Source organism: Kangiella sp. HZ709 (assembly GCF_009674675.1).
Taxonomy (GTDB): domain Bacteria; phylum Pseudomonadota; class Gammaproteobacteria; order Enterobacterales; family Kangiellaceae; genus Kangiella.
The window spans coordinates 288,358-403,700 of the sequence record NZ_WKJC01000002.1 but is presented as its reverse complement, the minus strand read 5'-3'; the positions used below and the strand labels follow the sequence as shown (position 1 = coordinate 403,700).

Below are 115,343 nucleotides of genomic sequence, written 5' to 3'. Positions count from 1 at the left end.
GGGCATACTCAAGAGTCTATTAACGGAGAAGTGACATTTCCTTTTGCAGTACGAAATCAAGTAGCCACATCCTTTTCTACTCTAAAAGCAGCTAAAGAATTAGGCAGTAATTTAAAGGATTACCAAGCAGATTTTTTCAAAGAACAGCGAATTAAAGCGGTCAAAGATACTGAGCAGGGCGTGATTTTTACTTCTAAGGATAATGGTCGACTGCAAGAATTTTTATCAATTTTAAAGCAACATCAAATTGAAGTATCGCAATTAAAAAATGAAACGACCGTAGAAGGAAAAAACTATCCGGCTAAAGATAGTTATCTAGTTAAATACAACCAAGAACAGTATGGCCTGATCAAAACTATTTTTGAGTCGCGTACTGAGTTTGAAGATAATACTTTCTATGACGTTTCTGCTTGGACTATGCCACATGCATTTAATTTGCATTACCAGATCTTAGATAGCCGCAAAACGGCTTCATTGTTTACTGAAAAAGTAGAGCTAAAACTAGGGCAGCTAACGGATGCTGAAAATGTAGTGGCTTACAGTTACTCGGCTAATAATTTATATAGCTTAGCATTTACCAATAAATTGTTGGCGGCAGGATTAACTGTTCGCTTAAGCCGAAAATCGTTTGAACTTCCTGTGTCTGCAGGCAATAAAACTTTTTCTAAAGGCAGTCTTGTGGTTCAGGTGGATAATGCTGAAGACAAAGCGATATTAAAAAACCTTTGGCAGTCATATGCTCAAGCAAGAGGTATGGATTTAACTGGGATTAATACGGGCTTTAGTCAATCGGGAATTGATTTAGGTTCTCCCAATATGGTGAATCTAAAAGCGCCTAAACCATTATTGTTAATTGGTAATGGTGTTTCTTCCTATGAAGCCGGCGAAGCTTGGTTTTTATTGGATAAACGCTTAGAAATACAGACATCGATGCAGCCAGCATCAGATCTTGCTAATATTGATTTATCTGAATACAGCCATTTGATCATGGTGAATGGCCGCTACCCTAAACTGGATGATGCCGCGAAGAAAAAGATTGAGCAGTGGTTAAATCAAGGTGGGGCTTTAGTTGCCAGTCGAAGCGCTGTACGCTGGGTGATTGAACATAAGTTAGCGCCTTTAGAGTTGGTTAAAAGAGATGCTAAAGCTCCTGAAGGCCGTCCTTATTCAGAGCGGCAAGCAGCTTTTACCGAGCAATTAATTGGCGGTGCGATTTTTGAAACCCAACTGGATCTATCTCACCCGCTAACTTTTGGTATTCAAAAGAAAAGCCTTCCTTATACCAAAGCTTCTAGTCAAATTATCCAACCAGCTAAACGAGATTTTATTACGGTCGCGGAATATTCAGATAAACCTTTATTAGCTGGCTACGCGTCTAAGGAAAATGTTGATGCGATAAAAAATACCGCTGCGGTGGTAGCGCTGCGCAAAGGCCGCGGTTCGGTTATTGTATTTAACGACAATCCAAATTTTAGAGGCTATTGGTTAGGTAGTGCTCGTTTATTTGCAAATACTTTATTTTTTAGTGGAGCTTTCTAATGAGAACAGTAAAGCAGTTTATTTTATTAGTGATGACCTTAGTTGTGAGTTTGTTTTTCATCTCAATTTTTTCATCTGCGGCTAATGCAAAAACTTGGTCAGAAATAGAAAAGGGTAGTCAAAAAGTTAATGGCTTTATTCCTTATTATGTTAGCGAATCAAAGGGTAAAGTTTGGTTAGAAATCAGTAACTTTAATCAGCCTTTTATTTACTACACCGGTCTTCCTTACGGCGTTGGTTCTAATGATATTGGGTTAGACCGCGGGCAGCTTGGACAAAGTCGTTTGGTGCAGTTTGAGCGCTATGGCGATAAAGTGTTGTTAAAGCAACTGAATACAGATTACCGAGCGGATACGGATAATCAGGCAGAAAAAAACTCGATTGCCCAAGCTTTTGCTAGCTCAGTATTAGCAGGCTTTAAAGTGGAAGCGACTCGTGGTGAAAAAGCATTAATTGAGTTAACGCCTTATTTGTTGAAAGATTTGCATGGCGTTTCAGCCCGCTTAAAAGCTCGCAGTCAAGGCAGTTACTCGATTGATGGTTCTCGTTCAGCTTTAATTCCAAAAAAATTGAAGAACTTTCCGAAAAATACTATTTTTGAGTCGATACTGACATTTAAAGGTTCTAATGCTGGAAACTTTGTCCGACAAGTCACTCCATCGCCGAATGAAATAACGGTGCAGCAACATTTATCTTTTGTACAACTGCCTGATGATAAATATAAACCGAGAGTTTTCCATCCTCACTCAGGTTATTTTGAACTGAGTTATAAAGATTATGCTACGCCAATAACCGAACCTATCGATAAAAAATTAATTTATCGTCATAGGATTGAGCGTGATGCGAAAGGGCAAATTAAACCGATTGTTTACTATCTTGACCCTGGTGTTCCGGAACCAGTAAGAGGGGCTTTATTAGATGGTGCTCGGTGGTGGGAACAGGCATTTGCCGCGATTGGTTTAAAAGGTGCTTATGAAGTAAGAATTTTACCGCAAGATGCAGATCCTTTAGATGTGCGTTACAACGTTATTCAATGGGTTCATCGTGCCACTCGAGGTTGGTCGTATGGCTTTTCTGTTTCCGATCCAAGAACAGGCGAAATTTTAAAAGGGCACGTAACTTTAGGTTCTTTACGAGTCCGTCAAGACTTGCTTTTGGCTAACGCCTTAACTGCAATTTATGGTGATAGCTCTGATGGAAAAGCTAAGGCAGCAGAGGAGATGGCGCTAGCACGTATCCGCCAATTATCCGCCCACGAAGTGGGACACACCATTGGTATCGCGCATAATTTTGCAGCTAGCCCAGACAGTCGTTCTTCGGTCATGGATTATCCGCATCCGCTAGTGCAACTGAAAGGTGGCGAAATAACCCTTGAAAATGCTTACGCTACCGATATCGGTCAATGGGATATTGAAGCGGTACGCTATGGTTATAGTGAGTTTACGGACTCTGCTGCTGAAGCAAAAGGCTTGAAGCAAATTCTAAAAGGTATGCAAGCAAAGAAAATGCGCTTTATCTCAGATCCCGATGCCCGCCCGCAAGGTGGTGTTCATCCTACTGGACACCTTTGGGATAATGGTGAAAATGCAGCGCAGGAACTGAATCGTTTACTTAAGATCCGAGCTATAGCTTTGGATAAATTTGGTCATGATAATCTTGCTAATGGCACACCTTATTCTGAACTGGCAGAAACTTTGGTTCCACTCTATTTGTTCCATCGTTATCAAACCGAAGCGGCGGTAAAATTGATTGCTGGAGTAGATTACGAGTACAGTGTTAAAGGCGATAGCTTTAAACCAGTTGCTGCGGTGGATGGATCTGAGCAACGTATGGCTCTAAAAGCCTTACTGTCCACTTTAGATATTAAGCAGTTGACAGTTCCAGATTCTATATTGTCACTGATCCCGCCGAAGGCCTATGGTTATTATCGTAATCGTGAAAGTTTCCCAAGTAATACCGGCCTAACTTTAGATCCTGTGGCAATGGCTGAAACTGCTGCACAACACAGTTTAAAGTTATTGCTTAATCCGCAAAGACTTGCGCGTTTATTACAGCAAAGTTCTATGGATAATAAACAATTGAGTTTATCTGATGTTCTTGAGCAATTGATGGATGTCACTATATTGGCAAAACCGCAAAAAGGTTTGAATGCTCTGATTCAACAAAGAGTGGATTATTTAACGTTAGCTCAAACGATGAAAGTGGCAGAGTCTAGCCAGGCTTCACCTGAAGTGAAGTCATTTTTATATTCTGAGTTGACTCAACTAAGCCGCAGCTTGCAATCAAAAGCAAAAAGGAATCCTCAACGTTACTTGAGATTGAAACAAATGCTAGAGCAGTATCTTGATGGGCAGCTGGAATTGGAATCTTTGCAAGAATTAAAAATGCCGCCGGGTTCGCCGATTGGCTGATTAAATGGTGATTAATTAAATCCACAAAAAAGCCCTGAAGATTCAGGGCTTTTTTGTTTATAAAACTATCAAAATAAAAAGCTAGTAGAGGCAAACTTTGTTGATAGAGGTCTTGGGTATCAACTGGGGGACATTGGCGCCCCTACTAGCAAAACTGTAATGGATTTTTATTACCAGCCAAGCACTGAGCCTAAGATAATGCCTACTGCTAATGGCTCCCAATAGCGGTGTCTACAATGACTTCTGTGAACATGGCCGCGTGGGAAAGGGTGATAAGCATTACCATAGTAGTACCAATCTTGACCTAAGTAATATACCGACGTTGGATAATAGTCATAACGTGGGTAGTAATTGTTATAGCTATAATGATGTCTATGACGCGGCTTATAACGATCACGGTAATGACGATCATGATAATAACGATCGCTATGTCTATGGTCATGTCGACGATCGTAATGACGATTGCTGTGTCGATTACTATGTCTGTTGCTATGACGGTTCGAATGTCTGTTATCGTATCGGTTACTGTGGCGATTACTGTCTCGGTAAGCATCATGTGTTCGCGCATTGGAGCGAGAAGAATGATTGCTAGAACGATTTGACGAACGCGGCTGTGATGAACGATAGTTTGAACTACTACTTGAGTGCTTATGCTTTTGAACTTGATGCTTCTTCGAGCCATGATGCTCTTTTGCATCAACAGCTTGAGACAATCCCAGGCTTAGCGCAGCAAATAATAGTGGGGTAATCATTTTTTTCATGGCTTTCTCCTATGAAACTAAACAGTCTTAGCAAATCCATGTAAAATGGCTTTTGCTAACTATGGTTCATACTTTAGTCGAAATAAGCTGAATTCTTCCTGAATAATGATAAAAAACCGTTGATGGAGATAATAATGGAAATAAAACTCTGTGAAATTAATGACTTAGAGCGCTTAGCTCCACTATTTGATGATTATCGCCAGCACTTCAAGCAGGCTTCTGATGTTGAATCTGTGCGTAATTACTTGCAGCAACGGCTAGAAGCTAATGAAACTAAAATATACCTGGTGCAAACAGATGAAGAGTTGCATGGCTTTGTTTTATTGTACCCATCATTTTCTAGTATCGGTCTAGCACCGATTTGGATATTAAACGATTTTTATCTTAAGTCTGGTAATCAAAAACGTTTAATGGCGAAGGCTTTATTGGATCAAATACGTTTAGATTGTCATGATGCTGGCGGCATCAGAATTGAAGTTACCACACGCAAAGAAAACCACAAGTTGCATAAACTATATAAAGAATATGGTTTTGAAAAAGATTATAAGTATGACTATTATTTTTTGCAGTTAACTAAAGCAGTAGCTTCGGACATGCTGAAATAAATTAAGAGTTCATTTCAACTTGCATCCAGTTTCTTTTTTGCCATAACCAAATAAAAGCAACCGTTTGTATAACACGGTAGATAGCGTAAGCCGTCCAAATAAGGGTAAAGCTAGAACCGTTTTGTTGCATGAAATAGGCTATCGGTAAGAACATTAACCACTGAGTGATTAATGAAACATACATTGGCGGTTTGGTATAACCAGCGCCACTAAGTGCATTTAAAAACACTAACCCAATCGCATCGATAATAATGATTAATGCCGATAGTTTAAACGGCCAATGAGCCGCCTCTAAAGCAGCTTGTTCACGCAAGAAAATACTCATTATTGGGTCAGTAAAGAGATAAAAAATTATCCCTAAGCCAATCGAAAATATCAGCGCCATCTTCGAAACATCCCAACCCCATAAATAAGCGTCTTGTGGGTCTTTACGTCCCAAAGCTTGCCCCACTAAAGTGGCGGCTCCGATACCTAAAGCGATACAGGGTAGAATGCCGACTAGCATAACGTTAGTAATCGCATTTGCTGCTGCTAGCTCATTAGTACCAACTTCACCGATGATCCAAAATAAAGCAGTAAAACCGGCGGCGAAAAAAAGTTGTTGCACTGATGACGGCAGTGAGATTTTAATAATATCTTGTTGTGTCGCCCAGCTAGCGATTTGCTTAAAGTAACCAAACTCTGAAGTATGCTTTTTTGCCAGATAATGATAATAAAAAGTACCTAGAGTTAAAGAAACGGTAGTGCCAATACCTGCGCCTAAAGTTCCCAGTTCTGGGAAGCCAAAATTACCAAAAATTAAGCAGTAATTCAGGAAAATATTAAGCGCATGCATAACCAGTAAAGTGCGTAAATAATATTGAGTTTTATTAATAGAACTCCAATATCCGCGGTAACTAAAGTTTAAGCCAATTGCCCAGATACCAACAAAGCGAGCTTGCAAATATGGAGTCCCTTCTTGTAGTAACTCAGGATCATCATTGAGGAAATTTAAAATTTCAGGTGCTAGAAAAAATAAAACAATACTGGTTGGAATTGCTGCAATGGTGATCAACATCAAGGCGCCATTTAAAGGATAAGCCGATTCAGATTTGCGCCCTTCTCCCATGCGACGGGCGACCATGGCTTGCACGCCTGAGGCAAATCCCATGAAAAAGGCAACTGCCATAAAGTTGATAAAGCCGGCAATACCGATAGCAGCGATTGCAGCAGAGCCTTGCGAACCGACCATAGCCGCATCGACTAGATTTAGGATGTTTTGCGATATCATACCACCCACTATTGGCAGCGATATTTGCAGAACTTGGCTCGAACGATCTTTATTTAACAAGCGACTAATCTAGGCAATGAAAGTGCAAGCATTGTAGCAGTAATTGTTCGGATCGCGAGTAATTGTTTGTCAGCGCCGAGATTTAACTGTTTCAGTTTGTTGTCTCGATCATTTTGAGCGCTTCTTTAATATAAAACTGCTCGGAAGCAACGATGCCATTGCCATCGGTTTCTCCCAATCGAACCACTACTAGTTGATATTCTGGAACAATGATCACTCTTTGTCCCAAATGGCCTCTTAGAGCATAGTAAGGCGCTTCATTGTCCTGATTAATCCAAGTGGAATAGCCGTAGTTAGGAACTTTAAAAGGTTCACTCATTAATTGGATAAAGTAGGGGTCCAGTAGTTGCTGGTTATTCCAAAAACCACCTTGCAGCATTAATTGGCCAAACTTGCCAAAATTACGAGCGTTGCTACTAATACAACAGTAAGCGAGCTCCATACCTTCATCATCCAAATGCCATAATGCTGCATCATTCATCCCTAGAGGTTGCCACAATTTTTGGCTTAAATAGTCTGTTAAAGTCCAGTCTGGATTTTTGGCTTTTAAAGCTCTGTCTAAAACGATGGCTAGTAGTTGAGTAGAAGCACTGGAATAATAAAAGGTTTGTTCTGGTTCTGAACTAAAGCTTCTGGAAAGTACAAAATCTTCTACATCATCACCGTACAATAATTCTACGGTAGGACTGAATGGACTGTAATAATGCTCATCCCAATCATAACCAGATGTCATAGTGGATAGTGAACCAATGGTTGCAGATTGACCTAGCGGATCATTTTTAAATTCGGGTAAAAATTCAATCAATGGTTGCTGTAGGTTTTCGATGTAACCTTCTTCAATCGCTTTCCCTAACATCATGGTTAAAATCGATTTTGCCATAGAAAAAGAATTGGTTTTGCTATCACGGTCATAATTCTTGAAGTAATTTTCGCTAATCAGCTGCCCTTTGTGGATCACCAAAAATGCTGCTGCATTATGCTTGGTTAAATGATCTTGTAATTTGTTAGAAATGGGCTTTGGATAATCAGGAGATTCAGGCCAAGCTTGAGCTTTTCCAGATTCAATAACGCGGGTATCAAACTGTCGATAATCATTAATATTGGCTGTCGTGTTACCCACCAAATAAGTACGGGCAATGGCAGTAAGAATATAGCCATGGCCGGTCACCAATAGGCCTATAATAACTACAGCAATAATAGCCAACAATGTCAGTAATATTTTTTTCATGTTTAAGCATGTTTGTACTTTTAATTTATAAAAAGAGTATAGCTAGGTTTTAGCAAGACACCAAATATCAATCGTTTCAGCACCATGCTTAAGGCATTGTTTGGTTGCTTCTGTGATGGTACTTCCGGTAGTCACTACATCGTCAATCAAGGCGATATGCCTGGGCAGTTGTGATTTAACTTTAAAGGCATTCTTTAGATTTTGTTTCCGTTGAGTCGCTTTCAAACCAATTTGATGAGGTGTGTTTTTGACTCTAATCAATTGATTAACGACTGTGGGTATTAATATGTTATGACTTATAGTTTTGGCAATGAGTTGGGATTGATTAAATCCACGCTCAGCCAGCCTCTTGCGATGCAGCGGTATTGGAATGAGTAACTGTGGTAGCTCATCATCTTGATAAGTATCTAAGATAAGTTGGCTCAATGCTTTTGCCAAAGCCTTCCCAAGGTGTAATTGCTGATCGAATTTGAAGCGACTGATGGCTTGATTGACAGGAAAGTCATAATGGCAAGATGCTATTAATCGGTGATAGGGTTTCGGGTGGTGTAAACATTCGCCGCACTTTTGTTGGCCGTCAGTACTTTTAATCGATATACCGCATTGATAACAGCAGTTTCCACTCAATTGAATAGCTGCTAGGCAGACTTGGCAGATAGCTTTAGGGCTTGTTAGAGACTCAGCTCTTAGACCACAGAGCACACAGGAATGACCTGCCAGAATTCTATTGGCTGCATCGAGTAAAACAGGGTAAAATCGCTTGTAAACCATAAATCCTTTTATTTGGTTGACAACTTTTTTATCAATGGATGCCGATTTAGAACGCTATCAAATGATAAAAAGTTAACGAATTAAAAATATAAAATCATTTAAATTCAATTGCTTAGATAAGCATTGGTCATTCAGATATCCGTTCTGAATGAGTTTTTTGGATTAGTCGCCATATCAGAGCAACTGACAAAAAGTAACTAAGCAATCATTATAATAAGGTATAAACAGCGATGAGCAAACCGGTAAATCTAGATATTTTGAACAGTGGTCAATTACGTAATGATTGGTCATTAGATGAAATTGGCGCTATCTATAATCAGCCTTTTAATGACTTATTGTTTGCGGCACAAACTATCCATCGTCAACACTTTAACCCCAATGAAGTACAAACCAGTACTTTGCTGAGTATTAAAACCGGTGCTTGTCCTGAAGATTGTGCTTATTGTCCTCAGTCGGGCCATTACAATACGGGACTGTCGAAAGAGCAATTAATGGCGGTTGAAGAAGTAATCACTAAAGCTCAGCAAGCGAAGAAAAATGGCGCTACCCGTTTTTGTATGGGGGCTGCTTGGCGTTCACCGCGGGAAAAAGATTTGACCGTAGTTTTGGAAATGGTTAAGCAGGTTAAGTCACTTGGTTTAGAAACCTGTGTGACTTTGGGAATGTTAACTGATGAGCAGGCGGATCAATTGGCTGAAGCGGGTTTAGATTATTACAATCATAATTTAGATACCTCGCCTGAGTATTATGAGCAAATCATTTCAACACGAACCTATGAAAATCGTCTGGATACGCTACAAAATGTCCGTGATGCTGGTATTAACGTTTGCTCTGGTGGAATTATTGGGATGGGCGAGCAAACTAAAGATCGCTATGGTTTGATTCAACAGTTAGCAAATATGCCTGAGCATCCGCAGTCAGTCCCTATCAATATGCTAGTAGCGGTTGAAGGAACACCCTTAGGCAAAGTTGAAAAGTTAGACTCAATTGATTTCATACGCATGATAGCAACGGCGAGAATTGTTATGCCAAAGTCTTACGTTCGTTTATCCGCTGGTCGTGAAGATATGAATAAGGAAACGCAAACCCTTTGTTTTGCCGCCGGCGCTAATTCTATTTTTTATGGTGAGAAATTATTAACCACTGCTAACCCTGAGGCTGAAGCCGATATGCAACTCTTCAAACAACTAGGGATTCAACCTGAAGGTGCAGAAGTTACTAATGATGAAATAAAAATTCCTGCACCCAAAAAGAAAGAATTGTTTTACGACGCATCCCAAGTTTAGTAGCTAAAATTTATTGAAACATATCGATGTTGAATAAATTACAAAGGCGCTTACAAGCACGCCAAGTGCAGGATTTGATCCGTCAGCGGTTAACTTTAGATAGCCCCCAAGGCGCTAAAGTAACAGTTAATGGGCAAACCCTGTTGAACTTTAGTAGTAATGATTACCTTGGCTTAGCTAACCACCCAAAACTGATTGAAGCAATTAGAACTAGTTCTAAAACTATAGGGGCTGGAAGTGGCGCTTCCCATTTAATTGTGGGGCATTCTCATGAGCATCACCAACTTGAAGAAGAGCTAGCAGAGTTTCTAGGGACGGAGAAAGCGTTATTATTTTCCACCGGGTTTATGGCTAATTTAGGCGTATTAACCTCGCTGTTAGATAAACGGGATTTAATCGTACAAGACAAGTTAAATCATGCTTCTTTAATTGATGGCGGGATCGCTAGTGAAGCTAAAAATAGTCGTTTTGCACATAAGGATATGGCCTCTCTAGAAAGACAGTTGCAACATGCCGCGGAAACTAAGCTGATTGTGAGTGACGGCGTTTTTAGTATGGATGGGGATATAGCGCCAATTAATGAACTAGTCGAAATGAAACAAAAACATAAAGCGAGTTTAATGATCGATGATGCTCATGGCTTTGGAGTATTAGGAAATCAAGGTAAAGGTAGCTTAGAGCATTTTGCTTTAGAGCAATCTGAAGCAGAAATTTATATGGCGACATTAGGCAAAGCCATTGGTGGCTTTGGTGCTTTTGTAGCAAGTAGTAAAGATCTTATTGAGAGCCTTATTCAATTTGCTCGAAGTTATATTTACACGACGGCTATGCCAGCGGCTATTGCAGCCGCTAATCGCGCCGGTTTAATGCTAATTCAATCGGAGCCAGAACGGAGAGAGCAATTAAAAAAGAATATTCGATACTTTAGAGCTTTGGCATTCGAACAAGATCTGCCTCTAATGGATTCTGAAACTGCTATCCAACCTTTGTTGTTAAAACATAACGATAAAGCCCTAAGGATCAGTCAGGAATTAAAAGATAAGGGTATTTTGGCGTTAGCCATAAGACCGCCAACGGTGCCAATCCATACTGCGCGTTTACGCATAACATTAAGCGCTTCGCACAATAAATCTCATATAGAACAATTAGTCGATAATTTATCTAAAAGTTTAAAGGTTGCTTAAGTGTCACAATTAAAACCATTCATAGAATCCCATGGTCAAGGTGAAGATCTAGTCTTGTTACATGGTTGGGGTTTGCATTCAGGTATATGGCAATTATTGCTGGAACAGTTAACTCAGCACTTTCGGGTACACTTAATTGATTTACCAGGATTTGGCCGCTCGCCAATTCCAAGTGCTGACTACGATTTATCTTTATTAACCGACCAAGTCTTAAAAGTTGCGCCTGAAAAAGCGCATTATTTAGGTTGGTCACTTGGGGGGTTAGTGGCAACCAATATTGCGATTAATCACCCTAAAAAAGTAAGCAAATTAATAACGGTTGCTTCTAGTCCTAAGTTTGTTCAATCAGAAGATTGGCCGCATGCGATGAAAGCAAACATCATGGATTCTTTCTGCCGTTTTTTAGAAGAAGATTACCAAGGGACTATTATTCGCTTCTTAGCAATTCAAGCTATGGGCAGCGCTACGCAAAAAGAAGATATTAAATTTCTCCGTGAAACGGTATTTATTCATGGAACGCCCGCAACTAAAGCATTACGTCACGGACTACAAATGTTAAATAAAGTTGATTTGCGCCAGGCGCTAAAAGATTTGAGCATGCCGAGATTAAGGCTTTATGGAAGACTAGATTCGTTAATTCCCAATAAGGTTGCGCAAACCATTAATGAGCTCGATCCGGTGGCAGAATACAAAATTTATTCCAAAGCCAGTCACGCGCCTTTTTTAACTAACCGCGCTGAGTTTACCCAAGATGTGATTAACTTTTTGCAGGCGAAGCACCATGGTTAATCAAATTGATCATAAAGATGTAGCCAACTCTTTTAGCGATGCTGCAAAAACTTATGATGACGCTGCCTTTTTTCAGCGAATAGCTGGCGATAGACTTTTCGAACGTTTGGATTATTTCAAATTAGCGCCAAAAACTATTTTAGATATTGGTAGTGGCACCGGTCATTGCACTCGGGCGTTAAAACAAAAATATCCTAGTGCGCAAGTAGTAGGGCTGGATATTGCTCAAGGTATGGTTGACTATTGCCGGCAACAATCGACTGGTGAAAATTATATTTGTGCAGATGCATTAGAAATTCCGTTAGAATCCAATAGCCAAGACTTGATATTTTCTAATTTAACTTTTCAATGGATTGAGCAACTAGATCTACTGTTCAAAGAATTGCATCGAGTGTTAAAGCCTAATGGCTTATTACTCTTTACCAGCTTAGGCCCAGATACTTTATTTGAGTTAAAAACCTCTTGGAAAAGTATAGATGAGCATAAGCACGTGAATGATTTTATGGATATGCACCATTTGGGTGATGCGATGCTTAATGCCGCTATGTTAGATCCGGTGGTAGACAATGAAGCGGTGGTGATTGGTTATGATAAAGCGCTAGAACTAATGCGAGATTTAAAAAATATAGGTGCGCATAATGTTGATAAGCAGCGAAGGAAAGGTTTAACCAGCCCAGCGGTTATCCGCAAGTTGGAAAAGGAATACCAACAATTTAAGCTCTCCAACGGGGAGCTACCAGCGACTTACGAGTTGGTATACGGCCATGCTTTTGGGCGAGAGGAAATACCGATGGACTACCATGAATATGGTATTGAGCTTTAATCTTTCTTATTACTGGTTAGCTTAATAACTTTATTATTTTCAGCTAGTTTATCGGCATGTTGATTCACTAGTTCTTTGGCCTTATCCATTTGCGAATTATGCAGAAAATTACGTAAGGTTTGAAATTCTGTGCGATAAAAATCGCGTTCGCTACGTAAATTATCAGCAGTTTTACTCATAGTCTGATTAGCTTGAACCAGTCGCTTATGACTCTTTTTTAAGTGTTCAAATTCGGCTCTATAGTTTTCTTGGAAATTATCGATTTTTTTATCGGCTTCTTTCTCGGCATCAATAACTTTCTTTTCTAAACTATTTTTCAATGCCTGTAATGCGAGCTCATGCTCTTTGCTATTGCTGGCGATAGTTTGCATAGAGTTTAAATAGTCTTGATGGGTTTTATCGAAACTTTCTTGAGTATCTAGCAAGCTTTTCTGAGAGTCATTAAATTGGTGTCTTAAGTCAGTATGGCGATTAGATAAATCTTGTAAAGAGCGTTTAAGCTCATCATGGGCTTCCGTTTTTGAATCTAATAATTGTTGCTTTTTGGCAATATTTTTTGTGTTTGTTTCTAGTACAGTATTCAACTCGGAAATATTAGATTCTAGCTGTCTTACTACAGCGTGTTTTAATGCTGCATAGACGACTGCAATCACTAATCCGGTGATGATAATAATGCCGAGTAATAAAACATTATCGGCTAAAAAATTTGAAGCAGTTTCCATATTGTTCTCAAATTACCTGTGCAACTGTTATTAAGTGTATATCCTTATGTTAAAATTCAATAGCTACTGAGCTACAAATCGACACAATAGTTTAAATTTACCAATTAGAGCACAAAATGACAAAGACTTATTTCGTAACTGGGACTGATACTGAAATTGGCAAAACCTTTGCGACCCATTACATCTTAAAAGCCTTGGCTGATAAAGGTCATTTAGTAGCAGGCTTAAAGCCAATAGCTTCAGACAGCCAGTTTGAAGTAATGGGCTCCTATAGCGGCTTGGTGAACTCAGATGCTAAGCAACTAATGAAAGCCTCAAGTTTGAGTTTAAAATACTCTCAAGTTAACCCTTTGGTTTTTGCTGACCCTATTGCACCACATATTGCTGCAAAGCAGGCTAATGTCGACTTAAATTGTGCTTCATTATCAAATAGCATCATTGTGCCTGATGCTGAGCTAGTATTAATTGAAGGTGCTGGTGGCTGGTTAACACCGCTTAATGAGTCAGAAACGTATGCGGATTGGGTCGCGCAAAACAATTATGAAGTCATACTGGTGGTGGGGATGAAATTAGGCTGTTTGAATCATGCTCAATTAACCGCAGAATCAATCCGAGCGAAAGGTCTATCTATTAAAGGTTGGGTTGCCAATCAGTTAACTAGTGATATGCAGGTTTATCGCGAGAATTTAGATTGGCTAGAAAACCATTTTTCTGAGCCATTATTAGCTGAAATCGAATTTCAAGCTGATAGCGAAAATCCAAAAATTCAGCAGTTAGATTGGTTATTGAATTAAGTTAGAGGCAGCTTTGGTCTTACACTGATTGTCAATGCAAGCAAACCCAGGCTTAGGTTCCATCATACAAATACTCATGATTTGGTTTTCTTGGTTATAAGTTTTATGCAGGCTTTCAAGTTGTTTTGTCATGCTCTGAAGTTGCTCAGCATCGATGTTCGCTTTCGAGTAAACCGCATAACTGTCTGGTCCGCCACAAGCACGGGCGCCTAGCCCAACAACCCCACAATCAGAGTCTTGCTGACAGCTCTTATCTTTAATTAGTTCATAGATGTCATTATGCATGGACTTTAAACCATCCTGAGTAGCTCCATAGTTAGCTATTTTTTCAGACTTACCTGAATTACTTTCGTTTGGGCAAGCAACTAATAATAGACTGATGATTGAAACATTAAAAATCGATAACACCTTTTTCATAATAAGCTCGCAAGATTTATTTTCATTGATACTTTTTTATAGTGGATTAGTTTGCCACAAACTTCAATCATTGTGCGAGCTTTTACATAACTTTGCCTGTGCCAGGATAAAGTCTTGAGCGTATTGTGCTGAAAGTTGCCATGCTGCTTCGGTGGTTAAAATTGAGCGTTTTAAAGTTGTCAGGCTATGATCGCCATCTTCTATCCAATGTGTATGAATTGACTTGGATAGCCTGTAATTGACGACTTCCTCAGGTTTGCCAAAATTATCTCGAGTGCCTTGGATAATTAAAGTAGGCGTTCTTATGGTGGTTAAATGTTCGGTGCGCAGCTTTTCTGGTTTGCCGGGAGGATGAAAGGGGTAACCAAAACAGATTACTCCTGCTACAGGAAGCTTATCTGCGATCAGGGTTGCTACCCGGCCGCCCATCGACTTTCCACCAATAAACAATCGCTTCGTTGAAAGGTTCTTGATTTGCTCTATGAATGCCAACTCAAGTTTGGGCATCTTATCAGGCGGTGATCTTTTGCCAGTCTGTTTTCTTTTGAGCATATAAGGAAAATCAAATCGAATCACTTCAATGTCATCCGATTGGATGAGCCCTGACACTTGCAGCATAAAGTCTGATTGTGAATCTGCACCAGCACCGTGGGCAAACAAGAAGGTCGCTTTACTCATAATATTCTTATTGAAGGCTTTTAATCTGGATCGGTTTTGTTACACTAGCAACAGTTTACTACTTCGAGCCAGATTAACATCTTTGAATATGAAGCAAAACCCACAAAAATTTCAAAGACCCTTTCTTAAATGGGCTGGTGGAAAATATCGGTTACTCCCTAGAATTCTAAAAGCACTACCTACCGGTAAAAAGTTGATTGAACCATTTGTTGGTTCAGGTGTAGTGTTCTTAAATACAAATTATGACCGTTATTTACTCTCAGATATTAATCCAGATCTGATCAATTTGTTTAACGATTTAAAAAAAGGTAAGAATGAATTTATTGATTATTGTTCTGAGTTTTTTACTGAAAAAACGAATAACGAAAAATATTTTTATCAATTACGCGAACACTTTAACCAATTAAAAGCAGGCAAAGAGCGCTCTGCTTTGTTCTTGTATTTTAATCGCCATGGCTATAATGGCTTATGTCGTTATAACCGCTCTGGCGGTTTCAATGTTCCTTTTGGACGTTACAAGCGTCCTTATTTTCCTGCTCAGGAAATGGAAATCTTTTATCAAAAATCACAAAAAGCTGAATTTCGGTGTCAGCCTTTTCTAAAAACAATGGCTCATTCTCGTAAGGGTAGTGTCATCTACTGTGATCCTCCTTATTTACCTTGGTCATTAACGGCTAATTTTACCAGTTATGCGAAACAAGATTTTTCATTAGATGAGCAAAGAGATTTAGCGCTTGAAGCAGCGCATCTTGCAGAACGAGGGGTACCAGTTGTGGTTGCCAACCATGATACGCCATTCGCGCGAATGATATATGAAAAAGCGAGCAAGATTGAATCTTTCCCGGTAAGACGTTTTATTTCTTGCGACGGCAAGGGTAGAACTAACGCGCAAGAAGTGATGGCTATTTATAGTAGAAAGTAGCTAGCTTTGACGGCCAAAATTAAGCTCCGCTTTCGAGAATCTGATTAACAAAGAATAAAATCGTAAAAATAAAAGCAACTGTGAAGATGATTCCACCCAGAATCAATTTGACCGGATCGGCTTTTTCAAAGTCTTTTTCCCTTTGTGACTCGCTCTGAACGCCTATCATTGCGCCCATAACACTTTTGACAGTGGATAAAAACCCTGGAGGTTTTTCAGCAGAGCTGTTTTCGGTAGCTTGTTTTTCGGAGTTTGAACTAGGATTCGTCATCGCCAAATAACTCTATAAATTCTATAAAGTGTAGGCTTGGCATTGTATGGCTTTTGGTTAACCATGAAAAGAAGTTAGTGGACGATTTAGGTTTCTTTTTTTGCTGAGGACTAACGGTTACAGCAGGTAAGTCTGGCTCAGCATGCGCAATCACATTTATTTCTTCAGAAGATTTTGCAGTGTAGTAAGTTTCGTCAGCGGCATAAAAAGTCGATTTACAGCCAGCACTAGCAGCGGCTAACTTATCCGTAGCCATAACAGTAGCTGTCGTAATCAGTAGAACCAATAGAAAGTTATTAATTCTTAAGCTTTTCACACTGAACTCCCTAGCTTTCCCTAAACGCTGTATATGATGAACTTAATAGGTGCGCTCAATAAATCTTTTTAAGCACCACACAATATAGAATAACTGGCTAGACTAAATCAATACTTGAGTTGGCGAATTACAGAATCTTTTTGTATAGAATTGTCAAGATTATCAATTAATTCAAATGCTTGACTCATATTCAGCCTTGGGTCGACTAAACTGGTATAGGCTTGGTTTAATTCCGATTCAGCAACCTGATAACTGCTACCGGTACACTCCATAACAGCTTCTGCGGTCATTTCTAGGTGTAACCCACCTAAAATAGAGCCTTCTTCGGCGTGAATGAGCATGGCTTGCGATAGCTCAGATTGAATATCGGCATAATCACGTGTCTTTATGCCTTGGCTAGTTAAGCGGCCATTGCCATGCATGGGATCGCAACACCATAAGACTCGTATATTTGCCGCTCGAATAGCACGAATCAATGCTGGCAGTTTTTTAGCTATCTCTTGATGTCCGAAGCGGTGGATTAAGGTGAGTCGGCCAGATTCATTTTCTGTGTTAAGCGTTTTGCATAAACTAACCAGTTGCTCTGGTTCTATTTGCGGACCAACTTTTATCGCTACCGGGTTGGAAATGCCGCGCAAGTATTCTATATGGGCACTGTTCGCTGAAGCTGTGCGCATACCAACCCATGGAAAGTGGGTGGATAAGTTATACCATTGGCCATTGTTATCTTGGCGGGTGAGAGCTTGTTCATAGTGTAAATGTAAAGCTTCATGGCTAGTATAAAACTCCATCAGGCTTTTAGAGATAGGCTGTGAACCATTAAAGGTATGGAACATTTGGGCCATTTCTTGGAATTGGCGTAGGCTTTGATGTAGCTTCTTCGATTGCTTTAGATTGCGTAAGTTTTCTGTTTCTTGCTCTAGCTGATAAATCTGGTCGAGATCCGACTCCAACATTGAACGAATATAATTCAAAGTCAGCGAAGCGTAACTATAGCCTTGCAACATTCGCTTGGGATCCGGCGTGCGAGCTGACTCAGAAAAATGGATATGATTTACCAGATCACCTCGATAGCTGGGTAAGCTCTCATTCAGGATAGTTTCCATCAGTTGTGAGCGGGGTTTTGCATATTGTCCCGCGATGCGACCGATGCGACTGATAGGTTTCTTAAGTTTCTGGCTTAGCAATAAGCTCAGGTTAACCATCAAGCGAACTTTTTTTGAGATGGATTCTGCATTGCAGTCTGCAAAAGATTCAGCGCAGTCTCCGCCTTGTAAAATAAATTGCTTACCCTCTTGCGCGAGCGCGATCTGTGCTTTGAGATTATCCACTTCTATGGCAGAAACCAAAGGCGGTAATTGACGCAACTCTTCAATGGCATCTGCTAACGCTTCTTGATCACCATAGTTAATCTGCTGACTAACAGGTTTTTGCTTCCAGCTGTCGGGTTGCCAATCAGCTGCTTGGTTTTTACCCATGTTTTGAAATAGTTTGCTCTAAAGCTTCATTAATAAGATTCTATCCCATAATATAGGGGCAGACTATCGAATAACAAAGTATTTATAAAAAGTGGCAAAGACAAAAACAATCTATGTCTGTCAAGAATGCGGCGCAGAAACCCCACAATGGGCTGGACAATGCGGTCAATGCAAGGCCTGGAATTCTTTGATAGAACATCTTGATGAGAAGAAAGCAATGAGTGGCAAAAGCTCACGCTTTACAGGTTACGCGGGTGCAAAAACCAAAGTGGTGAGAATGGATAAAGTGGATTTGTCTGAGTTGCCGCGTATGTCTTCAGGTTTAACCGAGCTTGATAGAGTTTTGGGTGGCGGATTGGTACCAGGCTCAGTAGTCTTGATGGGCGGCGATCCTGGGATAGGTAAATCGACTATTTTATTGCAAAGCCTATGCAAAATTAGCGAGACAGATTCAGTGCTATATGTCACGGGCGAAGAATCGATGCAGCAAGTAACCATGCGCGCACAACGGCTTGGGCTGGCAACAGGTGAATTTGATTTACTGACGGAAACCCAAGTTGAAAACATCACCGCGCAAGCTTTGTTGCTAAAACCTAAAGTCATGGTGGTAGATTCGATTCAGACTATTTATACCGAAATCTTACAGTCCGCCCCGGGTGGAGTAGCGCAAGTCAGAGAATCGGCGGCGCAACTGGTTCGTTTTGCTAAACAAACAGGAACCACCTTGTTAGTGGTAGGGCATGTGACCAAAGATGGAGCCTTAGCTGGGCCAAGAGTGCTTGAGCATATGGTGGATGCTGTTCTATATTTTGAAGGCGAGCGTGATGGGCGTTTGCGTTTATTACGAGCAGTTAAAAATCGATTTGGTGCAGTTAATGAGCTTGGCGTCTTTGCTATGACCGATACGGGTCTCAAGCAAGTCAAAAATCCCTCAGCAATTTTCTTATCGAAATATCAAGACCCAGTTGCTGGTAGTGCAGTTATGGCCACTTGGGAAGGTACTCGTCCAATGCTGGTGGAGATTCAGGCATTAGTGGATTCTTCCCACGCACCGCAACCCAAACGCATAGCCGTGGGTTTGGATTATCAGCGAATTGCTATGTTATTGGCAGTTTTGAATCGTCATGGCGGTATCGCTACTTTTGATCAAGATGTGTTTGCTAATGTGGTTGGTGGTGTTCGAGTCATGGAAACCAGTGCCGATTTGGCCTTGATCGCTGCGATTATTTCGAGTTTACGCAATCGTCCTTTAGAGCAACATCAAGTTATCTTTGGCGAGATTGGTTTAGCCGGAGAGATACGCCCCGTTCCTAATGGCCAGGAAAGATTAAATGAAGCCGTTAAACATGGCTTTACCAAAGCTATAGTTCCGCAAGGGAATGTACCATCGAAACCAATTCAAGGTTTGCAAGTGCACGGTGTTAGCCGATTGGAGCAGGTCTTAGGGCTTCTATAAAATCATTATGCGACAATTTAAACCTGAAAAGCTTTTTGAGCCTCGAGATTTCGTTAAGCCTGACTTATCGGAAAAATGCTATTTGGAGATTGGTGCTGGTCGAGGTTTGCATGCCATACAGTTTGCTCAAACAAATCCCGATAAACAGTTAATAGCAATTGAAAGAACTCGAGTCAAATTTGAAGATTTTGCTAAACGTTGCGCGCAACAACCCTTGGATAATTTAACACCTGTGCATGCGGATGCTATCCCGTGGGTTGTGCATGCATTGCCACCAGAATCATTGGATGGGGTATTTTTGCTTTACCCCAATCCAGAACCGAAAAGTGCCTCGCAACGCTGGTTAAATATGCCTTTCTTTGAATTTCTATTATCAAGAATGAAGCCAGGTGCAAAAGCTACTTTAGCGACTAATATCCATGATTATTTTACTGAAGCAATAAAACAGGCGAACCAGCTTTGGCAATTACCTTTTGAGGATTTTGAAGTGGATAAAAACTCCAAACGAACTCACTTTGAAATTAAGTATTTAGCACGAGATGAAACCTGTTATCAATTAGATATCACCAAACCTAAAAATTACAGTACACGCTTTGATGACTAGTTTATTTTTACAATTGTTTACGGTACTTTATGCGAATATATATTAAAATTCTGCAAACCTTTCTTTAATCATATTATGCCGAAGCTCTTATTCTTACTATTCGCTTTTTTTATCAGCGATAAAATTAACGCAGCTTTTTGTGCTGCGCCAGGGACTGATGGCAGTCCTACTATCTCTGGAGTGGTTAATAATTATTATGAACCTACTTCCAGTGTGAGTTCTGGAGCTACCAATATAAGTCTTAACTCAACAGCAGGGCTAGCAAGTGGAGATTTGGTTTTAGTTATTCAAAATCAGGATGCATCGATTAATAGTAGTAATTCTATTAGTTATGGGGATGGAGCTTCAGGCCGAGGTTTTAGCGCTGTAAACAGTACTGGTTTGTATGAATTTGCAAGCGTGGCGTCTGTTGCAGGTTCTGCTATTACCTTAAATGATGGATTAGTTAATTCTTATAATTTAAGTGCCGCTACATTATCAGCCGGACAGAAAACTTATCAAGTCATTCGAGTGCCTCAGTATCAAGATGTAACTTTTAGCGGCACTTTGACGGCCTCGGCTTGGGATGGTGCAACCGGTGGAGTATTTGTTGTAGACGTGGTTGACACGGTTACTGGCGGAGGGGCTACCATTGATCTTGAAGGTTTAGGGTTCCGAGGTGGTGCTTATAGGGCCACAGGTGTCGCTACTAATGCTACCCAGAGGCAAGACTATGTAGCTAATGACGCTACTAATACTGCTGCTTCAAGCAGAATACGTCACGCAAGCAAAGGCGAAGGAATCGCCGGTAGCCCCCAATTTGTTTTTAACGGGACGTCAGTGATCGATACTAACGGAGCCTCTACTGCAGATGGTTACCCTGCTGGTGATTACGCTCGGGGAGCTCCAGGTAACGCTGGCGGTGGTGGAAATGAGTGGAATAATGGTAATGACTCAGCCGGTGGTGGTGGTGGTAACTTTGGCCAAGGAGGTCAAGGTGGTGCTGGTTGGAATCAAGATCCTGTTAGCCAAAATGTCGGAGGTTTAGGAGGCGGTTCCTTTCCAGCTACTCAAGCGCGAGTGGTGTTTGGTGGCGGTGGCGGCGCAGGATTAGCCAATAATGCGAACTCTCCACATGGCGGAAATGGTGGCGGTATTGCGATTATTAGAAGTAATATTGTTAGCGGTTCTTTTACGATTAATATCGATGGCGCTGATGGTACCACTTCACCAAGCAACGATGGCGCCGGTGGTGCTGGAGCAGCTGGCTCAGCGGTTATCATTGCAACAAGCGGTCTCGCGGGGATTACTGTTTCAGCCGTTGGCGGTGATGGAGGCGATGCCTGGGCTGGTAACTCTGGGGCTAATGCTATGCATGGTCCTGGCGGCGGCGGGGCTGGTGGCTATGTGATTTACTCATCTGGGGCTGGAACTCCAAACGTATCGGTAGCTAGTGGCAATAATGGAACTACTACGACTCGAGGGGAGACCTTTGGCTCCACTCCTGGAACAGCAGGTTCTGATACTTCGGAGAATATTTTATATCCGTGCGCAGCAGATTTGAGTGTTGCAAAAGATGATAGTTCTTTGAATTATACGCCTGGCCAATCATCAACCTATCAAATATCCATTTCAAATAGTGGTCCAGCTAATATTGCTAGCGCTGTAATTTCAGATCTTATTCCAGATGGATTTACAATAGGTTCAGTATCTTGTTCTGTTGCTTCTGCATGTACTTCAATCAGTGTTACGGGGCAGCAAGTTGATGTCGTATTAGATATTAATAACGGCCAAACCGTTATAATTAACGTACCAGTCACAGCAGCAACTGATCCGACAAGCTACTAAGACTAGCTTACCGCTTTTTTAAATACTAAACACCTGCATTAGTTAAGTAGTAAAATTTTGTCACAAAAATAGTCTGTGCTAATGGCTTGATCTTAGCTATGCTGTGACTAATTTTTTAATGACAAATACACATTATGATTAAGAAAATATTTAAATGGTTTTTTATTCTGCTCTTTACCCTAATTGCTTTATTGGGCTTATGGGTTTGGCAGGCTGCAAAAAAAGATAAGCCTCTTGGCTTTCCGTTCATGGCGGATAGTATTGATGTATTTTTTAATCGTGTGGCGATTAGCTTTATTGAAGACAGCCCAGAAACTTTATCTAGTTTGAGAGTGCTAGAGCAATTTGGCATCAAAGGTCATCAAGATGATTTAGATGACGCAAGTATTGAAGCGGGTAATAAAGGTTTTGAAAAAACCAAGAAAAATCTAGAAATACTAAAAAGCTATGAGGATTCGGATTTAACCGACGGCCAAAAACTGTCTAAAGAGCTGATGGTTTACTTGTTGCAACAAGGCGTTGATGGCGAAAAATTCCGTTATCACAATTATCCAGTTAATCAACTTTTTGGTGCCCAATCAAACTTTCCTAGCTTTATGGATGCACAGCATCAAGTTAACTCATTACGCGATGCGGAAGATTATGTCACTCGTTTAAGCAAGGTTGATACTAAGTTTGAACAAATTCTGGAAGGTATAAAATTACGCACCAGTATGGGGGTGGTTCCGCCAAAGTTTGTGATTAAGCGAGTTTTGGATGAGATGAATGCTTTTGTTGAGCAGCCTATTGAAGAAAATATTTTATATGCATCTTTAGCTAAGAAGTTAGAAAAAGCGGATATCGAAAACGCAGAAAAAGATGAGGTTCTTGCCAAAGCTAAAGCAGTAATTAAAGATGATGTACACCGTGCTTACAATGGCTTCATTAGCTACTTTTCATCATTAGATGATAACGCCACTACTGATGATGGTATTTGGAAATTACCTGATGGCGGTGAAGCTTATAAATACGCCCTAAAGCAATTTACCACTACCGATTATTCTGCGGATTATATCCACAATACGGGTGTGTCAGAAGTGCAAAGAATACAGGCTGAGATCCTTGATATTTTGAGCAATGAAGGCTTTGATGTTTCTGTTGGCTTCACTTCGGCAATGAAAACCTTATCGGACGATCCAAGGTTTTATTATCCGGATACTGACGAAGGTCGTCAGCAAATCTTAGACGATTATCAAGTGATGATAGATGAAATCAGTGGCGGTTTGGATTCAGCTTTTAGAGTAAAACCAAAGGCTCCTGTTGAAGTAAAACGTATTCCGTTATTTAAAGAAAAAACCTCTCCTGGTGCTTACTATCAAGGACCGTCATTAGACGGTTCGCGTCCTGGGATATTTTATGCCAATTTATATGATATTAAAGCTACCCCAAAATATGGCATGAGAACTTTGGCCTATCATGAGGCAGTTCCTGGCCATCATTTCCAAATTGCGATAACCCAAGAGCTTGAAGATATGCCTATTTTCAGGAACTTCTCATTGTTCACAGCTTATTCTGAAGGTTGGGCTTTATATACTGAGCGCTTAGCTTGGGAGTTAGGTTTCCAAAGTAATCCTTACGATAACATTGGTCGATTACAAGCTGAGTTATTTAGAGCCGTTCGTTTGGTGGTGGATACGGGTATTCATGCCAAGCGTTGGACGCGTGAAGAAGCTATTGATTACATGCAAGAAAATACGGGTATGGCTGAAAGTGACGTGATTTCTGAAATTGAACGTTATATTGTGATGCCAGGCCAAGCAACGGCTTATAAAGTGGGCATGATGAAAATATTAGAGTTGCGTGAAAAAGCCAAGGCAGCGCTGGGCAATAAATTCGATCTGCGAGATTTTCATGACCAAGTGTTAAAAAATGGCGCGGTTCCTTTGAGTGTTTTAGAAAAATTAATTAATCGCTACATTGAAACCAAGCTGCAAGCTTAAAAAACTTGGGTATAAAACGAGGGGCAGAGTAACGTTTTACTCTGCCCCTTTTTACATGACCTTTTTTAAAAGCACTATTTCGATATTTTACGGTATTTAATACGATGCGGTTGATCGGCATCAGCACCAAGGCGACGCTTTTTGTCCGCTTCATATTCTTGATAGTTACCTTCAAACCATACGGTTTCACTATCACCTTCAAAAGCTAAAATATGAGTTGCGATTCTATCCAGGAACCAGCGATCGTGCGAAATAACTACCGCGCAACCTGGGAAAGCCAATAAAGCATCTTCCAGTGCACGTAAAGTTTCTACGTCCAAATCATTGGTAGGCTCATCCAGCAGTAAAACATTGCCGCCAGACTTTAAAAGTTTTGCTAAGTGAACACGGTTACGCTCACCACCGGATAAGTTACCTATCCGTTTTTGTTGATCGGAGCCTTTGAAGTTGAAACGTCCACAATAAGAACGAGATGAAGTTGTGTAGTTACCAACGGTTACTAAATCCAAGCCATCGGAAATTTCTTCCCAAACGGTTTTTGAATCGTCTAATGAGTCGCGACTTTGATCAACATAGGAAAGCTCTACAGTTTCACCAACCACTAGATCACCTGAGTCTGGTGTTTCTTGGCCAGTGATAAGTTTGAACATGGTCGATTTACCAGCACCATTAGGACCAATCACGCCAACGATACCACCTTGCGGTAAATTGAAGCTTAAATTGTTATATAAGAATTTATCACCAAATGATTTAGTTAAGTTGTTTGCCGTAATAACTTGTGTGCCAAGTCTTGGCCCCGGTGGAATGTACAACTCTTTAGTTTCATTTCTCTCTTGTACTTCTTTGCTGGATAGTTCTTCAAAGCGTGCCATACGAGCTTTTGATTTTGCTTGACGCCCCTTGGCGTTAGAGCGAACCCACTCCAATTCTTCTTTCATAGTTTTTTGGCGAGAAGCTTCTTGTTTTGCTTCAGTTTCTAAACGAGCAGATTTTTGTTCTAGCCAAGAAGAGTAATTACCTTCCCAAGGAATACCGTAACCACGATCTAATTCTAAAATCCAGCCAGCAGCATTATCTAAGAAATACCTATCGTGAGTAATTGCCACGACAGTGCCAGAATAATCCACTAGGAAGCGCTCTAACCAGGCCACGGACTCTGCATCCAAGTGGTTAGTTGGCTCATCCAGCAATAACATATCTGGTTTTTCTAACAGCAAACGGCAAATGGCTACTCGACGACGCTCACCACCAGAGAGATGTTCAACTTTAGCATCCCATGGCGGTAGTCTTAAGGCATCCGCAGCACGCTCTAAAGCATTCTCTAAATTATGCCCATCTGATGCTTGGATAACGGCTTCTAGTTGCCCTTGGCGTTTTGCTAGAGCGTCAAAGTCTGCATCCGCTTCAGCGTAAGCAGCGTACACTTGATCTAATTCGGTTAGTGCATCTTTAACATGGCTAACGGCTTGTTCGATAATTTCGCGAACATTTTTTGATTCGTCTAATTGTGGCTCTTGCGGTAAGTAACCAATATTAATACCTGGTTGTGGGCGCGCTTCACCTTCAATATCAGTATCAATGCCGGCCATGATTCTAAGTAAAGTCGATTTACCCGCACCATTAAGACCTAAGACGCCAATTTTAGCGCCAGGGAAAAATGATAAAGAAATATCTTTTAAAATGGTTTTGTTAGGCGGGACGATTTTGCCCACACGATTCATGGTATAAATGTATTGAGCCATGGGTTACTCTATTGACCAAAAATAATGGCGTTATTTTACCATGTTGCCTGATGGATGCTAGAAGAGGAGCAGAGCAATGCTAAAAAAAACACAAAATCATCATTCAATTAAATGGATTAGCAGCACAATAGTACTGCTGTTTTTAACCGCCTGCGGTCATATGAAGCCGGTACAATTGGAGCATTGTGTTGCCCCAGCTGATTTGTACAAAAGTGCTGATTTAAGAGAATTAGATACGCCATTGTTCACGAAAGCATTAAATTGCGACAACCTTGCAACGATTGAAATAGCGCTGATTAACCTAGGAAGAATTGGCGGCGAGCAAGCGGCAAAACTGATAGAAACACAACTAACCAATAAATCAAGCAGAGTACGCGCTAAAGCTGCATTTGCTGCGGGTATAAGCTTATATCCAGAGTTAGTGGTTTCACTGGCAGAACAATTTGATCGAGAGTCGAGTCCAAGCGTTAAACAAGCGCTAACTTTGGCAATGGGTAACGTAGGACATGAGAAATCCGCCGCAGCTTTGTACACAATTATAAATACCAGCAAAGAAGAGCAAGCCGCCCAAGGCGCCATGCAAGGGTTAGGTATTTTGGCTTTGTTTCACCCAAATAAGTTAGTTAATAAGCACAATCTGAATGTAGACAAGATTATTGAATATTTAACAAACTCAAAGACTTCTCTAGAAGCCAGTTTCTTATTGGCGCGAGTACCTTTAATAAACTCCAGTCATTTAGAAAAAATGATCGAAATTACTGACAGGCTGGATAATGATTCACAAGCCTTTGCTATTCGAGCGATTGGTAATTTAAAGTCGACTGACCATTTTGACTGGCTGTATGAAAAAGCGCTAAGTGATGATGTTGGGATTAGTGTTAGTGCCATACAAGCTTTGGGTAAACTGTCGATTAAGGATGAAAATCAGCAGGAAAAAGTGATTCAATTACTAGCTTCCGACAAGCTCATAACTCGTTTGACTAGTGTAGAATCAGCTAGCAACTGGTTGCCTCTTAGGGAACTTATGCAGCTAACGACTGATAGCAATTCCTGGATTCAAGCTGCCGCTTTTAATGCCATTAATGATAAACAACCTCAAGCTTTACAGAAAATTGCAGCTCAATGGTTAGAAGCTGATGAGCCTAATTTACAGAGAGCAGCGATTGGGTTTTATACAAAACAGAATGATAAAAACACCTTAGAGAAACTGGCTAACAGTACTAAGTCGATTATCGCTACTGGCGCACAACAAAAGTTGGGCACCTACCAAGCACCCGCAACTCCTGCGAGCGTAACTCCTGAAAAAATAATGCCGCTTCCTAAATTATTAACTTTAAAGACTACCCAGGGTGACATTGTCATTCGATTATTTGAAGATACGCCATACACTGCCGCTAACTTTATCAAATTAGCGCAACAAGGGTTTTACGATAAGAGTTATTTTCATCGAGTGATCCCAAACTTTGTGGCACAAGGTGGTGGACGATTTGGCGATGGTTCAGGTTCGGTAGGTTATTCGATACGAGAAGAATTAAATCAGCGGTCTCATCGATATGGAACAATTGGAATGGCAACTTCAGGAAAAGATACCGGAGGTGGCCAGTTTTTCATCAACTTAGCGCCGAATCTGCATCTTGATAGCAACTACACTATTTTTGCTGAAGTGATTGCAGGAATGGAAGTAGCCTTGAAACTCAAACAAAACGATCAAGTCCTAGTGGTGGAAATCAACTAAGAGTTTAGAAACATTTCCATAGTGATATCACAGCGCTGATAAGGGCTGTCATCTTTGGCTTTGTTGATCTCAGTGAAGCCAAGTTTTCTATATAAGTGAATGGCGGTTTCAAGTTTTCGATTGGAGTCCAAGAATAGGCGTTTACAGCCTAGCAGCCGAGCTTGCTGAATAATTGCCTTAGCTAAGGTTTTTCCAATCTGTAAACCTTGATACTGTGGTTTTACGCCCATTTTGGATAGTTCAAAAATATCTTGAGAATGTTTTTTCAAGGCACAAGTCCCAACGATCTCTCCTTGGTAGGCGGCATAAAGAATAACCCCACCAGGCTTAATGATATATCGATTAGGATCGTTTAAGACTTTTCTGTCTTCTGTTTCGACCTCGAAATACTGCTCTATCCACTCTAGGTTGAGGCTTCTAAAGTGGTTTTCGGTAACATCAGCAAAGTCTAAAATCTTTAATCTGGCTGTCTGATTATTGGTATCGATGGTCGAACTCCAATTTGATAACTTTTAATCTAAATTGCATCTTTATATGTTAGTATTATTCAAAAATAAATAACAGGGGCTCTCATGGATCTTTTTACCATTGAAAACTTATTTACCTTATTAATGCTTATCGCCCTACAGGCGGTGTTAGGTTTTGATAACCTTCTTTATATTTCTTTAGAATCAAAACGTGCTCCCGAATCAGAGCAAAAGAGAGTACGTTGGTTAGGTATTGGTATAGCAGTTGCACTGCGAATTGTCTTGTTATTCGTTTTGATGACTTTAATCGATTATATCCAAGGCGACTTATTTAGTGTTAATTGGAGCGGGGTAATGGAAGCCACCTTTACCTTTGAAAGTGTCATCATCTTATTTGGTGGTGTATTTATTATGTATACAGCGGTAAAAGAGATTTGGCACATGATGGCCTTAGAGGTCGATGGCGGAGTAGAGAGAAAGCCCCAGTCCGCAGCCAAGATTATTGCTTTGATAGTTATGATGAACTTAGTATTCTCGTTCGACTCAATTCTGAGTGCTATGGCTCTTACGGATAATTTCTGGATTATGGCAATTGCCATCATTTTTAGTGGTGTAGCCATGATTTGGTTAGCAGATACGGTTTCAACTTTCTTAGAAAGGAACCGTATGTTTGAAGTATTGGGCTTATTTATTCTATTGATTGTTGGTGTGATGCTACTTGCTGATGGTGGTCATAAAGCAAACTTAAGCTTCTTTGGCAGTGAAATAACGCCTATGAGTAAAGCGACATTCTATTTTGTCATTACTATTCTGGTACTAAGTGACATTGTTCAATCTAAATATCAGAAGAATCTTTTGAAGAAAAAGCAGCGAATGGCTGCAGAGGCCGCAGCGAACAAGTCATAAATGCATTGAATATTAATTTGAAATCATTATGATAAATAGCTGATTTTTAATAATAAATGGAGATGACAATGTCAAAGTTAAAAGAATTTCTAAAAGAAATTGGTTGTAATGCTGAGTTATTAGAGCGTTACAAAGAGGACCCAATAAAGACCATGAAACACTATGGCTTATCTCAGGAAGAAATTGATGCGGTTTGCAAGTTAGATATGGATAAAATTAAAGAGTTAGTAGGCGATGAGTGTGATTATTTAACCATCATCCATCATATCGATGAGCATAAGATGTAACTATTAATTTGAATAAAGTATTACTAATAATTTTATTATGCATTTTGAGTGTTTCTTCGGTACTTGCTAAACCAAGTATCGAAGAAGCGCTTGATGAAATAAGGGCTTTAAATCCCACCAATCCAGAGCAAGCATATAACAAAATCCAACAATTAAAATCACTACTTCCAGAGTTTGATTCTAACGAGCAAAAAGCAAGGTTGTTTCTATATAGTGGTTATTACTATTCTTTAAAACTCGATTATGAATCTTCTGTAGTAGAGTTCAAAAAAATATTGGAGATGGATAATTTAGGTGCCAAAAGTAGGATGGCAGCTTATAACTTGCTATCACAAACAGAATTAAACCTTCAGAACTACAACCAAGCTTTTGAATATCTCTATAGCGCTATTGCTATACTTGAAGATAATCCGAATATAGAAACTAGTTTTAATTTCTATCATAGTGCGGCTAATCTTTTTCAAAATATAAAAGCGTGGCCAGAGGCTTTTAAATATTCAGAGTTAGCAATGAAAATTGCTAACGATAAAGAAGATCAAAAAGATCAGTGTTACGCAAAAGCGCAAAAGAGCTCCATTCTTTGGAATCAAAATAATGAGGTAGACCTTACACAAGATATCTACGCTGATTTGGACTACTGCAAAGACATTGGTGCTAATCTAGTATTGGCGAATTTACACAAAACTTTAGGCAAAAATTTGCTCTATAAGAAAAAATATCGAGAAGCAAAGCTGAATCTAGAGTTGGCAAATAACTTTCTTGAGCAAACTCCGTATTTACCCGAAGAAGTCGATGTATTACTTTATTTGGCTAAAATTGATTTTGAAAATAGAGCGTTTGATTTAAGTAGTATTAAGCTGAAGGACATAATCAAGAAAACCCAAGAGCTACCTTTGTCTGCGATCAGACAACAAGCTTTATATTTACAAGCACAAGTTTCCAGCAATCAAGGTAATGAATCTAATGCCATTAAGCTATATGAGCAGGCTTATAAACAGAATCAAGCGATACAAAAAGACTTGGCAAGTCGAAATCTTGCCTATCAGCAGGTTAAACATTCACAGTTAGAAAATGAAGTTCAAGTTAAAATTTTAGATCAAGAAAATCAATTACTAAAGTTAAATTCTGAGGTTGAGAAAAAGTCTAAACAGCTTTATCAATTATTTTCAGTAGGTGCAGCCTTTTTAATTGGCCTTATTTTATTGCTAACTTTTAAATTTAAAAAACAAAAAGAAAGGTATCAAGAGTTATCAAGGAAAGATGGTTTGACAGGGATTTTTTCAAGACGTTATGTTTTGCAACGAGCCGAGGATTTGCATGAATCTGCAACTAGAAATAGTGATAAGTACAGTTTAGTAGCTTTTGATTTGGACTATTTTAAATCAATTAATGATAGATATGGGCATGCCATTGGAGACTGGGTACTAAAGCAAGTAGCGGAAAAGGTTACGGCGGAAATTAGAGAGCAGGATATTTTTGGACGCCTTGGAGGAGAAGAGTTTATAGTGGTGCTACCCAATACGGCTAAAGAACATGCAGAAGTTTTCGCACGCCGATGTTTGGAATCATTTAAAAGTATTTCTCATTCATCGTTTAAAGAGCAATTTGCCATTACGGCAAGTTTTGGGGTTGCTAGTTATCCTCAGCTCACATCGTTAGAAGAGCTGTTGCAGTCAGCAGATGATGCGATGTATAAAGCAAAACAAATGGGTCGTAATCAAGTTTTCAGTTTCACCTAATAAATACAATTAAAAGTTAAAAAATGAATAAAAACGGTTCTTTAACCTGTGTTGGTACAGGTATCACGCTAGCTGGTCAAATTACTAAATTATCAGAAAGCTATTTACAGGCAGCAGATAAAGTGTACGGGATTTTACCTGACTTTATGTCTGAGGATTGGCTCAAATCTGTTAATCCAAACTACAAGAGCTTGCAATACCTCTACGCAGAAGGTAAGTCACGTAGACAGACTTATCGAGAGATGGCTGCTGAAGTGGTAAATGAGGTAAAACAGGGCGCTAAAGTAGTATTGGCCTTATACGGTCACCCAGGTATTTTTGCCTGTGTTGGTCATTTTGCTATTCAAGATCTTAAATCCGAGGGTTATCCTGCTCGTATGTTGCCGGGTGTTTCTGCTGACGCTTGCTTGTATGCAGATCTTGGAATCGATCCAGGAACTTATGGTTGTCAAAACTATGAAACCAGTCAGTTTTTATTTGGGGGTATTCAGCCAAACGTTGGTGCGCATTTAATTTTATGGCAAATTAGTTTAGCTGGCGAGCACACCTTAAAAACCTTTAAGACCAGCAAAGAAAATTTACAAGCTACCGTAAGGATTTTAAATAAATACTATCCGCTAGAGCATGAAGTGATCATTTATGAAGCACCTTTCTTGCCGATACAGGAAGCAAGGATAGAAAAGTTTCCGCTAGAGCGATTGCCAGAGATTGAGTTGAATTCCATTTCAACAATGGTAATCCCTCCATTAACAGAGCTTAAGTTAGATCAAACCGCGTTGGATGAATTTGGACTAAATATTACTGACTTTGGTCAAGAATCAAAATAAATAATAGGTCCTTAAGAATAAAAAAAACCGGCATCAAGCCGGTTTTTTTATCGAAGGATTTAGATTGTTATCTAAACTTTTTTCATTTCCAGAGCAGCTTTAATCATATCTTTAACATATTGATTATGAGCTCTTGTAGCATCAGATTGCCAGAAAGCAACACTGGTATCAGAGTCGATGTTTTTCAACTGCTGACGAGCTAATGAAACGCTTTGATTGCTATAACCAGCTTTTGGATCTGCTTTTGCAATTCGTGCTAAACCTTTCAAGTATTCGATTTGTAGGTTTTGACGCATTGAATTGACATCGCCAGAGTCACCTTTAAATACTGCGTTGGTTAAGTCGCCCATCACTTCAGACAAACTGTATTCATTGCCATACATACTAGAGTCAATGATACGCTTTTGTACAACCGGGTGAAGTACTTGAACTAGAATTCCGCGCTGCATATTTAATACCATATCGTGCAACTTTGGATCTTCAGTGAACGAAAAGTGGTTAAAGCCTCGACGTTGAAGCTGCAACTTACTTAAAATATCTTTGTTAAACTCAAAGGCATCTTCAGCAAACACATACTTAGATAAAGCTTCCATGGCTTCTTTTTGTTTGGCTTTTTCTACAGGTCGGAATGGTTCAGTCGCACCATTTTGTCCTGCAAAGCCGCGATCTAAATAAACACCACCAATATAGCGTGAAATAGTTCTAGCATGACCACCATACTGACGTTGTAAAGCACCAAAGCCACTAACTAAACCTTGATATGATTGGCCATCTTTAACTAGGCGCTCAATCAACTTATCTTCTACACTGCGAATATGATCCATCTGATTAATGGCAAAGCCAACCGCATCAGAGGTCATGTCACCAACGTTGATTCGAGGGTCAATCGCTTTACCTGGAGAACGCATATCGTCAGCATCATTACCAAAGGCCAGTTCAGGCTCAGTTGAGCGAGCTAGTAACGCGTTCATACGTGCTTCTTCAGCTGCTGCGTCGTTAAGCGATGGCTTATAACCAAACTCAATGGCCCACAAATCATAAGGACCTGGAGTTGTTGTATAATAATGACCTTGCTTACCGTCAGTGCTGAAGTTAATTGCAGGGTAATCCATCACTGAGCCAGTTAAGCCCATGCTAGCAGTTTTAGCTTTGTCGCTAACTGAAGCTAAATCGTGTAATTGGCTAGACTTCATATTATGGTTTAAACCAAGCGTATGCCCAACTTCATGCAATACTAAGAAGTGAATGAAGTCATGCAAGAAATCGCTAACTTCTTCTGGGTTATTTGCCATTGCTTCCATCATCATGCGGCCGTCCATAGCATCTTGATACATAGCCTGATGAACATCGTGCTTATATTCTAATGACTGCTCCATCGCTTGCTCGATACTCATAGCTTCGGTAGCCATTAAGTCTTCAGCAAAAGCAATACGGTTAAATACTGAATATTCCAACATGATGTCCGCACCCAATAACTGACCGGTGCGAGGATTAGCAAAACTTGGGCCATAACCGCCGAAAGGAGGGCGTGGCGATGAAGTCCAGCGTAATACGTTATAACGGATATCCCCTGCATCCCAGTCAGCATCGTCAGGTTGCACTTTTACCTGTACAGCGTTTTTAAAACCTGCCGTTTCGAAAGCTTTGTTCCACTCAAGCGTTGCATTTTTTACCGTTTCGCGAATGTACTCAGGAGTGGTGTTTTCAATCCACCATACGATAGGCTCAACAGGCTCAGACATTGCTGCCGTTGGATCTTTTTTCTCTAAATGCCAGCGACGAATAACATCACGGTAAGGCGTATAATCACCAACCGCAGTCATATCGTGTACTTGATTCATAAAATAACCAACACGTGGATCGTCAAAACGAGGCTGATAGCTATTGTCAGGTACTTCGATCAAAGAATGGCGCATAGTGACTTCAATCGAGCGAGCATCAGTTAAAGCGAATAAACCCGGCGTGACAGTTCTTGCAGCAGGGACTACTGGAGCTGGGTTGTCATAAACGTACTCAACTTCAAAGTCGGTATTTTCAGGGTAGTTATCAATTTCAATAAACTTGGTTTTGCTTTTGCTCAATTTACCTAAGCCTAAACGTTGACCAGGTCGTGCGCCTGGACGCGGAGAAGGTTTGATCTGCATTAATGACTCAGATAGGAACAATTTACTAGCATCTACTAACACATCACCTGTTTCTTTATCTTCAGCTTCAATTTTTAAACTGGTAATAACCGGACTGTTGATATTAGCGTCTTTTGCTTTTGAAACTGCATTTTCCGGGTCGAAATAAAAGCTAGTATTTTCTGCTTTGAATTCAATATTTTTATAATGGCGATCGATAGAGTAAATACGTGTGCCGCGATAAGCGCCACGGAACATGCCAACATCTACTAAGCCGTCTCTAACTTGTACAAAGTGGAGGAATTCTTTACCTAACTGATCTTTTTTGATGATCATTTTTAAGCCGCCAGTTTTTGGATCTTGGTACAAATCGAATAAACCTTCGATTTTTGTAATATCCTTAACGGCATCTTGGATGGATTTTTCTTTTTTCTGTTCTTTCTTGCCTTTGGCTGGAGCAGCTGCCTCAGCGGTTGGCATGGCAAAAGTCATGCTGGCGCCAAATAGAGCAATGGCTAGCGCTTGACTGATTTTACTCTTTGTCATGGTTGTCCCCACTTTACTAAATAAGTTGATTAAAATTGACCAACACTCGTTTTACCAAGATATCATGTAAGCCTCAATGGTAAAGTGTAACGAGATATAACAATTGCTTAATAGTGTTAGATTCAAATAGTTGCCATTGAACTGACATCAACTTGTCATCTGTGAATTATAAGATAGCGTCATCTTAACTAACCCACTTAAGGAGACACCATGAATGAGTATTTCGAAGATTTATCTTGGATCATTACCTGTACGATAATATTCGGTACTTTAGTGGTAATGCTTTCGTAGAAAAAATAAGAGAACAATTAAAGGAATTGTCAGTTAAAGCCAAGGATAGCAAGTAAGCCCAGAGATACTACCCCCTCTGGGCTTTTTTATAGGTTAGTATTTATAAATATCGTTTATTGGTCTATCACGTAAAACCAGGAGTTAGCTTTTACCCGTAAATATTTCCCAGAGTCATCTCTAGTTTCAACGTTAAATTTGAAATAAAGCTCTTTGCCGTTGTCTGACCTTTGAATCTCAAATCGATGGTCATTTTTAGTTGCGGTAAATTTGTAACGGTTAATTTGTAATACAGCGATTTCGCTAGCTTTATCGAACGTTATGCTGACGGGCCAGGTTTGATTGTTAGTACTGCAGCAACCATTTGCAGAAGCTACCATCTTAATTAAGCCGCCAACCACGTTGCAGCTGGTCCAGCTTGATAAGGTGTGACCAGAACGTCCGCTAACATACTGATGATAAATTGCGCCTGAGCATGAATCATTGGATGCTTTATTAGATCCTTTAATTGGTAATGAAGAGTTAGTTGACGTAAGCGATTGGCAAGAAATAATAATTAATGATACCAGTCCTAAAAGTATGATTCGCATATATCCTCCTTAATTTACTAGAAAATTAAAGTTAATATAACACTTAAGTAAGCTTCACATTATAAGAATTATTTAGGAGGCTTAAAAAGTCTATAAAAAAGCCAGCGTAAAGCTGGCTTTTTTAAAAGGTACCCTTTTACTTCAAAAGCGGCTTGAGATATTTACCAGTAAATGAGCCCTTAGTCTTAGAGACTTTTTCTGGCGTACCAGTAGCGATAATTTGTCCGCCTTTACTGCCACCTTCTGGGCCTAAGTCTACAATCCAGTCAGCGGTTTTGATGACATCTAAATTGTGCTCAATAACGATTAAGGTATTACCGTGATCGCGTAATCGATGCAGTACTTGTAGTAGCTGATTAACATCATGGAAATGTAAGCCGGTAGTAGGTTCATCCAGTATGTATAAGGTTTTTCCGGTGTCTCGTTTCGAGAGTTCGCGAGAGAGCTTGACCCTTTGTGCTTCACCACCGGAAAGGGTAGTAGCGGATTGACCGAGCTTGATATATGACAAGCCAACATCAATTAAGGTTTGCAGTTTACGAGCTATCACAGGGATGGCGTCAAAATATTCTCGCGCGTCTTCAACCGTTAAATCTAAAACCTCATGAATATTCTTACCTTTATAGGTAATTTCTAAAGTTTCTCGATTGTAGCGTTTGCCTTTACAGACATCGCAAGCCACATAAACATCCGGTAAGAAGTGCATCTCGACTTTGATAACGCCATCGCCTTGACAGGCTTCACAGCGTCCACCTTTTACATTGAAGCTAAAGCGTCCAGGCTTATAACCGCGCGAGCGTGACTCTTGAGTACCAGCAAACAACTCGCGAATAGGGGTGAAAATCCCGGTGTAAGTTGCAGGGTTCGAGCGAGGCGTTCGGCCAATTGGCGACTGATCAATATCAACGACTTTATCAATATGGTCTAAACCAGAAATTGAATTATATTTTTTAGGTTGTAAGCTTGAGCGATTAATTTCGCGGGCAACAATTGGATAAAGTGTATCGTTAATTAGTGTCGATTTACCTGAACCTGAAACACCAGTCACGCAAGTCATTAAGCCAACAGGGATTTCAAGATTAACACTAGTTAAGTTGTTACCTTCCGCGCCAGTTAACTGAATAGTTTTCTTTTTATTGTACGGTGTGCGTTCAGCTGGAACCGAAATTTCTTTAGCGCCAGTTAAATACTGCGCGGTTAAAGAATTTTTATTTTTCTTAATTTGCGCAAGCGAACCTTTACCAACCACTTCACCGCCATGCACGCCTGCACCAGGACCAATATCGACGATATAGTCAGCAGCTCGAATGGCATCTTCGTCATGCTCAACCACGATTACAGTATTACCTAAATCGCGCAAATGGTTTAGAGTTTTTAACAAGCGATCATTATCTCTTTGATGCAGACCAATCGATGGTTCATCGAGAATATACATAACGCCTACTAGCCCAGCACCAATTTGGCTAGCCAGTCGAATACGTTGCGCTTCACCGCCTGATAAAGTATCGGCACTACGCTCCATAGTGAGATAATCGAGGCCAACATTGACCAAGAAACTTAAGCGATCGCCAATTTCTTTCAGAACTTTAGAAGCAATTTCGCCTCGCTTTCCTGGAAGGGATAAGTTTTCAAAATAGTTATAAGCATCTTCGATTGACCAGCGAGTCACTTGATGAATTGCGGTGCCATCGATAAATACGTTGCGTGAATTTTCATTTAAACGGGTAGCGTCGCAATCTCCACATGATTGAGTGGTCATGTATTTGATTAAATCATCCCGTACGGCACCAGATTCAGTTTCGCGAAAACGACGCTGCATATTAGGAATAATGCCCTCAAAGGTATGAGTGCGACGATACACTGCGCCTTTATCATTATTGTATTCAAACTCGATTTCGGTGTTACCACTACCAAACAAAATGACCTTTTGAATTTTTTTAGTCAGAGATGCCCAAGGTGATTCAATATCGAATTTGTAGTGCTTGGCTAATGATTTAAGCATGTGGAAATAATACACATTGCGTCTATCCCAGCCGCGGATAGCTCCTCCTGCCAGTGACACATCATCATTAGTAATGATTTTGTCAGGGTCGAAGAACTGATCAACGCCTAAACCGTCACAGGTTTGGCAAGCCCCAGCAGGATTATTAAACGAGAAAATTCTGGGTTCTAATTCTGGAATAGAATGGCCACAAGTAGGGCAGGCATATTTTGCCGAGAAGACCATTTCCTCAAAGTCAGGATCTCCATCCATAGACATAACACGGGCAATACCCTCAGATAGCTCTAAGGCCGTTTCAAAAGATTCGGCCAGTCGCTGTTGTAAGCCCTCTTTGACTTTAAAGCGGTCAACAATCACTTCAATTGTATGTTTCTTATAGAGGTCGAGTTCTGGCGCTTCAGCAAGATCATACACAGTGCCATCAATTCGAGCGCGTACGAAGCCTTTAGCTTGCAACTCTTGTATCAGTTGCACATGCTCGCCTTTACGGTTTTGAACCACTGGCGATAACAACATTAATTTTGAGCCTTCAGGCTGCTCTAATACTAAATCAACCATTTGCGAAACGGTTTGAGCTTCCAAAGGTAATTGGTGAGTAGGGCAATGCGGCGTACCGACTCGTGCAAATAATAAACGCAAGTAGTCATAAATTTCGGTGATAGTCCCGACCGTTGAGCGCGGATTATGAGAAGTCGATTTTTGCTCAATAGAAATCGCCGGTGATAATCCTTCAATATGTTCCACATCGGGCTTTTCCATCAAGGATAAAAATTGACGCGCATAAGCCGATAATGACTCCACATAACGACGCTGCCCTTCGGCGTATAACGTATCAAAAGCCAAAGATGACTTGCCAGAACCGGATAAGCCTGTGATCACAATCAGCTTGTCACGAGGCAAGGTCAAATCGACGTTCTTAAGGTTATGGGTTTTGGCGCCGCGTATTTCGATTTTATCCATAGAGATATTCCGCAAATCAATGCTAATTTAAATTCAGTTTCGAGTAAAAATTCAAAATCATGGACTTATGTCAAAAAGCCCAACAAACCAGTAACTATAACCCTTTTTACGGTTTGGCGAAATGCTAAAGCTGATTTAAATTAAGCTGATATCTGCAATTTTTTACAGATTTTGGCTTAGCTTGTTTGAGAAAAAAACGATGGAGCTTGAGTTCATATTGCTTTACTCTTAATTTGCATAATCAGTGCTACCTTTAGCCTATAAAAGCAGATAAGATAGTGCGATTGAATTTTATAAAATAAGCCCAATTATATTAATATTAAATTAATAACTAATTGAAATAAAAAGCATTTTGGAGGCAGCATGGCCAGTCGTGGCGTAAATAAAGTTATTTTAGTCGGTAATTTAGGAAAAGATCCGGAAGTTAGATACACTCCAGATGGTCGAGGTATCGCCAACCTTACTATTGCTACTTCGGAAACTTGGAAAGATAAGAATACAGGTCAGCAACAAGAAAAAACCGAATGGCACCGTGTGGTGATCTTTGGCAAGTTGGCGGAAATTGCTGGTGAATATTTACGCAAAGGCTCGCAGGTCTATTTAGAAGGCAAATTACAAACTCGTAAATGGCAAGATCAATCGGGGGCCGATCGTTACACTACTGAAGTGGTATTAGACTTTAATGGCGTGATGCAAATGTTAGGTGGCCGTCAAGGTGGCGGTGAAGCTGCCTTTGGTGGACAAGGTTCTGCGCCACAAAAGCCGCAACAACAAGCGCCAGTAGCCCCGCCGGTAGACGACGATTTTGATGATGATATTCCGTTTTAAATATGTTTTTATTCGGCAGCATCGAAGGTTATACACACAAAAATTATTGTTTGAGGAAAGAATATGAGTTACCAAGAAGTTAATGATGCTTATAGAACACCTGTAAGTCAGGTAAGCGTTGATCGTAGAAGTGCATTTATTACAAAAACTTATAATCATTTGTTGGCAGCGATCATTGCTTTCACGCTGATCAGCGTCTATCTTTATCAGTCTGGTATATCTACTAAGATAGCCATATTTATGTCTTCCTTAGGTACCATTGGGATGATTGCTATGGTCGCAGCCTTTGTAGGTATAGGATGGTTTGCCTCAAGGTATGCTGGCTCTAGTGATTCTAAAGCTGTTCAGTACTTGAACCTTGTAATATTCACCGCCTTATATGCAGTATTTTTCTCGCCGCTATTATTAATGGCTATTGTGAAGGCACCTGGCATGATTGAGAGTGCAGTCGGTGTAACTTTGGCTGGTACGGCTATCCTCACTGCAATCGCCTTTTTCACTCGCAAAGACTTTTCATTCTTAAAAGGCTTAGTTTACTGGGGGGTTGGACTAGCATTAGTAGCTATTGTAGGCGGTTTCATTTTTGGCTATAACTTAGGTATTTGGTTCAGCGTGATTATGATTGGTATTTCTGGAGCATCAATTTTGTACGATACTTCTAACATTATTCATCATTACCCTGAAGATAAATATGTGGCTGCTTCGATTCATTTATTCTCAAGTATAGCAATGCTATTTATCTACGTGTTACGTCTTTTCATGGCCTTTGGCGAAGACTAACATTTCAATTAAAAAAGCGCCCTTCGAGGCGCTTTTTTGTGATTCCTATTTATCTTTTCCCTCTAAGTTAATTTCTTGTTCTTTCGCCTTCAGATACCGATGTGTTTTTTCTTCGCGTGCAATCAGTTTGTCTAGCCTTGCAGTTAATTGATCTTTGTTAGCAGTATCGCTTTCATCCTTAATAGCAGATTTGAGTTTGCTGATCTCTGCAAGTAAGTCACGATGTGCTTTTCGGTGGTCATCTAGTTTTTCAGCTTTTTCAGCTTTATCAAAAATAACATCTTCAGGATTTATCTTTGAGTTTGTTTTTCGAATACGTTCCGTAGGGATAAACATTTGCTCTGAAACTTGACGTTGGTTCATAAAAGAGGGAGAAACAATTTCAACATTAGCTTCATGCAATGCATCTAAAACACAAGAGTTCAGTCTCGAGCGAGCCGAAAGCATAGTGTTTATCTCTTTTGCTAAGCCATGAACTTTATAAACAATAGAAAAATCACCTAAGGATTCTATATAGACATATGGATTATCTAATCCAGCTTTGAGGGCTGCTTGGCATAAAATAGGTTCGATAATGGAGTGGTCGACATCATAACCAAGTGATACTTCAATACTAATAATCGTGCCATCGTTATGCATAACCGTGACGGGATTGGCGACTAAAAACATATTCGGTAGGGTAATTAAATCCCGCTCTCGATTTTGTATTTCTATATGCAGTAATCCTCGGGCAGAAACCCTGCCAAAATGGTCCTTTATTTCTACAAAGTCTCCTACTCGAAAGTTTTTGACCGAGCGAAGCCAAATACCAGCCATTAAATTACCCAGAAAAGTAGTCGAACTTAAAGCAATTGAAGCCGAAAGCAATATACCAATAAGCCCAATAATTTGGCTTTGCATACTGTCTTTAATTGGTAGTACTAAGACGAAGGTTATCACTAGGAAAAGGATAAAAATAAAGCTGGTGATCTGCCTTTGTAGAACGGCATTATTGGAAGCTTTTTCTTTGTGTAAGAAATACCTTTGTAAAAGCTGATAGATGAAATAGCCGAGGATCAAAGTTAGAGCCGGCCATGCAATTCCTTGCCAATTATTAGTAATTGAATTTAAAAACTTGTCCCACATAGTTTTATATAGGCTATTAGTAATTACTACATCTTAAATGTTTCAGGTTAAGTTGCAACAGTGAGAAAACGGCTAGTAAATTTTCACCTTACTATGTACTTATAGTGGAGCATTACAGACACAAAAAAAGCGCCATAAAGGCGCTTTTTTATAAGTGATAACTTATTAGAATACGTATTGAACGCGTACTGCGAAAGCATTACCGTCTTTGTTGACGCCGCCTTCAGTTAAATCACCCATTACGTAGTTTAAACCAACGCGAATAGCATTGTTAGCATAGTAGTTTAAACCTAAAGTTAAAGCTTCAGCTTCATCGGTACCTGGCTCATAAGAACTCCAGCGACCGAATACTTCCCAAGCACCATCTTTACCTTTTGGTTTAACACGCTTGAATTTACCTTTGCTGTATGGACGAGATTCACCTGTGATGATGTAGCCGACCTGAGCATAGTAACCAGTTAAATCTGTGTCATTGCCGCCATCAACTTCGCCATCGTAGTATTCACCTTGTGCATGGAAAGGACCTGCAGCATAGGCTACTTCTAAGTTATAACCGCTAAAGCTTTGGCCAACGATTGTGCCTGAACCAACTTTTTCATCAGCTAAGTGGATTTCTAAACGCTGATCAGCATTTTTAAATTCATCATTTGCTAAACGCTGCTTTGTAAAGCCAGCACCTAAGTGGAAAACTTCTTCTTTAGTATTAACAGGTGAGAAAGTCAAACGACCAGTAACAGCTGTAGCAATGTGATTACCTTCATCACCTAAATCATAAACGCCTAAACCCCAAGTGTAGTCGTTAGTGCCTTTACTTAAAGCGATACCTTTTTTGTTACCGATGGTGAAAGCATTAGTTGCCATAGTACGCTCGATAGCAGTGATATCTTTAGATGAAGTCACTTGCTCTAAACCAAAGTTTGCTTTGTGAGTACCGATAGTTAAATCTGCAAAGTCCCAGCCTTTATACTTTAAGTATGCTTCGTCAAATTTAGTTGAGCCGTCTTCTTTAAAGTCTGCACGTAATTTTGCTTCCCAGTTTTTGCCAACTTTTCCTTTTGCGAATAAACGCGCGCGACGAATCTCTGAGTCAGATCCCGATGTATCGCCACTTGCGAAAGCGTCGCCATCAAAGTAGTCAAAGTCAAACATTAATCGACCGCCGATATTTAATGAAGTATCACCAGTTTTAACTGTGATGCCTTTACCAGCTTTAACTGAAGAGTTTTCAGCAAATGCTGCTGGTGTAGTGATTGCAGCTGCAACAGCTACTGCTAATAATTTCAATTTCATTGTCATCTCCAAAAAGAGGGTTTTATTTAATAGACGCTGCGCATTGTAAGGGCTAAATATGACAATTCAATGACAGAATGACTAAAGAACGATGAAATTGCAGATTTTTAAGGAACTTTACATACAATTATAGCTGTACGAATATTATACAGTTGAGTTGTCATAAAGTATGAATGTTTATGACCGTGGTTTAACATAACTGTAATATTTGAGCGTTATAATCCCTCGCAACCAATATTATTCCTAGGCGCTATGGAAACATCAATCAAAGATAAGACTCGCAAGCTGCTAGATGAGCAAACTCATAGTGGTAAGCATAAGCGTCGTAAAATCAAAGACTTACTGGCAAGGTATGGTATTGCTGCTGGTGGCCTTTCGGTAATTGCGGCTGTTGTCCTTATATGTTTTTATCTACTTTGGGTGGTTTTACCGATCTTTAAACCGGCCAGTGTAGAATTAAACAAAGAGTTTCAATGGACTCAATCTGAAGTAGCTTACTTAGGAGTTGAAGAATACGGCGAAATTGCTTTTAGCTTAAATAATGCCGGTGAAATGCAGTTTGTCGATATAGAAACCAACAATATTATATTGAATGAGTCTCTTGAAGCAGATTCGGCAATGACCGCTTATAGCAAAATGGATCTTAAAGGTCTTATGGCTATTGGCTTTGAAGATGGCTCATTCAAACTGGTATCTCAGAAATATCAAATTACTTACCCAAACGATAAGCGTAAAATCAACGCAAGTTTAGAATATCCGTTTGGTGAGGACGCATTCGAATTAGCGGACAGCTCAATCAAAGCGATTAACGGCAAACTATGGGAAGATGGTTTGTTAATTACCGCTTTAACGGTTGATAATCAGCTTGTTTCTAAATTATACACCGTTGAAGAAGATATGTTTGATGATGGTTTCTCTTTAGAAGAAGACTCAGCATCTAACATCCAACTTAATTTCTCTCCTAAATTTATATTGGCAACGGAAGGTCCTAGCTGGCTCTATCTAATTGCAGAAAATGGCCAATCTCAGGTTTACCGTTGGAAAGGAAGTGATTGGAAGCTATCTGAAACTAAAACTCTAGTAGAGCAAGGCGTTACAGTTACTGAAGCCGTGTTCTTATTGGGCCAAACTTCGGTTCTAATTGGAGACTCGAATGGTGTTATCACCCAGTGGTTCCCAGTACGTGAAGAGGGTAACAACTTTTTATTTACTGAAATTCGCGATTTTGAATTAGCTGATGCTGCGATTACTAATATTATTACTGAAGAGCGCCGTAAAGGGTTTATTGCCGCTGATGCCAATGGCCGCGTCGGTGTTTTCTACACGACTTCAGAAAGACATCTGGATACGGTGAATTTTGGCCAGCCATTAACAGCGATTGCTATCAACTCGCGTAGTAATAAGTTGGTGGTGTTGGGGCAAGATGGTACTACCAATTTATTTGATGTTGAAAATGAACACCCAGAGATTTCTTGGTCAGCATTATGGGGTGAGGTTTGGTATGAAAGTTATGAAGAGCCATCGGTAACCTGGCAATCATCAGCTTCGACTAATGATTTTGAGTCTAAGTTTTCGTTAGTGCCTTTAAGTTTTGGTACTTTAAAAGCAGCATTCTATGCCATGTTATTTGCAGTTCCTTTAGCAATATTTGGTGCAATCTTTACCGCTTACTTTATGGCGCCAAAGATGCGGAGCATGGTTAAGCCTACTGTTGAGATTATGGAAGCATTGCCAACGGTTATTTTAGGCTTCCTGGCAGGTTTATGGTTAGCGCCAATGGTCGAAGAAAACCTAATGGGGATTATCCTAGTGTTATTTATGTTGCCCATCCTGACCGTTTTATTTGGTTATGCATGGCATAGGGCTCCGGGTTCAATCAAGCACAAGATCCCAGATGGTTGGCAAGCCGCTTTATTATTCCCCGTTATCATCTTCGGTACTATGTTTGCATTCTGGTTAGGCGAGCCAATCGAAGCTGCGATGTTTGATGGCAATATGCCAGCCTGGTTAAACTCAATTGGTATTAATTACGATCAGCGTAACTCATTGGTCGTTGGTATTGCGATGGGTTTTGCAGTGATTCCAACTATTTTCTCGATTACTGAAGATGCAGTGTTTAGTGTTCCTAAGCATTTAACCAATGGCTCTTTAGCTTTAGGGGCAAGCCCATGGCAAACCATGGTGCGCGTTGTACTGCCAACAGCAAGTCCAGGTATTTTCTCAGCATTGATGATCGGATTAGGTCGTGCGGTTGGTGAAACCATGATTGTATTAATGGCAACCGGTAACACGCCGATTATGGACATGAATATCTTCGAAGGCATGAGAACCCTTTCTGCCAATATTGCGGTTGAAATGCCTGAGTCGGAATTGGGCTCGTCGCACTATCGCGTTCTATTCTTAGCAGCCTTTGTATTATTTCTATTTACCTTTCTATTTAACACCATTGCGGAAGTGGTTAGACAACGCTTGCGCACCAAATACGGTTCGCTTTAGGAGATTTGATTTATGAGTGCTAATAAAAATTTCTTACAAGGCGGCCAACACTGGGTTTGGTTAAACGCAGGCGCAATCAGTATCTCTATTATTATGGTAGTAGGGTTATTGTTATTGATAGCGGTTCGAGGCTTAAGCCATTTTTGGCCTGCTGAAGTTAATACTTTTACGGTTTCACAAGATGGTTCTAACCAGTTGGTTATGGGCGAAATTCACAACCATGAAGAAGACATTCAAAATGGTGTAGAGCGTGAGCAGTATTTGATTAAAACGGGTAACCGTGATCAATACGGAATTGACTTCCGTTGGTTGGATTTAAAGGATATCCAAGAAACCAAGGTGGATGAGAATGTCATAGTTCTAGAGCGTCACGAGTGGGGCAACTTATACGGATTTATTAAGTCCGTAACTATGGATGGAAAGTCTGTTGAGCCTACTGCAGATAATCTTGAAGCGATAATTGAGCGTGCTAATGACTTGCATCATCAAATTCGTGAAATTGAATCTGATGATATTGGTAGTATTAATTACGATATTGAAGAGCTTCGTTTAGAGCAAAGACGACTAGAGCTTGATGATGAACTGACTGACGAAGCACTTGCTGAATTAGATTCACAACGCGCAGATTTAAATCAACAGTTTTTGGATTACCAAGCAGACTTGCAAAAGCTTTACGCGGCGATTAAACGAGATTCTGCCGAGTTCGAATTGGTCGGTGGTCAAACTAAGTCTGTAAATGCCCAGATGATGGTACGTTCTTTCCAACCGAATGCTATGGGCTTCTTTGCAAAAATCGGGCATTACTTCTCTAAAATTGGCGAGTTTATTTTTGATGAACCAAGAGAAGCGAATACTGAAGGTGGTGTTTTCCCTGCGATTTTTGGAACGGTTTTAATGGTATTGTTAATGTCGATAGTAGTGACTCCAATGGGTGTTATTGCTGCGGTTTATATGCGTGAATATGCCAAGCAAGGGCCACTGACTCGAACTATACGAATTGCGGTAAATAACTTAGCAGGCGTTCCGTCGATTGTTTACGGTGTATTTGGCTTAGGTTTCTTTGTTTATTTTATGGGTGGGACAATCGATGATTTGTTCTATCCAGAAGTTAAACCATCGCCAATGTTTGGTACTCCAGGTTTAATTTGGGCATCACTAACCTTAGCACTTTTAACATTGCCAGTGGTAATCGTTTCAACTGAAGAAGGTTTGGCTCGTATCCCAAGTGCCATTCGCGAAGGTAGTTTAGCTTTAGGTGCGACAAAGTTTGAAACCCTATGGAAAACCGTATTGCCAATGGCGAGTCCTGCGATGATGACGGGTTTAATTCTAGCAGTTGCTCGTGCAGCGGGTGAGGTAGCTCCCTTGATGCTAGTTGGTGTTGTAAAGTTAGCACCTACCTTGCCATTAGATGGTAATGCACCTTTCTTGCATTTAGAGCGTAAGTTTATGCACTTAGGCTTCCATATTTATGATGTTGGCTTTCAAAGCCCGAACGTAGAAGCAGCTAGACCCTTGGTTTATGCCACTGCTTTATTACTAGTATTAATTATTATTTTATTGAATATTGCGGCGATTAAGATCCGTAATAACTTACGCGAAAAGTATAAATCGCTTGAGCAATAATCAACTTTAATGGTGAATAAAATGACTGAAGTTACTAAAACAACTGCTAAACAAAATAATCCTTTAGCGAATGAAAAAATTGCCATTGAAGTTGAAAAGCTCAACTTGTTCTATGGTGATAAGCAAGCTTTATATGATATTGATTTGCAGATTCCAGAAAAGAAAGTGACCGCTTTCATTGGTCCTTCTGGTTGTGGTAAATCAACTTTATTGCGTTGCTTTAATCGCATGAATGACTTAGTTGATATTGCAAAAATCAATGGCGAAATTCGTATGGGCGGTGAAAATATATATAAACCTGGTTTAGATGTGGCCGAATTACGTCGTAATGTTGGTATGGTATTCCAAAAACCGAATCCTTTTCCTAAGTCTATTTATGAAAATGTAGCTTATGGTTTGCGTTTACAAGGAATTAATAAGAAGCGTACTTTGGATGAAGTGGTCGAGTGGGCTTTAAAAGGTGCAGCACTTTGGGATGAAGTAAAAGATCGTTTACATGATAATGCCTTAGGTATGTCAGGTGGTCAGCAACAGAGGTTATGTATCGCGCGTGCCATTGCCGTGCAACCAGAAGTTTTATTGTTGGATGAGCCGGCTTCTGCACTGGATCCAATTTCAACTTTGAAAATTGAAGAGTTGATTCATGACTTGAAAAAAGATTATACGATTGTAATTGTTACTCATAATATGCAACAAGCTGCGCGTGTTTCTGACTATACTGCATTCATGTATATTGGTGACTTAGTTGAGTTTGATAATACGGATAAGATATTCACAAATCCAACTCAAAAGAAAACAGAAGATTACATTACTGGCCGTTACGGTTAATCAGCAAATAAGAGACGAACTGAGGTAATTCAAAATGATGGATAATGAAGTATTAGGTCAACATATCTCGCAACAATTTAATGCTGATCTAGAAAACATTCGTGAAGATGTATTAGCAATGGGCGGTTTGGTTGAAGAGCAAATGAGTAAAGCATTAGAAGCTTTTACTAAGCATGATTCAGCCCTTGCGCAAGAAGTCATTGATAATGACGAAAAAGTTAATGATTTTGAAATTAAAATTGATGACGATTGCACCAAGATATTAGCAAAGCGTCAACCAGCAGCTGGTGATTTACGTTTGATTATCACGGTTTTAAAAACCATTACTGATTTAGAGCGTATTGGTGATGAAGCTGAAAAAATTGCTCGTTTAGCAAAAGATATTGCAACCGGGAAATCTAATCCATTAGATGGCAAGCTACATTATGGTGCTATGGTTCATCTTGGTAATCATGTGAAGAAAATGTTACATGACTCCTTAGATGCTTTTGCGCGGATGGATGTTGAGACCGCATTAGAAGTAGCAAAATTAGATACCCAAGCAGATGATGAATACGATGCAATTTCTCGTCAATTAATTACTTATATGATGGAAGAGCCTCGCAGAATCTCTGAAGTATTAGACTTTATGTGGTCAGCTCGAGCCTTAGAAAGAATTGGCGACCATGCTAATAATATCTGTGAATATGTTGTATACATGGTTCAAGGGCAAGATGTTCGCCATATGAGTTGGGATGAAATGAGTCGTCGCGCTCGTGAAGCGCAGTAATTTTAAATAAATACTTATTTAGAGAATTAGCATGAGCGCAAAAATATTAATCTTGGAAGATGAGCGTGATATTCGTGAAATGTTAGCTTTTTGTATGGAGCAAGCCGGCTACCAAGTTGAGCAAGCAGCTACTGCAGAAAGAGTGTTTGTTATACTAAAAGAAGGCTTTCAGCCTGATCTCTTTTTAGTCGATTGGATGCTGCCAGGTGCTTCTGGCATTGAGTTTACGAAAAAGCTGAAGAAGGATCCTGCGAACCAAGACTTGCCTGTAATTATGCTGACGGCTCGTGGTGAGGAAGATGATCGAGTGCAAGGACTTGAAGCTGGCGCTGACGATTATGTTGTTAAACCTTTTTCGCCGCGTGAACTTTTAGCGCGAGTACAAGCTGTTTTACGAAGAACTGGCGCTATTAATAAGGCAACAGAACAATTGCAACATGGTGATATTTCTATAGACACTGCAGGTCATCGCGTTACTATTCGTGGTGAAGACGTCCACTTAGGGCCTACTGAATATAAAATATTGCACTTTTTTATGAGTAATGTAGACAGAGTTTTTTCCCGTAATCAACTGCTAGACTCTGTATGGGGACAACAAGTAGTGGTTGAAGAGAGAACAGTAGATGTTCATATTCGTCGTCTGCGTAAAGCTTTAGTTCCTTATGAAGTTGAGAATTATGTGCAAACGGTTCGTGGTTCTGGTTATCGTTTTTCCTCTAAATAAATTGCGTAGGAATCTATAAATGTGGAAGAGTCGATACTGGCAAGCTGAGTTATGGACATTATTGTTCATAGCTTTTGTAGTCGGGTTGATTGGTTCTCTTTTTTCTAAAGCGGCTCTTTTTATAGCGGTCATTTTATTTGGTTATTTAGTTTGGAACCTAATTCAACTTTCTAGATTATTTCATTGGGCTTTTATCTCTAAAGCAATTTATCCTCCTTCTGCGCCAGGGATATGGGGAGAGCTTTTCAACCAACTCTATCAGCGCCAACGCAAGCATCGGAAAGACCTTAAGAAATTAAACTCGATTATTTCAGAGTTTCGAGATTCTACTCGTGCTTTAAAAGAAGGTGCGATGATTATTAGTAATCTTGGTGAGATTCGTTGGTTTAATAAAGCTGCGTCAAAACTGTTAGGTTTAAAACCAAGTTTGGATTTGGGACAAAGACTTTTTAATCTATTGCGCCATCCTGACTTTATTGAATATGAAGCAGCTAGAGATTATGGAAAGCCTTTAACAATTCCTTCGCCTGCTAATTCAGAATTAATGTTAAGCATTAGTATTACACCTTATAACGAAGATCAGCGACTGGTAATAATTCGTGATGTCACTGAAAAATTTCATTTAGAAACAGTACGACAAGATTTCGTTGCTAATGTCTCTCACGAGTTAAGGACTCCATTGACAGTAATCACAGGTTATTTAGAGATGCTTGATCCTGAGATAAACCCTAATCTAAATTCAGTTAGTAAGCCCTTAAATATGATGCGCCAACAGGCATTAAATATGGGGCATTTAGTTGATGATTTATTGTTGCTATCGAAACTAGATTCAAAAGTGGATACTAATGGGCATAAAGCTATTGATATCAATTTATTGCTTGATTCAATTTGTGCAGAAGCGAGAGCATTAAGCGGCGAGAAAGAACAACAAATACTATTCCATTCGCACACTAATGCAATGATCCAAGCTTCTGAAAAGCAATTAAGAAGTGCTTTTTCGAATTTAGTTTTCAATGCGGTTCGCTATACGCCAGCCAAGGGGAGAATAGACATTTACTGGCAGGAAAGTGATTCACATCACATTGTTAAAGTCCAAGACAATGGTGCCGGAATCGATGCTAAGCATCTGCCCAGACTTACTGAGCGATTTTATCGCGTCGACCCAGGAAGAAACCGCTCACAAGGTGGTACAGGTCTTGGGTTAGCGATTGTAAAGCATGTACTGGAATACCATAATGCGGAATTAAGAATAGAAAGTACTTTAGGCAAAGGCAGTTGCTTTTGTTGTTATTTCCCTAAAACCAAGTAGCTAACTTTATTTTATCCTTATTAAATGCAGATATGCATTGTCATAAAACCGTCACATAGCAGTCACACCTTTTTAATATTAAACCTCCATAATTACCGCGTCTTATAAATTTACTTAAATCTATTTGGAGTGTTCAAATGAACTTATTCAAAAAAGTTGCTCTAGCGGCAACAGTTTCAACTTTCTCACTTGGCGCAATGGCCGAAGCTAAAGTTGATGAAAACTTAAACGTTTACAAGAAAACTAGTGGTATCTCAGGTAACTTATCTTCTGTAGGTTCAGATACATTAGCTAACTTGATGACTTTATGGGCTGAAGAGTTCAAGCGTCAATATCCAAACGTAAACATCCAAATTCAAGCGGCTGGCTCCTCTACTGCGCCACCTGCATTATCAGAAGGTACTTCAAACTTCGGTCCTATGAGCCGTAAGATGAAGGACAAAGAGTTAGAATCTTTCGAGAAGAAGCACGGTTATAAGCCAACCCCTATCGCTGTTGCTATCGATGCTTTAGCAGTATATGTACACAAAGATAACCCAATCGAAGGTTTAACGATTCCTCAAGTTGACGCTATCTTCTCTTCTACTCGTAAGTGTGGTGCTGAAGGCGACATCGCTGACTGGAAAGAGCTAGGTATCGACGGTGGTGACATCCAGCTTTATGGTCGTAACTCTGTATCTGGTACTTACGGTTACTTCAAAAAGAAAGGCCTTTGTAAAGGTGATTTCAAGAACACTGTAAACGAGCAACCGGGTTCTGCTTCTGTAGTTCAGTCGGTAAGCTTATCTAAGAATGGTATCGGTTACTCAGGTATCGGTTATATCACTTCTGGTGTTAAAGCAGTTCCTTTAGCGAAGAAAGAAGGTAAAGATTTCGTTGCTGCAACTCCTGAGAATGCAATCAACAAAACTTATCCTTTAGGTCGTCAGCTTTTAGTTTATGTAAACAAGCATCCTAATAAGCCTCTAGGTCCTCTTGAGTTAGAATTCTTAAAGATGGTTCTTTCTAAAGTAGGTCAAGAAGTAGTGGTTAAAGATGGTTATATCCCATTGCCTGCTAAAGTAGCTGAAAAGCAACTTAAAAAATTAATGAAGTAATTGTCTGACTTTATTAATTAGACGAAAGTCGTAAAATCCCTCTCTAAGCCGACTCATTTGGGTCGGATTTTTTATGTCTAGTGGTTTTATTGATAAATGTGCACGGTTTAAATTTTATTAAAAGGTTATGGTGACTGTCGGTTATAAGATTGAGTTTAAAGTGAAATTAAAAGAAAGTATAAAAGTAACAGGGCGCTTTTTTATCATTGTAATGAGCGTGCTATTATTTTCATGTAGCCAAATGCCGAATAAGTCATTATCTGATGCCAATATCCACTTCATAACGCTTGCAGATACAGAGGCGGAGGATGGCAAAAGAATATTAGTAGTTGAAGGTTATCAAAAACTCGAATGCCCAAGGCGGCGAAGTCTTGATAAATCGAGTGAAGATTATATGGGCATATTGTTGTATCAGGATAGCAGTAAAACTAGTGGTAATGATAAGGATTATCCTAGTATACAAGTAGAGTCAGGGCGCCCTTTAACTTTGGCGATTTCGTTATCGACAATAGTAAGTAGCGAAAATAGTAATATTTGTTATTACCAATATCATGCGTTAACGCCAAAAGAAAATGCTGAATACGAAGTGCATTTAACTGATGATTGCGAGCTAACGCTGTTTAATACCACAAACTTAAATAGGTCTAAACAGAGCAATAGCGGAGCTACTGATCTCACTATATTTTACCAAGAAACCGAGAAACAGGTATGTGATTAATTAACTTTTCATCAATCTATTGGTAGGTGTCCTGTTTTTACCAAAATAATGGTTTCTTCTTCAGTAAAAGGAAAGTGCTGACTTAAGTGAGGACTTCTGATCCAGCTATATTTAGGATAGGCTCCAAATTCATCTTGAAAAGTTCCGCTTAATACGAAAATCTCTTCACCTCCAAAGTGGCGATGCGGTTGGAACTTTTCATTGGCTGGCCACTTTACTAAAGCGATATTTTCATGCTGAAAATTATGCAGTGGCATCACTTGCAAGTTACCTATACCTTGGTGCCAAGCCGTTTTGGTAGTGTTAATGATAATTTGAGCGTTATCACCTTTAGAGAACTGATTGAGTTTGACATAGAGCAAACAACCCTCTTTACTAAAAGGTGCATGATTTGAACCAGGAGGATTGCGAATATAGGTACCGGCAGGGTAGTCACCATTTTCATCCGAAAATGTTCCGGCTAAAACAAATATTTCTTCGCCACCTGGATGAAAGTGTTCGCTGAATTTAGAATCCACGTCATAGCGAACGACACTGGTTGTCCTTCCTGATTCCGCCGCTTCTCGTTCTAACGGAATTCTGGAAACCCCTTGCATTGGCGATGGCAACCAATCTTTTTCGGTAGTATGAATCACCAGCCGTTTGTCGAAGTTCATATTTAACATAGCAGTTTCTCTTTTGACATTATCTTACTGTGTTAGTTTCTTCCTGCCATTACGCCACCATCGGTATCCCAAATAGCTCCTGTTACCCAGCTGGCTTTATCCGATAAAAGATAACAGATTGTATTGGCAATATCATCACTGGTTCCGACCCGGCCAATCGGATGGAAGTCATTAAATCCTTCCAGAGCATCATCAACTTCTGATGGAGCAATAAAGGACTCATAAATAGGGGTTTTCACTACAGCAGGAGACACTGCATTCACGCGTATGTTAGCCTCCGCAAGCTCCATAGCCATGTGTTGAGTTAGTGCATGAAGTCCTGCCTTAGCCATCGAATAAGCAGAAGATGGGGTTGCTTTAATGGCTTGTTTAGCCCACATAGAACCAATGTTAACAATACTGCCGCCATCTGCTTGTTGCATTTTTTCTGCGACAACTTGTGAAATTTGAAAAGTGGCTTTGTTTAAACCCATATATAGCTCATAGTCATCAGCCGTATGTTCTAGAAAGCTTTTAGGGCTAAAATAGCCTGCAGCGTTTACAAGGTATTTAATGTTGTTTTTATGGGTTTTAATATTTTCAATTAAAGATTTAACGCTGTCTTTATCATATAAATTGGCTTGTAGCGACTCAACTGAACCTAATGGAGTTAATTCTGCAACTGCACTATTGAGTTTATCTTGGTTGTTGCCCACAATGATGGTGTGGGTGCCATGTTGAATTAATTGTTTTGCTGTAGCTAAACCCATGCCGCTAGAACCGCCAATAATTAAAGCACTATGATTTGTCGAAAACATTTGAACAATCTCACTATAAAAAAGTTTTTGGAGTGTGATAATCTTAAGCCAAATTTGATTTAATAAAAGTAAGTACAAATTAGTGCGATAGGCACTTTTTGGTATATATTTATGAAAAATAAAGAAAAAACATTTTTAAGAAAATCACCACCGCAAAAAATCGCAAGAATGGTGGAGACTATTTTTGGTTGTAAATGGTCATTAACGGTCTATCAATTATTGGGCAATGGCATTAATCGACCTGGTGCAATGGTAAAGAGTGTTGAAGGATTAACAACTAAGGTATTGAACGATTGTTTACGAAAAAATATTGAGTTTGGAATTTTACATAAAGAAGTCTTTAACCAAACACCACCAAAGGTAGAGTATTCTTTTACTGAGTTTGGGCAAAAATTTTTAAAAATTCTTGAACAATTAGAATCCTTACAAAGTGAATTATAGTCATGCGAGATATTAAAGTTCCCTCGCCAGTAGAAATATTTAAGCATCCGATTTTTGATATGAATAAAATTTCTGTTGATATCAAACGAGATGATTTAATTCACCCGATCGTTTCAGGAAATAAATGGCGCAAACTAAAATACCTAATTCAAGAAGCGCAAAGGCTTGGCAAAAGCCAAGTGATATCGATGGGCGGGAATTACTCAAACCATCTGCATGCACTTGCATATTCTGCCAAAGCAGCGGGATTGGTTGCTAAAGGTTTTGTTCGAGCAAACTCACAGCAAGAACTGACCCCGACCTTGCGCGATTGTATCGATTGGGGGATGGAGCTGGAGTTTGTGTCACGTAATGAATATCAGGCTCTAAGAGAACAACAAAACATAAAGAGCTTTGCGGAAGTAGAAGATAGTTATTGGATTTCTGAAGGTGGTTTTTCCGAACTAGCCATTAAAGGTGTTGCTGAGATCGCTAAGGAGGTTGACAAGCATTATGATTTCATTTTGACAGCCACTGGCTCTGGCGCCACCATGGTGGGATTGGCAAAGGGATTTCCAAACTCCAAGGTTATTGGTGTAGCAGCGTTTAAAGGCGCGAGTTATTTGAAGGATGAGTTGTCTGATTATTTACCAGAATTAGAGAATTGGAGTCTAGATTTAGAACATCATTGTGGCGGCTTTGCAAAAATCAATGCTCAGTTAATGCAAATAAAAGCTGAATTCGAAGGCTATAATGGGTTTAAATTTGATAAAGTATACAACGCTAAAATGATTTATGCTTTGCATGATATGGTAGCTGGCGAAGAAATTTCGCCAGGCTCAAAGGTATTGTTAATTAATACGGGTGGACTACAAGGTGACAGAATCTAAGCTATCTCAATTCTTCTGGTAATAATTCTTCAGGCATATTTTGATAACAAACAGGTTTTAAAAAACGTTGAATAGCGTGCGATCCTACCGATGTAGTTGACATATAAGTGCTAGCTGGATATGGACCTCCGTGTACCATTGAATCTGCAACTTCTACGCCTGTAGGGAATCCATTAACTAAAATCCTCCCAGCTTTATTTTCCAATATTCTAATTAATGTTTTCGCTTGCGTGAAATCATCTTGTTCAAGGTGTAACGTTGCAGTTAGTTGACCATTTAATTGCTCAGCAATTAGTATCATCTCTTCAGGAGATGAGGTTCTAACAATTACCCCTAGAGGGCCAAAAACTTCTTCCTGGAGTTTAGAGTTATTTAACCAAGATTTAGCATTGCAACTAAATATTTGTGGCAAAGCCTCACGTTTGTAGAATTGGTTAATCAATATATTTTCAATGTTGTCATCGTCAATAACGGCTTGAGAATTTTTTGAAAATGCGCTTGCAATATCTTCGGTTAACATAGTCGTTGAAGTCATTTTTTGCAATTCAGTAATAGCTGTGGTTACAAACTCATCTCCACTTTTGCCAGTTGGAAGTATTAATAAGCCAGGTTTAGTGCAAAATTGACCTGCCCCCATTGTCATTGAGCTTGCCCAGTTTTTGGCAATTTCCTCTGCTGAAGAATCAACAGCATTCGGTAAAACAAACAGAGGGTTTAAAGAGCCCATTTCTGCGTAGAATGGAATAGGGTTAGGGCGTTGAGCACATAAGTCAAAGAGTGCTCTTCCTCCTTTAATTGAGCCAGTGAACCCCGCTGCAGTGATCTCAGGGTGCTTAACTAAGTGTTGAGCGGCTTCGTGACTTGAGTCATGTATCAGTGAAAAAACTCCTAGATCTAATCCAGATTTATTAATGGCATTTAGAATAGCTTGGGCAACTAAGTCCGATGTCGCTGGATGAGCGGGATGGCCTTTAACGATCACCGGGCAACCTGCTGCTAACGCAGAGGCAGTATCTCCTCCAGCAGTTGAAAAAGCCAATGGAAAATTTGAGGCACCAAATATTGCTACTGGACCAAAGGGGCGCATAACTCGCTTTATATCTGGTCTAGGAAGTGGTTGACGATCAGGTAATGCAATGTCATGTTGCCTGTCTAGATAAGTACCTTTTTCAATATGAGATGCAAACATCTCTAATTGACTTCTGGTGCGTGCCATTTCACCTATTAGGCGAGCCTCTGGTAATCCTGATTCTTGTTGACATACAGCAATAATTTTTTTGGTAAAGGTTTCTAGTTCGGTTGATATAGCTCTTAAAAAACTAGCTCTTTGTTTGGAGTTTGTTTGGCCATAACTTTTAAAAGCGACACTAGCAGCATTAACGGCATCATCGACTATCTTTTTAGAAGCATTTGGGAACTGATGTGACTCACCATTCAAGTGTTGTACCGAAAAAGAATTTGAAGAGGTACAAGTTTTCCATTTACCTGCAATTAAGTGTTTACCAATGATCATAGTATTCTCCGAGAGACTTTATCTGAAGTCTGATTATGCTTTTGAAATTCGGTGGGCGTTAAGCCAGTAGCTTTTTTAAATTGTCTAGTGAATGCGCTTTGATCGTTATAGCCCACGGCTAAAGCGATATCTAAAATTGAATCGTTAGTATCAGTTAGTATTTTTGACGCTTGAGAAATTTTGGTTTTAAGCAACCATTTACCAGTGGTTAATCCATAGACCATTCTCATTCTTCTATCGAGTTGATAGGGCGACATCTTCGCAAGCTTAGCCATTTCGACAATTGTTGGGTTTTCGCTTAAATTATTTTCAGCAAACTCTATTGCTTCAGTAATGTTATATAGATTAGTGTCGATTTTTTCGGGTGACTTTAAATCTTGAGAGATTCCAACTACCCCTGCACATCCTCTGGTACTGAGAATGGGTATTTTCGTTGTCAGACACCAGCCTGTTTCTTGCGAGCGATAGTTATGAAGTTCTAAATACCGTATGAGAGGTTCTTTGGTTTTTACTACTTGCAGATCTTGTTGTTCATATCGCCGTCCTAGCTTCTTACCAAAAACTTCAGTGGGAAGCTTTCCTATTAATTCGTCTTTATCAGATAAGCCACACCGCTCCACCAAGGATTGATTCACCAATTGATAGTGCCCTTGCGCACTTTTAACAAAGAAAACTATATCGGGTAGTTGATCAAATAGTAACTCAGCTACTTGCGGATTACCCAAAGCTGATATCAATTGATTTGAATTCTCATTATTGTGCATAAATTAAAGTTATACTGCCTTTATCTGCATAGACATGGCATCTTCTAAAAGTATATTATAAACAGTAACTAAAGCTCTATTGCAAGAAAAATATTCATGCAATATTTGATAAATATTTAAGCGAGTAATGAAATGAACGGTGAGCGAATATTTACTGGTTGTATGCCAGCGCTAATGACTCCATGTAATGAATTTGGGCAGCCCAATTTTACGAGCTTAGTAGCGACTGCTAAGGATTTAATTCAGCAAGGAATGAGTTCTGTGGTTTATTGTGGCTCTATGGGCGACTGGCCTCTTCTTAGCATTGAGCAAAGGAAGCTAGGAGTTACTAAGTTAGTTAATGCAGGTATTTCGGTTATTGTTGGTACGGGGGCTCAGAATACCGCTAATGCGGTTGAGCTTGCACAGCATGCTCAAAATATAGGCGCTAAAGGTTTAATGGTGATTCCACGATTACTTTCTAGAACTACGGTTGTTTCCGCTCAATTTAGTCACTTCTCGGCTATTCTTAAAGCTGCTAATGAGTTACCGAGTGTTATTTACAACAGCCCATATTATGGTTATGAAACAAAGTCTGATTTATTTTTTAAGTTGCGTAAAGCTCATCCTAATTTAGTAGGTTTTAAAGAATTTGGAGGTGCTGCAGCAATGACCTATGCAGCTGAAAATATTACTTCAGGTGACCCTGATTTATCTTTGATGGTGGGAGTTGATACTCAAGTGTTGCACGGATTTGTTAGGTGTGGTGCTGATGGGGCAATTACCGGTGTTGGTAATGCTTTACCTAAAGAGATTCTATATTTTGCTGCTTTATGCCATAGGGCGAGAGAAGGCGACGCTCAAGCACTAGGATTTGCAAATGAGTTAAGTGATGCCTTAAGTATTTTATCAAAGTTCGACGAAGAGCCAGATTTAGTATTGTACTATAAACGCTTAATGGTATTAGAGGGCCACAAAGAGTACCAGTATCAGCTTAATAGTTTTGATAATTTAACGGTTAGCCAACAATCTTTTGTTGATTCCGAATGGAAACGTTTTCGAAACTGGTGGAAACAATGGGGTGGTAAAAATTATTTAGGAGACTAAATCGTGCGAGTTATTGATTCTCATACTGCAGGTGAACCAACAAGAGTAATTGTTGAAGGTGGTCCTGATTTGGGTAATGGTTCTTTACCAGAGCGGTTAGCGCTTATGAAAGAGAATTATGATCATATCCGTAAGAGTATTATTTTAGAACCAAGAGGTTCAGATGTCCTTGTAGGTGCTTTGCTTTGCCCAGCAACGAACCCAAAATGTTCGACAGGGGTTATATTTTTTAATAACTCTGGTTACTTAGGTATGTGTGGTCATGGGACTATTGGTGTTGCAGTAACCTTAGCTCATTTAGGTTTGGTTTCTGAATCCGAAATAAAAATTGAAACTCCTGTAGGAGTAGTTACCGTCAAGATGCTTGATAAAAATACGGTCAGTGTTGAAAATGTAGAAAGCCACCTTTATCGAGAAAATGTTTCTGTTCAAATTGATGAATTAGGGACTGTGACAGGTGATGTTGCCTGGGGTGGAAATTGGTTTTTCCTCGCTCATCAAACGCCAGTAGCTATTAATTTGGAAAATGAGCCGCAACTTCGTCGTTATGCCAAAATGATTAAGCTAGAGTTGAATAGAAATAATATAACCGGACAGGGTGGTGCAGAAATTGATCACATTGAATTCTTTAGCACTGCTGAGCGCGAAGGAGCTAATAGTAAGAATTATGTTTTGTGCCCAGGCGATGCTTATGACCGTTCGCCGTGTGGAACTGGGACAAGCGCTAAGTTAGCTGCGCTTGCAGCAAAAGGCTTACTGGCTGAAAATGAAACTTGGGTTCAAGATAGTATTATCAATAGTCGTTTTGAAGCAAAGTATCGACGCACTGATGATGGTAAAATTATTCCAACCATAATAGGCAAAGCTTATATTTCCGCTGAATCTACTTTGATATTTGATCCTAAAGACCCTTTCAAGTTTGGTATTTAATTAATGGATGGCTCGAATCTATTCAAGTCTACAGATATTGCTATCGTTGGTGCCGGCATCATAGGCCTTGCTTGCGCCCATTATTTAGTAGAAGAAGGCTATTCTGTAACAATAATTGATCAGGGTAAAATTGGCGCGGCTTGTTCTTATGGAAATTGTGGCTATATTTGTCCTAGTCATCTATTGCCATTAACTGAACCAGGTATGGTTTGGACTGGGATTAAGTCTTTATTTAATCCTAAATCTGCTTTTCGAATTAAACCGCAACTTAGACCTTCATTTTACTTTTGGCTCCTACAATTTGCCCGGCGCTGTAATCATGGTGATATGATAAAAGCAGCAAAAAGTCTAAACCAAATTTTAGAATTTTCACGGCAAGAATATTCTAATTTATTTTCAAACTATCCGATTGATGCTCAGTGGAAAGAAACAGGTTTACTTTACGTATTTCAGACTAAACGAGGCTTAAACGAGTTTAGGCATACGGATCGATTATTAACTGATGAGTTTAATCATTCAGCTCAATTTCTAACTACAGAAGACTTAATTGAATTTGATTCAAGTTATAAAAAAGATTTAGCTGGGGCTTTTTTATATAAAGATGATGCATCAGTAAAACCTGATGCAATGACGGCTAGCTGGACTCAGTTGTTACAACAAAAAGGCGTAAAATTCATTGAGCATTGCCGTTTAGATTCAATAAATAAAAGCAATGGAAGAGTTAGACTTTTAAAAACGTCTCTTGGCTCGATAAATGCAGAGCAGTTTGTTTTTGCCACAGGGGCTTGGAGCAGAGGTTTATCTAAAGAGTTAGAAATAAGTTTACCGGTAGAGCCTGCTAAAGGTTACTCGGTAACCATTCCAAGACCCGAACATTGCCCCAGTGTCCCAGTTTTATTTCCAGAACATAGAGTAGGGTTAACACCATTCGATAATCATTTAAGGCTTGGTTCTATGATGGAGTTTTCTGGCTTTAACACAAAGATACCAAAACATAGAGTAAAGCAGCTTTTTAATGCTTCTAAACCTTATTTAAATGTATCGATTCAAGAAAGTTATGATGAACCTTGGACTGGTTGGCGCCCTATGACTTGGGATAGTTTGCCAATAATAGGTCGAACTTCGAAGCTAGACAATGTGTTATTAGCCACAGGACATAACATGCTAGGCATGACATTAGCACCGGCAACTGGAAAATTAATTGCGCAGCTAATACAAGGGAAGGAAACTTCAATTGACGTTAAACCTTATCGACCTACAAGGTTTTAAAATAAAAAAAGCCTGCATATAGCAGGCTTTTTTTAGGCCGAGATATTAGTCTTTCTTTAATAGATCTCTAATTTCTGAAAGAAGGACTTCTTCACTAGAAGGCTTTGGTGGCTCAGCTGGAGCTTCTTCTTCTTTCTTCTTCATTGAGTTCATTGCTTTAACCATCATGAAAATTGCGAATGCAATGATCAAGAAATCAAGAGCTGTTTGTATAAAGTTACCATAGTTTAAAGTAACTGCTGGAGTATCTCCGGCAGCTTCTTGAACGGTATAAGCTAAGTCTTTAAAATCAACACCGCCTAAAAGAACGCCCAAAGGTGGCATCAAAACATCATTTACGAAAGAACTTACGATTTTACCGAAAGCACCGCCAATGATGATACCCACAGCCATATCCATCACGTTGCCTTTCATTGCAAACTCTTTAAACTCACTCATCATACCCATTGTGATAATCCCCTAATTGTTAAATTGAAAATGCTAACTAGCAAACTAATTATGAATAAAAAGCTTGAAAAATCAAGGAACTAACAATGGTTTGAATAAATTTAACATTCTACTTTTTCAATAAGATATCCGTGGAACATTGTGATACCATTATTCTCATTTAGGGTAGTAGGATGTAAATATGAAATCAGGTCACCAATGGATCGCTGAATACAGTGAAAGCCATAGGAATCCAACTAATAAACTCATTCATTGGGTTTGTGTTCCGGTTATCGTATGGACGGTTATTGCATTGTTATGGTCAATTCCAGTTCCAGAGTTTATGCAAATGAATCCTTGGTTAAACTGGGCTAGCCTTTTTATGTTACTAGCGATGTTTTTCTATTTTACTTTTGGCTTCAAGATATTTTTTGCCATGTTATTAATGGCAGTGGGTATGCTTTGGTTTACTGCGTGGTTATCGCAAGCAACGACCATTCCTGTGTGGCAAATTGCTGTTGTGGCTTTTATCATTGCTTGGGTAGGCCAGTTCATAGGTCATCATATCGAAGGTAAGAAACCTTCATTTATGAAAGATGTACAGTTTTTGTTAGTGGGGCCGGCTTGGGAAATTAACTACCTGTTTAGAAAAATCGGATTTATTAAATAACTATAAATAATTGAGTTTGGGAGAGTTTAATGGCAATTTCAGAAACTACTGAGAAAGTAGCTTTTATCCAATCAGACGCGGTCGCATTTGGCGTGATCATGGCTGTGCTAGGTTTAATCTTTTTTACCTCCAGTCGTAAGCAAGGCTTTTGGCATAGCTTTTATAAGCATATTCCAGCCTTATTGCTGTGCTATTTTGTGCCAGGTTTGTTAAATACTTTAGGCTTCTTCGATAAAGGTTCTGCCGATAATATTTACTACATAGCTTCTCGTTATTTATTACCTGCCAGTTTGTTTTTACTGACCTTAAGTATTGATTTTGAAAAAATCATCGGTCTGGGTTGGCGTGCAGTGGCCATGTTCTTCGCTGGAACTGTCGGTGTCATTATTGGTGGACCTTTGGCCGTGTTAATCTTTGCCATGGTGGCCCCTGAATGGGTTGGGATAACTGATGGCGTCGTTCCTAAAGGTGAAGAAATTTGGGCTGGACTTGCAACTGTTGCCGGTAGTTGGATTGGTGGTGGTGCTAACCAAGCGTCTATGCAAGTTCTTTATGATGTTAGTGATACCTTGTTTGGGACTATGGCCGTAATGGATGTTTTGGTAGCAGAAATTTGGATGGTAATTTTACTATTTTTAATTAAAAAGTCTGATTCTGTTGATCGTTGGCTAAAAGCAGATAACTCTGCTATTGAAGAGTTGAAAGTTACAGTAGAGAAATACACTAAAGAAAACGAACGTATCCCTAATTTAAACGATTTTATGATGATTTTAGGTTTGGGTTTTGCGATCGTAGCTTTAGGCCACTTAATTGGTAATTGGGCTCCTGGCGTGATTCTAGCATCTGTAGAAGAAGGTGGGACAGCGTATACAGTCTTTAAAAATGTGGGCTTTGGCAGCCATTTCTTTTGGATGATTATTACTGCGACCATTGCAGCTTTAATATTGTCACGGACCAAAGTTCGGGAAATGGACCATGCTGGCTCATCGAAAATTGGCTCCGTATTTATATATGTTTTAGTAGCAGCCATTGGTATGAAAATGGATTTAACTAAAATATTTGAACATTACCAAGTGTTCTTTATAGGTATTGTATGGATGATTATCCACGTGGCGATTTTGTTTATTGTGGCTAAGTTGATTCGAGCACCATACTTTTTTGTAGCGGTTGGCTCTAAAGCTAATATTGGAGGTGCAGCTTCTGCACCAGTGGTTGCTTCGGCATTCCACCCATCATTAGCCCCTGTAGGTGTTCTACTAGCCATTTTAGGTTATGCGGTTGGCTCGGTTGGAGCCATATTAACAGCGATTATGATGAGAGCTGTTGTAGGCGGGTAGCTTGAACTAGAGTAAGTAATAAAAAAGCGGCTATTGCCGCTTTTTTATTTAGATTTTTATGAGCTTTTAATTCACGCCTGAGGCAAAAAGTTCTCAGCTAGCATACAGCGCGCACTACCACCACCAACTGATTCAATAGTATCAATTGGACAAGGAACTAACTTACCATGCAGTTTAAGTAAGTTTTTTTGCTCCTTACTAAAGCCGTGATACGCCGAATCTGACATCACTATCAGTAACTCACCGCGTAGGTTGCGTAGCTGTAAAATATTGGCACAAAAACTTTTTTCGGTTTGTTCAAGGCTTAACTCAATAATCTGTTTATGGTGGGCTTTTAGGCTACCGATAACTTTGTCACGATCAGACTCCGTAATGGCATCCACACAAATGGCGGCGAACCCTTCACCAATACTTAACATGACGTTGGTATGATAAAAAGGTTTTCCATTGGAGCTTTTACTCTCAAAACTTATCGCTTGATAACCATTATCTTTCGCGTACTGTTCAAAAATATTTTTTTCACACCGATCAGAAATAGCGGCATAAGCAATCTTATTTTTGTGGTCGAAAATAATCGAGCCAGTACCCTCTAAAATCTGTTGAGAGTCAGATATATTTGTAAGCTCTTTTTGTTGATACCCACTTTTGTTAGCTAAAGCTATAAGCTCACTAGGTCTAACTTCTGCTTTACGATTTTCCGTCTTCATCGGAAATAAAGTAATTTGTCCCAACTCGTCGGTAGAAAACCAATTATTCGGGAAAACCGCGTCAGGTAGTTCAGGCAAATCTTGTGTTTTATTCAATACTAAAACTTCAACAAAGTTATCTCTAAGAATATTAACCATTTGGTTAAACTCAGCCATAGCATCTTCTTTGAGCATTAATGGATCAATTTTAGGTCGATTTTGAAATTCGTTATCGGCTCCAGTTTGCTCATTAAAACAAAAATCGGTTGGTGGAACCATAAATACAGAGTGGGTGGTATGACGCATAGTGTTTTCAATTAATAGTTTTAGGCAAGATAAAAAAAAGGCTTGCAAGTTGCAAGCCGTATTTATTAGCAATATCTGGACATAAAACCAAATGGGGGTAGGTATAACAATGCCAGTTTCGCTAATTAAGGAGTCAATCTATGAAAAAACTCTAACTAACTACAAAACATCCATGTAAAACATGAAAACCAAACTAACAAGTTCAAATCTTTAAAAAGTTATTAAATCGATTAAAAAACTTAATAAAACATTTGATCTTTAAGGTTAAACTTTGCCAAAATGAACTCACTTCACAGTTCTTTGGACTTTAGCAAGGAGCATGAAGCTTTTCTTAAACCTTTGTTATACAATGGTATTTAGAAAAGATTAATTGCTGCACCTCAACTGTAGTGCAAATTTTAATCACTTGTTTGACCAGTTTCAAACGATAAATTTTAATGCGAAGCATTAAAAAAACTAATCGCTGGTTATTGCTAGGAGCAAAGATGCCAAGAAAGTTACCACCACTCAATAGCTTACGAGCTTTCGAAGTCGCTGCGAGACATTTAAGTTTTACTAAAGCAGCGGAAGAGTTATTTGTCACTCAAGCTGCCATCAGCCACCAAATTAAATCTTTAGAGGATTTTTTGGGTATTCAATTGTTTATTAGACGTAATCGTAAACTCTTATTAACCGATGAAGGTCAGTTGTATTGGCCCAAAATTCGCGATGTGTTTGAAAAACTTATCAATGCCACTGAGCAGGTGAAAGCAAAAGGTGCGACAGGATCCTTGACTGTAAGCGTGATACCTACTTTTGCCACTTTATGGCTGGTGCCAAGATTGGCTGAGTTTAATGAGTTGTACCCTGATATTGATGTACGTATTAAAGCTTCTGATACAGAAGTTGATTTTGTCAGAGAAGATGTTGATGTAGCTGTTTATTATGGCAAAGGTGATTACGATAATTTAATTTCCGATCGCTTATTTGAGGAGCATTTAATGCCAGTGTGCTCGCCACAATTGTTGGACAAAAAGCCAGTGGAGAAGCCAGAAGATTTAAAAAATCATACCTTGCTGCACGATATATCTACCGATGAATGGCGAAGCTGGTTAAAGCATGCGCAAGTTGATGGTGTTGATTTAGCGCATGGGACTGTTTTCAGTCACTCGGGAATGGTATTGCAGGCTGCTCGTCACGGACAAGGCATCGCCATGGGACATAGCGTTTTATCTCAGATGGATTTAGAATCAGGGCGCTTAGTGGCTCCTTTTGATATTATTCTAGATAGTGGTTACTCCTACGATTTGGTCTGCCCTGAAAACTCTCATGATCGACCTAAGATTGTTGCTTTCAGAGAATGGCTCTTATCGAAAGTTAACGATGATTCTGAAGACGAAATTTTCTTTTGATAATGCATAAAAAGTAGCTAAAGACAAAAAAGGCTGACTTCCAACGGAGTCAGCCTTTTTCTTTATGTTTTATAATTTATGCGTCGGTATCGAAATAGTCACGAGTGCCATGGGCTTCAATGGCTTCACCAATACGGCGCATTGCGACAGTGTAAGCGGCATTTCTCATGCTGCGATTTTCAGCTTTAGCAAGCTCCCAAATTTGATTGAATGCCTTAGACATGATCTTACCAAGACGTTCGTGGACATCAGTCAACTCCCAGGCATAGCCAGAGCGGTTTTGCACCCACTCAAAGTAGGAAACCGTCACACCACCAGCATTTGCCAAGACATCAGGGATCACGTGGATGCCTTTCTCATGTAGCACGTCGTCCACATCGGATAAGACAGGTCCATTAGCAACTTCAACGATATAGCTAGCTTTGATATTATCAATATTATGACTTCCAATAACGCCATCTAATGCCGCAGGTATTAAAATGTCCACATCCAGCTCGAGTAACTCTTCGTTGGAAATTGGTTGATGCTCTACCTGCTCGCAAACTGAATGATTGCAATAAACGGCCCGAACTTGACGTGAACGTTGTTTTTCTTCATAGATACTGGGTACATCGAATCCGTTCTTAGAGTGGATACCACCCTTAGAGTCACTGATAGCAACGATCTTATAACCACGCTCATGCAATAAACGTGCAGCATGGTAACCGCCATTACCAAAACCTTGAACCGCAACGGTAATATCTGAGGGTTGCCAACTATGTTTAGTTTCAAGCTCTAAAATACAAAGGTAAGCACCGCGGCCGGTGGCATCATCACGACCTAAACTACCACCTAAACTAATAGGTTTACCGGTAATGACTCCTGGCGCTTTCTTACGGGTAATGGCTTCATACTCGTCCATCATCCAACCCATAATTCGTTCATTGGTATAGACGTCAGGTGCAGGTATATCTCTTTCAGGACTGATGACATCAGCCATTTGGCGAACATATGAACGTGATAAACGCTCAAGCTCCATGCGAGATAGCTTTTTTGGATCCACCGTTACGCCACCTTTACCGCCACCATAGGGTAGACCAACTACGGCACATTTGATGCTCATCCATAATGCCAGAGCTTGAACCTCGGCTAAGTTCACATCTGGATGAAAACGGATACCACCTTTGGTTGGGCCTAGCGCATTGTTATAACGGCAACGATAACCGGTAAAATATTCCGTAGAGCCATCGTCCATACGAACAGGTAGCGACGCTGTCATGGTGCGCATTGGATGCATTAAAGCATTAATTACTTCTTTGCTGACGTTAGCACTTTCACCGATGTTTTTGACTCTGGTAAGTGCATCTTGAAAAATGGTATCTGACATAGTTTGTCCTTATTATTCTTAAAAAGCGCAGCTTTTATATCATGGCTGGGATTCTTTATAAAAGAAATTAGAAGTGGTCGGAGCTATAGAATTAGGTTATAAATAATCATGATTTAGTGACGATATTATTTATGACATTTACTAACAAAACAGTTTGGATTACAGGGGCTTCTTCTGGCATTGGTGAGGCCTTGGCATACGAGTTTGCCAAACTGGGCGCGAAACTTATTTTATCGGCTAGGCGTGAAAAAGAGTTAGGTAGAGTGAGAGAGGCTTGTGAAAATAGCGAGCAACATATCATTGTACCTTTAGATCTTGCTGTAAATACCGAATTTCAAAATTTGGTTGACTCAGTGGTTTCGAACGTTGGAAAGATAGACTTATTAATTAACAATGCAGGTTTAAGCCAAAGAGCGCCAGTGCTTGATACACAACTATCGGTTCATCGTCGCTTGATGGAAATAAATTATTTGGGAACCGTTGCTTTAAGCCAAGCTTTGTTGCCACATTTAGTGGCTAATAAATCTGGCGGAATTGTTACTGTGAGTAGCTTAGTTGGAAAGTTTACTACGCCATTGCGCTCTGCTTATTCAGCTTCCAAGCATGCGATTACTGCCTATATGGATAGTTTACGCGCAGAGCTTTCCGGTACAGGTGTTCAATTTATGACGGTCTACCCTGGCTTTATTAAAACCAATATTACATACAAAGCTTTGTTAGCGGATGGTTCTGAGCAAAATAAGATGGATGATGCGCAAAACAATGGAATGGATGCCAGCGTTTGCGCTAAGAAAATCATTAAAGCTTATCTCGCAAAAAAAGATGAAGCCTTTATTGGCGGTAAAGAAACCTATGCGGTTTACATCAAGCGTTTCTTGCCGAAAATATTTGCTCGAATGATAAGAAAAGCAAAAGTTACTTAAGGCTGTAAACAGAAGATTACTGAGTTACATCAACTAATAAAAAAGCACCAAGAGGTGCTTTTTTATTGAGGAAATTTGTATAGAGTTTATTGACGATCTTTATCTCTAATCGCTTTAAATTCAGTGCCTTTATACCAATTTGGATAATTGTTATCGGTGCTTAAAAGATAACCTGCTTCAAATAAGATTTTTACATCTTGCATAGCCGCATTCCAAGCCCAGCCTTCTTGATATTCGTCACATAGCTGGTGGTAGCATTTTCCGCGTAAAGCATTCCATTTTTCTGCCATAGCTTTGTCTTCTTCTACAAAGTCAGAACCACCGCCTGCAAAAATTGCTGGAACGCCTTTTTTAGCTAAACTGAAATGATCAGAACGATAATAACCACCGCGACTTGGATCGGCTTCTACTTTAGTCACTCGATTTTGACGTTTAGCGGCTTTTGTTACGTATTGCTCGAGTTCTGATTTACCAAAACCAACCACAGTGAGATCATTGACTCGGCCGCTAACATTCATACTATCGATATTGAAGGCACCAACAATATTTTTAGTCGTAACAGTAGGGTTAGCAGCGAAATATTTTGAACCCAATAAGCCTTGTTCTTCAGCAGTAATCGCCATAAAGGTTACTGAGCGCTTAGGCTTAATGTTCACTTTATTAAAGGCTTTGGCAATACTAATAATACCAGAGATACCTGTGGCATTATCAATCGCGCCATTGAAAATTTGATCGCCTTCAAAGTGCGCTTTTAAACCTAAATGATCCCAATGTCCCATATAGATCACATGTTCTTCAGGTTTCTCGGAGCCTTTTAAAGTTGCGATAACATTGGCTGATTGAGAACGCTTGATACTATTAGTAAAGGCGACTGAAGCTGTTTGATCTAAAGTCACCGGTTGGAATTCTCGGGTAAGAGCTTTAGCTTGCTCTTTCTCAAAATCTAATCCAGAACGCTTAAATAAGGCTTTAGCCTTGTCTAGAGTGATCCAAGCTTCTACGTCTGGCTTTGGTTCATCGCCAGCATCAGCTAGTTGATATTGTGCGCCTGACCAGCTATTTGAAACCACGCCCCAGCCATAAGATGCTGGCGCTGTATCGTGTACAATGATTGCGCCAGCTGCGCCTTGACGACCAGCTTCTTCATATTTATAAGTCCAGCGTCCATAGTAAGTCATGGTACGCCCTTGGAATAACTCAGGATCTTCGGTCATAAAGCCTGGGTCATTGACTAAGATAACCGCAGTTTTACCTTTCATATCGATGCCAGCATAATCATTCCAACCATACTCAGGTGCAACCACACCGTAACCAACAAAGACTAACTCAGAATCTTTCAGTTCTGCTCTTTCAACAGATTTAGAGGTGCCGGCAACAAACTCATCGAAATATTTTAATTTCTCATCTCCGAGCGTTAATTCCATATTGGCATCAGCTTCAATGCTAATAAGAGGAACTTGCTGCAAATAACTATCGCCATTACCTGGCATTAGGCCAGCATTTTTAAACTGTTCAGTAATAAAGTCAGTGGTTTTTTTGCCGCCTTCAGTAGCGGGCTCACGACCAGTAAAGTCATCGGAAGCTAAAATTTTGACGTTAGCTTTGTAAAAATCCAAGTCAAAGCTGTTATAGACTTCTTCGAAGTTACTTTTCACAACTGTATTAGTCGTTTTTTGTATCTTGTCTTGATCTGAATTGGTTTCAGCTTTTGTAGGCATTGCCTCAGGCTTTACTTCTGGTTTCTCTGCTTTTTCACAGGCAGCCAATAAACTAAAGCTTAAGAGCAAAGCTAAGCTGTTAGTAATAGTTTTCTTAGACATAATTAACTCTAGGGTTAAGTGGTAATTTAGAGGCTTATCTTACTGAGGAGTACAAAAAATCTCAAACCGTTTGTGGCCTCGATATAGGTCTCTTGATAACGCTTGACATCATCTATCTGCCAAGTAAGCTAAATGCTTGATTATACGCCCCTTGTCCCACTTTAAAGCAAAAGAGAGTCCCAATGATTTATTGCCGAATTGCTATGCTTGTCGCTGTTAGTATCACATCTGTTCCTTATGGTCTTATAGCTGATACTTCGGTTACAAAAGATCTTGTCACCAAAACCATTAGTAAGCCTTTAACACTTGAGCAAGTGATGGCAGATCCAGATTGGATAGGTAATGCTCCAAGTAATCCTTATTTTAGTGATGATGGTAAAACTATTTACTATCAGCAAAAAGAGACTGGTTCAATCAACAGGCACACGTGGCAAGTTAATTTAGACGACAAATCCACGCGTAAAGTAGTCGATAAAGAACTGATAAAACTGGATCAGGGCAGAGCAGTTTATAACTCCAACAATAGCTTAAAAGCATTTAGTAGTCAGGGTGATATATGGGTTAAGTATTTATCCAGTGGCGATTATCGTCAATTGACCAGAACCAATGCGATTGAGTCTCGTCCGCAATTTATTGGTAATGATGTTGTTGCTTTTTACTTGAATAGTGACCTTTACTCGATTGATTTAAATACCGGTCTTATTAGTCAAGTTGCCCAATTTAAATTGAGCGATGACCCTGACATTAAGAAAACCGATGACTATTTAAGCAAGCAACAAACGCGTTATTTTGATTATATTCAAAAACAGCAAAAAAATGCTGAAGATAGAAAGCAAAGACAAGAGCAGTTACAAGCGGCCACAGATCTTGAGGCTAATAAGCCTTGGTATTTGGGTTCTAAAGTAGAAATTAGCACTACTTCATTATCGCCGGACGGTCGTTATCTTTTATTGGGAACTTATGCAAAAACCAAGCAACTAGGCAAGCCCGATAATATGCCGCGCTTCGTCACTGAAGATGGCTATGTAAAAAATAATAAGGTTCGCCCGTTAGTAGGAACTTATCAGCCGCGAAACGAATCTTTATATTTATTGGATCTCGTTAATCATAGCAAAACACCAATCGACTTATCGGATTTAGAAACTATCGATGAAGATCCGTTAGCGGATATTAAACGTTTAACAGCCAAAAGAAATGGTAAAGAGTATCAACCTCGAAAAGGTGAGCGAGGCACCGCAATTTTCAAGTGGAATGCCACTGGCGGTATCGATTGGTCAGAGGACGCTTCTAAGGTTGCCTTTATGTTGTATTCCGATGATAACAAAGATCGTTGGATTGCGAGTTTAGAAGTTAAAAATCAAAAGTTAAAGAGTATCCATCATCTGCGAGATGGTGCTTGGGTTAATGATTGGGATTTTAATGATTTTGGCTGGCTGACGGATAATGAAACTCTGTATTACACTTCCGAAGAAACCGGCTACAGCCATTTATATTTAAGTAAAGGGCGAAAAACATCGGCTCTGACCAAAGGTCGTTATATCGTTAATAATGTGCGCTTATCGGCTGCTGGTAACTATCTTTATTATCGAGCTAATAAAAAACATCCGGGCATTTATGAAATTTATCGGGTTACTTTAAGTGATAATTCAACAGAAGCAGTTACCGACCTAGGCGGCTTGAACAGTTTCAATTTAGCCAACGATGGAGAGCAATTAGTAGTGAGCCATTCAACGGCGACTATGCCTACAGAGCTTTATCATGTTTCGTTAAAAGAGAATAAAACTATAACTCAATTGACCAATACCGTTTCTGAAAAATTTAAGGAAATGGATTGGGTGACGCCAGAATTTATCGAAGTGCCATCGAGCCAAGTGGATCAGCCTATTTATTCTAGACTCTACAAACCAAAAGATTTTGATGCGACTAAAGCAGACAAATATCCTGCTGTAATATTTATCCATGGTGCCGGTTATCTGCAAAACGCACACCAGGGCTGGTCAGGGTACTTTAGAGAGTTTATGTTCCATACCTTTTTAACCCAACAAGGCTATATCGTTTTAGATATGGATTATCGTGCTTCAAAGGGTTATGGCAGAGATTGGCGAACCGCTATTTATCGCCAAATGGGCACACCAGAAGTTATAGATTTACGTGATGGTGCGGATTGGCTGGCGGCCAATACTAATGTTAATAGAGATAAAGTGGGTATCTATGGAGGTTCCTATGGCGGTTTCTTAACCTTTATGGCTTTATTTACTGAGCCGGAAGCTTTTGCTGCCGGAGCCTCATTAAGACCAGTGACCGATTGGGCGCATTACAATCATGGTTACACTTCAAATATTCTCAATACTCCTGAAATCGACCCGGAAGCCTTTGAGAACAGCTCACCGATTGAGTTTGCAGAAGGCTTAAATAAACCTTTATTAATTGCTCATGGCATGGTTGATGATAATGTATTTTTTAAAGATACAGTTCGGCTAGTGCAGCGCTTGATTGAACTGGAGAAAACCCAATACTTTGAAACGGCAATTTATCCTATCGAGCCCCATGGCTTTACCGAGCCATCGAGCTGGCTAGATGAGTACAAGCGTATTTACTATTTGTTTGAAGAACACTTAAAGTAATGAATATATTTTAAATAAAAAAAGAGGAGCTAAGCTCCTCTTTTTTTATAACAAGTTATGAGTAAAAGCTTACTCTTCACCGATAAAAATATCACGGTATGCGTGGTAAGTGGTGCCTGCCCAGAAACCAACCGCCAATAACGCCAATGGGATCATAATAATAAACATTAAAACTAAAGCCATTGTTTGTGAGATAAATCCAATAATACCCATTAGTAATGCAAAAATAATACCTACGGCAATACCTAAGACTATTAGCATTAATAAGAATACAACGACGGCTCCAATATTTTTAGTTGCGCCTTTAAAACCAAGTTTTAAAGCTTGCATTGCAGAAATACCATGAAGACCGATTAAAGTTGGTGGGAACCATAAAGCAAGTAAGAAAATAACACCTGCAATAAGTCCTAATGGAATTAGTAAAATGAATTTCCCCATCATTGATGAAATAACTGCAGGGTCAGGATCATCTCCAGACATCATGAGAGTGATGAAGTCAAACCCTACAAAAGCAAACATCAACATAAATAGAGCGATATAGACAACAATGGTAATCAAGCCAAACAAGAATAACTGGCTGGATTGAGGTAAGGAGAAGCCTGCAAACAACTGTCCAATTTCGAGCTTTTCACCGGTATAAACTCTATGCGCACCTAATGCTAAACCAGCAGCAAATACTGGAGCCAATAAAGTTGGCACAATCATATTGATAATAGGAATAAAGTTCAGCACTAAAGAAATAATGACGTAAACCAGGCCTATTAACATCCACATGCCAATTTGAGGCTTTAAGGTATTACTAATGCCTTTTTCAAGCCATGTAAAGCCGCGGCCAATAGGAACCGTATTAGGGGTTGCTAGTAGTTCACCTTCATTTTCAGGCGTTTGAATATCTGCTTCTGGCGCTTGATAGGGGTTATTATCTTGTTCATTCATCGTCTTTATCCTTCTATCTTTTGTTGTAATCTAATAGTTATACTCGTTTAATTTATACAATGCTGTTGGCTTCGTCAAAATCTAAGCGAGGACTTCTTGGAAATAAGTCTTTTTCGGTGCCATAACCGAGGTTGCATAAAAAGTTAACTTTAGTGCTGGTTCCGGCAAAGAAAGTCTCATTTATCTTTTTCGGGCTAAAGCCTGACATGGGACCACAATCCAGGCCTAATGCTCTAGCAGCCATGATAAAATAGCCGCCTTGTAAGCTCGAATTTCGAAAGGCAGTGGATTCAATGAATTTCTCTTTACCAACAAACCAGCTTTTTGCATCTGTATGCGGGAACAGTTGCGGCAGCTTCTCATAAAACTGCATATCCATACCAATAATGGCACATACTGGTGCTGTCATAGTTTTTTCAACATTGCCCTCCATCAGGCAGTCTTTTAATTTGGCTTTGGCTTCTTCGCTTTTAACGTAAACCACACGCATTGGACAACAGTTAGCTGATGTTGGCCCCATTTTTACGAGCTCATCCAGTTGTTTAATTAGATCATCAGAAACGGCTTCTTGGTTCCACGAATTATAGGTTCTAGCATTGTTAAAGAGGGTGTCTAGTGCTTCTTGCGATACAGGTTTGCTCATTTAATACCTAGCGCTGTAAAAAATTATTAATGGACTATCTTGTATAATTTTTTTATTCGACGCAAGCGAAACTACTTGATGCGTAGAAGCGAACAGGATAATTTATAACCATTCCTCAAAATCTCAGGTTTTAGAATTGCAGTTTTTTCGACTAGTTTTTATTTGTGGTAGCTTAATGATAGTTTTGGGTTGTTCCAGCCGCCAAGCATTTCAAAGTCAGAGCAATACTAAAGAGGATTCACAATGGTGGCAATGCAAGCCGCAAACCGATCGGGAATGGCATTGTGCTGAAGGGGATAAAGAGTTTGTTAGCTTCAATGCCCAAAAGAATGTGACTCCGTCTAAGTCTACTCTACAAACAAATAATCAAGCGACACTAATCGAGCAACAAGTAGCAGAAAATTCCGGCAAGGATATTCTTGATAATAGCTCGCAAGACACTCACAGCCAAGACGCAACTAGTAACAATGACAATACTGTTGAGGAAGAGCCGCAAATAACGACTAAGTTAACTTTGGGAGACGAAACAGCGGTTCCAAACAGCCAGATTAGTAATAAAGAACTCGATAGTAATAAGCTGTTAGGTGCTTGGACTATTCAGTTAGGGGCATTTAGGCAAGAAAACCAAGCCAATGACCTTTCAGCTAAAGTTAAAGGTTCTTTAGTTTCTGAAAAATTTGTTAAAGGGCAGGCTTGGTACAGAGTTAATTATGGAAGCTTTGTCAATGCCAGTGAAGCTAATAAAGCTGCGTCTAGTTTGAAACAGCTTTATCCCTTGATAAATACTTGGGTTCGCAAAAACTAGCGATTAACAAACCCTGCAATATCTTCAGCCAATGACTTTTTTGGCTTTTCGATAATTCTGCCTAATTCTTTATTCTGATTATCATCACTAGTATCACTTTTGATAATAATAGTTGGGGTAAATTTGACCCCATCTTTTTGCTGGCGATTCAAAGGTTCCTGTTTACTGATGTCGAGCGCAATTAATTGGTGACTAATATTGGCGTTGTCAGCGGAGGCTAACAATTCTAGTAACTCAGGCACCTCACGCTTACTATCGTGGCACCATAAACCAAAGTAGGTGGTGATAGTAATGGGTTTATCGATAGCTTTTATAAGTGCTATATCTTTAGCATTGAGCTTAATATCGTGGTGAGCAAAAAACTTCTTGTTGGCCTTTAATTCATCAGTAGTGATGTCGCCAACGGCAAAGTTCTGGCTGGACTTAACACTATGCTTTTGTTCATCAGCGGTAGCGCAGGCAACCAAGTTGAAGGAAACTAAAAGCGATACGAGTAAAAGGTTTTTCATGGTTATTCCTGTCTTATAAAATCTAAACTGGCTGAATTCACGCAATATCTTACACCAGTTTCGGTTGGACCATCATCAAAAACATGACCAAGGTGAGAGCCACATTGGGCGCACAATATTTCAGTACGGTGCATGCCATGGGATATATCATCGCGATAAGCGATGGCTTTATTATTTATAGCTTTATCAAAACTTGGCCAACCGCAACCTGAGTCGAATTTTCCTTTATCATCAAATAAAACCGAATCACAACAAGCACATAAATAATCGCCTGTATCATGATGTTGGTTATATGTTCCAGTAAAAGGACGCTCTGTTCCTGCGTTTTGAGTGATGCTGTATTGTAACTGATCGAAAGTTTTAGCTTTGGCAATGCCTTGAGTTTTTAAAGGAGGGTAGCTGATATGAAAATCACTCCACAGTCGCCAATTATGAGAGGCGTTAAACTCATGGCGAGTCATTAGATCCAATAAATAGCCATTGATGGAATTAATTTCAGTTGGCTGATTATTTTGAACGTCTTGCAGCATGGAGTTGTAGTTATCAGCGGTTTTTTCTAACACCTCAAAGATAATTTGTTTAAGGCTAGTTGCAAAGTCCAGCTGCATGGATTTTGCGAATTGGCTATTTTCATTGATTAAAGCCAATAATCGCGGCTGGTATTTATCGGCAAGCAAATCACCATTTTTGCACTGATAAATAGCGGCTAATGGATTAATAACTGAGTTAATTAAGAGCTTTTTCAATAAAGTGGTTTCAATGGAATTGCTCCACTCGACATTTAAACTGGCGCTTTTAAAGTCAGCCAGCCAGTAAGGTTTTGGTGAACTGTTAAGAGAGCCTATTTGAACACTGCCTTTACCAGCGTAGGTAATTGAGTGCGCTGAGTTTTTAAAGGCGCCATGGGTATTGCTGGCAAAAAAGATATTGGTTTCTGGCACAAATTGTTGAGCAATGAGCTCATGCCCCATACCGTTTTGAAATAATATTAACTGACTATTATCATCAAGCCTATGTTTGATACTCGCCAGCGCTTCATGCAGTTGAGGCGATTTAACACAAACAGCTATTAAAGATAAGGTGTCAGTGTCTGAGACTTGGCTAGTGGCAATACTTCTCGTTTCGCTACTATCAAGAGTATTTATTAGCCACTTATCTTCATAATTCGACTGATCGCGAATAATAAACTGGCAATCAATAGAAGCTTCGGTTAATTTATGGGCTAGCAGCTGACCGATTGCACCAGCACCAAGAATAGAAATCATAAGTATCTAATAGAGATAAATCTTGAATAATCCAAAGATAGCACTTTCCCCCAAAATAAAAAACTTTGTTTATTTCCAGCCAGAAGTCCTGCGGATGCTACTTTTGGGTTTTTCTGCCGGTCTTCCGTTGTTATTGGTCTTAGGAACTTTGTCGCTCTTATTAAAAGATGCTGGAGTTTCTCGCTCTGATATAGGGTATGCATCATGGATTGGGTTGGCTTATTCAATTAAAGTACTTTGGGCGCCGCTAGTTGACAATATCAAGTTACCTTTTGTGGAAAGCCTTTTTGGTAAAAGACGAAGCTGGTTATTGCTCTGTCAAATTGGGATCTGCTTCTGTCTAGTATCCATCTCATATATAGATGCTTCTTTGCATCTAGAAAAAGTAATTATTTTTGCATTGGTGACAGCTTTTTTCTCGGCTACTCAAGATATTGTTATTGATGCTTTTCGAGTAGAGTCCAACGAAGATAAAACTCAAGGAGCTGCTGCAGGAATGTATATTATGGGTTATCGATTAGCCATGATATTAGCGGGAGCAGGTGCGTTATATTTAGCGGACGCAGGTAGCTGGGAATTTAGCTATCAAATTATGGCACTTTGTATGGCTATTGGTTTAATTGGTTGGCTCTTGTCACCAGAACCAGAACATAAAACCGTTGCTGTTGGCAATTCGGAACTTGAAAAGAGGATATCCAATAAACTCTTTTCTAATTCATCACATTCCTTAAAAGATAATCAATTCGTAAAAATCATTATCCGGTCAATCTTCTCCCCCATTGTAGACTTTTTACTAAGATTTAAATGGTGGGGGATTGTGATTATAGCTTTTATTGCTACCTTTAGGTTGAGCGATATTGTAATGGGGGTGATGGCCGGGGTATTTTATAGAGACTTAGGTTTTACAAATTCTGAAATAGCTACCATTTCAAAATTGTATGGATTAATCATGACAATTGTTGGCGCGCTTTTAGGTGGTTACTTTGCTAACAAGTTGCACATTTTGCGATGCTTATTTACAGCAAGTGTATTAGTTATATTAACTAATTTGTTATTTACGTATATGGCTGGTGAACCAAAAAGTACAAATCTATTAATCGCTGTAATCAGTATGGATAATTTGGTGGGAGGTTTTGCCTTAGGCGTGTTGATGACTTATTTAGCTAGCTTAGTTAATAAGGAGTTTACAGCGACACAATATGCTTTATACACCTCTTTAATGACGCTGTTTGGGAAAATACTTGGAGGCTTTAGCGGCGCAGATGTAGATGCTTGGGGCTATGAACTGTTTTTTACTTATTCAGCGATTTTGGGTGTGCCAGCATTACTAATCAATATAGCGCTAATGTACCGGGAAAAGATGCTCAATAAAAAATAATAAAAAAGGCCGAATAATTCGGCCTTTTTAAATCTACAGGAAATGTTTAGAAGTGAAATCTAAATCCTGCATAAAAACCATCGATGGTTAAATCACTTGATAAGGCATCAAAGTCATCAAATTCAAGCTCAAAAATTCGATAACCTAACTCTAAACCAAAGCTAGTATCCTCACCGCCATAGGCGAGGTAGATTTTGGTATCGGATAATTTGTCATCCTGGAATTGACCTAATGAAATTTGAGCTCCAGCACTCAGCTCTGACAATGGTAGTTCAAAATGAGCTTTACCGTATACCATTGGAACAGTACCAGAAATGTCTACTGTAGAGCTTGCACCATTGTTGGTTCCTAAGCGTGTTTCTACAGTTACACCTCCGTCAAATTTTTTGGCGCTGAAACCTAAATCTAAATTCACCCAGTTATCTAGAATTTCATAATATAATATGTACTCGTCGTGATCTAAGTTATAAATCAATTGAGTAGCATCATTGGCTATAACACTGATACCGTTAAAATCAAAACTTTGACCGGCAATACCATTAGAAACACCACGTAAATCATTTTGATAAATCGCGACATTAGGTAAAAAAGGCACTGGATGTTCAAAGGTAACATATTTAGTGATGTTATCATCACTACCAAGACCTAAGTCATTATTAACATCAATGTTACTAGTGCCAGAATTGATGTTACCATCAACGTCATAATCCCAGCGTTGTACGCCTGCATAGACGCCTAATACATCAGCTGTTGCCATACCAGAAATCGCTAATAAAGAGGCTGCTGTGATAAGTTGCAATTTGTTCATTATTTATACCTGCTTGAAGTTTTGCCGCATTGTAACCATTTTTATGCATTTAGAAAGTGATTCATTACAAATTTAGTTATGATCCTTTGTGAACCCCTTCGCTTTGGCTGTTATAATTACTGTAAATAGACTGATATTTTAGATAAAGCTAGGTTAGATAGTGGCAGAGGGTTTTAAGCAAAGATTTGGTGGAATTGAAAGGCTTTACGGGCGTAAAGGTCTAGAGAAGTTTCAAGCTAGTCATGTCTGTGTGATAGGCGTTGGCGGCGTTGGCTCTTGGGCAGTAGAATCTTTAGCTCGTTCAGGTATTGGACGACTCACTTTAATTGATCCTGATGATGTAAGTAAAACCAATATTAATCGACAATTGGTTGCTTTAGATTCAACCATTGGAATAGGTAAGGCTGAAGTGTTGGTTGAAAGGATTAAGCAAATTAATCCTGATTGTAAAGTGACAGTCATTGAAGATCTTTTAAAGCCAGAAAACACTGGGCAATACATCAGCAAGGAATTTGACTATGTTATTGATGCCATTGATAGCGCTCGTAGTAAAGCAGCCTTAATTCGCCACTGTAAAAGTAGTAAAATTAAATTGATTTGCGTAGGCGGAGCAGGCGGCAAAGTAGATGCCACTCAAATAGGGATAGCGGATATAACCAAAACGCATAACGACCCGTTGTTGGCCAAAACTCGCTCTATCTTACGATATGACTACCAATACTCTAGAAATCCAAAACGTAAATATCAAGTACCATGTGTCTATTCTACAGAGCAGGCCGCCTACCCCATGCCTGATGGCACTATTACACAAGCCAAACCTGACAGTGAGCGTGCGTTAAAATTGGCTTGTGATGTAGGCATAGGCTCTGTAACTCATGTTACTGCTTCCTTTGCAAACTTTGCTGTAGGTCACGTTCTATCTAGGTTATCAGTGAAATAAGTTGTAACTATTGATGAGGTTGTGATGTCAAATTATTAAGAGCAATATAAAATGAGAAGATTATGAAACGATTTAAAGTACTTGTTCTTTCATTGCTGACAATATTTCCAATACAAGTCTTTGCAGACTCGTCAGTAGAGTGGAGTAACCCCGAAAATTATACTGATGTAGAAGCTATTGATGGCAGTCAAAAAAAATTTGAAAAGAGAGTGTTTAAAAATTTAGAGAAACACTTTGCTAAATTATCAAAAAGGCTGCCTGATTCGCAAAAGCTATATATTAAAGTAGAAGATTTAGACTTGGCCGGGCGTGTGTTGCCTGGCAATGCTAGCGGCCTTAACAACTTTCGGGAAAATAGAATCGTTAAATCGATTGATTATCCGAAGATAAAATTCACTTATCGCGTTACCGATGTTAATGAACAAACTATAAGTTCTGGTAATGTTGAATTAAAGGACCTTGCATTTCAGAATAAAATCCGTACTCGACAAATTGCAAGAGACTATCTAGGTTATGAAAAACGATTATTAACAGATTGGTTCAAGAAAAAATTCTCGAGTTAGTGACAAAGAAGTGAGATATGGAAATCCGACAACCAGAAGGAGGCTATAGCCTCCTTTTTTATTGTTCTTAAGAAAATCCTATAGTTGCTATTTAACTGCTTATATCAAGTACGCTGTCTATACTGCCCTGCACAGTTTTTATTGAGAAATATTTATTAACATCTTTGTAATAGTCTGAGACAAGGTTTGAGTTAGAATCATTAAGTTAATTTATCAACCTTGAGGGAAATATAATGAAAAAGTTCGCATTATTATTAGCGGCAGGCTTTATGAGCAGCGTTGCTATGGCTGAAGTAACCAAAGATGAAATTATTAATACTTACTTTGAAAATACCGGGGGGCTTGAGGCCTGGGGTAAAGTAGAAAGCATTCGAATGACCGGTGAATTTAACCAGGGGAGCATGAAATTTCCTGTGACTTTAGTTCAAATGAAAGATGGTCGTTCTTACATGGAGTTTGAATTCCAAGGAAAGAAGCTTAAACAAGGCGTTTTTGATGGGGAAACTGTGTGGAGTACAAACTTCATGACCATGAAGGCCGAAAAAGCAGATAGTGAACAAACAGAAAACACAAAGTTAAATATTAATGACTTTCCTGATGCACTTTATAATTATAAAGAAAAAGGGTATAGCCTAGAAATGTTAGGCGAAGAGACTATCGACGGCGTAGAAACTTACAAGTTGAAGTTAACTAAAGAGCCTGTGACGATTGAAGGTAAGAAAGTGGATGACGTTACTTATTATTACTTTGATAAAGATTCAATGATTCCATTAGTTCAAGAAACGGAGATTAAGTCTGGTCCTGCAAAAGGTCAAATAAGCCAAGTAAAGGCTAGTGACTTTCAAGAAGTGGAAGGTTTGTATTTCCCATTTTCTATTGCTCAAGGGATTAAAGGTGGTCAGTCGGCTCCTATAGAAATAAAAACTATTGAGTTAAATGTTGATGTAGATCCTAGCGAATTTTCAATGCCAAAAGCAGACGAGAAGAATAAATAACTGAATAAGCTTAGGAGCACATTATGAGAAAAATATTAGTCGCAGCTAGTGTTGCTGCTTCACTTCTTACTGTGAGTTTTATTACCGAAGCTAATAGTATTACAGGCTTATCAGTTAAAAGTGATAAAAATAAAAAGTTTATCCCACTTAAAGGGAAGTCACTGTTTGGTGATCTCAAAGCAAGGCAAATTGGTCCTGCTTTAATGAGTGGGCGAATTATTGATCTGGAAAACCATCCCACCAACGATAGAGTTTTTTATGCTGGCACTGCTGGTGGAGGAGTTTGGCGTACCTCAAATGGTGGAGCCACATTCCAACCCATTTTTGACGATCACCCGCAATCGATAGGCGCTGTAGCACTTGATCCTACTAAACCGGATAAGAATATTTGGGTTGGTACCGGTGAAATTTGGACTAGAAACAGTGTTTCTGTAGGTGATGGACTCTACAAGTCAACTGACGGTGGCGTTAATTGGGAGAAAGTAGGTTTTCAAAATTCTGAGCGAATATCGAGTATTGAAATTAACCCAAATAATCCTAACGAGATCTATGTTGGAGTATTAGGCGCCTTATGGGGTGATAGCGACGAACGGGGTGTGTATAAATCAACTGATGGAGGTAAAAGTTGGGATAAAATTTTATATGTAAGTGCTACAACGGGTGCTTCTGATCTTATTATGGATCCAAATAACCCTAATATATTGTACGCATCTATGTGGGAATTCCGACGTACAGGGTGGTCTTTTAGCTCTGGAGGGTTAGAAAGTGCTTTGTATAAATCAGTTGATGCAGGTAAAAGTTGGGAGAAGATCCACAAAGGATTCCCTGATGGAAAATTAGGGCGTATAGCCTTAGCGGTAGCTCCTTCTGATAGCAAGCGACTTTATGCAGTTTTAGAAACTGAAAAAGATTCCGATAAAGGTTTATATCGTTCTGATGATGCTGGCGCAAGTTGGAAACATCTTAATAATGACTTTGAATTAGTTGTTAGACCATTTTATTTTTCTAGGATAGTTGTAGATCCAAGAAATCCTGATGTAGTTGCAAAAGGCGGCTTAAGTGGCTCAATAAGCCGTGATGGTGGTAAAACCTTTAGGAACTTAGGCAGCATGCATGCTGACATACATGATTTTGTCTTCGATATAAATAATTCGGATAGAATGTTTGTAGCGACAGATGGTGGGGTTTACCGTACTTGGGACGGTGGTACAACGATGGAAATTGTTGAGAATATTCCAGTATCTCAGTTTTATCATGTCAGTGTTGATAATAAAGAACCTTATAACGTATATGGTGGCTTACAAGATAATGGCTCTTGGTATGGTCCTTCAAGTTCCCCTGGTGGTATTGAAGCTCGTGATTGGAACTCAGTTGGTTTTGGCGATGGCTTTAGGGTTTTGAAGCACCCTACGAAGGATATCGTTTATTCAGAAATGCAGGGCGCCGAAAATATTTGGCGATATGACATTAAACAAAACCAAACCAAAACCATTCAACCATTGGCGGAGGAGGGTGATCCTAAGTTGCGTTTCAATTGGAACACTCCTATAGAGACAAGTCATCACAAGCCAGATCGTCTGTTTGTTGGTAGTCAATTTGTGCATGTGTCGGATGACATGGGAGATACTTGGAAGAAAATCTCTCCCGACTTAACAACAAATGATCCTGCTAAACAAAACCAAGAAGATTCTGGTGGTCTATCGGCGGATAACTCTGGTGCAGAGAACCACACTACTATCTTTACAATTGCAGAATCGCCACTCGATAGGAAAATACTATGGGTAGGTACTGATGATGGTAACGTTCAAGTAAGTAAGAACGGTGGTAAAACTTGGAGCAATGTTGTTAAGAACATTCCTGGATTACCTGCAAATACTTGGGTAGCGCATATCGAAGCTAGTGTGCATGGTAAAGGAACTGCGTACGCTGTTTTTGATGGGCATACTAATAACGATACATCGGCCTATGTTTATAAAACTACGGATTATGGTAAAACTTGGAGCAATATTGGGAGTAATGATCTTTATGGATTTGCGCGTAATATTCAAGAAGACTACGTTAATTCTGATTTACTATTCCTAGGAACTGAATTCGGACTTTATGTAACAGTCGATAGTGGCCAAAGCTGGAGTTTATTTGATAATAATATGCCACGTACAGCGGTTCATTATATTGAATTACAAAAGCAAACTAATGACATTGTTATGGGAACACATGGAAGGGGCGTTATTATCATTGATGATATAAGTCCTTTGCGTGAAGTTACTGCTGAAAATCTCGAAAAAGATGTACATTTTTTTGCGACAAAACCTGCGACCATTATTGAGGAAAGTGGTTTTGGTGGCGGTAGTAAAGAAACTCAGTTTGTTGGACCGAACCCAAATCGTCAGGCCCAATTAAAGTACTTACTCAAGAAGCGTCATATTTTTGGAAAAATGAAAATAGAGCTTTATGACAAATCAGGCGATAAAATTGCTGATTTACCCGCAGGCAAATCGAAAGGTATTAATATTGTTTCTTGGAATGGCCGTATGAAGCCACCTAAAGTTGCAAAGGGTAAGACTTTTACATTTGGTGCATTTACCGGTCCGCAAGTTCCTGCTGGTACTTACAAGGTGGTTATGACTAAAGGTAAGAAAACATACGAGTCTGAGATTGAATTAGTCAATGATAAGTCTTCTTTGTTGAAATCAAAGGAACGAAAATCTTTGCAAAAAACAACAATGGATCTTTATGATATGAGTCAAGATTTGGCCTATCAGGTTTATCAGATTGATGAGTATCTTGCTAAAGCTAATGAGCTCTCTAAGATCAATGGTGATGTGAAAGCGCAAGCTCAACCTGTAATTGAAAAACTTAATCAATTAAAGGACACTCTCGTCATTACTAAGGGTGATAACTATGTAGGCTCAGTAGAACCTCAGTTACGTGAAAAAATATCGAAACTATATGGAAAAGTTTCAGGTAGTTTTGTAGCTCCATCTAAAGCTGAAATTAATAACTTACAATTACTCAAAAAGGAATTGTCAGAAGCTACTAAAAAGCTGAATGGTATGAAAGGGAATGAATTAAGTAAGTTGCTATCTTTGGCATCGAGCAATAATATCAAAGGACTAAGAATAAAGTCCTTTGATGAGTTTATCGATAGTTAAATGTAGTAGTTAATTACATTGCAAGATATTAGAGGCCGCTAATTTTTATATTGGCGGCTTTTTTATTTCACTGTTAAAAGCTTCATTGCAGCTTTAGCCATACTAGTGAAAGACGGCAATACGGAAGAACAGGTCAAACCGGTACTACTCTTTTGAAGCATACCTAATATGTTTTTTTCTATAACTAAGAGTAATGATAATGGCACTGGTAAGATACATGGCTAGAGAATAAATGGCGGCAGGGATTGCAAGGTTAGATTGCTGAAGAAGTGTAAATGCAACTAAAAAAGCAAGGGTGGCATTTTGGACTCCAATTTCAATACTAATGGTTAACGTTTGTTTAGAGTTTAAAGCAAAAGCTTTGGCGATTGAAAATCCAGCTAACATAGTTAGTAAGTTTAAGCTTAATGTCGATAGACCTAGCTCTAATATAGCATCGAGGATAACTGATCGTTGTTGAAAGATAATTCCAATGACGAGTAAGGTCATAAAGCAAATAGAAAAAATAGTTACCATTTTTTCTTGTCTGCTAGCAAACTTTGGAACTTTTCGTTTGATTAACATTCCTATAATTACCGGTAGAATGGTCACCATAAAGAGAGTGCTTATGGTCTTAAAAATTGGCAGTTCTATGCTTTTTTCTGCTTGCATAAAAAACACTAAAGACATCGATACTATAATGGGAATGGTTAAGGTAGTAAGCAAACTACTGATAGCGGTCAAACTAATAGAAAGAGCCATATCCCCTTTGGCTAAATAACTAATAAGGTTGGATGTGGTACCGCCTGGGCATGCTGCTAGGATCATAATTCCTACAGCAAGCTCTGGAGGAAGATTAAAAATTTGAATGATCAAGAGCCCGCATAAAGGCAGTAGCAATATCTGGCCTACTAGACCAAGTGTTATAGCTTTAGGATAAAGCCATAATCTTTTAAAGTCTGCCAGGGTTAAGGATAGGCCCATGCCCAGCATGATGATAAACAAGGCTGATGGCAGGAATATAGTGGTAAGGATTGTTTCTTGCATAAAGTCATTACCGTTTTATTGATAGTATAGCTTTAAATGTTAATGATCAGTCAGGCTTCGAGTTACTTAATTCTAGATTCTTTGAAGCGGCCACCTCTACCAAGCTAAAAGCTCGGAAGAGGTTTTTTCTTTTATACTAATTATTGCTCTTAAACCACTGATAGGGCTCTTTATTGGTTAACTTAAAGTAAATCACCATATTCGACATATGCGTTAATAATAGAATAACCGATATTGCTAATGCCCATTCTATTTTGCGATAATGCCAATGAGCTTCGACAGTATATAGGCCATAACCGATTAATGCTGTCCAAAGTACCATGATAATAAAGGCTTTGAAACTTTTCATTATTTACTCCTCTTTTTGCTTTTGTCCAAATTGACTTTTACTCTAACGTCCGAACATAGTTCTGACTGACAAGCTAGAATGTATCCGTTAGCAATTTCGTCAGCATTAAGAACATAGGTAAAATCAATTTGTGGTTTTATTTTTCCTGATAAAATTTGGGCTATACAAGAGCCACAACTACCTACTTTACAACGATGAGGCCATGGGAGGCCTGAGCTTAAAGCTGCATTTAATAGGGTTTTGCCTTTTTCAACTTTAAGCATTAGCGGAGAGGATTCATCGTTAATGTAAGCAGTGTGCTCTTTTGCTTTGTCAAATAAACCAAACATCTGCTTTAACTCTCGATACCAATGGATGTAAATTTCTTGGCAATCAAGCGCTCCTCATCAGTTGCATGGTTATTATCCCAGTCTTCAAGTAAGTGCTTTACAAATTTACGAAATACGAATGGTACTAACGTTAAAATGAACAGGGAGAAATAACCTATGCCATAATTTGGTGCCCCAACATCATCGAGCTCCCAAAAATAGGTTTCACCTCTAACGTGGTGATCACCTTGACGACCAATTTCGATAAAAAACCAACTGGTGAAAACATTATCGTTATCCCATGAATGTCGATGTTCAACAGGTTTTCCCTCCTGTCTTATTAAGCCGTAATGTCCCATAAAATTCAGCGCTTCTAATAAGAAATTAGAAATCGTCCAAACGATAATTAACGCAATAACACCTAATAATCCACCTGACCATACGAATAAAAATATCGATGGCAAACTGTATAGATAACCCAAAATCCATTTGTTTTTAAGACTAAAAGTCGATTTTCCTTGTCGGTTAAACTTGTTTTTTTCTAAATCATAAGAGAACTTTGATTGACCTACATGCGATAACCAAGCATGCCAATAAACATTTCGACCTCTTGGTGCTGTTGCAGGATCATCTTCATGCCCCAGATCCAAGTGGTGGTTATAAACATGAGCATAAGTAAAGTGTGATGCACCGCTTAACGCCATTATCAAACGCGAAACAAAGAAACCCTCTTTTTTATTATGAGACAACTCATGGCCGTAGATGATTCCAAGCCCTGCCCATAGTGCGGTTGAGATAGTTGCACCAATTAAATGCAACCCAGAAATCCCTAGCTGATAATTAAAAAAACCTATATTTGCAGCTTCAATCGGCATTCCGCTGGTATACTGATATAGCCGCCATGCGAGTACTAGTTGCAGCAATATAAATACCGGTAACATCAAGTACATCACTAAGTATTGAAATGTTTTGACGCCATATGAATTGCCATTAACATCCTTTTCAGCCCTAAATCGAATATTTTTGGTCACTGTATCAACAACCGTATATAAACCAAATAAAGTCATGCCAAGCCAAGCGTAAATTCCACCCAGCAAGACTCCTGTAATCGTCACTATAGAAGAGACAGGCACGATTAAATATCGTGCATTCACGAAAAATCGCATTAGAAAACTCCTAATGTTTATTAAAGTTAAATCCTGGGGAAATATGAATTCAGAGTAGAATTATTTATTTTCCGTTTTAGCACCTTCTTTTAAATCGCGGCAATAGGATCAAATCACGATTGACTTAAATAATACTAAAATTAAAAAGTAGTACAAGTGTTTTTAATAGAAATTGGAAAACTTTGTATTCTACACAAATTAAGATAGATATTGTCAGGCTATATTTTTAATCAACGAGGTCTGTTACTCATTCATAACCACCATGTAACGGCTTAATGTAAAAAAAGAGTTGCTTTTAATAATTGAATGAATTAAAAATACACACGTAAACCTTAATAAGGTTTGCATCTTTATACCGATGAGGTGAGAGACAGGCTCTGTGACCCTCAGGCAACCAGCTTTCCATGAAAGTAAGGTGCCAATTCCTGAACCGACGAATTTTCGTCAGGTGAATATAAAGAGAGAGCACTTTTCTATGCGTGTTTCATGCGCTTGTAATATTTTAATTCTCTTTATAGGAACCGTTATTTTAACTGGGTTATTCCCAATAATTTTATAACGAGGTCCTTATGACAACTCAATACCAATTTGAAACTCTTCAGTTACATGCCGGGCATGAACCTGATAGCGCCACCAATTCTAGAGCTGTTCCGATTTATCAAACCAGTTCTTATGTCTTTAATAATGCTGATCATGGCGCAAATTTATTTGCCTTGAAAGAATTTGGCAATATTTACACTCGCATAATGAACCCTACTACCGATGCCTTTGAAAAACGTATCGCAGCGCTTGAAGGGGGAGTGGCTGCGGTAGCGGTTGCTTCGGGACAAGCAGCTCAGTTCATAGCCTTGAATAATATTCTACAAGCTGGTGATCATTTATTGGCATCACCATTTCTTTATGGTGGAACTTACAATCAATTTAAGGTTGGTTTTAAGCGCTTAGGTGTTGAGGTAACTTTCGCTGAGTCGGACACTGCTGAATCCTTTCGGGAGGCTATTCAGCCAAATACCAAAGCAATCTTTGTAGAATCAATAGGCAATCCAGGGTTTAGTATCCCAGACTTTGAACGTTTAGCAGAATTAGCGACTGAATATAAAATTCCTTTAGTGGTGGATAATACTTTTGGTGCTGGTGGGTTTTTATGTCAACCAATTAAACATGGAGCTAATATTGTTGTTGAATCGGCTACCAAATGGATTGGAGGTCACGGTACTAGTATCGGAGGCGTTATCGTAGATGCTGGTAACTTTGATTGGGGGAATGGAAAATTCCCACAGTTCTCGAAGCCTTCAGAAGGCTATCATGGTTTAAACTTCTGGGAAACTTTTGGTGATAATAACCCATTGAACTTACCAAATGTAGCCTATTCGATACGTGCTCGGGTTGAAGGCTTGCGAGATTTTGGACCTGCCATTAGCCCTTTTAATTCATTCTTACTGCTTCAAGGTTTAGAAACTTTATCTTTACGGGTTGAACGAACCGTTTCGAACGCATTGGTTATCGCCCAATGGTTGGAAGAGCATCCTAATGTTGTTTCAGTAAATTATCCTGGTTTATCTACTAATGCCAACCATGCAAACGCTCAAAAATACCTTCGTAATGGTTATGGTGGTGTTTTGTCTTTTGAAATTAAAGGTGATTTAGAGCAAACCAAAAACTTTGTTGATTCGCTAACTCTCATTAGTCATTTGGCAAATGTCGGCGATGCAAAAACATTAATCATACATCCAGCCTCTACAACCCATCAGCAACTTAGTGAGTGCGAGCGAAAAGCGGCAGGAGTATTACCAAACCAATTAAGATTATCAGTAGGAATTGAACATGTTAACGACATTAAAAACGATATACGACAAGCCTTCGAAGCCGTTGAATCGGAATACAAACTTAGTGCATGATGATTTCTTAGAGTTTGCAGAACCTTTGCAATTGGAATCAGGCAGTTCAGTATCAAATTTAAAACTAGCATACCGCACTTATGGAAAACTAAATGCCGATAAATCTAATGTGGTTTGGGTTTGCCATGCTTTGACTGCTAATGCTAATCCAGATGAATGGTGGCCCGGTTTAGTCGGTCAGGGAAAGTTATTCGATCCAAGTAAACATTTTATAGTTTGTGCAAACCTTTTAGGATCGCCTTATGGTACCTCTTTTGATCTGCAGGGAAATAACTCTATCCCAACAATTAGCATTCGAGACAATGTGCATGCATTTGCAAAGCTGCGAAAGCATTTGGGCATAACAAGGATTAATACTTTAATTGGTGGTTCGATTGGTGGTCATCAAGCTTTAGAATGGGCAATTATAGAACCAAATATTATTGAGTATTTAATCCTAATAGCGACTAGTGCAAAGTTATCTCCATGGGCTGCGGCATTTAATGAAACTCAACGTTTAGCTATTGAAGCTAGTGGTAAGGATACCGAGAGTGGGTTAAAAGTTGCGCGAGCGATAGCTTTGTTAAGCTATCGTAACTCGGAAATATATAACAAAACTCAGTCGGATGACTTTGAATTTAATAAGGATCGATTATCGCAAACCTATCAAGCTTACCAAGGCGAAAAACTAGTTAAACGGTTTGATGCAAGATCCTATCAGACGATCACTAAAACCATGGATAGTCATGATGTAGGAAGAGAACGTAGTGGTACATCGAATGCTTTGAAAAAGGTCAAAGCTAAGACTTTGGTTATTGCCATAGAGTCAGACTTGTTGTTTCAAGTTGAGGAATCTCAATATCTCGCTAATTCAATTTCTAATGCGAGCTTTGCGAATATCTCATCAGAGTTTGGGCATGATGGATTTCTAGTTGAGTCAAAAGCTATAACTCATGTCATTGAAAATTTTTATAAAAATGACTCTAAAGGGAGTGTTGAACACGTGATTAACAGTGTCTATGAAAATATTTCTTTATTCGGTCTAGGTTGTGTCGGTAGTGGTTTTCATAAGCTGTTATCAGAGTCTAGTTCAGATACTAATATTGATTCAATTATTGTGAAAAATTCAAACAAGGTCAGAAGTGTCTCTGAGCGGACTATTGACTTTACTCAATGGCAACAGCATAAGGATTTATCCTCTATTGTTGTTGAGTGTATAAATGATGATCAAGAAGCCTTAGATATTGCTAGGGTAACTTTGTCAGATGGGAAGTCTTTGGTGAGCGCGAGTAAGAAAATGATCGCTGAAAATTTGTCGCAATTAGTTGAGTTAGAAAAAAGTAGTCAGGCTTCTTTTTTGTATGAAGCCGCTGTAGCTGCGAGCATCCCAATATTAAGATTATTGAACGATTACCATGAAATTGAAACCATGCAGTCGATTAGGGGTATTTTAAATGGTTCTTCAAACTACATTTTATGTTCGATGGAGTTTGAAGATAAAACTTACCAAGCAGCGCTTGATACTGCTATATCAAAAGGTTTTGCGGAATCTGACCCTACATCAGATGTTGGTGGTTATGATGCAAAATATAAAGCTATAATCTTGGCATTACATGGATTTGGCTTGTTGTCATCACCAGACGAACTACTTAACCTGGGTATTCAAAACATCGATAAAAGGGATATAAGCTTTGCCATTGAAAACAACTGGCGAATAAAACAAGTAGCTTCGATAGTTAAGAATAAAGGTAATTTCATCGGCGCTTTTGTCTTACCTGAATTTATTACTACTGATGATCCGTTATACGATATTCATTATGAAAATAACGCTATTCAACTTGAAGATAAAAACCAACCATTTTTATATAATGGTAAAGGTGCAGGGGATATCGCAACGGGAATGGCTGTTTTATCGGATTTGCAATCTATTAATCAGGGCTATAAATACGACTACAAAGTTAACGACTCGCTATTGCTTGATTATGCGCAAGTAATCAAACTTTATATTAGAAGAGTTAAAAATATCCCTTGGCCAGAATGGAATGAACAAGTAATTATTCGCGACTTAGGTGAAGTTCGATATATTGAAATTCCACTGGGTTATTTACTAGAGTCTCAACAAGATTTAAGCAATGGTTTCTTTGTAGCTAGATTTAAAGAAAATGAAGTTTAATATGGAATCTATTTTCAACTTTTGAAATTTTATACTAAGGAGTTATAAAATTTTTATTGCTCAACCTATGAATAAGTTTGGATTGAGCAATTTAAAAATCACAAAAGGAATCAAGTAATTGAAAGCTGTAAATAAATTTGGTGGAGGCGGGGGGAATTGAACCCCCGTCCGCAAATCCTCTGCTCTAGGCTCTACATGTTTAGAACCACCTTTAATTTAATCTAACTCGAGCCGATGGGCAGGCTTAGTAAGACGATCTCGAGGATAGTTTCGCAGTTGGCTGCCGAGCACAGTTACCTGCTAGTCCCTGTAATGACTGTCGAGCTCCTACCAAGAACGCTCAGAGGCGACAGTTAGCCGATTAAGCGGCTAAAGCGTAGTTGTCTTCGTTTGCAACTATAAAGTTTTAGCTTTGATTTTACGAGATTCGCTAACATCTCGACATGCACCTAGAGGTTCGTAATCCACGTCGAAGCCATGTCGCCCCCTAGAGTGTGGGATTATAGGTTATATCTGGTCCCGCGCAAGCTATTTCAAGGACCTAGTTTTCATTTCTAAATTTCGATTTGTGGATTGTTTAACATATATAATAATTTCAAGCAGTTAAACTTCAATTTCTAGGAGGGGTAATGTCGGTATTAAATCAAAATAAACTAAATTTTGCGATGCTTTCTCATCAAGGGATTGAACGTCAAACCAATGACGATAAAGTTTTTGCTGCAGCAGATTTGGGACTTTGGGTTTTGTCGGACGGGGTTGGTGGCCTGGCTCAGGGTGAGCAGGCCAGTCAGTTTGTGATCGATGAAATCAGTAAGTCCATTAGACAAGGCGGTAACTTAAGAACCGCAGTCCATTCAGCTCATTCAGTGATCAAAGCTTATAATCGTCATGAAGCTGAAGATAGAGGCGCCACAGTGGTGACTCTTTTAAATGAAGGTGAACGTTATAAGATTGCTTGGGTTGGTGATAGTAGAGCTTATTTATGGAGCTCTCAGGAATCGACTTTAGTCCAATTAACCAAAGATCATACTTTGGTGCAAAAGCTCATTGATGCAGGTTTGCTTAACCCAGTTGAAGCAAAAGATCATCCTCAAAGTCATGTTATCACGCAATGTCTGGGTATTGAGGATAAGCATCAGTTGGATATTGGTTTGATTGAACACGAGTGGGATTTTGGCCAATCGGTTTTGATAGTCAGTGATGGATTGTATGAAGAAGTCAGTGAAGCAGAGTTAATTCAATGTTTGCGTCAGCCAAGAGATAATCAAGCGAAAATTGAGCAACTAGTAGAAATGGCATGTGAAAATGGGGGAAAGGACAACCTGTCTTTAATTTTAATAGACTCACCTATCAAAGAACCGAAAAAAGAACCTAAGGGTGATTTCAAGAGCTTATTAAATAGTTGGCTCTCAAAATTTAAGAAGGAAAAAATATGAGTTCTGAAAAGAAACCAACAGATAAAAATCAATACCGCGAAGATAAAGCAGGTCCCCAAGGGACATTAGTCTTTGATTCTAAAAAAGTTGATCAAATGATTGCTGAAGAAATCCAACGGCAAGAAGATGACGGTACAAAAGTTGCTGCTTTAGTTGCGACTAGTAAACCTCATGTTGGAGAGCAGTTTGTTTTAGTAAAAGGTAAAAATATTATTGGTCGTGGTAAAGGCAATAATGTCACTATCTATGACCCTGCGGCATCATCTACCCATGCGCAAATTACCTATCAAGGTGGTGAATGGAAAATTCTAAACTTATTGTCTTCTAATGGCACTATTGTTAATGGTGAAAAAATTACTGATAGAGTTTTATCTTTCGGTGACAGAATTCAAGTGGGTCATACGGAGTTCTTATTCACTCTAGTCGACGAAAGTGACGTTGTTGAAATGGTTGAAAAACCAGCCACTAACTGGTTTGCATTTTCAGCGGTAGCCATTGCGGCTATATCATTGTTGGTCATTATTTTCTTACTCATCTAGTTATGGTCGAAAATACCTTTATTGGGCGCTACAAAATTCTAGAAGAACTTGGGCGTGGCGCTATGTCCGTTGTCTATAAAGCGCAAGACCCAGACATAGGACGTGAGCTTGCAATTAAGCTTTTAAAGCACGAGTTAATAGAAAAGGTAGAGTATCGAGAGCTTTTTGTTAGCGAAGCAAAATCTGCAGGCCGATTGAGTCATCCATCGATTGTTACTATTTACGATACAGGTATTTGGAATGGGCGGCCCTTTATTGCCATGGAATTATTGGATGGCGTTACTTTGGATGAATTTCTATACGAGAAAGGTGTGCTGAGCCTTGATGAGCTAATACCTCTGGCTAGAAGTTTAAGCCAGGCCTTAGGTTATGCTCACAGGCAAGGTGTTATCCATCGAGATCTTAAGCCTGAAAATATATTTGTTATCGATGATGGTGCTAGTTTTAAAATTACCGATTTTGGTATTGCTAAAATTGAAAGTGAGTTCCTGGAAGAAAAACTAAAACAGGATTCGAATGATGCCGATCGTGACTCGCAAATTATGGGTACTCCTGCTTATATGTCGCCTGAGCAGATTTCAGGGCGTGGCATTGACACCAAAACTGATTATTATTCGCTAGGAGTTATTTTATATCAAGCGAGTAAGGGTGAATTACCGTTTAAAGCAATTAATCACGCCGCTATTTTGCAAGCTGTACTGCAACAAAACCCTGAACCTTTAAACTTAAATTTTGAGGCTGGACTTGTATGGCAAACTATTGTCTTTAGACTTTTACAAAAGAATCCAGATTTGCGCTATGAGTCTACAGAAACCTTGATCGAGGAACTGGATAAATTAGAAAAGGAGCACCTTGAAAATCTTAAAGGATTAACTGAGATTAAATTTGTTTCCATGAGTGCTCGCTGGGCGGTTGGACTTTCAAGCTTCGTTTTTTTAGTTATGATACTTGGGATGGTTTGGGTTAATCAAAAGCAAACGCGGCTGATGAACCAATTGATGTATGACTATGGGTTTTCTATTAGTCAGATTATTGCCAGCGAAACTGCTGAGCCTTTATTATTAGAAGAACGCCTAACGCTTCAGTCAATAACAGAAACCATTGCTGAAAATCGTCAAGTGCTTTATTTGAGTATTAGAGATCAAAGTGACACTATCATTAGTAGTAATAATAAAGTGGATGTAGATAAAGCTTTTGGGAAAAATACTGAATGGGAATTAGTAGAAAGCGTCGCACAAGGAAGCGTTTATTTTGATGACGTAAGCTTTAGCCAGAACGCATACTTTTTTGATAGTCCAATCATGTATCAGCAAAAAGAAGTGGGGCGAGTTAACGTTGCATTAAGTAGAGCTAATTTGCAGCAGGCATCAAACTCATCTATCTTGACCATGATTATTTGGATGTTGTTAATTTTGCTAGTCGTTTTTGTAGGTATTTATTGGTTGAGTAACCGCTTTGCTAAACGTATAAATCTTAGTCGTCAAAAGCTGCATGATATCCGCCTTTATGGAGAGGCTTCAGCCTTACCGATAACTACTCATGATGAGTTTGGTCGTATGGAGCAAGAAATCAATCAGTTATCACAAAAAATGGCGGGCTTAACTCGTACTCAGAAAATCAATATTGTTGAAGTTGATGCTAAGCTAGAGGATGCCATTACTCAAAGTAAAGATATCGAGAAGACTATAGTTATTACTGATTAAATATTGTTTTTTATAACCCTTTAAGTTTTTTCTGTAGGCTTTTAACTCGATCTGTATAAACTAACGCTAAATCATCATTAGGTTTTAATTTTAAAATTTGACTCCAAAGGATAGAAGCTTTATCTAACTGTTGATTACGATAAAGTTTTAGCGCTTCTTGATGCATGGTTTCAGTCACAGAATCTCTGGCTTGAAGGAACAAGTCTAGAGAATTGGAATAGTTTTTATCTAGGCTTAGAGCCTGCATTAAATCTTTATAGGCCTCATCGATCTGACCTTTACCTACCTTCTGCAAAGCATTGTGACTTAATTGATTGCACTGAATTTGCGTTGCCTTCCTAGTTAATTGCGTTTTGTTTATACCAGCTAGGTTTTGATTAGCTTTTAAACCATTAATTAGAAAACTTGCCTCAGAATAATCTCTTTCTTCCAGTTCTTTATCAGCTTGCAGGCTAGTTGCTTCAACTAGTTTTGCTTGTAAGCCTAAATCTGCCTTTAGGTTAGGGTGAGTTAAAGCCCAATCAATGGCTTGATTGTATTTTTGCTGAGAAATGAGGCTATTCAACTCTGGGTACTTTTGACTTGCAATAATCAATGGCTCTTTTGTCGAAGTAGAAGGCCGTTTTAAGGGTGTTGCCTTTGTAGTTTGCGAAACTGATATATTCGTAGGAATAAGAATAACTTGCCCAACTTTTAATGTCTGCTGCTCATTAAGAGAATTAAATGACGCAAGTTGGCGATAATAAATAGAAGAGCCTAAAGTTTTTCGGGCAATACTACCTAAGGTATCATTTTTCTTAACGACATACTCTTGGGGAGTTACTGATTTACGAACTTCATTTTTTGGCTTTGTGCTTGAGTGAGAACTTGATTCTGTTGCATCAACCACTTGAACCAGCTCTTCGCTCCTATCTTGCACAAAAGAGCAGCTCGATATTATTAATGTCGAAATTACTAGGCTTGTGGATTTGATTCGAATCATAGTTACTCTGGAAGGTCTTCTTAATTAAACACTTTAGTTATCTTAACAAGATACTTCTCTTAAGCTCAAATAATGTATTACAGATTGTGACCTGTGTTAAGAAACGTTATGTTTCATAATACGTTCTTTGGTTTTATTCCATTCGCGCTCTTTTTCTGTTGCGCGTTTATCATGCAGCTTTTTACCCTTAGCAAGCCCAATTTCGAGTTTTGCCAATGACTTTTTCCAGTATAGTGCCAAAGCGACTACTGTATTTCCTTGCTGTTCAGCGCCGCGGTATAACTGAGCGAGTTCATGATCATGTAATAACAACTTACGAGTGCGCATTGGGTCGGCAATTATATGAGTCGAAGCACTTAATAGTGGTGAGATGTGGCAACCAAATAACCAGGCCTCGCCATCTTTTAGCAAAACATAGCTTTCGGCCAAGTTAGCCTTGCCAGCGCGAAGGCTTTTCACTTCCCATCCTTGTAATACCAAGCCTGCTTCGAATGTCTTTTCTATGAAGTAATCGTGTCTTGCTCGTTTATTCAAAGCAATGGTATTGGAATTTGCTTTATTTTTCTTTTGTTTTGCCAAAATGGGTTCATGTGTAGTTAATCAACTTTGGTAATTATAGCATTCTGGTTAGTGCAGATGCTACAATCCTATCAATTAGTATTATTTTAATATCCATGAAAAGCATACATCGACAAGCCATTGTTCCGTTTAGCAGTGAGCAAATGTTTGCATTGGTCAATGCAATAGAAGACTATCCTGAGTTTTTGCCTTATTGTTCGGGCTCAAAAATTCTTGAGAAAATTGAACATGAAGTCACGGCTGTCTTGTATGTTGCCAAAGGCGGTTTCGAACAGTCATTTACTACTAAGAATAGCAATACTCCGCATAGTGAAATTGTTATGTCATTGGTGGATGGACCATTTAAGTTTTTAAATGGTGTTTGGACTTTTAGCGCCCTATCTGAGCAAGCTTCTAAAATTGAACTGCAGTTAGAGTTTGAGTTCTCTAATAAGTTATTAGAGTTAGCCTTTGGAAAAGTATTTAACCAGCTGGTAGAAAGTTTTGTTGACGCTTTTACTGCAAGGGCAAAATTAGTATATGCCTAGTTTTTACTCTTTGACGAAACGAATAGGGCCTTATATTTATGAGTGATACCATTAAAGCTGAAGTTGCTTATGCGCTCCCTGATAAACAAACGCTACTGAGTCTGCAGGTTGATAAAGATGATAGTCTTGAGGTCATAATCAAAGCTTCTGGTATTTTAGAGCTTTATCCAGAGATAGATTTAGCGGTTAGTAAAGTTGGTATATTTAGTAAATTAGCGAAATTAACCGATACTTTGCATGATGGTGATCGTATAGAAATATATCGTCCATTAATAGTCGATCCTAAAGAAGTCAGGAAGCAAAGAGCGTTGAAAGCAAGCGCAGGGAAAAATAAATAATATGGTTAAAGGAGTTTATACCTTTATTTATTATTTGCTCTCACCTTTGATGTGTATCCGCTGGTTTTTTAAAAGTTTAAAACCGCCCAAGTATCGCGAGCCGTTTCGTCAACGTTTTGGGTTTGTAAAAAAACATAAGAGTACCGACTTATGGTTTCATGCCGTTTCTATGGGTGAAACCAGTGGTGCCATTTCGATTATTAATAAATTATTATCGTCAAACCCAGAATTGAACATTGTAGTTACCACCACCACGCCCACGGGCGCTAAATTATTATTAGAAAATTTAGGTGACAAAATTACTCATTATTACTCGCCGTGCGATTTACCTGGAAGTATCAAACGGTTCGTATCGAGAGTATCACCGAAGCTAGTGGTTATCATGGAAACTGAGCTTTGGCCCAATTGGTTGAGTTATATAAATCAACAAAGGATACCTATAATACTGGCCAATGCCCGCCTTTCTGAATCATCGGCCAGAAAATATTCGTTCTTTAAAGATGCGAGCAAATCTTTATTTTCAAAGCTATCGAAAGTCTTAGCGGTGAATGAAGCAGATGCTCAGCGTTTTGTGAGCTCAGGTGTTTCGAAAAGCAATGTGGAAATAACTGGGAATATTAAGTTTGATGCAGAGTTCCCTCAGGCCAATTTTGATGAGTACTTCCCCTATTGGAATAAAGAATTTGTTTGGATAGCTGCAAGCACTCATCACGGAGAGGATGAGCAAATATTGCAGGCACATAAGCAAGTGGCAGAAGTTATTCCAAGTGCCAAATTGATTTTGGTTCCTAGACACCCCGAACGCTTTGAAAGTGTCGCTGAGTTAATCTCACAGAATGGTTTTCAATTCTCCAGACGCTCAGAGCGGTCGAGCTGGAAAGAGTCTGCTAGTGTTTTGCTTGGAGATACTATGGGTGAGTTGTTATTTGCCTACGAAAAATCAAACGTAGCATTTATCGGGGGAAGCTTTGTTGATATCGGTGGCCATAATGCAATTGAAGCCGCCTATTACTCTAAACCAGTTCTAACAGGCCCTGATTATCATAACTTCCAATATCTATTTGATTCATTAATCGATATAGATGCCGCAAGAGTAGTTATAGATAATCAGCAACTTGCCACTCAATTAATTCTGTTAGCGAATGATAATATTGAGGCAGAGCTGATGGGTGAAAAGGCTAGAGCCTTTATTGATAAAAATAAAGGCGCCTTAGAAAAAGTAGTGACTGTTATCCAAGGCACCTTGCCTAAGGTCTAATTTTACTAGTAATTAAGCAGCAACTGATTAACTTCTTGTAAATCAGCTTCGGTCAGCGTTCCTGCTGCTGATTTTAAATTTAAACCATTAATTAGGTAGTCGTACTTTGCGCGGGTCAAATTACGTCGAGCATTGTAATAACTTCGCGTTGCATTTAAAACGTCAATAATATTTCTTGTACCGGCTTGATATCCTTCTTGGGTTGCCTCTAAGGAACTTTGACTGGATTCAAGACTTCTCTTATAAGCATTGTATGAGATAATAGCTGCTTGAAGATTAGTAAAGGCATTTCTAGCACTGGCTTGAACCTGTCTAGCTGTTTGCTCATGTTGATGAGACGACGTTAAATAATTTTGTTTTGCTTGTTCTGTTTGAGCATCTACTCTAAAGCCTGAGAAAATTGGGACGCTTAAAGTTAAACCAGCATTGTAACCTTGCTGTTGGTTAGATGTATCTTGTACCGTCCCTGGAGGCGCGATGTTTGGAGAAATTCCTTGCGGGAAACTTCTTTCTGTGTCCGAATCACTATCGCTATAGGTAACATTCAGATCTAAGGAGGGGTAGTGACCACTTCGGTTGCGCTCAATGTCTTTTTTTGCGACTTTAACATTATATTGTTGGGCTTTTAATCCTAAGTTTTCTTGTGCTGCTACACGAGTCCAGTCTTCAATATTATTTGGCGATGGGTCTGAAAGCTTCAAGCTATCCCCCATACCCTCAAGTTGTATGTAGTAATTGTTAGTAATTTGGCGCAAAGCTTCTTTAGCAATAGTTAAACTGTTTTTTAAAGATACTTCATTAGCCAACGACTGATCATAGTTAGCTTGGGCATTCAAAAAGTCGGTAGCGTTTGCAAGTCCAGACTCATATTGCTCTCGCGTTAGATCTAGTTGTTTTTTTAACGCCTCTAACTCTGATTGAGTAGTGCTTAAATTCTCAGTAGCAGATAAGACATTAAAGTAACTTTGCGCGGTTCTGGTGATTAGACTTTGCAAGTTAGAGCCATGAGTGAGCTCCGATGCTTTTAAGCGCAAATTCGCCTGATCTAAAGCAACCCAGTTTGACCAGTCAAATATAGACTGATTGAGTTGAACTCTATAAGTTGTGCCTTCACTGAGGTTAGTAAAAGGATCGGAGGGACTGCCATCTAGGCCTTGTCCTTCAAAATCTGTTTCGTTTCTAGAGCGAGTTGCACTAGCACTAATTTGAGGTAGCAAACTTGAACGGCTAAGTCTGACGCTTTGTTCAGTAGCTTTTAAATTAGCATGGCTGATCAAGTATTGAGTGTCGTTTTTTAGAGCATCTTGATAAGCGCTCATCAGATCCGTCTTAGTAGCGTTACTTAAGCTTTGGGTTTCTGCATTAAGGGTGACTATATTAAAACTTAATGCAATGCTCAATGCGATCAATTTCTTTTTCATTAACAGTGTCTCTTTCTCTTTAAAATAAAAAGGCTTCAGCCTTTTTTGCATTTATTAGTAGTTCAATTTCGGTTTCGAATAATACTTCTTCTTGCCAATTATCCTCGTCAGTTCGAGTAACTAGCTTTGCTTTCATCGCTGGCTTACTTCCTTCAATACAAAACAATCGTCCCCCAATGGTTAAGGACTTTTTAAAGGACTCAGGTAATTCGTAAAACCCTCCAGTAATAGCAATCACGTCATAAGGACCATAGTGTGACCAGCCATTAGAGGCATCGCCTTCCTCGAATTCGATATTACTTAACCCTAAGGATTGGCATTGCTCTTGTGCTGACTCCAAGTAATCTTTAATAATATCTATGGAGTAAACTTTATTCGCTAAGGTCGCTAATAATGCGGTTATATAGCCGCTACCTGTACCTATTTCCAGAACTAAATCAGTTTTCTTAATGCTTAACGCTTGGAGCATTCTAGCTTCCTCGCGTGGCGGCATCATGTACTGATTTTGGCTAAGAGGAATTTTGCTATCTGTATATGCTAGCTGCTTATAACTAGTAGGAACGAATTCCTCTCTGGGCATAGCTGCAAACAAATCTAATACCTGGTTATCAAACATATACCAAGGGCGGATTTGTTGCTCTACCATATTAATTCTTGCTTGCTCGACATTGAATGAATGTTGACTTTGCATAGACTCCTCTCATTTGCTAAAAAGCATATAAGTTATTGTTATTTCAAACAAGAAACCAAGTGTAACAGATTATGAAATGGTCTATGTTTGGTTTTTAACTTCTGTACAATACTAGAGGCTTTTAGCTAATTAATCCAATAAATTCAATGAGATAAACTATTGAAAAACAAACTTACAAATCAGCAGATAAATATCGTCAAAGAAGAGCTGCTTTATGACGGTTTTATGCAATTGAAAAAATTGACATTTGACCATTTGAAATATCAAGGTGGTTTTGAAAATGCTGTACAACGAGAATTACTGATTCGAGGTAAAGCGGTTGGTGTGTTGTTATACGATCCAATACAACAGCTCTTTGTAATGGTTGAACAAATCAGAATAGGAGCACTTGAAGATCCTTTATCGCCTTGGGTGTTGGAAATCGTTGCAGGGTTAGTTGAGCAAAATGAACAAGATGATGAAGTGGCTCAGAGAGAGGCAATGGAAGAAGCTGGCGCTAAGATCAGAAAATTAATGCCAATCCAAGAATACTGGGCAAGCCCTGGTGGCTCTGATGAAAGGATTGCATTGTTCTTGGGAGTGGTCGAGGCTAACTCGGTTTCAGATTTTGCAGGACTAGACTCTGAACACGAAGATATTAAGGTCGTGAAACTATCGAGAGATGAAGCCTTGCAAAAACTGCAAGGAGGTCATATAAATAACTCTATGGCACTGATTGCTTTACAATGGTTCTTTCTTAACGAAGGCCAGTTAGATTTTAAAGATTTTTAAATGAGTTAAGAATTAAGAACTAAGAGTTAAAACTTGCATGGGTAATTTTCAAAAAAAATATAGTCCAGATTTGCGCTCTTTTATGGCTGTGTCTACGACTAATTATGCAAAATTCATGAAGTTGCTTCCTGAAATGGCTTCAATAAGCAAAATTGCACCACTTACACAGGTGCATTTTCAAAAACAGCCTTCGCTCGCTATTAGTTTATTACAGGCAAGTCGTTACACTCAGACTGTGGAACTTAAGCAGCAAGGGTTTAAGCAACCAGAGTTTCAACAAGGAGAAGTGCTAAAACACTTACACAGAACTTTTTGTGTTAGGGTTTATCATGATGCCAAGATGGCTGAAGTGCTTTCAGGGGTGCATGACTCTATGCTGCCACCGGTTTTTAAGCAGCCTAATCCAGAAATGAAACAAGTTGATGAAAAAGCTCAACTCAATCGCTTTTTAGGCGAATGGCTCAGTTTTTGTCTCGAATATGGCGAAGTCGATATTGAATATAAGACGCAATTGGCGTTTTTATCCTGAAAAATAAGTGATAATTCTAGAAAATTAATTAAATATCAGTGTGTTGAGTAAACTAGAGCCTGCGATTATTAAGTCATCAGAAACAGTCGATACGCTGGAATTGATTCAGATATCCGATCCTCACCTTTTTGCAGATGAATCGGGTTCACTGTTAGGAGTGAACACTCGCGAGAGCTTTCTCGCTACATTGGATTTAATCCAAGCCAATCATCTATATATTGATCTGATTATCGTGACTGGCGATATTTCGCAAGATTTATCCGCCGAGTCTTATGAGTTTTTTGCGCAAGCGATGAAAGTGTTTAACTGCCCTATTTATTGTTTGGCTGGAAATCATGATGAGGTAGATGCTCTTGAGTCGCTTGCTGAAGCTGGTCATATCAAAACTAACAAGCAACTCGACATTAAAAATTGGCAAATTCTACTGGCGCACAGTCAAGTTAAAGGGAAAGTGCATGGTTTAATATCGTCTGATGAAATGCACTGGATCCAACAACAATTGAACACGAATGATTCTAACGCTTTAGTTTTTACTCATCATCACCCAGTTTATAGTAATGCGGATTGGATTGATGATATTGGCATAAAGAACTGCGAAGAATTTACCGCTATGCTGTCTGAGTTTAAACAGGTGAAAGCTTGCGGCTTTGGACATATTCACCAAGATCTTTCTGTTACCCAACAGAATATTGATTATTATTCCGCCCCTTCAACTTGTATACAATTTAAGCAAAATTCAAGCGAGTTTGCTGTCAGTGAAGAATTACCGGGTTATCGTATTTACCATTGTTATCCTTCAGGTAAAGTGGAGACGCAAGTGATTCGCGTTAATGATTTCAAGCTTAGTCTTGATATGACTGCCACTGGCTATTAATTATTACCTCAAATCTGTTTTATAGTTTAATTTTTACTTGCACTTGCTGATCGAGCTTTATAGGATGGCTAGATAAAGGAAGCTCAATATATTGGGTATTTCAGAACAATTTCATTCAAATAATAACTCAAGATTATCTAAATCTTATAAATCAGTAATTTATGTCAAATCAGCAATATAACGCAGAAGCTATTGAAGTTTTAAGTGGCTTAGATCCTGTAAAAAAACGTCCGGGTATGTACACGGATACTAGTCGCCCCAATCATTTAGCGCAAGAAGTAATCGACAACAGTGTCGATGAAGCTCTAGCCGGTCATGCTAAAACGGTGCAAGTGATTCTATATAAAGACGATTCGTTAGAAGTCATTGATGATGGCCGCGGAATGCCAGTGGATATTCATCCAGAGGAGGGTATCCCTGGAGTTGAGTTGATTCTCACAAAATTACATGCCGGCGGTAAATTCTCCAATAAAAACTATCAGTTTTCTGGCGGTTTACACGGTGTTGGTATCTCGGTCGTGAATGCTCTTTCAAAAAGAGTTGAAGTCTCAGTAAAACGAGATGGCAAACACTATAGTATGGCTTTCGAAGATGGTTTTAAGAAAACCGATCTAAAAGTGATTGGTGATGTTGGTAAACGCAATACAGGAACTTCAGTAAAGTTCTGGCCAGATACCCAATACTTCGATTCAGAAAAATTCTCTGTTTCCAGGCTCTCACACGTCTTAAAGGCGAAAGCGATTTTATGTCCTGGTTTAAAGATTATTTTTGATAACAAGAAAAGCGGCGAAAAAGAAGAGTGGTTGTATGAAGATGGCTTAACCGCTTATCTCTTAGAGGCTGCTTCTGGTTTTGAAAAGTTACCCGATGAGCCATTTGTTGGTTCGATGCAAGGTGAGTCAGAAGCTGTTGATTGGGCTTTTATGTGGATGACCGATGGTGGTGACTGTTTAGCAGAAAGCTATGTAAATTTAATCCCAACTGCGCAAGGTGGAACTCATGTTAATGGTTTGCGCAATGGTGTTATTGAAGCTATTCGTGAATTTTGTGAATTTAGAAATTTATTACCACGTGGAGTTAAGCTAACGGCTGATGATATGTGGGACCGTATTTCTTATGTTTTGTCGGTAAAACTTGATGACCCACAATTTTCAGGGCAAACCAAAGAAAGACTCTCATCCCGGCAATGCGCGACATTTGTCGCTGGTGTGGTCAAAGATGCCTTTAGTTTATGGTTGAATCAAAATCCTACGATTGGCGATTTATTAGCCGAAAGAGCAATTGCTAATGCGCACAAGCGCATGCGAGCAGGTAAGAAGGTCGCTAGAAAAAAAATCACTCAAGGCCCAGCGCTACCTGGCAAATTAGCAGACTGTGTTGGTCAAGATGCTATGGCAAGTGAACTCTTTTTAGTTGAAGGTGATTCTGCAGGTGGCTCTGCAAAGCAAGCTCGTAATAAAGAGTTTCAAGCGATTATGCCGCTAAGGGGAAAGATCTTAAATACTTGGGAAGTAGATTCTTCGCAAATTTTGGCCTCGCAAGAAGTGCATGATATTTCGGTTGCGGTAGGCCTTGATCCAAACTCTGATGACTTATCTAAACTGAGATATGGAAAGATTTGTATTTTGGCTGATGCTGATTCCGATGGTTTACATATTGCAACCTTGTTATGCGCACTATTTTTAAGGCATTTTAGGCCGCTAGTTAGAGCGGGTCATGTTTATGTAGCAATGCCGCCACTCTATCGTATTGACATCGGTAAAGACGTTTATTATGCACTGGATGAAGATGAAAAAGAGGGTGTTTTAGACCTAATCAAAGCCGAGAAAAAACGTGGCAAAGTGCAGATTCAGCGCTTTAAAGGCTTGGGCGAAATGAACCCTAAGCAATTGAGAGAGACCACCATGGCGCAAGAAACGCGCCGTTTGGTTCAACTGACCATTGATGGTGGTGATAACTCTGAAAAGGTTATGGATATGTTGCTCTCTAAAAAGCGTGCATCTGATCGAAAAATTTGGTTAGAAGAAAAGGGCAATAAAGCCGACTTTTAATTCAGCTTGTTTAAACAAGCTGATATCAATAGAAATTTAAAGTAAGAGAATAATTGATGACTGAAGAACTCAATTACGAAGGAATTGAACAAAAGCCGCTTGCAGAATTTACTGAGCAGGCATATTTGAATTATTCCATGTACGTGATTATGGATCGCGCATTGCCACATATTGGTGATGGTCTGAAGCCTGTGCAAAGACGTATCGTTTACGCTATGAGCGAGCTGGGTCTAAAAGCTACTGCAAAATATAAAAAATCTGCACGTACAGTTGGTGATGTTTTAGGTAAGTTTCATCCGCATGGTGATTCAGCTTGTTATGAAGCAATGGTTTTAATGGCGCAACCGTTTTCGTATCGCTATCCATTAGTGGATGGTCAAGGAAACTGGGGTGCACCGGACGATCCTAAATCTTTTGCCGCAATGCGATATACCGAATCGCGCTTAGCAAAATATTCTGAAGTTTTACTGACCGAAGTTAGTCAAGGTACTGTTGATTGGGCGCCTAACTTTGATGGAACTATGCAGGAACCTAAAGTGTTACCGGCACGCTTGCCAAACTTATTACTTAATGGCACCACCGGCATTGCCGTTGGGATGGCAACCGATATTCCTCCGCATAATTTAACTGAAGTTGCGAATGCTTGTATCCATTTACTAGAAAACCCAAAAGCCGATATCCCTGAATTAATGCAACACATTCAGGGACCTGACTTCCCAACAGATGCCGATATTATTACCCCAGCTGATGACCTTTTGAAAATGTATCAAGAAGGGCGTGGCTCCATAAGAATGCGTGCTCGATTTGAAGTGGAAGATGGTGAAATTATTATTGATGCTTTGCCGCACCAAGTATCGGGAGCAAAAGTTTTAGAGCAGATAGCTGCTCAAATGCAGGCAAAAAAATTGCCAATGGTCTCTGATTTACGCGATGAATCCGATCATGAGAACCCAACTCGTTTAGTCATTATACCTCGCTCTAATCGTATTGATATTAATGAGCTAATGTATCATTTATTCGCGACAACTGATTTAGAACGTACCTATCGCGTTAATATGAATGTGATAGGAATTGATGGAAGACCACAAGTAAAAAACTTGCGCGTTTTCTTAAAAGAATGGCTCGATTACCGGTATGAAACAGTAAGACGCCGTTTACAATATCGCTTAGATAAAGTGCATGACCGACTGCATATTTTAGATGGTTTATTGGTTGCTTTTTTAAACATTGATGAAGTCATTCATATTATTCGAACTGAAGATAAGCCAAAGCCTAAACTAATGGCACGTTTCAAAATAAGCGATCGCCAAGCTGAAGCTATTTTAGAGTTAAAGCTTCGACATCTAGCTAAGTTAGAAGAAATGAAAATCCGAGCAGAACAAGAAGAACTGGAAGATGAAGCCGATTATTTACAGTTAACTTTAGGCTCAAAAGCTCGTATGAAAACTTTAATTAAGAAAGAAATTAAAGAAGCAATGCAAGACTTTGGCGATGAGCGCCGATCGCAAATCGTAGAGCGTAAAGAAGCTAAAGCATTATCAGAAACGGACTTGATGCCAACGGAACCTGTAACAGTAGTTTTATCGGAAAAAGGCTGGGTACGATGTGCTAAAGGTCATGATATTGATGCTGCAGGAATGAATTATCGCTCTGGTGATGATTACCTAGATTCCAGTAAAGGTAAATCCAATCAATATGCGGTCTTTTTAGATTCGACTGGCAGAACCTTCTCTTTGCTGGCGAGCACCTTACCTTCTGCAAGGGGGTTAGGTGAGCCGGTAACCGGTCGAGTAAATCCTGTGGCTGGAGCTGAATTTTTAGCCACTATCATGGGCGAAGATGAGCAAAAATTCTTGTTTGCATCAGATGCAGGCTATGGTTTTGTTGGTCAATTCTCCGATTTAGTCACTAAAACCAAAAATGGTAAGGCATTTTTATCCTTACCATCCGGTGCTAAAGTTTTAAAACCAAGGCGGGTGAATGACTATGATTCCCAATATTGCGTTGCGGTATCTAATGAAGGCAGAATGCTTGCTTTCCCGCTACAAGATTTACCGCAATTAGGCAAAGGTAAAGGTAATAAAATTATCAGTATTCCAACTGCACGGCTAAAGCTGCGTGAAGAGTTTGTGGTAGCAGTGGCTATAATTTCTGAAAAAGACTCTTTAGTAATTTATTCAGGTAAGCGCCATTTAACTTTGAAACCAAAAGATCTTGAGCATTATCGCGGCGAGCGTGGTAGGCGTGGCAGCAAGCTGCCAAGGGGCTTTCAGCGAGTTGATTCTATGCAGGTTGAAACTAAAGATTAGTTTATTGCAGTAAAAAACGAGTTTGACGCTCAATAACCATGGCATCATCTGCGGTTAGAGCGTCAATCATCAACAAATGAAACTCTCCAAAATCTTCTACTTCAATTTCAATATCTGTTTTAATGATATCGCTTAAGGTTTGTAAATAATCTTCAGTTGCTTCTATCCATAATCCGGGCTCAACGATACTAAAGAAATGTTGATATACGGCATTTTCAAACTTTAAGTTGTTTATTAAAAGTTTCGGATTGAAATCCAACTGTTTAAGGCAAGATTCAAGAATTTGGATTTTTTTAAAGTTATCTAAACCCAACTCTTCGGGCAAGGCAAAGATCAGCAAATCATTTTCAAATGAAACTAACGAGCTTTTATTATGAGCTGTCCACTTGTTAAATAAAGATAATAGAGTTTGTTTAGGTTTTTGATTATAAAGCTCCCAATTGGCATGGATAATCAATAAGTTTGATGATTCCAGCTGTTGCTGACTACGTTTGAGTAGTTGCTTTAATTCAGATCGGTAACTCACACGAGGTTCTAGCTCTGCAATAACTGGCTTAGTAGCTTTATTGGGCTTGATTTTGAATAGCAAGGTTATTGCTGCCAATAACCAAACAACTCCTGATAAATAATAAAGCCAATGGTGGTTCGAAGAAACTTGAGAGTTGGGCGCATTAAATTGATAAATAATATAAGCCGTATCTTGTTCTTTAATGGATAGATAAGAAACTTTTGGCAAGAAATTTTGGTCTTCTTTTGAAGACTTTGCTACCGCTTTGTCGATTAAGTTGCCATTAGCTTGATAGACAGCGAGGCTCTGTAGCTGCTGATAAGTTAGTAAACTCGTTAAAACTTCAGGGATAGCTTCATAACGATTAGCGACTAACAAGGGTTTTAGTTGTTGATCGCCACTCTTAATGATGAAATCGATTAACTGTGATGCTTGGACGTCTTGATAATCTTTTTGCTTAAAGGATAAAAAGCTTTGGGCAGCTACCGCATACAATAACAAAAAAACTGCTAATAAAAATAGAAATTTAACGGTTGGTATCGAGTTTAACCATTGAGATACTTTATGCGGTAACTTCACTGGTAATATTCCATAAATTTTTCAATAATATAGCACACTTTAAAAACCTGTTGTGCAATCCAAAGCGATATTCTCAATGGCCTATTTGTATATTATTAGTTCTAGTCACTCCATCGTCGCCCTAAAGGCCTTGTTGGATAATAACTTTGATTTTAAAAAAATTATCATCAAAGATACTCCTGCAACAAATTGCAAGAGTTTGGCGATAGTCGAAATAACTCAGCAGAAACTCCGAAAGATTAAAGCGAAATTAGAATTACATCAGTTAGATTACATTTTTTCACTATCGCCATTAAAGCTACCAGAGCTGGTGGTCTTTGATATGGACTCCACGCTAATCCCAATAGAAGTTATAGATGAGCTGGCTAACTATGCCAATAAAAAGCAAGAAGTGTCTTTAATTACTGAGTTAGCAATGCAAGGAGAATTAGATTTTAATCAAAGTTTACGCCAACGTGTGAAGCATCTAGCCGGTTTACCCCAGAGTGTGATTCAAGATTTAGCAGCTAAGCTTGAGTTTAATCCTGGAGTTAAAGAATTTTGCCAATACTTAACTTCTCAAAAATGCCAACTAGCTATAGCTTCTGGCGGCTTTACGCCTTTTGCCGAAAGTCTAAAACAACAGGTAGAATTTAGTTATATTCGTGCCAATCGGTTGCAAATAGACGATAAGGAATTAACTGGAGAAGTTGAAGGAACTATCATTAATGCGCAAGAAAAAGCCAAAGCCATAAACGAGTGGAGAAGCGAATTAAATCTTACTTCAGAACAAACGATGGCGATTGGTGACGGAGCTAATGATTTATTAATGTTACAAGCGGCTGGAATCGGAATTGCTTACGATGCCAAACCGGCAGTTAATCAAAGCGCCAGTTCGGTGTTGAAATATTCCTCAATGGCGGTTTTGATAGATTTATTTGAATTTACAAGAAGTCTCTAGAAGTCGTTTTCAGTAAAGTCGTAATTCATGCTCTCAAGAGGTTTGGAAACATAGTTACCCATGGCGAAATCAATCCCTAGCGGCCAAATAAGAGCAAGGGTTGAAGCATCTTCGAGCTTAGTGGCTACCGTCATGATTTTATTTTGATTAGTGATATTCGTTAGAGAGACCACCTTTTCAGAACCATCTGACTTGAGGGTATCAATGAAGTCGCCACTTAAAGTGATGTAATTTGGTTTTACTTCTGCTACTAATTCTTTGTCTTTGACGCCAATATTGTTAAGGCATAGGCCAATATCGCAGCCAGCCAAAGCTTCACTTAAAATTTTCACACGATTTAGATAAGATTGAGCAATATCAGCTTCTACGCACAGTACGACCTGGTTAGTTTCAATCACAGCTTTCTCAATAGCATCGAGCAGCCATTCAAGCAAATCTTCTGTGACCAAGGTTCCTGGACTTAGCTTGGTAAATAATTTTAACCGTTTGTTTTTATCTTTGTCTGCTAATTCTTTAAGTGCGGTTTTAATGCTTAAGCGATCAATTTCTGCATCGACGCCTAACTTTTCAAAAATACTAAAGATACCATCGCCTAAAATTAACTCGCCTTTTTCGTTTAAATAACGGAAGAAAGATAAATACTGGCGGTTACTGCTCCCTTTCAATGGCATCATAGGTTGATATAGGACCTTAATGTTGCCAGCTTCTTTAGCTTCTAAAAACTCATCATAAATAGCTTTTTCTTTCTCATTCAAAAGAGTATCAAGAGTTGGATTAAATATTTTAAAACCATCACCGCCATCGTTTTTGACCTTGTTACAAATAGCGTTTGCTTGAGCAAGGAATTTACCAGCTTGTAATTGATTTTCAGTAGTAGTAACGGTACCAATACTGAAGGTGATTTTGATGGTTTGACCGGCTATTTCAAAGCTAGTGTTTTTGACTTCTTGACAAAGCAATCTTGCTAACTCACTTGGCAGGCTGTCTGATTCGCTGAGTAAGATCGCGAAACTACTATCGCTAATACGGCCCTTGCTAGAGTCATCAGGAGTTTGAGAGGTTAGCCATTTAGCAACGCTATCCAATAACTCATCACAGGCAGAGATGCCAAATTCGGATAAATAGTTTTGATAGCCATCAATTTCAATAAAGTACAAAATTGAATCGAGGCCTGTTTCGTCAGCACTCTCTACCGCTCCTGTTAGTTTTTTGACAAACGCAGGTCGATTGAGAAGACCAGTGACTTGGTCAATCGAACTGGCTTCTTTTAATTTTTCCATGAGCTCGGTTTGATCGGCAACTTCTCGAACTAATAGCTGCAAACAGGGTTCTTCATCATAAACCGCTGAAGATACGATAAACATAGCTTCAAATTCAGTACCGTCTTCTTTCTTGCACTGAATGAGAGACTCTACTTCTTCTGCAGACTCGGCTTGCTCTTTAAATAAATCTTTGAGTTTTTGGGTGTCGCTAGAGGCAATCAAATCCATAATGGTCAAAGCTGACAAATCATCATTATCGTAGCCAAAACGCTCTGAATAGGTAGGGTTGGTATAGATATGCATCCCTTCGCCAATATAAGCGATAGCATCTTTTGAGCTATCTAGCAGCAGCTCATTACGCTTGCTAGTTTCTAGAATTTGTTTATTGGCTTCAAAAGCTTCCAATTCACTGGCTACTGCTTTTTGCTCACGTTTGATTAGCCATGATAAAAGATCGATGTTTTCTCTATCGACACAGTCATTTAAACCCAGGCGCATCATATCTAAACGCTTTCCCTCGGTATATTCATTCGCTAAGTAAATGGCTGGTAGTAAGGTTCTTTGTGATTTCAGCAGTGATAAAGCCTGCTTAACCGGAAAGTTATCCATAGAGCTAGAAAACAGGGCTAAATGCCAAATTTTCTGTTTTAGTTGTTCATTTAGCTTTTCGCTGTTGGCAATTTGCTCATGACGTATGGCTAAACCAAGGTTTTTCAATTGGCTTGCTAATTCTTCGCATTCATTGGCAGAAGAAGAGAAAATCAATGTATTGATCGATGTGTTTTTCTTATTAGTCATTGGATATAGTCTATAAAAGCGTTGAGCACAATCTTAACCAGATTGGCAAAAAAATGTATTAACTGAAGCACAAATTTAACAGTATTTTAATATTAACAAAAGTAAAAACTTACTAACCTTGCAAGCATCTATTTAAAAGCTATTCCAATATTACTTAGGCTGATACTGGAATTGAATAAAATTAGAGGTTTGCAATATACGTTTAGTGAGTTCTATTTTATATTCTTGGCCCGGAGTCATAATGGCCACTGTTTGCCCTGAGCGATAACCCATAGGGGGTAAAACAATACTATTGTCTACTCCTACATTCGGCATCTCAGGTAATAAAAGCCCATTATGATGATAGGCAGGTTTGGCATAATCCCAATCCAAAGTAGCGCGTACGGGAGTCGCTTGTGGAGAAATCAGCTCAACTCCAATTAAGAAGCTATCTTGGTTGTGCCAACGGTTCCAGCGAATCAAACCTAGGTTATATTCTATTTCGCCATTTTTGTAGTTTTGTACCGTAACTAGCTCATTCGATTCCACATTATTTGATGGCGATTTCTCAAATGCTAAACAAAAACCAGCGGGACTTACGTCTTTAATTAAACCGTGTACCCACTCATAAGCATTACGAGTTTTTAGCTCTTTAAATGGCTTATTTTGGTTTTCCTCGCGACGCTGTTCGTAATCTCTAGGCTTATAGATAGAGTCAAAAGCATCATTTGCACGCGGAGTATTGGATGCGTTACCAAAAGTGTTTTCTTGGTTCCAAACAAAACTGTGTTGACTATCATCTTCCTCAACTTGAATGCTTAAGCCACTTGTTTCAAACATCGGCTTTTCTTTTGGTTTACCAAAGAAACGTTCGCGAACTTCTTCGCCCAATCTTTCTACTAAAAAATGGTGGGAAGCTGCCATACCAATCGCTGCTTGAGTCGCATCATCGGTATTTATGCGAATAAAGTTACGGCTTTTGACGGTTTTCCAATGTTCTATTAAGTGAATTTTTAAACTTTCTGTTAGCTCTAAATCAGTATTTTTGCGGAACAGGCCTAAAAAGCCCTGGCCATTTTCGATGGCATTGTTTTCAACCGCATCTACCGCTTGGTTTAAGTCAATCCCTAACCAGTTGTCATTCTCACTATCGATGGCATCACTGGGTTGCGGCGCAATATTTAGCGAGGTGGAGTAGGCATACAAAGTAAGCGGGTTGACTTTTGGGGTGACCTCAATCAAGGGCGACAATAAATCCAAGCTTTGATAACACTCGTTTACTTCGCCATGTTTCATTTGGAAAGGGTTACAAGTTGATAATGTTATATTGCGCTTGAATTGGTGATTGATGGATTGCAGATCAGAAGATTCACTTTTAATTTTTTGATCTAAAACCCCAAGCTCTACTGCTTTAGCATAAATAATATTTTGTTGTTGCCACACTTTTGATGCGACGGTTTTGTATAGCTGATAGCGCTGTAGTTGAATCAGGCCTTGGCACTTTAGTGCATTGGCGCAAGCCGAAACCAATACGGTTTTTGTTTGTTTGGCTAAACGGTCCGGATCGGCAACTAAATCTTCTATTACAGCGTTATAGCCAAAAATTTGTTCAGTGGATAAGGCATGAACTAAATCCGATGCAGATTTTAACTTGGGTGCATGATTCAACGGGCTGTGAATGTAGGTTCCAGATAAGGAGCTAATGAGCTGGTCAGAAATGTCATTTAACTCTTCGAGAAGGTGTAATCTTTCTCTGGGAGTGAAGGGTGATTGATTCAGATCGTAAAGCAGGCGGAAAACTAAGGTGGCGCTTTCGCCTAAATCTACCACAGGTAATTCTTTCAGCCAGCGCTGAATCTTCCTTGCCGAGTCTGGGATGTTTTCAACATTGACATCGAGTTTAACGCGAACGGTTAAACCTAGCGGGCCTTCTGCTAGCGCCATTACTATGCTCCTATTCCTTTATTCTTGGTCTATATTACCCAATGACGTTAGCAAAATCTAGCATAAATATATGCAAGTGATTGATTTTAAATGGTCAAATCAACTAAAGTCTTATTTGGCTCACCTGATTTTTCTTGCACCAATTTTGGCACTAGAAACCCTGCTAGATTTGCCTGTAATTGCTTATAAATAACATTGGCGTCTTTATTTGAAACTGCAAAGTGAGCGGCGCCATTAACGCGGTCAAGCATGTGCAAATAGTAAGGGGTTACTTTTGCTGAAAATAGTACTTCACTTAACTCTGATAATATTTTTGGGCAATCGTTGATGCCTTTCAGTAAGGTACTTTGATTTAATAAGGTGAAACCAGCTTGCGCTAATTTATGCATTGCCGAAGTAAATTTATCATCGATTTCATTGGGGTGATTGACATGCATAACCATGACCATTTGCAAACGAGACTTAGTCAGACTCAAGAGTTTAGAGGTCACTCGTTGCGGAATAACTACCGGTAAGCGGGTGTGGATTCTTAATCTGATGATTTGTGGTATTTGTTCAATAAAAGCAACAAATTCAACCAGATAAGCATCATTGACTGCTAAGGGATCGCCGCCACTGATAATGACTTCATTAATTTGCGGATTCTTTTTAAGATATGTAGCTAATTGATGCCAGTCTTGTTTACTAGCGCGATTTTCTTGATAGGGAAACTCGCGTCTAAAACAATAGCGGCAATTAACCGCACAGTGGGTTGCCAACATAAATAGCACGCGACTTTGGTATTTATGCAATAACCCAGCCATACCGGTTTGAGCTAAGGCTGTGGATTCACCCAAAGGATCGTTGCTGTATCCGCTTACTCTGATACTTTCTTCTGAAAGAGGCAAAACCTGTAGCAACAAAGGGTCGCTTGGGTCGGTTTTTTGCATTCTCTCTACGAAACTCAAAGGCACCAAGGTTTTAAAGCTTTGGTCTTTATCCAATTGATAGGGCAGCTCGGCTATATCCAATTCAAGCAGGCGCAACAGCTCATTGGGATCGCGAATTGCAGTGGAAAGTAACTTTTTCCACTCATTATCCTGCCAATAAGCCTCATTTCGAGGTAGAATCTGCACGTTTTGAATCATATTTAGCTAAATTTAGAGGATTTATGGGCACTATAACTACAAATGACTTACGTAACGGTATCAAAATCATGCTTGATGGCGAGCCATGCAGCGTAGTTGATAATCAATTCGTTCGTCCTGGTAAAGGCCAAGCTTTTAGTAAAACTAAAGTATTATACTTACTTACGGGCAGAACCGTTGAAAAAACTTTTAAATCCGGTGAATCTATAGAAACAGCCGATATTTTAGATACGTCAATGGAGTATTTATATACTGATGGCGAGTTCTGGTATTTCATGGATTCTGATACTTTCGAGCAAGTATCTGCAGATTCCAAAGCGGTAGGTGATAATGCTAAATACCTTATTGAACAAGATAAGTGCCACGTAATGCTTTGGAACGGAAATCCTATTCAAATTAACCCACCGAATTTTGTAGTACTAGAGGTGACTGATACCGACCCAGGACTAAAGGGCGATACTTCAGGGGGCGGCTCTAAACCTGCGACCATGCATACTGGTGCGGTAGTACGAGTGCCTTTGTTTGTGAATATTGGGGATAAACTTAAAATCGATACGCGCACCAACGAATACGTTTCCCGCGCTTAACCTTAACTTGTTAAAATCGTCTCACTCTTCGTTAAATGATAATTTTGTTGTGCTCATTGGCTACAAGCCAACTGCGCGTCCAAAATTATCATTTGCCTCGATTAAGCCAATTTCCCCTGCGTTAAAGGAGTTTTAGTGAAACGGAAACAAGCAAATTTGAGGGATGGTTCTGAATGGATCGACCATGAGGACTGCATTGTTGGGGATGAAGAGGGTATAAGGAATTTAATGAGAGCCTGCGAAGAAGCTTTAGCAAAAGGAGAGTTTTTTTCTTCTGAGCTAGGTGATTATGTGGGAGTTAAAAAGTTACCTTCAGATTGGTTTAAGCAACCTAAAGATTCGAATAAAACCATTCTTGCAAATCAAATTTTAGGATGTGTTTTATTGATGATAGCCGCTCTCATATTCTTCGGGGCATATACTGTCATTAAATGGTTCGTTTAATGTTTTTAATAATCTCTTTAATGAGGGGTGTCATTAGCGGAATAACCGAATATTTAGGGCCCTTTTCTTTGATTCGTTTTTTTGTGGGGGCAAAGGAATGAGTAATTGGCAACCTTCCTGCTCTATCGAAACTTTAAAAGCTCGTGCTGAGTTGTATGTCCAGATCCGTGAATTTTTTGCTGGAAAAAATGTGTTAGAAGTTGAGACTCCTTTGTTGATGCAGCACGGGGTGACGGATCGCTATATGCAGTCGATGCAAGTGCACGGGGTTTATAGTTCGCCGGGTTTTTTGCAGACATCTCCTGAGTATGCAATGAAGCGTTTATTAGCAGCTGGTTCGGGCTCAATTTACCAAATTGGCAAGGCTTTTAGACTAGAAGAATCAGGCGCTCGACACA

General features: G+C 39.3%; 103 protein-coding genes, 1 other RNA gene, 1 pseudogene and 1 riboswitch (2 of these 106 only partly in view). Of the genes and pseudogenes, 61 read left to right on the top strand and 44 right to left on the bottom strand.

Annotated elements, in window-relative coordinates; all coding sequences use genetic code 11:
* Together GJS41_RS10765 and GJS41_RS10760 are read left to right on the top strand one after the other, a co-directional pair.
* Positions 1-1,539, top strand: the 3' portion of a protein-coding gene (locus tag GJS41_RS10765; protein WP_154247361.1) for a M14 family metallopeptidase. It extends 981 nt beyond the left edge of the window; 1,539 of the gene's 2,520 nt are visible here — the last part of the coding sequence; its start codon lies beyond the left edge, outside the window; its stop codon occupies positions 1,537-1,539.
* A 32-nt stretch (positions 1,540-1,571) separates the two neighbouring features.
* The gene (locus tag GJS41_RS10760) at positions 1,572-3,950 is read left to right on the top strand and encodes a zinc-dependent metalloprotease (RefSeq protein ID WP_154247475.1); all 2,379 of its coding nucleotides are present in this window, start codon (positions 1,572-1,574) and stop codon (positions 3,948-3,950) included.
* A 170-nt stretch (positions 3,951-4,120) separates the two neighbouring features.
* Here GJS41_RS10760 and GJS41_RS10755 read toward each other — a convergent pair whose 3' ends face one another.
* Positions 4,121-4,711 (bottom strand): hypothetical protein, encoded by a 591-nt coding sequence (locus GJS41_RS10755; protein ID WP_154247360.1) that lies wholly within the window; start codon positions 4,709-4,711, stop codon positions 4,121-4,123.
* A 134-nt stretch (positions 4,712-4,845) separates the two neighbouring features.
* Here GJS41_RS10755 and GJS41_RS10750 point away from each other — a divergent pair, with 134 nt between their 5' ends.
* Positions 4,846-5,316 carry a GNAT family N-acetyltransferase gene (locus GJS41_RS10750; protein WP_154247359.1) on the top strand — a complete coding sequence of 157 codons (471 nt, stop codon included), beginning with the start codon at positions 4,846-4,848 and terminating at the stop codon, positions 5,314-5,316.
* A gap of 1 nt (position 5,317) precedes the next feature.
* Here GJS41_RS10750 and GJS41_RS10745 read toward each other — a convergent pair whose 3' ends face one another.
* The 3 genes from GJS41_RS10745 to GJS41_RS10735 all read right to left on the bottom strand — a co-directional run bounded on the left by GJS41_RS10745 (position 5,318) and on the right by GJS41_RS10735 (position 8,645).
* Positions 5,318-6,646 carry an MATE family efflux transporter gene (locus GJS41_RS10745; protein WP_154247358.1) on the bottom strand — a complete coding sequence of 443 codons (1,329 nt, stop codon included), beginning with the start codon at positions 6,644-6,646 and terminating at the stop codon, positions 5,318-5,320.
* Positions 6,647-6,737: 91 nt separating this feature from the next.
* Positions 6,738-7,874 (bottom strand): serine hydrolase, encoded by a 1,137-nt coding sequence (locus GJS41_RS10740; RefSeq protein ID WP_154247357.1) that lies wholly within the window; start codon positions 7,872-7,874, stop codon positions 6,738-6,740.
* Between the two features lie 42 nt (positions 7,875-7,916).
* Entirely contained in the window at positions 7,917-8,645 is a 729-nt protein-coding gene (locus GJS41_RS10735) for a ComF family protein (RefSeq protein WP_154247356.1), read from the bottom strand.
* Positions 8,646-8,875: 230 nt separating this feature from the next.
* Between GJS41_RS10735 and bioB the strand changes: the two genes are divergently transcribed.
* The 4 genes from bioB to bioC are packed head-to-tail and all read left to right on the top strand — an operon-like array spanning position 8,876 to position 12,727.
* Positions 8,876-9,931, top strand: coding sequence for a biotin synthase BioB (gene bioB, locus GJS41_RS10730; RefSeq protein WP_195758383.1), 1,056 nt, complete (start codon positions 8,876-8,878; stop codon positions 9,929-9,931).
* Between the two features lie 26 nt (positions 9,932-9,957).
* The gene (gene bioF, locus GJS41_RS10725) at positions 9,958-11,115 is read left to right on the top strand and encodes an 8-amino-7-oxononanoate synthase (RefSeq protein ID WP_154247355.1); all 1,158 of its coding nucleotides are present in this window, start codon (positions 9,958-9,960) and stop codon (positions 11,113-11,115) included.
* On the top strand, positions 11,116-11,904 hold the full coding sequence (bioH, locus tag GJS41_RS10720; RefSeq protein WP_370515699.1) for a pimeloyl-ACP methyl ester esterase BioH: 789 nt from the start codon (positions 11,116-11,118) through the stop codon (positions 11,902-11,904).
* Complete coding sequence (gene bioC / locus GJS41_RS10715) at positions 11,897-12,727, top strand: malonyl-ACP O-methyltransferase BioC (protein ID WP_154247354.1); 831 nt, start codon at positions 11,897-11,899, stop codon at positions 12,725-12,727. The genes bioH and bioC overlap by 8 nt, the downstream gene beginning before the upstream one ends.
* Here the strand turns inward: bioC and GJS41_RS10710 are convergent.
* Entirely contained in the window at positions 12,724-13,449 is a 726-nt protein-coding gene (locus tag GJS41_RS10710; RefSeq protein ID WP_154247353.1) for a hypothetical protein, read from the bottom strand. The genes bioC and GJS41_RS10710 overlap by 4 nt on opposite strands.
* A gap of 116 nt (positions 13,450-13,565) precedes the next feature.
* On the opposite strand from GJS41_RS10710, the gene bioD reads away from it, so the two are divergent.
* Positions 13,566-14,243 carry a dethiobiotin synthase gene (gene bioD / locus GJS41_RS10705; RefSeq protein ID WP_154247352.1) on the top strand — a complete coding sequence of 226 codons (678 nt, stop codon included), beginning with the start codon at positions 13,566-13,568 and terminating at the stop codon, positions 14,241-14,243.
* On the opposite strand, the gene GJS41_RS10700 is transcribed toward bioD, so the two are convergent.
* Positions 14,232-14,660 carry a hypothetical protein gene (locus GJS41_RS10700; protein WP_154247351.1) on the bottom strand — a complete coding sequence of 143 codons (429 nt, stop codon included), beginning with the start codon at positions 14,658-14,660 and terminating at the stop codon, positions 14,232-14,234. The genes bioD and GJS41_RS10700 overlap by 12 nt on opposite strands.
* Positions 14,661-14,723: 63 nt before the next feature.
* On the bottom strand, positions 14,724-15,338 hold the full coding sequence (locus GJS41_RS10695) for an alpha/beta family hydrolase (RefSeq protein WP_154247350.1): 615 nt from the start codon (positions 15,336-15,338) through the stop codon (positions 14,724-14,726).
* An 88-nt stretch (positions 15,339-15,426) separates the two neighbouring features.
* On the opposite strand from GJS41_RS10695, the gene GJS41_RS10690 reads away from it, so the two are divergent.
* Positions 15,427-16,260 (top strand): Dam family site-specific DNA-(adenine-N6)-methyltransferase, encoded by an 834-nt coding sequence (locus GJS41_RS10690; protein ID WP_154247349.1) that lies wholly within the window; start codon positions 15,427-15,429, stop codon positions 16,258-16,260.
* Between the two features lie 19 nt (positions 16,261-16,279).
* On the opposite strand, the gene GJS41_RS10685 is transcribed toward GJS41_RS10690, so the two are convergent.
* From GJS41_RS10685 to GJS41_RS10675, 3 genes are all read right to left on the bottom strand, one after another.
* The gene (locus tag GJS41_RS10685) at positions 16,280-16,531 is read right to left on the bottom strand and encodes a DUF2970 domain-containing protein (protein WP_154247348.1); all 252 of its coding nucleotides are present in this window, start codon (positions 16,529-16,531) and stop codon (positions 16,280-16,282) included.
* Complete coding sequence (locus tag GJS41_RS10680; protein WP_154247347.1) at positions 16,518-16,847, bottom strand: hypothetical protein; 330 nt, start codon at positions 16,845-16,847, stop codon at positions 16,518-16,520. Before GJS41_RS10680 ends, GJS41_RS10685 begins: the two co-directional genes overlap by 14 nt.
* Positions 16,848-16,954: 107 nt before the next feature.
* The gene (locus GJS41_RS10675; RefSeq protein WP_154247346.1) at positions 16,955-18,325 is read right to left on the bottom strand and encodes a 3-deoxy-7-phosphoheptulonate synthase; all 1,371 of its coding nucleotides are present in this window, start codon (positions 18,323-18,325) and stop codon (positions 16,955-16,957) included.
* Positions 18,326-18,416: 91 nt separating this feature from the next.
* Between GJS41_RS10675 and radA the strand changes: the two genes are divergently transcribed.
* The 4 genes from radA (at position 18,417) to GJS41_RS10655 (ending at position 24,191) form a co-directional block, all read left to right on the top strand.
* Positions 18,417-19,781: a DNA repair protein RadA gene (radA, locus tag GJS41_RS10670; protein WP_370515698.1), complete on the top strand. Its 1,365-nt coding sequence runs from the start codon at positions 18,417-18,419 to the stop codon at positions 19,779-19,781.
* Positions 19,782-19,788: 7 nt separating this feature from the next.
* Positions 19,789-20,385 carry a DUF938 domain-containing protein gene (locus GJS41_RS10665; RefSeq protein WP_154247345.1) on the top strand — a complete coding sequence of 199 codons (597 nt, stop codon included), beginning with the start codon at positions 19,789-19,791 and terminating at the stop codon, positions 20,383-20,385.
* Positions 20,386-20,460: 75 nt separating this feature from the next.
* Positions 20,461-22,212: a DUF11 domain-containing protein gene (locus GJS41_RS10660; RefSeq protein WP_154247344.1), complete on the top strand. Its 1,752-nt coding sequence runs from the start codon at positions 20,461-20,463 to the stop codon at positions 22,210-22,212.
* Positions 22,213-22,346: 134 nt separating this feature from the next.
* A complete protein-coding gene (locus tag GJS41_RS10655) occupies positions 22,347-24,191 on the top strand; it encodes a DUF885 family protein (protein ID WP_154247343.1) in 1,845 nt (614 codons plus the stop codon).
* A 74-nt stretch (positions 24,192-24,265) separates the two neighbouring features.
* Here the strand turns inward: GJS41_RS10655 and ettA are convergent, their stop codons facing one another.
* Entirely contained in the window at positions 24,266-25,933 is a 1,668-nt protein-coding gene (gene ettA, locus GJS41_RS10650) for an energy-dependent translational throttle protein EttA (RefSeq protein ID WP_154247342.1), read from the bottom strand.
* A gap of 76 nt (positions 25,934-26,009) precedes the next feature.
* Here ettA and GJS41_RS11525 point away from each other — a divergent pair, with 76 nt between their 5' ends.
* On the top strand, positions 26,010-27,668 hold the full coding sequence (locus GJS41_RS11525) for a peptidylprolyl isomerase (RefSeq protein ID WP_227551340.1): 1,659 nt from the start codon (positions 26,010-26,012) through the stop codon (positions 27,666-27,668).
* On the opposite strand, the gene GJS41_RS10640 is transcribed toward GJS41_RS11525, so the two are convergent.
* Positions 27,665-28,066, bottom strand: a complete 402-nt coding sequence (locus GJS41_RS10640) for a GNAT family N-acetyltransferase (RefSeq protein ID WP_370515714.1) — start codon at positions 28,064-28,066, stop codon at positions 27,665-27,667. The two genes, GJS41_RS11525 and GJS41_RS10640, sit on opposite strands and share 4 nt — an antisense overlap.
* A gap of 174 nt (positions 28,067-28,240) precedes the next feature.
* Here GJS41_RS10640 and GJS41_RS10635 point away from each other — a divergent pair, with 174 nt between their 5' ends.
* The 4 genes from GJS41_RS10635 to GJS41_RS10620 all read left to right on the top strand — a co-directional run bounded on the left by GJS41_RS10635 (position 28,241) and on the right by GJS41_RS10620 (position 31,894).
* Entirely contained in the window at positions 28,241-29,041 is an 801-nt protein-coding gene (locus GJS41_RS10635) for a TerC family protein (RefSeq protein WP_154247341.1), read from the top strand.
* A 68-nt stretch (positions 29,042-29,109) separates the two neighbouring features.
* Complete coding sequence (locus GJS41_RS10630; RefSeq protein ID WP_154247340.1) at positions 29,110-29,328, top strand: hypothetical protein; 219 nt, start codon at positions 29,110-29,112, stop codon at positions 29,326-29,328.
* Between the two features lie 8 nt (positions 29,329-29,336).
* Positions 29,337-31,067 (top strand): diguanylate cyclase, encoded by a 1,731-nt coding sequence (locus GJS41_RS10625; RefSeq protein WP_154247339.1) that lies wholly within the window; start codon positions 29,337-29,339, stop codon positions 31,065-31,067.
* A 23-nt stretch (positions 31,068-31,090) separates the two neighbouring features.
* Positions 31,091-31,894, top strand: a complete 804-nt coding sequence (locus GJS41_RS10620; RefSeq protein WP_154247338.1) for an SAM-dependent methyltransferase — start codon at positions 31,091-31,093, stop codon at positions 31,892-31,894.
* A gap of 71 nt (positions 31,895-31,965) precedes the next feature.
* Here GJS41_RS10620 and GJS41_RS10615 read toward each other — a convergent pair whose 3' ends face one another.
* From GJS41_RS10615 to uvrA, 3 genes are all read right to left on the bottom strand, one after another.
* Positions 31,966-34,563, bottom strand: coding sequence for a zinc-dependent metalloprotease (locus tag GJS41_RS10615; protein ID WP_154247337.1), 2,598 nt, complete (start codon positions 34,561-34,563; stop codon positions 31,966-31,968).
* 404 nt (positions 34,564-34,967) lie between these two features.
* Positions 34,968-35,441 (bottom strand): hypothetical protein, encoded by a 474-nt coding sequence (locus GJS41_RS10610; protein ID WP_154247336.1) that lies wholly within the window; start codon positions 35,439-35,441, stop codon positions 34,968-34,970.
* 136 nt (positions 35,442-35,577) lie between these two features.
* Complete coding sequence (gene uvrA / locus GJS41_RS10605) at positions 35,578-38,403, bottom strand: excinuclease ABC subunit UvrA (RefSeq protein ID WP_154247335.1); 2,826 nt, start codon at positions 38,401-38,403, stop codon at positions 35,578-35,580.
* A 363-nt stretch (positions 38,404-38,766) separates the two neighbouring features.
* Between uvrA and ssb the strand changes: the two genes are divergently transcribed.
* On the top strand, positions 38,767-39,231 hold the full coding sequence (gene ssb / locus GJS41_RS10600; RefSeq protein ID WP_154247334.1) for a single-stranded DNA-binding protein: 465 nt from the start codon (positions 38,767-38,769) through the stop codon (positions 39,229-39,231).
* Positions 39,232-39,294: 63 nt separating this feature from the next.
* Positions 39,295-40,011, top strand: coding sequence for a Bax inhibitor-1 family protein (locus tag GJS41_RS10595; RefSeq protein ID WP_154247333.1), 717 nt, complete (start codon positions 39,295-39,297; stop codon positions 40,009-40,011).
* A gap of 45 nt (positions 40,012-40,056) precedes the next feature.
* On the opposite strand, the gene GJS41_RS10590 is transcribed toward GJS41_RS10595, so the two are convergent.
* Positions 40,057-41,136 carry a mechanosensitive ion channel family protein gene (locus GJS41_RS10590; protein WP_154247332.1) on the bottom strand — a complete coding sequence of 360 codons (1,080 nt, stop codon included), beginning with the start codon at positions 41,134-41,136 and terminating at the stop codon, positions 40,057-40,059.
* 165 nt (positions 41,137-41,301) lie between these two features.
* Positions 41,302-42,426, bottom strand: a complete 1,125-nt coding sequence (locus tag GJS41_RS10585; protein WP_154247331.1) for an OprO/OprP family phosphate-selective porin — start codon at positions 42,424-42,426, stop codon at positions 41,302-41,304.
* A 252-nt stretch (positions 42,427-42,678) separates the two neighbouring features.
* Here GJS41_RS10585 and GJS41_RS10580 point away from each other — a divergent pair, with 252 nt between their 5' ends.
* The 8 genes from GJS41_RS10580 to GJS41_RS10545 all read left to right on the top strand — a co-directional run bounded on the left by GJS41_RS10580 (position 42,679) and on the right by GJS41_RS10545 (position 51,993).
* A complete protein-coding gene (locus tag GJS41_RS10580; RefSeq protein ID WP_154247330.1) occupies positions 42,679-44,922 on the top strand; it encodes an ABC transporter permease subunit in 2,244 nt (747 codons plus the stop codon).
* Between the two features lie 12 nt (positions 44,923-44,934).
* On the top strand, positions 44,935-46,548 hold the full coding sequence (gene pstA / locus GJS41_RS10575) for a phosphate ABC transporter permease PstA (protein WP_154247329.1): 1,614 nt from the start codon (positions 44,935-44,937) through the stop codon (positions 46,546-46,548).
* A 9-nt stretch (positions 46,549-46,557) separates the two neighbouring features.
* A complete protein-coding gene (gene pstB / locus GJS41_RS10570; RefSeq protein WP_154247328.1) occupies positions 46,558-47,376 on the top strand; it encodes a phosphate ABC transporter ATP-binding protein PstB in 819 nt (272 codons plus the stop codon).
* A gap of 34 nt (positions 47,377-47,410) precedes the next feature.
* Entirely contained in the window at positions 47,411-48,145 is a 735-nt protein-coding gene (phoU, locus tag GJS41_RS10565; RefSeq protein ID WP_154247327.1) for a phosphate signaling complex protein PhoU, read from the top strand.
* A gap of 31 nt (positions 48,146-48,176) precedes the next feature.
* Complete coding sequence (gene phoB, locus GJS41_RS10560) at positions 48,177-48,869, top strand: phosphate regulon transcriptional regulator PhoB (protein ID WP_154247326.1); 693 nt, start codon at positions 48,177-48,179, stop codon at positions 48,867-48,869.
* 19 nt (positions 48,870-48,888) lie between these two features.
* The gene (gene phoR / locus GJS41_RS10555) at positions 48,889-50,178 is read left to right on the top strand and encodes a phosphate regulon sensor histidine kinase PhoR (RefSeq protein WP_154247325.1); all 1,290 of its coding nucleotides are present in this window, start codon (positions 48,889-48,891) and stop codon (positions 50,176-50,178) included.
* Positions 50,179-50,315: 137 nt separating this feature from the next.
* On the top strand, positions 50,316-51,275 hold the full coding sequence (locus GJS41_RS10550; protein ID WP_154247324.1) for a PstS family phosphate ABC transporter substrate-binding protein: 960 nt from the start codon (positions 50,316-50,318) through the stop codon (positions 51,273-51,275).
* Between the two features lie 160 nt (positions 51,276-51,435).
* Positions 51,436-51,993 carry a hypothetical protein gene (locus GJS41_RS10545; protein WP_154247323.1) on the top strand — a complete coding sequence of 186 codons (558 nt, stop codon included), beginning with the start codon at positions 51,436-51,438 and terminating at the stop codon, positions 51,991-51,993.
* Positions 51,994-52,004: 11 nt separating this feature from the next.
* Here GJS41_RS10545 and GJS41_RS10540 read toward each other — a convergent pair whose 3' ends face one another.
* Both GJS41_RS10540 and GJS41_RS10535 read right to left on the bottom strand, forming a co-directional pair.
* Entirely contained in the window at positions 52,005-52,658 is a 654-nt protein-coding gene (locus tag GJS41_RS10540; RefSeq protein ID WP_154247322.1) for a cupin domain-containing protein, read from the bottom strand.
* Positions 52,659-52,690: 32 nt separating this feature from the next.
* Complete coding sequence (locus GJS41_RS10535; RefSeq protein WP_154247321.1) at positions 52,691-53,455, bottom strand: SDR family NAD(P)-dependent oxidoreductase; 765 nt, start codon at positions 53,453-53,455, stop codon at positions 52,691-52,693.
* Positions 53,456-53,566: 111 nt separating this feature from the next.
* On the opposite strand from GJS41_RS10535, the gene GJS41_RS10530 reads away from it, so the two are divergent.
* Positions 53,567-53,896 carry a helix-turn-helix domain-containing protein gene (locus GJS41_RS10530; RefSeq protein WP_154247320.1) on the top strand — a complete coding sequence of 110 codons (330 nt, stop codon included), beginning with the start codon at positions 53,567-53,569 and terminating at the stop codon, positions 53,894-53,896.
* Between the two features lie 2 nt (positions 53,897-53,898).
* Positions 53,899-54,765 (top strand): 1-aminocyclopropane-1-carboxylate deaminase/D-cysteine desulfhydrase, encoded by an 867-nt coding sequence (locus GJS41_RS10525; protein ID WP_154247319.1) that lies wholly within the window; start codon positions 53,899-53,901, stop codon positions 54,763-54,765.
* A 1-nt stretch (position 54,766) separates the two neighbouring features.
* Here the strand turns inward: GJS41_RS10525 and GJS41_RS10520 are convergent, their stop codons facing one another.
* A complete protein-coding gene (locus GJS41_RS10520; protein ID WP_154247318.1) occupies positions 54,767-56,278 on the bottom strand; it encodes an aldehyde dehydrogenase (NADP(+)) in 1,512 nt (503 codons plus the stop codon).
* Positions 56,275-57,042, bottom strand: a complete 768-nt coding sequence (locus tag GJS41_RS10515; RefSeq protein WP_154247317.1) for an AraC family transcriptional regulator — start codon at positions 57,040-57,042, stop codon at positions 56,275-56,277. Before GJS41_RS10515 ends, GJS41_RS10520 begins: the two co-directional genes overlap by 4 nt.
* A gap of 132 nt (positions 57,043-57,174) precedes the next feature.
* On the opposite strand from GJS41_RS10515, the gene GJS41_RS10510 reads away from it, so the two are divergent.
* From GJS41_RS10510 to GJS41_RS10500, 3 genes are read left to right on the top strand one after another with little or no spacing between them, the layout of a single operon-like run.
* A complete protein-coding gene (locus GJS41_RS10510) occupies positions 57,175-58,128 on the top strand; it encodes a dihydrodipicolinate synthase family protein (RefSeq protein ID WP_154247316.1) in 954 nt (317 codons plus the stop codon).
* Between the two features lie 3 nt (positions 58,129-58,131).
* Positions 58,132-59,058 (top strand): proline racemase family protein, encoded by a 927-nt coding sequence (locus GJS41_RS10505; RefSeq protein ID WP_370515697.1) that lies wholly within the window; start codon positions 58,132-58,134, stop codon positions 59,056-59,058.
* Positions 59,059-59,061: 3 nt separating this feature from the next.
* A complete protein-coding gene (locus GJS41_RS10500) occupies positions 59,062-60,327 on the top strand; it encodes an FAD-binding oxidoreductase (protein ID WP_154247315.1) in 1,266 nt (421 codons plus the stop codon).
* Positions 60,328-60,372: 45 nt separating this feature from the next.
* Here GJS41_RS10500 and mscL read toward each other — a convergent pair whose 3' ends face one another.
* Positions 60,373-60,774 carry a large-conductance mechanosensitive channel protein MscL gene (gene mscL / locus GJS41_RS10495; RefSeq protein WP_255473462.1) on the bottom strand — a complete coding sequence of 134 codons (402 nt, stop codon included), beginning with the start codon at positions 60,772-60,774 and terminating at the stop codon, positions 60,373-60,375.
* A gap of 181 nt (positions 60,775-60,955) precedes the next feature.
* Here mscL and GJS41_RS10490 point away from each other — a divergent pair, with 181 nt between their 5' ends.
* Both GJS41_RS10490 and GJS41_RS10485 read left to right on the top strand, forming a co-directional pair.
* Positions 60,956-61,423 (top strand): DUF962 domain-containing protein, encoded by a 468-nt coding sequence (locus tag GJS41_RS10490; protein ID WP_154247314.1) that lies wholly within the window; start codon positions 60,956-60,958, stop codon positions 61,421-61,423.
* Positions 61,424-61,452: 29 nt separating this feature from the next.
* On the top strand, positions 61,453-62,760 hold the full coding sequence (locus tag GJS41_RS10485) for a DUF819 domain-containing protein (RefSeq protein WP_154247313.1): 1,308 nt from the start codon (positions 61,453-61,455) through the stop codon (positions 62,758-62,760).
* Between the two features lie 71 nt (positions 62,761-62,831).
* Here the strand turns inward: GJS41_RS10485 and GJS41_RS10480 are convergent, their stop codons facing one another.
* The gene (locus tag GJS41_RS10480; protein ID WP_154247312.1) at positions 62,832-63,752 is read right to left on the bottom strand and encodes an arginine deiminase-related protein; all 921 of its coding nucleotides are present in this window, start codon (positions 63,750-63,752) and stop codon (positions 62,832-62,834) included.
* A gap of 485 nt (positions 63,753-64,237) precedes the next feature.
* On the opposite strand from GJS41_RS10480, the gene GJS41_RS10475 reads away from it, so the two are divergent.
* Positions 64,238-65,143: a transcriptional regulator GcvA gene (locus GJS41_RS10475; protein ID WP_154247311.1), complete on the top strand. Its 906-nt coding sequence runs from the start codon at positions 64,238-64,240 to the stop codon at positions 65,141-65,143.
* A 76-nt stretch (positions 65,144-65,219) separates the two neighbouring features.
* Here the strand turns inward: GJS41_RS10475 and GJS41_RS10470 are convergent, their stop codons facing one another.
* Positions 65,220-66,509 carry a Glu/Leu/Phe/Val dehydrogenase gene (locus GJS41_RS10470; protein ID WP_154247310.1) on the bottom strand — a complete coding sequence of 430 codons (1,290 nt, stop codon included), beginning with the start codon at positions 66,507-66,509 and terminating at the stop codon, positions 65,220-65,222.
* 131 nt (positions 66,510-66,640) lie between these two features.
* On the opposite strand from GJS41_RS10470, the gene GJS41_RS10465 reads away from it, so the two are divergent.
* Complete coding sequence (locus GJS41_RS10465) at positions 66,641-67,432, top strand: SDR family oxidoreductase (protein ID WP_154247309.1); 792 nt, start codon at positions 66,641-66,643, stop codon at positions 67,430-67,432.
* A gap of 86 nt (positions 67,433-67,518) precedes the next feature.
* On the opposite strand, the gene GJS41_RS10460 is transcribed toward GJS41_RS10465, so the two are convergent.
* Positions 67,519-69,150 carry a M28 family metallopeptidase gene (locus tag GJS41_RS10460; protein ID WP_370515713.1) on the bottom strand — a complete coding sequence of 544 codons (1,632 nt, stop codon included), beginning with the start codon at positions 69,148-69,150 and terminating at the stop codon, positions 67,519-67,521.
* 284 nt (positions 69,151-69,434) lie between these two features.
* Here GJS41_RS10460 and GJS41_RS10455 point away from each other — a divergent pair, with 284 nt between their 5' ends.
* Positions 69,435-71,876: a S9 family peptidase gene (locus GJS41_RS10455; protein ID WP_227551335.1), complete on the top strand. Its 2,442-nt coding sequence runs from the start codon at positions 69,435-69,437 to the stop codon at positions 71,874-71,876.
* A 69-nt stretch (positions 71,877-71,945) separates the two neighbouring features.
* Here the strand turns inward: GJS41_RS10455 and GJS41_RS10450 are convergent, their stop codons facing one another.
* On the bottom strand, positions 71,946-72,812 hold the full coding sequence (locus tag GJS41_RS10450) for a BPSS1780 family membrane protein (protein ID WP_154247307.1): 867 nt from the start codon (positions 72,810-72,812) through the stop codon (positions 71,946-71,948).
* A 52-nt stretch (positions 72,813-72,864) separates the two neighbouring features.
* The gene (locus tag GJS41_RS10445) at positions 72,865-73,455 is read right to left on the bottom strand and encodes a malonic semialdehyde reductase (RefSeq protein ID WP_154247306.1); all 591 of its coding nucleotides are present in this window, start codon (positions 73,453-73,455) and stop codon (positions 72,865-72,867) included.
* 175 nt (positions 73,456-73,630) lie between these two features.
* Here GJS41_RS10445 and GJS41_RS10440 point away from each other — a divergent pair, with 175 nt between their 5' ends.
* A complete protein-coding gene (locus GJS41_RS10440; RefSeq protein ID WP_154247305.1) occupies positions 73,631-74,260 on the top strand; it encodes an SPOR domain-containing protein in 630 nt (209 codons plus the stop codon).
* Here the strand turns inward: GJS41_RS10440 and GJS41_RS10435 are convergent.
* The 3 genes and pseudogenes from GJS41_RS10435 to GJS41_RS10430 form a co-directional block, all read right to left on the bottom strand.
* On the bottom strand, positions 74,257-74,769 hold the full coding sequence (locus tag GJS41_RS10435) for a thioredoxin family protein (protein ID WP_154247304.1): 513 nt from the start codon (positions 74,767-74,769) through the stop codon (positions 74,257-74,259). The genes GJS41_RS10440 and GJS41_RS10435 overlap by 4 nt on opposite strands.
* Positions 74,770-74,771: 2 nt before the next feature.
* Positions 74,772-75,173, bottom strand: coding sequence for a peptide-methionine (R)-S-oxide reductase MsrB (gene msrB, locus GJS41_RS11680; RefSeq protein WP_370515712.1), 402 nt, complete (start codon positions 75,171-75,173; stop codon positions 74,772-74,774).
* 24 nt (positions 75,174-75,197) lie between these two features.
* A pseudogene (locus GJS41_RS10430) lies at positions 75,198-76,034 on the bottom strand (ketopantoate reductase family protein); the annotation flags it as partial.
* 22 nt (positions 76,035-76,056) lie between these two features.
* Here GJS41_RS10430 and GJS41_RS10425 point away from each other — a divergent pair.
* Positions 76,057-77,412, top strand: coding sequence for an MFS transporter (locus GJS41_RS10425; protein ID WP_154247302.1), 1,356 nt, complete (start codon positions 76,057-76,059; stop codon positions 77,410-77,412).
* 46 nt (positions 77,413-77,458) lie between these two features.
* Here GJS41_RS10425 and GJS41_RS10420 read toward each other — a convergent pair whose 3' ends face one another.
* Entirely contained in the window at positions 77,459-78,220 is a 762-nt protein-coding gene (locus GJS41_RS10420) for a TIGR04219 family outer membrane beta-barrel protein (protein WP_154247301.1), read from the bottom strand.
* Between the two features lie 160 nt (positions 78,221-78,380).
* Between GJS41_RS10420 and tcdA the strand changes: the two genes are divergently transcribed.
* From tcdA to GJS41_RS10400, 4 genes are all read left to right on the top strand, one after another.
* On the top strand, positions 78,381-79,160 hold the full coding sequence (tcdA, locus tag GJS41_RS10415) for a tRNA cyclic N6-threonylcarbamoyladenosine(37) synthase TcdA (protein WP_370515696.1): 780 nt from the start codon (positions 78,381-78,383) through the stop codon (positions 79,158-79,160).
* Between the two features lie 62 nt (positions 79,161-79,222).
* The gene (locus GJS41_RS10410; RefSeq protein WP_154247300.1) at positions 79,223-79,723 is read left to right on the top strand and encodes a DUF3016 domain-containing protein; all 501 of its coding nucleotides are present in this window, start codon (positions 79,223-79,225) and stop codon (positions 79,721-79,723) included.
* Positions 79,724-79,956: 233 nt separating this feature from the next.
* Positions 79,957-80,718 carry an outer membrane lipoprotein-sorting protein gene (locus GJS41_RS10405; RefSeq protein WP_154247299.1) on the top strand — a complete coding sequence of 254 codons (762 nt, stop codon included), beginning with the start codon at positions 79,957-79,959 and terminating at the stop codon, positions 80,716-80,718.
* 23 nt (positions 80,719-80,741) lie between these two features.
* Complete coding sequence (locus tag GJS41_RS10400; protein WP_154247298.1) at positions 80,742-83,870, top strand: hypothetical protein; 3,129 nt, start codon at positions 80,742-80,744, stop codon at positions 83,868-83,870.
* A 144-nt stretch (positions 83,871-84,014) separates the two neighbouring features.
* Here the strand turns inward: GJS41_RS10400 and GJS41_RS10395 are convergent, their stop codons facing one another.
* The 4 genes from GJS41_RS10395 to GJS41_RS10380 form a co-directional block, all read right to left on the bottom strand.
* Positions 84,015-84,896: a bile acid:sodium symporter family protein gene (locus GJS41_RS10395; RefSeq protein ID WP_154247297.1), complete on the bottom strand. Its 882-nt coding sequence runs from the start codon at positions 84,894-84,896 to the stop codon at positions 84,015-84,017.
* Positions 84,897-85,032: 136 nt separating this feature from the next.
* Complete coding sequence (locus tag GJS41_RS10390) at positions 85,033-85,245, bottom strand: hypothetical protein (RefSeq protein WP_154247296.1); 213 nt, start codon at positions 85,243-85,245, stop codon at positions 85,033-85,035.
* On the bottom strand, positions 85,245-85,574 hold the full coding sequence (locus tag GJS41_RS10385; protein WP_154247295.1) for a 2Fe-2S iron-sulfur cluster binding domain-containing protein: 330 nt from the start codon (positions 85,572-85,574) through the stop codon (positions 85,245-85,247). The genes GJS41_RS10390 and GJS41_RS10385 overlap by 1 nt, the downstream gene beginning before the upstream one ends.
* Positions 85,575-85,579: 5 nt before the next feature.
* Positions 85,580-86,719 (bottom strand): fatty acid desaturase, encoded by a 1,140-nt coding sequence (locus GJS41_RS10380; RefSeq protein WP_227551333.1) that lies wholly within the window; start codon positions 86,717-86,719, stop codon positions 85,580-85,582.
* A 347-nt stretch (positions 86,720-87,066) separates the two neighbouring features.
* Positions 87,067-87,180: riboswitch (SAM riboswitch) on the top strand.
* A gap of 108 nt (positions 87,181-87,288) precedes the next feature.
* On the opposite strand from GJS41_RS10380, the gene GJS41_RS10375 reads away from it, so the two are divergent.
* Together GJS41_RS10375 and metX are read left to right on the top strand one after the other, a co-directional pair.
* The gene (locus tag GJS41_RS10375; protein WP_154247294.1) at positions 87,289-88,617 is read left to right on the top strand and encodes an O-acetylhomoserine aminocarboxypropyltransferase/cysteine synthase family protein; all 1,329 of its coding nucleotides are present in this window, start codon (positions 87,289-87,291) and stop codon (positions 88,615-88,617) included.
* Positions 88,544-90,769, top strand: coding sequence for a homoserine O-acetyltransferase (gene metX / locus GJS41_RS11605; RefSeq protein WP_154247293.1), 2,226 nt, complete (start codon positions 88,544-88,546; stop codon positions 90,767-90,769). Before GJS41_RS10375 ends, metX begins: the two co-directional genes overlap by 74 nt.
* Before the next feature lie 138 nt (positions 90,770-90,907).
* Here metX and ssrA read toward each other — a convergent pair.
* Positions 90,908-91,257: a transfer-messenger RNA gene (ssrA, locus tag GJS41_RS10365) on the bottom strand.
* A 141-nt stretch (positions 91,258-91,398) separates the two neighbouring features.
* On the opposite strand from ssrA, the gene GJS41_RS10360 reads away from it, so the two are divergent.
* Genes GJS41_RS10360 through GJS41_RS10350 form a run of 3 tightly spaced genes read left to right on the top strand, consistent with a single transcriptional unit; the run spans position 91,399 to position 94,447 of the window.
* On the top strand, positions 91,399-92,205 hold the full coding sequence (locus tag GJS41_RS10360) for a PP2C family serine/threonine-protein phosphatase (RefSeq protein ID WP_154247292.1): 807 nt from the start codon (positions 91,399-91,401) through the stop codon (positions 92,203-92,205).
* Positions 92,202-92,744 (top strand): FHA domain-containing protein, encoded by a 543-nt coding sequence (locus tag GJS41_RS10355; protein ID WP_154247291.1) that lies wholly within the window; start codon positions 92,202-92,204, stop codon positions 92,742-92,744. Before GJS41_RS10360 ends, GJS41_RS10355 begins: the two co-directional genes overlap by 4 nt.
* 2 nt (positions 92,745-92,746) lie before the next feature.
* Positions 92,747-94,447, top strand: a complete 1,701-nt coding sequence (locus GJS41_RS10350) for a serine/threonine-protein kinase (protein WP_154247290.1) — start codon at positions 92,747-92,749, stop codon at positions 94,445-94,447.
* A gap of 10 nt (positions 94,448-94,457) precedes the next feature.
* On the opposite strand, the gene GJS41_RS10345 is transcribed toward GJS41_RS10350, so the two are convergent.
* Both GJS41_RS10345 and smpB read right to left on the bottom strand, forming a co-directional pair.
* Complete coding sequence (locus GJS41_RS10345; RefSeq protein ID WP_195758382.1) at positions 94,458-95,366, bottom strand: LysM peptidoglycan-binding domain-containing protein; 909 nt, start codon at positions 95,364-95,366, stop codon at positions 94,458-94,460.
* A 159-nt stretch (positions 95,367-95,525) separates the two neighbouring features.
* Positions 95,526-96,008 carry an SsrA-binding protein SmpB gene (gene smpB, locus GJS41_RS10340; RefSeq protein ID WP_154247288.1) on the bottom strand — a complete coding sequence of 161 codons (483 nt, stop codon included), beginning with the start codon at positions 96,006-96,008 and terminating at the stop codon, positions 95,526-95,528.
* A 95-nt stretch (positions 96,009-96,103) separates the two neighbouring features.
* Here smpB and GJS41_RS10335 point away from each other — a divergent pair, with 95 nt between their 5' ends.
* The 3 genes from GJS41_RS10335 to waaA are packed head-to-tail and all read left to right on the top strand — an operon-like array spanning position 96,104 to position 98,131.
* Entirely contained in the window at positions 96,104-96,535 is a 432-nt protein-coding gene (locus GJS41_RS10335; RefSeq protein WP_154247287.1) for a type II toxin-antitoxin system RatA family toxin, read from the top strand.
* Between the two features lie 38 nt (positions 96,536-96,573).
* The gene (locus GJS41_RS10330; RefSeq protein ID WP_154247286.1) at positions 96,574-96,873 is read left to right on the top strand and encodes an RnfH family protein; all 300 of its coding nucleotides are present in this window, start codon (positions 96,574-96,576) and stop codon (positions 96,871-96,873) included.
* 1 nt (position 96,874) lies between these two features.
* Complete coding sequence (gene waaA / locus GJS41_RS10325) at positions 96,875-98,131, top strand: lipid IV(A) 3-deoxy-D-manno-octulosonic acid transferase (RefSeq protein ID WP_154247285.1); 1,257 nt, start codon at positions 96,875-96,877, stop codon at positions 98,129-98,131.
* A gap of 5 nt (positions 98,132-98,136) precedes the next feature.
* Here the strand turns inward: waaA and GJS41_RS10320 are convergent, their stop codons facing one another.
* Together GJS41_RS10320 and GJS41_RS10315 are read right to left on the bottom strand one after the other, a co-directional pair.
* The gene (locus tag GJS41_RS10320; protein ID WP_154247284.1) at positions 98,137-99,552 is read right to left on the bottom strand and encodes a TolC family outer membrane protein; all 1,416 of its coding nucleotides are present in this window, start codon (positions 99,550-99,552) and stop codon (positions 98,137-98,139) included.
* Positions 99,553-99,571: 19 nt separating this feature from the next.
* Positions 99,572-100,243 (bottom strand): protein-L-isoaspartate O-methyltransferase, encoded by a 672-nt coding sequence (locus GJS41_RS10315; RefSeq protein WP_154247283.1) that lies wholly within the window; start codon positions 100,241-100,243, stop codon positions 99,572-99,574.
* Positions 100,244-100,402: 159 nt separating this feature from the next.
* Between GJS41_RS10315 and GJS41_RS10310 the strand changes: the two genes are divergently transcribed.
* The 5 genes from GJS41_RS10310 (at position 100,403) to parC (ending at position 106,777) form a co-directional block, all read left to right on the top strand.
* Entirely contained in the window at positions 100,403-101,014 is a 612-nt protein-coding gene (locus GJS41_RS10310; RefSeq protein WP_227551330.1) for an NUDIX domain-containing protein, read from the top strand.
* 37 nt (positions 101,015-101,051) lie between these two features.
* Positions 101,052-101,543 (top strand): DUF1249 domain-containing protein, encoded by a 492-nt coding sequence (locus tag GJS41_RS10305; RefSeq protein ID WP_154247282.1) that lies wholly within the window; start codon positions 101,052-101,054, stop codon positions 101,541-101,543.
* A gap of 43 nt (positions 101,544-101,586) precedes the next feature.
* The gene (gene cpdA, locus GJS41_RS10300; RefSeq protein WP_154247281.1) at positions 101,587-102,417 is read left to right on the top strand and encodes a 3',5'-cyclic-AMP phosphodiesterase; all 831 of its coding nucleotides are present in this window, start codon (positions 101,587-101,589) and stop codon (positions 102,415-102,417) included.
* A 161-nt stretch (positions 102,418-102,578) separates the two neighbouring features.
* The gene (gene parE / locus GJS41_RS10295; RefSeq protein ID WP_154247280.1) at positions 102,579-104,468 is read left to right on the top strand and encodes a DNA topoisomerase IV subunit B; all 1,890 of its coding nucleotides are present in this window, start codon (positions 102,579-102,581) and stop codon (positions 104,466-104,468) included.
* Positions 104,469-104,524: 56 nt separating this feature from the next.
* Positions 104,525-106,777 (top strand): DNA topoisomerase IV subunit A, encoded by a 2,253-nt coding sequence (gene parC / locus GJS41_RS10290; protein WP_154247279.1) that lies wholly within the window; start codon positions 104,525-104,527, stop codon positions 106,775-106,777.
* A 1-nt stretch (position 106,778) separates the two neighbouring features.
* Here the strand turns inward: parC and GJS41_RS10285 are convergent, their stop codons facing one another.
* Entirely contained in the window at positions 106,779-107,864 is a 1,086-nt protein-coding gene (locus tag GJS41_RS10285; protein WP_154247278.1) for a hypothetical protein, read from the bottom strand.
* Between the two features lie 76 nt (positions 107,865-107,940).
* Between GJS41_RS10285 and serB the strand changes: the two genes are divergently transcribed.
* Positions 107,941-108,804: a phosphoserine phosphatase SerB gene (serB, locus tag GJS41_RS10280; protein WP_154247277.1), complete on the top strand. Its 864-nt coding sequence runs from the start codon at positions 107,941-107,943 to the stop codon at positions 108,802-108,804.
* On the opposite strand, the gene GJS41_RS10275 is transcribed toward serB, so the two are convergent.
* The 3 genes from GJS41_RS10275 to epmB all read right to left on the bottom strand — a co-directional run bounded on the left by GJS41_RS10275 (position 108,801) and on the right by epmB (position 113,914).
* A complete protein-coding gene (locus tag GJS41_RS10275; protein ID WP_154247276.1) occupies positions 108,801-110,864 on the bottom strand; it encodes an EAL domain-containing protein in 2,064 nt (687 codons plus the stop codon). The genes serB and GJS41_RS10275 overlap by 4 nt on opposite strands.
* Before the next feature lie 150 nt (positions 110,865-111,014).
* Positions 111,015-112,787, bottom strand: coding sequence for a hypothetical protein (locus tag GJS41_RS10270; RefSeq protein ID WP_154247275.1), 1,773 nt, complete (start codon positions 112,785-112,787; stop codon positions 111,015-111,017).
* A gap of 86 nt (positions 112,788-112,873) precedes the next feature.
* Complete coding sequence (gene epmB, locus GJS41_RS10265; RefSeq protein ID WP_154247274.1) at positions 112,874-113,914, bottom strand: EF-P beta-lysylation protein EpmB; 1,041 nt, start codon at positions 113,912-113,914, stop codon at positions 112,874-112,876.
* Between the two features lie 23 nt (positions 113,915-113,937).
* Here epmB and efp point away from each other — a divergent pair, with 23 nt between their 5' ends.
* From efp to epmA, 3 genes are all read left to right on the top strand, one after another.
* Positions 113,938-114,501 carry an elongation factor P gene (gene efp, locus GJS41_RS10260; protein WP_154247273.1) on the top strand — a complete coding sequence of 188 codons (564 nt, stop codon included), beginning with the start codon at positions 113,938-113,940 and terminating at the stop codon, positions 114,499-114,501.
* A gap of 135 nt (positions 114,502-114,636) precedes the next feature.
* Complete coding sequence (locus GJS41_RS10255; protein WP_154247272.1) at positions 114,637-114,945, top strand: hypothetical protein; 309 nt, start codon at positions 114,637-114,639, stop codon at positions 114,943-114,945.
* Positions 114,946-115,042: 97 nt separating this feature from the next.
* On the top strand, positions 115,043-115,343 hold the start of the coding sequence (gene epmA, locus GJS41_RS10250) for an EF-P lysine aminoacylase EpmA (RefSeq protein WP_154247271.1). The gene runs 644 nt beyond the window's last position; the window shows 301 of its 945 coding nt (coding positions 1-301); the start codon lies at positions 115,043-115,045; its stop codon lies off the right edge, out of view.

Excerpts from the sequence above, each read along its gene's own strand:
- GJS41_RS10760 (WP_154247475.1), top strand. The coding sequence starts at position 1,572 with ATGACCTTAGTTGTGAGTTTGTTTTTCATCTCAATTTTTTCATCTGCG.
- GJS41_RS10755 (WP_154247360.1), bottom strand. The coding sequence starts at position 4,711 with ATGAAAAAAATGATTACCCCACTATTATTTGCTGCGCTAAGCCTGGGA.
- GJS41_RS10750 (WP_154247359.1), top strand. The coding sequence starts at position 4,846 with ATGGAAATAAAACTCTGTGAAATTAATGACTTAGAGCGCTTAGCTCCA.
- GJS41_RS10740 (WP_154247357.1), bottom strand. The coding sequence starts at position 7,874 with ATGAAAAAAATATTACTGACATTGTTGGCTATTATTGCTGTAGTTATT.
- GJS41_RS10735 (WP_154247356.1), bottom strand. The coding sequence starts at position 8,645 with ATGGTTTACAAGCGATTTTACCCTGTTTTACTCGATGCAGCCAATAGA.
- bioB (WP_195758383.1), top strand. The coding sequence starts at position 8,876 with ATGAGCAAACCGGTAAATCTAGATATTTTGAACAGTGGTCAATTACGT.
- bioF (WP_154247355.1), top strand. The coding sequence starts at position 9,958 with ATGTTGAATAAATTACAAAGGCGCTTACAAGCACGCCAAGTGCAGGAT.
- bioC (WP_154247354.1), top strand. The coding sequence starts at position 11,897 with ATGGTTAATCAAATTGATCATAAAGATGTAGCCAACTCTTTTAGCGAT.
- GJS41_RS10710 (WP_154247353.1), bottom strand. The coding sequence starts at position 13,449 with ATGGAAACTGCTTCAAATTTTTTAGCCGATAATGTTTTATTACTCGGC.
- bioD (WP_154247352.1), top strand. The coding sequence starts at position 13,566 with ATGACAAAGACTTATTTCGTAACTGGGACTGATACTGAAATTGGCAAA.
- GJS41_RS10700 (WP_154247351.1), bottom strand. The coding sequence starts at position 14,660 with ATGAAAAAGGTGTTATCGATTTTTAATGTTTCAATCATCAGTCTATTA.
- GJS41_RS10695 (WP_154247350.1), bottom strand. The coding sequence starts at position 15,338 with ATGAGTAAAGCGACCTTCTTGTTTGCCCACGGTGCTGGTGCAGATTCA.
- GJS41_RS10690 (WP_154247349.1), top strand. The coding sequence starts at position 15,427 with ATGAAGCAAAACCCACAAAAATTTCAAAGACCCTTTCTTAAATGGGCT.
- GJS41_RS10685 (WP_154247348.1), bottom strand. The coding sequence starts at position 16,531 with ATGACGAATCCTAGTTCAAACTCCGAAAAACAAGCTACCGAAAACAGC.
- GJS41_RS10675 (WP_154247346.1), bottom strand. The coding sequence starts at position 18,325 with ATGGGTAAAAACCAAGCAGCTGATTGGCAACCCGACAGCTGGAAGCAA.
- GJS41_RS10665 (WP_154247345.1), top strand. The coding sequence starts at position 19,789 with ATGCGACAATTTAAACCTGAAAAGCTTTTTGAGCCTCGAGATTTCGTT.
- GJS41_RS10660 (WP_154247344.1), top strand. The coding sequence starts at position 20,461 with ATGCCGAAGCTCTTATTCTTACTATTCGCTTTTTTTATCAGCGATAAA.
- GJS41_RS10655 (WP_154247343.1), top strand. The coding sequence starts at position 22,347 with ATGATTAAGAAAATATTTAAATGGTTTTTTATTCTGCTCTTTACCCTA.
- ettA (WP_154247342.1), bottom strand. The coding sequence starts at position 25,933 with ATGGCTCAATACATTTATACCATGAATCGTGTGGGCAAAATCGTCCCG.
- GJS41_RS11525 (WP_227551340.1), top strand. The coding sequence starts at position 26,010 with ATGCTAAAAAAAACACAAAATCATCATTCAATTAAATGGATTAGCAGC.
- GJS41_RS10635 (WP_154247341.1), top strand. The coding sequence starts at position 28,241 with ATGGATCTTTTTACCATTGAAAACTTATTTACCTTATTAATGCTTATC.
- GJS41_RS10630 (WP_154247340.1), top strand. The coding sequence starts at position 29,110 with ATGTCAAAGTTAAAAGAATTTCTAAAAGAAATTGGTTGTAATGCTGAG.
- GJS41_RS10620 (WP_154247338.1), top strand. The coding sequence starts at position 31,091 with ATGAATAAAAACGGTTCTTTAACCTGTGTTGGTACAGGTATCACGCTA.
- GJS41_RS10615 (WP_154247337.1), bottom strand. The coding sequence starts at position 34,563 with ATGACAAAGAGTAAAATCAGTCAAGCGCTAGCCATTGCTCTATTTGGC.
- GJS41_RS10610 (WP_154247336.1), bottom strand. The coding sequence starts at position 35,441 with ATGCGAATCATACTTTTAGGACTGGTATCATTAATTATTATTTCTTGC.
- uvrA (WP_154247335.1), bottom strand. The coding sequence starts at position 38,403 with ATGGATAAAATCGAAATACGCGGCGCCAAAACCCATAACCTTAAGAAC.
- ssb (WP_154247334.1), top strand. The coding sequence starts at position 38,767 with ATGGCCAGTCGTGGCGTAAATAAAGTTATTTTAGTCGGTAATTTAGGA.
- GJS41_RS10595 (WP_154247333.1), top strand. The coding sequence starts at position 39,295 with ATGAGTTACCAAGAAGTTAATGATGCTTATAGAACACCTGTAAGTCAG.
- GJS41_RS10590 (WP_154247332.1), bottom strand. The coding sequence starts at position 41,136 with ATGTGGGACAAGTTTTTAAATTCAATTACTAATAATTGGCAAGGAATT.
- GJS41_RS10585 (WP_154247331.1), bottom strand. The coding sequence starts at position 42,426 with ATGAAATTGAAATTATTAGCAGTAGCTGTTGCAGCTGCAATCACTACA.
- GJS41_RS10580 (WP_154247330.1), top strand. The coding sequence starts at position 42,679 with ATGGAAACATCAATCAAAGATAAGACTCGCAAGCTGCTAGATGAGCAA.
- pstA (WP_154247329.1), top strand. The coding sequence starts at position 44,935 with ATGAGTGCTAATAAAAATTTCTTACAAGGCGGCCAACACTGGGTTTGG.
- pstB (WP_154247328.1), top strand. The coding sequence starts at position 46,558 with ATGGTGAATAAAATGACTGAAGTTACTAAAACAACTGCTAAACAAAAT.
- phoU (WP_154247327.1), top strand. The coding sequence starts at position 47,411 with ATGATGGATAATGAAGTATTAGGTCAACATATCTCGCAACAATTTAAT.
- phoB (WP_154247326.1), top strand. The coding sequence starts at position 48,177 with ATGAGCGCAAAAATATTAATCTTGGAAGATGAGCGTGATATTCGTGAA.
- phoR (WP_154247325.1), top strand. The coding sequence starts at position 48,889 with ATGTGGAAGAGTCGATACTGGCAAGCTGAGTTATGGACATTATTGTTC.
- GJS41_RS10550 (WP_154247324.1), top strand. The coding sequence starts at position 50,316 with ATGAACTTATTCAAAAAAGTTGCTCTAGCGGCAACAGTTTCAACTTTC.
- GJS41_RS10540 (WP_154247322.1), bottom strand. The coding sequence starts at position 52,658 with ATGTTAAATATGAACTTCGACAAACGGCTGGTGATTCATACTACCGAA.
- GJS41_RS10535 (WP_154247321.1), bottom strand. The coding sequence starts at position 53,455 with ATGTTTTCGACAAATCATAGTGCTTTAATTATTGGCGGTTCTAGCGGC.
- GJS41_RS10530 (WP_154247320.1), top strand. The coding sequence starts at position 53,567 with ATGAAAAATAAAGAAAAAACATTTTTAAGAAAATCACCACCGCAAAAA.
- GJS41_RS10525 (WP_154247319.1), top strand. The coding sequence starts at position 53,899 with ATGCGAGATATTAAAGTTCCCTCGCCAGTAGAAATATTTAAGCATCCG.
- GJS41_RS10520 (WP_154247318.1), bottom strand. The coding sequence starts at position 56,278 with ATGATCATTGGTAAACACTTAATTGCAGGTAAATGGAAAACTTGTACC.
- GJS41_RS10515 (WP_154247317.1), bottom strand. The coding sequence starts at position 57,042 with ATGCACAATAATGAGAATTCAAATCAATTGATATCAGCTTTGGGTAAT.
- GJS41_RS10510 (WP_154247316.1), top strand. The coding sequence starts at position 57,175 with ATGAACGGTGAGCGAATATTTACTGGTTGTATGCCAGCGCTAATGACT.
- GJS41_RS10500 (WP_154247315.1), top strand. The coding sequence starts at position 59,062 with ATGGATGGCTCGAATCTATTCAAGTCTACAGATATTGCTATCGTTGGT.
- mscL (WP_255473462.1), bottom strand. The coding sequence starts at position 60,774 with ATGGGTATGATGAGTGAGTTTAAAGAGTTTGCAATGAAAGGCAACGTG.
- GJS41_RS10490 (WP_154247314.1), top strand. The coding sequence starts at position 60,956 with ATGAAATCAGGTCACCAATGGATCGCTGAATACAGTGAAAGCCATAGG.
- GJS41_RS10485 (WP_154247313.1), top strand. The coding sequence starts at position 61,453 with ATGGCAATTTCAGAAACTACTGAGAAAGTAGCTTTTATCCAATCAGAC.
- GJS41_RS10480 (WP_154247312.1), bottom strand. The coding sequence starts at position 63,752 with ATGCGTCATACCACCCACTCTGTATTTATGGTTCCACCAACCGATTTT.
- GJS41_RS10475 (WP_154247311.1), top strand. The coding sequence starts at position 64,238 with ATGCCAAGAAAGTTACCACCACTCAATAGCTTACGAGCTTTCGAAGTC.
- GJS41_RS10470 (WP_154247310.1), bottom strand. The coding sequence starts at position 66,509 with ATGTCAGATACCATTTTTCAAGATGCACTTACCAGAGTCAAAAACATC.
- GJS41_RS10465 (WP_154247309.1), top strand. The coding sequence starts at position 66,641 with ATGACATTTACTAACAAAACAGTTTGGATTACAGGGGCTTCTTCTGGC.
- GJS41_RS10460 (WP_370515713.1), bottom strand. The coding sequence starts at position 69,150 with ATGCCTACAAAAGCTGAAACCAATTCAGATCAAGACAAGATACAAAAA.
- GJS41_RS10455 (WP_227551335.1), top strand. The coding sequence starts at position 69,435 with ATGATTTATTGCCGAATTGCTATGCTTGTCGCTGTTAGTATCACATCT.
- GJS41_RS10450 (WP_154247307.1), bottom strand. The coding sequence starts at position 72,812 with ATGAATGAACAAGATAATAACCCCTATCAAGCGCCAGAAGCAGATATT.
- GJS41_RS10445 (WP_154247306.1), bottom strand. The coding sequence starts at position 73,455 with ATGAGCAAACCTGTATCGCAAGAAGCACTAGACACCCTCTTTAACAAT.
- GJS41_RS10440 (WP_154247305.1), top strand. The coding sequence starts at position 73,631 with ATGATAGTTTTGGGTTGTTCCAGCCGCCAAGCATTTCAAAGTCAGAGC.
- GJS41_RS10435 (WP_154247304.1), bottom strand. The coding sequence starts at position 74,769 with ATGAAAAACCTTTTACTCGTATCGCTTTTAGTTTCCTTCAACTTGGTT.
- GJS41_RS10420 (WP_154247301.1), bottom strand. The coding sequence starts at position 78,220 with ATGAACAAATTGCAACTTATCACAGCAGCCTCTTTATTAGCGATTTCT.
- GJS41_RS10410 (WP_154247300.1), top strand. The coding sequence starts at position 79,223 with ATGAAACGATTTAAAGTACTTGTTCTTTCATTGCTGACAATATTTCCA.
- GJS41_RS10405 (WP_154247299.1), top strand. The coding sequence starts at position 79,957 with ATGAAAAAGTTCGCATTATTATTAGCGGCAGGCTTTATGAGCAGCGTT.
- GJS41_RS10400 (WP_154247298.1), top strand. The coding sequence starts at position 80,742 with ATGAGAAAAATATTAGTCGCAGCTAGTGTTGCTGCTTCACTTCTTACT.
- GJS41_RS10395 (WP_154247297.1), bottom strand. The coding sequence starts at position 84,896 with ATGCAAGAAACAATCCTTACCACTATATTCCTGCCATCAGCCTTGTTT.
- GJS41_RS10390 (WP_154247296.1), bottom strand. The coding sequence starts at position 85,245 with ATGAAAAGTTTCAAAGCCTTTATTATCATGGTACTTTGGACAGCATTA.
- GJS41_RS10385 (WP_154247295.1), bottom strand. The coding sequence starts at position 85,574 with ATGTTTGGTTTATTTGACAAAGCAAAAGAGCACACTGCTTACATTAAC.
- GJS41_RS10380 (WP_227551333.1), bottom strand. The coding sequence starts at position 86,719 with ATGCGATTTTTCGTGAATGCACGATATTTAATCGTGCCTGTCTCTTCT.
- GJS41_RS10375 (WP_154247294.1), top strand. The coding sequence starts at position 87,289 with ATGACAACTCAATACCAATTTGAAACTCTTCAGTTACATGCCGGGCAT.
- metX (WP_154247293.1), top strand. The coding sequence starts at position 88,544 with ATGTTAACGACATTAAAAACGATATACGACAAGCCTTCGAAGCCGTTG.
- GJS41_RS10360 (WP_154247292.1), top strand. The coding sequence starts at position 91,399 with ATGTCGGTATTAAATCAAAATAAACTAAATTTTGCGATGCTTTCTCAT.
- GJS41_RS10355 (WP_154247291.1), top strand. The coding sequence starts at position 92,202 with ATGAGTTCTGAAAAGAAACCAACAGATAAAAATCAATACCGCGAAGAT.
- GJS41_RS10350 (WP_154247290.1), top strand. The coding sequence starts at position 92,747 with ATGGTCGAAAATACCTTTATTGGGCGCTACAAAATTCTAGAAGAACTT.
- GJS41_RS10335 (WP_154247287.1), top strand. The coding sequence starts at position 96,104 with ATGAAAAGCATACATCGACAAGCCATTGTTCCGTTTAGCAGTGAGCAA.
- GJS41_RS10330 (WP_154247286.1), top strand. The coding sequence starts at position 96,574 with ATGAGTGATACCATTAAAGCTGAAGTTGCTTATGCGCTCCCTGATAAA.
- waaA (WP_154247285.1), top strand. The coding sequence starts at position 96,875 with ATGGTTAAAGGAGTTTATACCTTTATTTATTATTTGCTCTCACCTTTG.
- GJS41_RS10320 (WP_154247284.1), bottom strand. The coding sequence starts at position 99,552 with ATGAAAAAGAAATTGATCGCATTGAGCATTGCATTAAGTTTTAATATA.
- GJS41_RS10315 (WP_154247283.1), bottom strand. The coding sequence starts at position 100,243 with ATGCAAAGTCAACATTCATTCAATGTCGAGCAAGCAAGAATTAATATG.
- GJS41_RS10305 (WP_154247282.1), top strand. The coding sequence starts at position 101,052 with ATGGGTAATTTTCAAAAAAAATATAGTCCAGATTTGCGCTCTTTTATG.
- parE (WP_154247280.1), top strand. The coding sequence starts at position 102,579 with ATGTCAAATCAGCAATATAACGCAGAAGCTATTGAAGTTTTAAGTGGC.
- parC (WP_154247279.1), top strand. The coding sequence starts at position 104,525 with ATGACTGAAGAACTCAATTACGAAGGAATTGAACAAAAGCCGCTTGCA.
- serB (WP_154247277.1), top strand. The coding sequence starts at position 107,941 with ATGGCCTATTTGTATATTATTAGTTCTAGTCACTCCATCGTCGCCCTA.
- GJS41_RS10275 (WP_154247276.1), bottom strand. The coding sequence starts at position 110,864 with ATGACTAATAAGAAAAACACATCGATCAATACATTGATTTTCTCTTCT.
- GJS41_RS10270 (WP_154247275.1), bottom strand. The coding sequence starts at position 112,787 with ATGGCGCTAGCAGAAGGCCCGCTAGGTTTAACCGTTCGCGTTAAACTC.
- epmB (WP_154247274.1), bottom strand. The coding sequence starts at position 113,914 with ATGATTCAAAACGTGCAGATTCTACCTCGAAATGAGGCTTATTGGCAG.
- efp (WP_154247273.1), top strand. The coding sequence starts at position 113,938 with ATGGGCACTATAACTACAAATGACTTACGTAACGGTATCAAAATCATG.